At 61.4% G+C, this 87,036-nt stretch carries 69 protein-coding genes and 1 pseudogene (1 of these 70 cut by a window edge); 27 read left to right on the forward strand and 43 right to left on the reverse strand.

Going from position 1 to position 87,036, the window contains the following annotated elements:
- From L6D82_RS18090 to L6D82_RS18105, 4 genes are all read right to left on the reverse strand, one after another.
- Positions 1-37: the 5' end (the start) of an antitoxin Xre/MbcA/ParS toxin-binding domain-containing protein gene (locus tag L6D82_RS18090; RefSeq protein ID WP_236190848.1), read on the reverse strand. The gene continues 455 nt to the left of window position 1, outside the view; only the first 37 of its 492 coding nucleotides appear in the window; the start codon lies at positions 35-37; its stop codon lies off the left edge, out of view.
- A 254-nt stretch (positions 38-291) separates the two neighbouring features.
- Positions 292-3,216: a TonB-dependent receptor gene (locus tag L6D82_RS18095; RefSeq protein WP_236190733.1), complete on the reverse strand. Its 2,925-nt coding sequence runs from the start codon at positions 3,214-3,216 to the stop codon at positions 292-294.
- A 91-nt stretch (positions 3,217-3,307) separates the two neighbouring features.
- On the reverse strand, positions 3,308-4,255 hold the full coding sequence (locus L6D82_RS18100; protein WP_085745476.1) for a FecR domain-containing protein: 948 nt from the start codon (positions 4,253-4,255) through the stop codon (positions 3,308-3,310).
- Positions 4,252-4,758, reverse strand: coding sequence for a sigma-70 family RNA polymerase sigma factor (locus L6D82_RS18105; RefSeq protein WP_011334510.1), 507 nt, complete (start codon positions 4,756-4,758; stop codon positions 4,252-4,254). The genes L6D82_RS18100 and L6D82_RS18105 overlap by 4 nt, the downstream gene beginning before the upstream one ends.
- Before the next feature lie 298 nt (positions 4,759-5,056).
- Between L6D82_RS18105 and L6D82_RS18110 the strand changes: the two genes are divergently transcribed.
- The 4 genes from L6D82_RS18110 to L6D82_RS18125 all read left to right on the forward strand — a co-directional run bounded on the left by L6D82_RS18110 (position 5,057) and on the right by L6D82_RS18125 (position 10,027).
- Positions 5,057-6,775, forward strand: coding sequence for a hydrogenase maturation protein (locus L6D82_RS18110; protein WP_134022384.1), 1,719 nt, complete (start codon positions 5,057-5,059; stop codon positions 6,773-6,775).
- A 60-nt stretch (positions 6,776-6,835) separates the two neighbouring features.
- A complete protein-coding gene (locus tag L6D82_RS18115; protein ID WP_085610473.1) occupies positions 6,836-7,699 on the forward strand; it encodes a LysR family transcriptional regulator in 864 nt (287 codons plus the stop codon).
- Between the two features lie 109 nt (positions 7,700-7,808).
- On the forward strand, positions 7,809-8,954 hold the full coding sequence (locus L6D82_RS18120; protein WP_102687608.1) for an SRPBCC family protein: 1,146 nt from the start codon (positions 7,809-7,811) through the stop codon (positions 8,952-8,954).
- Positions 8,951-10,027, forward strand: a complete 1,077-nt coding sequence (locus L6D82_RS18125; protein ID WP_236190735.1) for an SMP-30/gluconolactonase/LRE family protein — start codon at positions 8,951-8,953, stop codon at positions 10,025-10,027. The genes L6D82_RS18120 and L6D82_RS18125 overlap by 4 nt, the downstream gene beginning before the upstream one ends.
- Before the next feature lie 15 nt (positions 10,028-10,042).
- Here L6D82_RS18125 and L6D82_RS18130 read toward each other — a convergent pair whose 3' ends face one another.
- Together L6D82_RS18130 and L6D82_RS18135 are read right to left on the reverse strand one after the other, a co-directional pair.
- On the reverse strand, positions 10,043-10,213 hold the full coding sequence (locus L6D82_RS18130) for a hypothetical protein (protein WP_236190737.1): 171 nt from the start codon (positions 10,211-10,213) through the stop codon (positions 10,043-10,045).
- Between the two features lie 109 nt (positions 10,214-10,322).
- Positions 10,323-10,565 carry an HP1242/YdcH family protein gene (locus tag L6D82_RS18135; RefSeq protein ID WP_007959466.1) on the reverse strand — a complete coding sequence of 81 codons (243 nt, stop codon included), beginning with the start codon at positions 10,563-10,565 and terminating at the stop codon, positions 10,323-10,325.
- Positions 10,566-10,770: 205 nt separating this feature from the next.
- Between L6D82_RS18135 and L6D82_RS18140 the strand changes: the two genes are divergently transcribed.
- From L6D82_RS18140 to L6D82_RS18170, 7 genes are all read left to right on the forward strand, one after another.
- Positions 10,771-11,292, forward strand: coding sequence for a DUF4142 domain-containing protein (locus L6D82_RS18140; protein WP_085695913.1), 522 nt, complete (start codon positions 10,771-10,773; stop codon positions 11,290-11,292).
- A gap of 240 nt (positions 11,293-11,532) precedes the next feature.
- On the forward strand, positions 11,533-12,384 hold the full coding sequence (locus L6D82_RS18145; RefSeq protein ID WP_102687605.1) for an STAS domain-containing protein: 852 nt from the start codon (positions 11,533-11,535) through the stop codon (positions 12,382-12,384).
- 3 nt (positions 12,385-12,387) lie between these two features.
- Positions 12,388-12,750: an STAS domain-containing protein gene (locus L6D82_RS18150; RefSeq protein WP_011334518.1), complete on the forward strand. Its 363-nt coding sequence runs from the start codon at positions 12,388-12,390 to the stop codon at positions 12,748-12,750.
- Positions 12,747-13,151, forward strand: coding sequence for an anti-sigma regulatory factor (locus L6D82_RS18155; protein ID WP_011334519.1), 405 nt, complete (start codon positions 12,747-12,749; stop codon positions 13,149-13,151). Before L6D82_RS18150 ends, L6D82_RS18155 begins: the two co-directional genes overlap by 4 nt.
- Positions 13,148-14,158 (forward strand): ATP-binding protein, encoded by a 1,011-nt coding sequence (locus tag L6D82_RS18160; protein ID WP_236190850.1) that lies wholly within the window; start codon positions 13,148-13,150, stop codon positions 14,156-14,158. The genes L6D82_RS18155 and L6D82_RS18160 overlap by 4 nt, the downstream gene beginning before the upstream one ends.
- Positions 14,151-15,026, forward strand: coding sequence for a sensor histidine kinase (locus L6D82_RS18165; protein WP_085745470.1), 876 nt, complete (start codon positions 14,151-14,153; stop codon positions 15,024-15,026). The genes L6D82_RS18160 and L6D82_RS18165 overlap by 8 nt, the downstream gene beginning before the upstream one ends.
- Positions 15,016-16,959 (forward strand): response regulator, encoded by a 1,944-nt coding sequence (locus tag L6D82_RS18170; protein WP_236190746.1) that lies wholly within the window; start codon positions 15,016-15,018, stop codon positions 16,957-16,959. Before L6D82_RS18165 ends, L6D82_RS18170 begins: the two co-directional genes overlap by 11 nt.
- Before the next feature lie 51 nt (positions 16,960-17,010).
- On the opposite strand, the gene L6D82_RS18175 is transcribed toward L6D82_RS18170, so the two are convergent.
- From L6D82_RS18175 to L6D82_RS18185, 3 genes are all read right to left on the reverse strand, one after another.
- Entirely contained in the window at positions 17,011-19,644 is a 2,634-nt protein-coding gene (locus tag L6D82_RS18175; RefSeq protein ID WP_236190748.1) for an excinuclease ABC subunit UvrA, read from the reverse strand.
- 29 nt (positions 19,645-19,673) lie between these two features.
- Positions 19,674-21,785, reverse strand: coding sequence for a hybrid sensor histidine kinase/response regulator (locus L6D82_RS18180; protein ID WP_236190751.1), 2,112 nt, complete (start codon positions 21,783-21,785; stop codon positions 19,674-19,676).
- A gap of 132 nt (positions 21,786-21,917) precedes the next feature.
- Entirely contained in the window at positions 21,918-22,607 is a 690-nt protein-coding gene (locus tag L6D82_RS18185; RefSeq protein ID WP_236190752.1) for a GntR family transcriptional regulator, read from the reverse strand.
- 140 nt (positions 22,608-22,747) lie between these two features.
- Between L6D82_RS18185 and L6D82_RS18190 the strand changes: the two genes are divergently transcribed.
- From L6D82_RS18190 to L6D82_RS18220, 7 genes are all read left to right on the forward strand, one after another.
- Positions 22,748-23,833 (forward strand): ABC transporter ATP-binding protein, encoded by a 1,086-nt coding sequence (locus L6D82_RS18190; protein WP_085603189.1) that lies wholly within the window; start codon positions 22,748-22,750, stop codon positions 23,831-23,833.
- A 1-nt stretch (position 23,834) separates the two neighbouring features.
- Positions 23,835-24,752 (forward strand): ABC transporter permease, encoded by a 918-nt coding sequence (locus L6D82_RS18195; RefSeq protein WP_007959454.1) that lies wholly within the window; start codon positions 23,835-23,837, stop codon positions 24,750-24,752.
- Positions 24,749-25,537, forward strand: coding sequence for an ABC transporter permease (locus L6D82_RS18200; protein ID WP_064597101.1), 789 nt, complete (start codon positions 24,749-24,751; stop codon positions 25,535-25,537). The genes L6D82_RS18195 and L6D82_RS18200 overlap by 4 nt, the downstream gene beginning before the upstream one ends.
- Positions 25,538-25,555: 18 nt before the next feature.
- Positions 25,556-26,608, forward strand: coding sequence for an extracellular solute-binding protein (locus L6D82_RS18205; protein WP_236190754.1), 1,053 nt, complete (start codon positions 25,556-25,558; stop codon positions 26,606-26,608).
- Between the two features lie 274 nt (positions 26,609-26,882).
- Positions 26,883-28,079 (forward strand): amidohydrolase family protein, encoded by a 1,197-nt coding sequence (locus tag L6D82_RS18210; protein ID WP_236190763.1) that lies wholly within the window; start codon positions 26,883-26,885, stop codon positions 28,077-28,079.
- Complete coding sequence (locus L6D82_RS18215) at positions 28,076-29,563, forward strand: amidohydrolase family protein (protein ID WP_236190765.1); 1,488 nt, start codon at positions 28,076-28,078, stop codon at positions 29,561-29,563. Before L6D82_RS18210 ends, L6D82_RS18215 begins: the two co-directional genes overlap by 4 nt.
- An 11-nt stretch (positions 29,564-29,574) precedes the next feature.
- Positions 29,575-30,234 carry a flavin reductase family protein gene (locus L6D82_RS18220; protein ID WP_085745460.1) on the forward strand — a complete coding sequence of 220 codons (660 nt, stop codon included), beginning with the start codon at positions 29,575-29,577 and terminating at the stop codon, positions 30,232-30,234.
- A gap of 149 nt (positions 30,235-30,383) precedes the next feature.
- Here the strand turns inward: L6D82_RS18220 and L6D82_RS18225 are convergent, their stop codons facing one another.
- The 8 genes from L6D82_RS18225 to L6D82_RS18260 form a co-directional block, all read right to left on the reverse strand.
- Entirely contained in the window at positions 30,384-31,043 is a 660-nt protein-coding gene (locus L6D82_RS18225) for a DUF799 domain-containing protein (RefSeq protein ID WP_007959444.1), read from the reverse strand.
- The gene (locus L6D82_RS18230; RefSeq protein ID WP_007959442.1) at positions 31,040-31,402 is read right to left on the reverse strand and encodes a DUF4810 domain-containing protein; all 363 of its coding nucleotides are present in this window, start codon (positions 31,400-31,402) and stop codon (positions 31,040-31,042) included. Before L6D82_RS18230 ends, L6D82_RS18225 begins: the two co-directional genes overlap by 4 nt.
- A gap of 29 nt (positions 31,403-31,431) precedes the next feature.
- Positions 31,432-32,118 carry a CsgG/HfaB family protein gene (locus L6D82_RS18235; RefSeq protein ID WP_162130490.1) on the reverse strand — a complete coding sequence of 229 codons (687 nt, stop codon included), beginning with the start codon at positions 32,116-32,118 and terminating at the stop codon, positions 31,432-31,434.
- A 217-nt stretch (positions 32,119-32,335) separates the two neighbouring features.
- The gene (locus L6D82_RS18240; protein ID WP_236190767.1) at positions 32,336-35,434 is read right to left on the reverse strand and encodes an error-prone DNA polymerase; all 3,099 of its coding nucleotides are present in this window, start codon (positions 35,432-35,434) and stop codon (positions 32,336-32,338) included.
- Positions 35,410-36,825, reverse strand: a complete 1,416-nt coding sequence (locus L6D82_RS18245) for a Y-family DNA polymerase (RefSeq protein ID WP_134022404.1) — start codon at positions 36,823-36,825, stop codon at positions 35,410-35,412. The genes L6D82_RS18240 and L6D82_RS18245 overlap by 25 nt, the downstream gene beginning before the upstream one ends.
- Before the next feature lie 7 nt (positions 36,826-36,832).
- Complete coding sequence (gene imuA / locus L6D82_RS18250; RefSeq protein ID WP_007959433.1) at positions 36,833-37,450, reverse strand: translesion DNA synthesis-associated protein ImuA; 618 nt, start codon at positions 37,448-37,450, stop codon at positions 36,833-36,835.
- Positions 37,450-38,067, reverse strand: a complete 618-nt coding sequence (lexA, locus tag L6D82_RS18255) for a transcriptional repressor LexA (protein WP_039768874.1) — start codon at positions 38,065-38,067, stop codon at positions 37,450-37,452. Before lexA ends, imuA begins: the two co-directional genes overlap by 1 nt.
- A 38-nt stretch (positions 38,068-38,105) precedes the next feature.
- Positions 38,106-39,023: a LysR family transcriptional regulator gene (locus L6D82_RS18260; RefSeq protein ID WP_236190769.1), complete on the reverse strand. Its 918-nt coding sequence runs from the start codon at positions 39,021-39,023 to the stop codon at positions 38,106-38,108.
- 103 nt (positions 39,024-39,126) lie between these two features.
- Here L6D82_RS18260 and L6D82_RS18265 point away from each other — a divergent pair, with 103 nt between their 5' ends.
- From L6D82_RS18265 to L6D82_RS18275, 3 genes are all read left to right on the forward strand, one after another.
- On the forward strand, positions 39,127-40,881 hold the full coding sequence (locus L6D82_RS18265; RefSeq protein WP_236190771.1) for an amidohydrolase: 1,755 nt from the start codon (positions 39,127-39,129) through the stop codon (positions 40,879-40,881).
- Between the two features lie 102 nt (positions 40,882-40,983).
- Positions 40,984-41,721, forward strand: coding sequence for a TorF family putative porin (locus L6D82_RS18270; protein WP_236190773.1), 738 nt, complete (start codon positions 40,984-40,986; stop codon positions 41,719-41,721).
- A gap of 161 nt (positions 41,722-41,882) precedes the next feature.
- On the forward strand, positions 41,883-43,541 hold the full coding sequence (locus L6D82_RS18275) for a phosphoethanolamine transferase (RefSeq protein ID WP_236190775.1): 1,659 nt from the start codon (positions 41,883-41,885) through the stop codon (positions 43,539-43,541).
- A gap of 7 nt (positions 43,542-43,548) precedes the next feature.
- Here L6D82_RS18275 and L6D82_RS18280 read toward each other — a convergent pair.
- The 4 genes and pseudogenes from L6D82_RS18280 to L6D82_RS18295 all read right to left on the reverse strand — a co-directional run.
- Positions 43,549-43,818, reverse strand: a pseudogene (locus L6D82_RS18280) (DUF971 domain-containing protein); the annotation flags it as partial.
- Positions 43,815-44,777, reverse strand: coding sequence for a HEAT repeat domain-containing protein (locus L6D82_RS18285; protein ID WP_102718878.1), 963 nt, complete (start codon positions 44,775-44,777; stop codon positions 43,815-43,817). The pseudogene L6D82_RS18280 and the gene L6D82_RS18285, both read right to left, overlap by 4 nt.
- Entirely contained in the window at positions 44,774-45,622 is an 849-nt protein-coding gene (locus L6D82_RS18290; protein WP_102718877.1) for an ABC transporter ATP-binding protein, read from the reverse strand. Before L6D82_RS18290 ends, L6D82_RS18285 begins: the two co-directional genes overlap by 4 nt.
- The gene (locus L6D82_RS18295) at positions 45,622-46,404 is read right to left on the reverse strand and encodes an ABC transporter permease (RefSeq protein WP_236190777.1); all 783 of its coding nucleotides are present in this window, start codon (positions 46,402-46,404) and stop codon (positions 45,622-45,624) included. Before L6D82_RS18295 ends, L6D82_RS18290 begins: the two co-directional genes overlap by 1 nt.
- An 18-nt stretch (positions 46,405-46,422) precedes the next feature.
- Between L6D82_RS18295 and L6D82_RS18300 the strand changes: the two genes are divergently transcribed.
- Positions 46,423-46,653, forward strand: coding sequence for a hypothetical protein (locus L6D82_RS18300; RefSeq protein WP_085745448.1), 231 nt, complete (start codon positions 46,423-46,425; stop codon positions 46,651-46,653).
- 7 nt (positions 46,654-46,660) lie between these two features.
- Here the strand turns inward: L6D82_RS18300 and L6D82_RS18305 are convergent, their stop codons facing one another.
- The 7 genes from L6D82_RS18305 to L6D82_RS18335 form a co-directional block, all read right to left on the reverse strand.
- Positions 46,661-48,064, reverse strand: coding sequence for an ABC transporter substrate-binding protein (locus tag L6D82_RS18305; RefSeq protein WP_236190787.1), 1,404 nt, complete (start codon positions 48,062-48,064; stop codon positions 46,661-46,663).
- A 110-nt stretch (positions 48,065-48,174) separates the two neighbouring features.
- The gene (locus tag L6D82_RS18310) at positions 48,175-48,420 is read right to left on the reverse strand and encodes a 4Fe-4S dicluster domain-containing protein (RefSeq protein WP_007959413.1); all 246 of its coding nucleotides are present in this window, start codon (positions 48,418-48,420) and stop codon (positions 48,175-48,177) included.
- A gap of 25 nt (positions 48,421-48,445) precedes the next feature.
- Complete coding sequence (locus L6D82_RS18315) at positions 48,446-50,176, reverse strand: fumarate reductase/succinate dehydrogenase flavoprotein subunit (protein WP_102718864.1); 1,731 nt, start codon at positions 50,174-50,176, stop codon at positions 48,446-48,448.
- A gap of 2 nt (positions 50,177-50,178) precedes the next feature.
- A complete protein-coding gene (locus tag L6D82_RS18320) occupies positions 50,179-50,925 on the reverse strand; it encodes a GntR family transcriptional regulator (RefSeq protein ID WP_236190790.1) in 747 nt (248 codons plus the stop codon).
- A 95-nt stretch (positions 50,926-51,020) separates the two neighbouring features.
- Positions 51,021-51,989 carry a Gfo/Idh/MocA family protein gene (locus L6D82_RS18325; protein WP_236190792.1) on the reverse strand — a complete coding sequence of 323 codons (969 nt, stop codon included), beginning with the start codon at positions 51,987-51,989 and terminating at the stop codon, positions 51,021-51,023.
- 9 nt (positions 51,990-51,998) lie between these two features.
- Positions 51,999-52,886: a Dyp-type peroxidase gene (locus L6D82_RS18330; RefSeq protein WP_102718862.1), complete on the reverse strand. Its 888-nt coding sequence runs from the start codon at positions 52,884-52,886 to the stop codon at positions 51,999-52,001.
- Positions 52,887-53,161: 275 nt separating this feature from the next.
- Positions 53,162-54,199, reverse strand: a complete 1,038-nt coding sequence (locus tag L6D82_RS18335) for an AraC family transcriptional regulator (protein ID WP_236190802.1) — start codon at positions 54,197-54,199, stop codon at positions 53,162-53,164.
- A gap of 212 nt (positions 54,200-54,411) precedes the next feature.
- Between L6D82_RS18335 and L6D82_RS18340 the strand changes: the two genes are divergently transcribed.
- From L6D82_RS18340 to L6D82_RS18350, 3 genes are all read left to right on the forward strand, one after another.
- Complete coding sequence (locus L6D82_RS18340; protein WP_236190804.1) at positions 54,412-55,359, forward strand: SphA family protein; 948 nt, start codon at positions 54,412-54,414, stop codon at positions 55,357-55,359.
- Positions 55,360-55,612: 253 nt separating this feature from the next.
- Entirely contained in the window at positions 55,613-55,807 is a 195-nt protein-coding gene (gene relB / locus L6D82_RS18345) for a type II toxin-antitoxin system RelB family antitoxin (protein WP_236190807.1), read from the forward strand.
- Positions 55,740-56,081, forward strand: a complete 342-nt coding sequence (locus L6D82_RS18350) for a type II toxin-antitoxin system RelE/ParE family toxin (protein ID WP_236190852.1) — start codon at positions 55,740-55,742, stop codon at positions 56,079-56,081. The genes relB and L6D82_RS18350 overlap by 68 nt, the downstream gene beginning before the upstream one ends.
- A gap of 48 nt (positions 56,082-56,129) precedes the next feature.
- Here the strand turns inward: L6D82_RS18350 and L6D82_RS18355 are convergent, their stop codons facing one another.
- The 9 genes from L6D82_RS18355 to gspG form a co-directional block, all read right to left on the reverse strand.
- Positions 56,130-68,642: a filamentous haemagglutinin family protein gene (locus L6D82_RS18355; protein ID WP_236190810.1), complete on the reverse strand. Its 12,513-nt coding sequence runs from the start codon at positions 68,640-68,642 to the stop codon at positions 56,130-56,132.
- Between the two features lie 190 nt (positions 68,643-68,832).
- Complete coding sequence (locus tag L6D82_RS18360) at positions 68,833-69,942, reverse strand: substrate-binding domain-containing protein (protein ID WP_085745440.1); 1,110 nt, start codon at positions 69,940-69,942, stop codon at positions 68,833-68,835.
- A 348-nt stretch (positions 69,943-70,290) separates the two neighbouring features.
- Positions 70,291-71,502: a type II secretion system inner membrane protein GspF gene (gspF, locus tag L6D82_RS18365; RefSeq protein ID WP_236190812.1), complete on the reverse strand. Its 1,212-nt coding sequence runs from the start codon at positions 71,500-71,502 to the stop codon at positions 70,291-70,293.
- Positions 71,502-72,908: a type II secretion system ATPase GspE gene (gspE, locus tag L6D82_RS18370; protein ID WP_085646839.1), complete on the reverse strand. Its 1,407-nt coding sequence runs from the start codon at positions 72,906-72,908 to the stop codon at positions 71,502-71,504. The genes gspF and gspE overlap by 1 nt, the downstream gene beginning before the upstream one ends.
- Positions 72,905-75,256 (reverse strand): type II secretion system secretin GspD, encoded by a 2,352-nt coding sequence (gene gspD, locus L6D82_RS18375; RefSeq protein WP_236190822.1) that lies wholly within the window; start codon positions 75,254-75,256, stop codon positions 72,905-72,907. Before gspD ends, gspE begins: the two co-directional genes overlap by 4 nt.
- Positions 75,253-75,798, reverse strand: a complete 546-nt coding sequence (gene gspM, locus L6D82_RS18380) for a type II secretion system protein GspM (RefSeq protein WP_236190824.1) — start codon at positions 75,796-75,798, stop codon at positions 75,253-75,255. Before gspM ends, gspD begins: the two co-directional genes overlap by 4 nt.
- Complete coding sequence (gene gspL, locus L6D82_RS18385; RefSeq protein WP_236190826.1) at positions 75,791-76,936, reverse strand: type II secretion system protein GspL; 1,146 nt, start codon at positions 76,934-76,936, stop codon at positions 75,791-75,793. Before gspL ends, gspM begins: the two co-directional genes overlap by 8 nt.
- Positions 76,933-77,886, reverse strand: coding sequence for a type II secretion system minor pseudopilin GspK (gene gspK / locus L6D82_RS18390; protein ID WP_236190827.1), 954 nt, complete (start codon positions 77,884-77,886; stop codon positions 76,933-76,935). The genes gspL and gspK overlap by 4 nt, the downstream gene beginning before the upstream one ends.
- A gap of 8 nt (positions 77,887-77,894) precedes the next feature.
- On the reverse strand, positions 77,895-78,353 hold the full coding sequence (gspG, locus tag L6D82_RS18395) for a type II secretion system major pseudopilin GspG (protein WP_007959380.1): 459 nt from the start codon (positions 78,351-78,353) through the stop codon (positions 77,895-77,897).
- Positions 78,354-78,499: 146 nt separating this feature from the next.
- Between gspG and gspI the strand changes: the two genes are divergently transcribed.
- Positions 78,500-78,880, forward strand: a complete 381-nt coding sequence (gene gspI / locus L6D82_RS18400; protein ID WP_236190829.1) for a type II secretion system minor pseudopilin GspI — start codon at positions 78,500-78,502, stop codon at positions 78,878-78,880.
- Positions 78,881-79,459: 579 nt separating this feature from the next.
- Positions 79,460-79,822, forward strand: coding sequence for a DUF6124 family protein (locus tag L6D82_RS18405; protein WP_096820019.1), 363 nt, complete (start codon positions 79,460-79,462; stop codon positions 79,820-79,822).
- Positions 79,823-79,908: 86 nt separating this feature from the next.
- Here the strand turns inward: L6D82_RS18405 and L6D82_RS18410 are convergent, their stop codons facing one another.
- The 6 genes from L6D82_RS18410 to L6D82_RS18435 all read right to left on the reverse strand — a co-directional run bounded on the left by L6D82_RS18410 (position 79,909) and on the right by L6D82_RS18435 (position 86,382).
- A complete protein-coding gene (locus L6D82_RS18410) occupies positions 79,909-80,196 on the reverse strand; it encodes a hypothetical protein (protein WP_236190831.1) in 288 nt (95 codons plus the stop codon).
- A 90-nt stretch (positions 80,197-80,286) separates the two neighbouring features.
- Complete coding sequence (locus tag L6D82_RS18415; protein ID WP_236190833.1) at positions 80,287-80,970, reverse strand: DUF4145 domain-containing protein; 684 nt, start codon at positions 80,968-80,970, stop codon at positions 80,287-80,289.
- A gap of 331 nt (positions 80,971-81,301) precedes the next feature.
- Positions 81,302-82,474: a hypothetical protein gene (locus L6D82_RS18420; protein ID WP_236190835.1), complete on the reverse strand. Its 1,173-nt coding sequence runs from the start codon at positions 82,472-82,474 to the stop codon at positions 81,302-81,304.
- Positions 82,426-83,823: a hypothetical protein gene (locus L6D82_RS18425; RefSeq protein WP_236190837.1), complete on the reverse strand. Its 1,398-nt coding sequence runs from the start codon at positions 83,821-83,823 to the stop codon at positions 82,426-82,428. The genes L6D82_RS18420 and L6D82_RS18425 overlap by 49 nt, the downstream gene beginning before the upstream one ends.
- Complete coding sequence (locus L6D82_RS18430; RefSeq protein WP_236190839.1) at positions 83,824-85,050, reverse strand: hypothetical protein; 1,227 nt, start codon at positions 85,048-85,050, stop codon at positions 83,824-83,826. It lies immediately after the preceding gene.
- A gap of 234 nt (positions 85,051-85,284) precedes the next feature.
- Positions 85,285-86,382: a DUF4238 domain-containing protein gene (locus L6D82_RS18435; RefSeq protein WP_236190841.1), complete on the reverse strand. Its 1,098-nt coding sequence runs from the start codon at positions 86,380-86,382 to the stop codon at positions 85,285-85,287.
- Between the last annotated feature and the right edge of the window lie 654 nt (positions 86,383-87,036).

Below are 87,036 nucleotides of genomic sequence, written 5' to 3' on the forward strand. Positions count from 1 at the left end.
GGGGCATTTTTGCGCTGGGCAAGGCGACATCCTCCATGGGGCACCTGGCACGATCATCGCGCCACTGATGGCGAGCGGAATAAGCAGGCGTTTCGTATTCGAGGTGTGCAGTTCGCATGATCAATCCATTATCAGAGGCCTGAGTGATAAGGCCGTTAACGACTTCAATGTCATCGCCGATGCTATAGATCACGCTTCCGACGGCCAACCTTAAAAATTCGTCGGAAATATCCCCGTTTTCGCCCAAAGTCCGGCAACTTCCGTAGGACGCTGCCTGACGCCATTCCGTCCTCAACTGCCGAAGTGATAACTCACATCCAGCCACCACTGGCGCCCGTACGGGTCGTAGTTGCCGGTCGGGTAATACGGCCAGCCCGCCGAGTCGTCATGCTTGACCTGATTGAGCACGTTGTTCACGGTCAGCCCGACACTCGCCCGGTCGTTGAGTTTGTACCGTGCACTGGCGTTGAACACCGTCCACGGCGACAGGCGCCCGTCGCCCGCGCCGTTGGTGACCGAGCCGTAACGAATCCCCATCAGCGTTGCCGTGGCCTTCTGGTAATCCCAGGTCAGGCTGGCGTTGACCTTGCTGCGCCAGTCGTAGTTGGTGCGCGAGGTGCGCCAGTCCTGGGTCGGTGCTTCGTCCGATTCCTTGTAGTAATGCGAGAGCACCAGGGTGTAGCCCAGCGCCGAACTGAACGCGCCGTACTGCCCGGCGCCCCAGCGGATGTTGCTCTTGAAGTCCAGACCGCTGACCCGTTCGCTGGCGGCGTTGATCGCGTTCACCCGCACCCGCTGCAACTGATTGGGATCGACGGCGGCATTGCCGGGATTGCGATCGACGCGTGCCAGGGTCGACTGGCAGTTGGCCGAGTTGATGTCCTGGGTGCCATTGCGGCATTCGTTCTCTTGCTGCAACAGGCGGTTTTCGTCGACGGTGGTCAGCAGGTCATCGATCTCCACTCGCCAGAAATCGGTGGAGAAATCGAAATTGCGCGACGGCGACCAGACGAAACCGTAGGTCCAGGATTTGCCGCGTTCGGATTCCAGATCCGCCGTGCCGCTCTGGGTGTAATCGACGCGCCCACGGTCACAGGCGCCCTCCACGCCCTGGCTGCAACCGTAATAGTCGATCTGCGCCGGGTAGTAGCCGTTGCTGTCGGACTGATAGATGTAGTTCAGGTCCGGGGCGCGGAAACTGGTGCCGTAGCTGCCGCGCACCAAAAGGCTGTTCACCGGCCGCCATTCCAGGCCGAGGTTGTAGGTTTTCTGTTGTTCGGTGCGGCCGCTGAATTTGTATTGGTCCCAGCGCCCTGCCGCTGTGGCCAGCACCGTGTCGGTGACAGGAATGCTGAACTCGCCACCGGCCGCGTAACGCTTGCGCGAACCGCCGGAGCTTTGCGCAGGAGTCACGCCGTAGAAACTGCCGTCGTTGAGACTGTCGTCCGGGTCGATGCGATATTCCTGTTTGCCCGCCTCCAGTACCCCGGCGAATCCCACCGGACCGGCGGGCAGGTCAAACAACTCGCCGTTGACCGACGCGTTGTAACTGGTGGAAACCGACTTGCTGCTCTGGGTCAGGTTGCCGCGAAACTGCTCCCATTCCTGCGGCGTCAGTGGCCGGTCGAGGCGCGAGGCATCCGGCGCGAACACCGGATAACCGTCGCGGGTGCCCAGCTGCGGGCCGAGGTAGAAATCCTGGATCGACGACAGCGGCGTGTATCGCGTGGTGCGCACGCTCTTGTATTCGGACCGGTTGGCCGCCAGTTCATAATTCCACCCGGTGTCGGCGATCTTGTCGGAGAGGCCGAGGGTGCCGGTCCATGAAGTATCGCGCCATTTACTGTTGTTGCTCGTGCGCCCGCCGATTTCCTCTTCACCGAAACGCCGATACCAACGCTCCAGATTGCCGCTGTTCTGGTTGATGAAATCCGGCGAAGTGAAGGTCGGGCCACGGGTGTTGTTCTGGATGTGATCGAGGCCGTACATCAGATCGGCGAAGACCTGGCCGCTGTCGCTGAAATGCCAGGTGCCACGGGTGTAGCCGTCGTAGTTTTCCTTTTGCGTCTGCACCGTCCAGTAATCGTTGTACATCTGGTCGGTGCGGCAACGTCCGCCGCTGTTGAACAGCTTGTTGTCGAACGTGCCCTGATAGGCGCCGCAACCTGGCCCCAGATAGCGATTGTTGGTCAGGTCGCGACGGTAGCCGACATCCGCCAGCGGTCCGCTCTGCATGAAGCCGCGATCATCGGCCCAGATCGGATCGCGGTTGGTCAGTTCAAGTCCGAACAAACCGTCGAAGTCGCCCCAACTGCCGCCGCCGCTGATCTGCAAACGCTGGTTGTCGCCGCCGCCGCGCTCGCTGGTGCCGCCCTTGAGGTTGACGTCGACGCCATTCATTTTGTCCTTGAGGATGATGTTCACCACCCCGGCAATCGCATCCGAACCGTAGATCGCCGACGCGCCGCTGCTGAGCACTTCGATGCGGTCGATGATCGCCGACGGAATGTTCGCAAGGTTGGTGAAGTTGACCTTGCCGTCGTACGGCGTCGGGTAATCGGCGACCCGCCGGCCATTGATCAGCACCAGCGTGTGGTTGGGACCGAGGCCACGCAGGTTGAGGGCGCTGGCCGCCGGTTGCCAGGTGTTGCCGTAGTCTTCGCCCTGGGTCATGCCGGTGTTCTGGGTTTGCGTGGCGAGGGCGTCGAAGACGTTCTTGTAGCCGCGCGCTTCCATTTCTTCGTGGGTGATGACGTTGACCGGCGTCGCACCATCGCTCTGCGCCCGGGCGATCCGCGAGCCGGTGACGGTGACTTTTTCCATTCGGTAATCGGCGCTGCTGGCGGGCGCCACGGCAGCCGCCTTGACCGGCGCGGCGCTCGGCGCATCGGCCGGGCGAATGCTCAGGCCCTGGCTGCCCTGCTCGACTTGCAGACCGCTGCCGATCAGCGCTTTCTCTACCGCCTGACGGCCACCCAATGCGCCGCGCACCGCACTGCTGCGCTTGCCCTGCACCAGATTCTGACTGAAGGAAATCGGCATGCCGGTCTGCCGCGAGATGTCCAGCAGCACCTCGTCGAGAGCCCCGGCGGCAATGTCGAAGGTAAACACCTGAGCGGCAGCGTCTTGAGCCAGAACGGTGGCCGGGACAATGCCCGTCGCCAGCACGATGGCCAGCGTCAGGCGGGACAATTGTTGTTGTTTGAATGAGAACATCGAGGGGCTTCCCTGTTGAAGGCGTCTGCAGGGAATGAGCAGCGGGCCGGCGCTTTTTATAGGGGGACGGATAGACCGGGAAGTTATGGATTTATAACCGTGCTTCGATGCTGACCCAGTACGGGTTGTGCCAGGTGACGCGGATCGGCAGCGAACGCTCCAGTAGTTGCAGCGTGCGGTCGCTGTCGTCCAGCGGATAGAGACCGCTGAGGCGCAAACCGGCGACCTCGGGGCTCAGGTGCAGGATGCCGCGACGGTAGCTGCGCAGGCTGTCGATGACTTCGCTCAAAGGGCGATCACGCACTTCAAGCCGCCCTTGCACCCAGGCACTTTCCTGTCCTTTGCTGCGTTCCAGCGCGAGGATTTCCTGTCTGTTGAACAGCAGACTTTCGCCGGCCTCCACCACTTGCCGCGCGCCGCTGGCGGTGACCACTTCGACCTGTGAATGCAGCATCACCAGCCGCGTTGAATCGTCACCGCGCTGCACCAGGAATTTGGTCCCGAGCGCACGCATCCGCCCGTGCTCGGTTTCGACCACAAACGGTCGGGCCAGATTTTTCGCCACATCGATCAGCAGCTCACCGCTGCGCAAGTCCAGCAAACGTTCGAGATTGTTGAAGCGCGGCACCACGCGGCTGCGGGCATTGAGGGTCAGAGCGCTGCCATCCTCCAGCGTGAATTCCCGACGCTCGCTGGTACCGGTCGACAACTCGCCAGCCTCGGGCAACCAGCCATAACGTCGACCGAGCAAACCGGCCAGCACCGCGATACCGAGCACACTCAAACTGCCACTGAGGAATCGGCGTCGACTGGACGGTGCATTCAAGCTGTGCAGCACACTCTCACGCGGCAAGCCGCGCAGGTTCGAATGGCGCAGCAGATTCAGCCCGCCACCCATTTGCTCGATGATCTGCTGATGCCGTGGATCCGCCGTGCGCCAGGCGTCGAAGGCCGCACGCTCCTGCAAGCTGACGTGCCCCGATTGCAGCAGTGCCATCCATTGCGCGGCTTCGTCGATCAGCGTTTCGTCCGGCCTCATGCCTGCATCGCCTGATAGCAACGCTTGAACGCTTCGACCATGTATTGCTGCACGCGGCTGGTGGACACGCCGAGGCGTTCGCCGATTTCGCTGTAGGTCAGGCCGTCGAGCTGGTGATAGAGAAACGCAGCCTTGGCCTTGGCCGACAAACCATTGAGCAAGCGATCCACCGCCAGCAGCGTTTCGATCACCAACTCCCGTTCCTCGGGCGACGGATGCACCGGTTCCGGCGCCAGTGCCAGGCTTTGCAGGTAAGCGCGCTCCAGATCCTGCCGGCGCCAGCCTTCATAGACCAGCCGCCGGGCAATCGTGGTCAGCAGCGCGCGGGGTTCGCGAATCGCCAGCGGATCGGGCAGCGCCAGGACCCGAAGAAAAGTTTCCGAAGCAATGTCCTGTGCGCTGTGCGGGCAGCCGAGGGTACGGCTGACCGCTGCGCACAACCATCGGTAGTCCTTTTGGAACATTTGCCCGATGACCTGGTAATGCGGGTTGTGACTCCCCATGCCTTACTCCCTGAAAACGGGCTCCACCCGCTGCGAAAATCCATGGATACGCCGGGATCTTCCGGCGGTGATCAGGGGTGCGACTGTGCTATAGCGCCTGAGACATTTGAAGTAATAAAAAATCAGGATCAGCAAACCTTTGAGAATAAGGCACGTCGTCGCCACGGCAACATTGGCTGACACAACGTTGATCTCGATCAGTGGCGCCAGCCACGCCAGTCTCTAACCTTGAGCCTCCATCGATAGCCACGGACGGCTCACCGGGAGCCTGCGGCTGACCTTTCAAGGAAGAGCAATCATGCGATCACTCAACATCATTCTTCTGTCGTCGGCGTTCAACGGCCTGACCCAGCGTGCCTGGCTGGAACTGCGTCAGGCCGGGCATTCACCCAGCGTGGTGCTGTTCACCGATGAAGCCGCCGTGTGCGAGCAGATCGAAAACAGCGGCGCTGACCTGGTGATCTGCCCGTTCCTCAAGGATCGCGTTCCCCACGCGCTGTGGAGCAATCCGCAGCGTCCGGTGGTGATCATTCACCCCGGCATCGTCGGCGATCGCGGTGCCAGCGCACTGGACTGGGCGATCATGCGCGAGCTGCCGTCCTGGGGCGTGACCGCCCTGCAAGCGGTAGAGGAAATGGATGCCGGCCCGGTCTGGGCCACCTGCGAATTCAACCTGCCAACGGGGCTGCGCAAATCCGAGCTGTACAACGGTCGGGTCAGCGACGCGGCGATCCGTTGCATCCGTGAAGTGGTGGAGAAATTCATCGACGGCTTCGAGCCGGTGGCGCTGGATTACAACGATCCGACAGTGCGCGGGCGCTTGCAGCCGAACATGAAACAGGACGACCGCACCTTCAGCTGGCACGACTGCTCACGCTTCATCAAGCGCTGCATCGATGCGGCGGACGGCCAGCCCGGCGTACTTGCCAGCCTCGCCGGCGGGCAGTATTACGTGTACGACGCGCACCTCGATCAGCGCACCGGCATGCCCGGCGAGATTCTCGCGGTACACGACGACGCGGTGTTGGTGGCGACCGGTGATCACAGCCTGTGGATCGGCTCGCTGCGACGCAAACCGCAACCGGGCGAAGAAACCTTCAAGCGTCCGGCGCGGCATGTGCTGGCCGGAAAACTGGCGCACGTGCCGGTGCTGGACTGGTCGATTGCCAACGCACCGTTCAGCGACGAGCCGTATCAGCCGATCCGTTATCGCGAGTCAGGCCGGGTCGGCGAGTTGACGCTGGAGTTCTACAACGGCGCGATGAGCACCGAGCAATGCCGGCGTATGGTCGAGGCGCTGCGTTGGGCCAAATCACGCGACACTCAGGTGCTGTTGATCAAGGGTGGACGCGGCAGTTTTTCCAATGGCGTGCATCTGAACGTGATCCAGGCCGCCGAAGATCCGGGTGCCGAAGCCTGGGCCAATATCCAGGCCATCGATGATGTGTGCGAAGAATTACTCAGCGCGCGGCAACTGGTGGTCAGCGGGGTCACCGGCAATGCTGGCGCCGGCGGTGTGATGCTCGCCCTGGCGGCTGACATCGTGTTCGCCCGTGCTGACATCGTGCTCAACCCGCATTACAAGAGCATGGGCCTGTACGGCTCGGAATACTGGACTTACAGCCTGCCCCGCGCCGTCGGCCCGGCGATGGCGGAACAATTGACCCAGGCCTGCCTGCCGGTCAGCGCTGCGCAGGCGCTGCAACTGGGCATGGTTCAGGAAATCGGCCCGCGCTGCCCGGACGAGTTCTCGCTGTGGCTGCTGCAACGGGCCAACAGTGTGCTGAGCGATCCGACCTATGCAGCGGTGCGGGAGCGTAAGTTGCGGGTCGATCATGTGCTGATCCGCCAATGCCGCGAGGCGGAGCTGCAAGAGATGCAGGAAGACATGCTGTACAACCGCAATCAGTTCGCCGAGAAGTGCCGCAACTTCGTCTACAAACGCAAGACCTGCTGTACGCCGGCGCGGTTGGTGGAGGAATGGGCTCGGGTGCGTGAAGTCGAAGTGGCTGACTGAACGATGACGCGGTCCCGGGGCTGCCCGTACAATGCGCGCACCTCAACCACCGGCCCGCCCATGGACATCGATCTCGCCCGCACCTTTCTGGAAATCGTCCGCCACGGCAGCCTCGCCGCGGCGGCGGAAAAGCTGTTCGTCACGCAGACTGCAATCACCGCCCGGGTCCAGAAACTCGAAAGCCAGTTGGGCAGCACGCTGTTCGTGCGCAACCGTGCCGGTGCGCGGCTGACCGCCAACGGCGAGGCCTTCGTGGTCTACGCCAATCAACTGGTGCAGACCTGGGAAGCGGCGCGCCGCGACCTGCCCTTGCCCGAGGGCTATCACAACGTGCTGCACATCGGCGGCGAGGTCAGCCTGTGCAACCCATTGATGCTCAGTTGGGCTGCCGAGCTGCGAGAGAAAATCCCCGGCCACGCCTTGCGCATGGACATCCGCGACGGCGAAAACCTGCTGCGCCAGCTCGAACTGGGCGTACTCGATGCCGCGCTGGTCTATCAACCGGAATACTGGCCAGGACTGCAGGTCGAGCAGGTGCTGGAAGAGAAACTGATTCTGGTGACCACGCCGGGCCGCCCTGCCCCTTACGTGTACATCGACTGGGGCCCGGACTTCCGCCGCCAGCACGACGCAGCCCTGCCGGAAAAAGCCAAGGCTGCGCTGAGCTTCAACCTCGGCCCGCTGGCCCTGCAATACATCCTCGAGAACGGCGGCAGCGGCTATTTCCGGACCCGGGTCGTGCGCACCTATCTGGAAAGCGGCGCGCTGGAGCCGGTGACCAAAGCCCCGGAATTCGGCTACCCGACCTACCTCGTCTACTCCCGTGACCGCGACTCGGCGATCCTGCAACAGGCGTTCGATCTGCTGCGCGAAGTGATCAGGGCCGATGACGACTGGTCGCAGCGCTGGAACCCGTTGAGCTGACGGCCGCTATGCACCGGAGCATGGCACTTGTGACCTGAAGGTTGCCCCTGCACAAACGGCGGGATCGGCTACGCTGCCGGGATAACGACAATATCCGCAGGTGACCGCAGTGAGGCAGACCACCGAGGCTTTTCGCAGCCGCTACCGTGCGGCGATCCATCCCCGCTACAACCCGTGGCTGCACGGCGCGTTCGTGCTGCTGTTCGGTGTGTTGGCCATCGGCGCGTTCTGGAGCAGCGTGCACCAGGTGCAACCGCTGGAATGGCTGACCGTGCCGCTGACTCTGCTGTTCTTCAATTTCGGCGTGTACATGGTGCACCGCCACCTCGGCCACCACAAAAAGAGCTTCGCCCGGATGTTCTATGCCCGGCATGCCGGCGATCATCACAGCTTCTTCACCCCCGGCCACATGACCTACGACGGCGCCCGCGACTGGCGGGTGATTCTGTTCCCGGCCTGGCTGATCGTGCTGCACACGCTGGCAATCACCCTGCCTCTGTGGTGGCTGTTTGCGCAGGTCAACAGCAACGTCGCCGGGCTGTTCGGCGGCTGCATGGTGTTCGGTTACCTGACCTATGAAGTGTTTCACGCCTGCGAGCATCTGCCGCCGCAGAACCCGCTGACCCGCCTGCCGTGGATCCGCCAGATGCGCCGTCTGCACGAGCTGCATCACCGTCGCGAGCGCATGCAGGAGCGCAATTTCAATATCGTTTTTCCGCTGATGGACTACCTGTTCGGCACCCTCTACTGGGAGCCGGAAACCGCCCCTCTGACCGATTCGAGAACGCCCATGACCCGCATGCAGCACACCGTCGACATTGCCGGCGATCCGATCGCCGTCCTCGCCTACGCCGCCACCGTCAGTCGCTGGCCGGAGTGGCATCCGTCTTCACTGAAGATCGACGGCCCCAGCGGTGCGCTACATGCCGGTGCGCGATTCGACGAGGACATTCACGCTGGCGGGCGTGAGGGGCATTTGCGCTGGGAGGTCACCGAATACCTGCCGGGCCGGCGCTGGTGTGCCCGGGCCCAAAGTGATCAGGGTCTGTCGTTGCGGCTGACCTATGAATGCTCGGCGCACAACGATGCCACTCGGTTTGTACGAACCCTCGATTATCAGTTCGAGGGCATTGGCCTGCGCATTGCCAACCACTTGCTGCTCAAGCGTCGCATCGAGCGCGAATCGGCGGCTTCGATGCTGGCACTGCGTGACATGGCGACCCGGCACCTCGCTCTCGCGGGAGCCCACGTGTGAGATGGCGTTATCTGCTGTTGCTGCTGATTGTCGGCGTTCTGGCCTTTTTGTTGTTGATGCCGACCAAGGTCGAGCCCGTGGCCTGGACGCCGCAACCTGCGCCCTCGCTGACCGAAGGCCAATTCGCTGACAACCAGCGACTCAAGGGCGCGGCACAAGTTGGCCCAAGTGACATCGAAGGCCCGGAAGCGCTGCTGCTGGAAAACGACTTTCTGATCACCGGGCTGCACGACGGACGCCTGCTGCGCACCAGCCTCGACGGCCAGCAGCGCAAAGTGCTGGCGGATACCGGCGGCCGGCCGCTGGGGCTGGCGCGGCATCCCAACGGTTTGCTGGTGATCGCCGACGGGGTCAAGGGTTTGCTGTCCCTTGATGCACAGGGGCAACTGGTGGCGCTGACCACCGAAGCCAATGGCCTGCCGTTCGGGTTTACCGATGACGTGGCCATCGACAAGTCCGGGCATTACGCCTACTTCAGCGATGCCACGAGTCGCTGGGGTTACGGCCACGATGGCGAAGCGATCATCGAGCATGGCGGCGACGGACGCCTGCTGCGTTATGACTTCCAGACCGGCAAGACTGTCGTGCTGCTCGACAAACTGGAATTCGCAAACGGCGTGACGCTCGGCCCCGATGACGCCTATGTGCTGGTCAACGAAACCGGCGCCTACCGCATCAGCCGCTATTGGCTGACCGGGCCCAAGGCCGGCACCCATGACCTGTTCATCGACAACCTGCCGGGGCTACCGGACAACCTCGCGTTCAACGGCCGGGACCGTTTCTGGGTGGCGCTGTACACACCGCGCAATCCGCTGCTGGATCGCACGGCTGAACTCCCGTTCGTACGCAAGATGATCGTGCGGGCCATGACTGTACTGCCCAAACCGGTGGAGAAGCGCGGGTTCGTGCTGGGCCTGGATCTGGACGGCAAAGTGATCGCCAATCTGCAGGATGCCAGCGCCGGCAATTACTCGCCGATCACCACGGTGCGCGAGTATGGCGAGTGGTTGTATTTCGGCTCGTTGAAGGCGACGCACATGGCGCGGCTGCCGTTGGAGGCAGCCTTGAAGTGAGGCGATGGCAGACGATCAGTTGCTGGACCGATCAAACTTGTCCGGATCTTCATCCTCCGGCACCTCGTCGACCTTACGTTTTTCTTCGGGGTGGCGAACGGTATGCGCCGGACTGTTCGGCTCTGGATGCGTCGGAACCGGGTCGAATGCACCCTGCTCTTCACTGGGGAATTTTGGATCGTTCATAAGGCACCTCGTTGAGAGTCGCAAAGTGAAGACTCTGAACATTCGAGGTGCCGGTCGGGGCTGTCGTTCCAGTCTTTTCACCACCGAGTACCGGTGGCGCGACTGACGGTCAGGTTCGAGCCTGCAACTGCTCGACGATCTTGTCTTTGACCTGCAGGCGTTTCTCTTTGAGTTTCTTCAGGGTGTCGTCGCTCGGCGCATCCGAGGTCGCCGTCTCGGCCTTGACGACTTCGGCGTCCGCCTGGGAATACTTGTTGATCAGTGCATCCAGATGTGGATCCGCGGTGCGTCGCTGCTGGATTTCTTCCTTTGTCAGTTTCAAGTCCTGTAACAAATCATGGGTCACCGGCATGGAACACCTCCGTCAGTTGATCGGTAGCCAACGCGACCGATTGCGCTGGCCAGGTATCAGAATGGCCTCGGTTGACCGGTTCTGTCGACCACCTGTCAGACCAGCGGTGCCCGTTCGTCGCCCTGTCGCAAATGCGATAAAACCTTTGGTCGGCCAATTCCCTCCATTGAATAACGCTCACAAAAACCTGCGTGGAGAAACACCAATGGACGGATTCAAACTGCGTCATCTTTTCCTGGCCGTTGCGTTGAGCACCGGCATGGGCTCGGCTTTCGCCGCCACCGACAATGACTTCGTCGACAACGCCGCTGCCGGCGGCATCGCCGAAATCGAAACCAGCCGCCTGGCGCTGGAGAAGAGCCAGTCGGCCGACATCAAGGCCTTCGCCAACATGATGATCACCGACCACGGCAAAGCCAACGATGAACTGGCGACGATTGCCAAGGCCAACGACATTGAAGTGCCGGACACCACGACCCTGGTCAAACAGGCCAAGGAAAAAATCCTCGACATGCGCGATGAGTCGTTCGATGCCGCCTATGCCAACAATCAGGTGAAGGCCCACGAAGAAACCATCGAGCTGTTCAAGAAACAAGCCAACACCGTGACCGATGACAAGGTCAAAGGCGCCACCGAACTCAAAGCCTTTGCCCAGAAAATGTTGCCGGGGCTGGAAAAACACTTGGCTGCCGCCAAGGAATTGCAGGCCAAGCACCCAAGCAAGTAACCGCAACACACCTCAAGAGGCCGCCTCCATTGGACGCGGCCTCTTTGCGTTGGGGCCTTGTTGCAGGCAAAAGATCAGCATTCCCGGCCACGCCGACTAGAGTTACCGGTGCGTTCCTTGCGGTAGATCAAAAATATCCTCGCGGGAACGAACAACTATTTCGAACGGCCAGGGTCATTCACTTCGCGCCGGTCATTTTCCGAAGAACCGGCCCCCAATTCGCAATGGAGCAACAGGCACATGGCAGCACTGCAGAACAGCACACTCGATGCGATGAAAAACAAACAGTCACAACTGCTGGGCGAATGGATCAACGGACTGCAAGCCAGCGGTGCTACCCGCAACCTCAAAGAACACGACATACAGCAACAGACCGGCGAATTCCTGCAACTGGTGGTCAGTGGCCTGGAAAACGACAGCGGCACCAACATCGCCGCGCCGGGCTGGGAAGGCATGCGCCAGTTCCTCGAAAAACTCTCCCACAGCCGCGCCCAGCTCGGTCAGGATTCGCAGCAGACTGCCAGCTTCATTTTCTCGCTCAAGGGCCCGCTGTTCGCCCTGCTGCAAAACCATTATCAGGACCAGCCCGCCCTGCTCGCCGAACAGCTTTGGGAAATCTCCGAACTGTTCGATGCTTTCGGCCTGTACACCATCCGCACCTTCCAGAAGTCCCGTGAAGCAGTGATCAAGCGCCAGCAGGAAGAACTGCTGGAGCTGTCGACCCCGGTGGTCAAACTGTGGGATGGCGTGCTCGCGCTGCCGATGATCGGCACCCTCGATTCGCAACGCACCCAAGTGGTGATGGAATCGCTGCTGCAACGCATCGTCGACACCGGTTCGGAAATCGCCATCATCGACATCACCGGCGTGCCGACCGTCGACACGCTGGTGGCCCAGCACCTGCTCAAGACCGTGACCGCGATCCGCCTGATGGGCGCCGATTGCATCATCAGCGGCGTGCGTCCGCAGATTGCCCAGACCATCGTCCATCTGGGCCTGGATCTGCAGGGTGTGGTCACCAAAGCCAATCTGGCCGACGCACTGAAGCTGGCCCTGACCCGTCTGGGCATCACCCTCACCAAGACGGTCTGAACAATGGAACGTATCCCGATTCTTCAGATGGGTGATTTCCTGCTGGTGACCATCCAGGTCGACATGCATGACCAACTCGCCCTCACCCTGCAGGACGATCTGTCCGAGCGCATCAGCAAAACCTCGGCGCGCGGGGTGTTGATCGACATCTCGGCGCTGGACATGGTCGATTCGTTCATCGGCCGGATGATCGGCACCATTTCCGGCCTGTCGAAAATCATGGATGCCGAAACCATGCTCGTCGGCATGCAGCCGGCGGTCGCCATTACCCTGGTCGAGCTCGGTCTGTACCTGCCGGGCGTCAGCACCGCGCTGAACGTCGAGCGCGGCATGAAACTGCTGCAGGAACGAGTACGCCAGCAATGACCGTGCGCAGCAGCGGTACCCAACCGATCAACATCGAGCAGGATGTGGTGCTGGCGCGGCAAACGGCGCGCAAGCTGGCCACCGAGTGCGGCATGCGCCTGATCGACCTGACCAAACTGGTGACCGCCGTCAGTGAACTGGCGCGCAACACCATGGTGTATGGCGGTGGCGGAGACATGGACTGGCAGATCCTCGACGATAACCACAAGGTCGGTCTGCGCCTGACCTTTCGCGATGAGGGCCCGGGTATTCCCGACATCAAACTGGCAATGACCGACGGCTGGACCTCCGGCAGCGGTCTGGGCCTGGGCCTGACCGGGGCCAAGCGGCTGGTCGACGAATTCGAACTGGACACCGAGCCCGGCAAAGGCACGCGCATAACGATCACCCGATGGACATGAACATCAGCGGGACATTGACCCAGGTGTTGGTGATCGAGGACAGCAGCCAGATCGGCCATGCCCGGCGTACGGCCCAGCGTCTGGCCGAGCAACACGGTTTTGGCGAAAGCGATGCCGGCCGCGTCGCGCTGGTGGCCACGGAGCTGGCGAGCAATGTGCTCAAACATGCCGGGCACGGCGAATTGCACCTGCGTCTGTTACCGCGTCAGGGTGACGACGGCATCGAAATGATTGCGGTCGACCGTGCCCAGGGGTTTGATCTGGACGCGTGTCTGGCGGACGGCTTTTCCACCGGTGGCACTCAGGGCATCGGCCTCGGTGCAGTGGCACGCCAGGCGGATGTCTTCGATGTTTTTGCCGACCATCGCGGCGCAGTGCTGCTGGCTCGTCTGTACCCGCGCAGCGACCGGCAGGCGGATCTGCCGTATGGTGTCAGCCAACACTCGCTGCACGACGATCCGGCCTGCGGCGATGTCTGGCACCTGGCGACGCATGGCGCCGATGTCAGCGCTCTGATAGTCGACGGTCTGGGCCATGGTGAAGACGCCGAGCGTGCGGCCCGTGCCGGGGAAAAAGCCTTTGCCCTGAGCCCGTTCGGTGCGCCAACGCTGCTGATGGAAGACATGCACCGCGAGATGATCGGGAGCCGGGGTGGCGCAGTGGCATTCGCGCAGTTTCACGCCGGGCGTGCCAGTCTGTCGTTCACCGGTGTCGGTAACATCGGTGCCAGCCTGATCGCCTCCGACAAGTCGCGCGGACTGGCCTCGCATCCCGGAATCGTCGGCGGCCAATACCGAAAAGCCCAGCCCTTTGACTATGCTCACGTGAACGGACATCTATTGATCATGTACAGCGATGGCTTGCAGTCCCGTTGGAACCTTCAAGACTACCCCGGTCTGGTGCATCGGCATCCTGCCGTGATAGCCACCGTCCTGCACCGTGACTTCTGTCGCGGGCGCGACGATGTAACGGTGCTGGTCGTTGCCCTGGAGGCCGCCCATGGCTGAGTCCCCGACACTGAGCAACGCCGAACAGGCCGCGTTGATCGCCCAGTTGCAGAGCGAATCGGCGGCACTGCGCGAAGAACTCGACGAAACCAATCAGGGCGTACTCGCGCTGTATGCCGAACTCGACACCCAGGCCGAACAACTGCGCCAGGCGTCCGACCTGAAAAGCCGCTTTCTATCGTACATGAGCCACGAGTTCCGCACCCCGCTGGGCTCGATCCTGAGCATCAACAGCCTGCTGGCCGACGAACTCGACGGCCCGCTGAGCCCCGAGCAGCACAAGCAGGTGGCCTTCGTCAGCACCGCCGCCCGGGAACTCAGCGATATGGTCGACGACCTGCTCGACCTGGCGAAGATCGAGGCCGGGCGCATCAGCATTTCTCCGGCGTGGTTCGACATGTTCGATCTGTTCGCCGCACTTCGGGGGATGTTCCGGCCGATTGTCGACGCCACGGCCGTGGACCTGATTTTCGAGGAACCGGTGGGTTTGCCGCGCCTCTTCACCGATGACAAGAAGCTGGCGCAGATTCTGCGCAACTTCATTTCCAACTCGCTGAAATTCACCACCCGTGGCGAAGTCCGGGTCTCGGCACGCCTGGAAGGTCAGGACAAAGTGCGATTTGCGGTCAGCGACACCGGCATCGGTATCGCCCCCGAGTTGCACGGCACCTTGTTCGAAGACTTTTCTCAGGTCGACTCACCGCTGCAAAAACGCCTGCGCGGCACCGGCCTGGGCTTGTCGCTGTGCAAGCGCTTCGCCGAATTGCTCGGTGGCGAGGTCGGTGTCGAAAGTACGCCGGGCGTGGGTTCAAGCTTTTTCGTGATCATTCCGTTGGCGATTGCTGAGGAGAACGTCGATGAAACATGACATCCGTCTGTTGATCGTCGATGACAACGTTGCCACCCGCTACGCCTTGCGCCGACGCCTGGAGCGCCACGGTTACGAAGTGCTCGAGGCCGGCACCGGCGGTGAAGGTCTGGCTCTGATTGCCAGTCAGTCGCTTGATGCGCTGATTCTCGACGTCAATCTGCCGGACATGAGCGGGTTTGATATCGTCCGTAAATTGCGCGCCGACCCGGCCACCGCGCTGCTTCCGGTGATCCACGTGTCGGCCGCGTCGATCCAGACCGGCGACATCATCACCGGCCTCGATGCCGGGGCCGATGCGTATCTGATTCACCCGGTCGATCCCGATGTGCTGCTGGCGACTTTGCGCACCCTGCTGCGGGTGCGCGACACGGAGAATGCCTTGCGCGAAAGCGAGGCGCGCTTTCGGGAGATCTTCGTCAACATCTCCGCGCCCATCGCGGTGCTCGACGCCGACCTGAAAGTCCACGAGTGCAACCACGCCTTCTCGCAACTGATCCAGGACAACCGCGACCCGCAGACCCTCAGTGAATGCTTCGCCGAGGATCAGAGCGCGATTCTCGACGAACTACGCTTGCGACTGGTGGACGGCGAACGCTGGAAAGGCACACTGAACATGCGTGTGCAGGGCGAGATCCGCGAAACCCAGTGGCAGATATCACCGTACCGCACGCCAGAGCTCAGCCTGGTGTTCGTCGAAGACGTCACCGAACACCGCCATCGTGAACGCTCGCACCTTGCGCGACTGGACGACACCACCACACAACTGGCCAAGGAAGTCGCCGACCGGGTCCGCGCCGAGTCGCAGCTGCTGCAAGTGCAGAAAATGGATGCGCTGGGCAAACTCACCGGCGGCATCGCCCATGACTTCAACAACTTGCTGACCGGGATCATCACCAGCCTCGAACTGATCCAGAAACGCGTCGCCGATGCGCGCCCGGACAAAGTCCAGTTCTACGCCGAAGCGGCCCTGAGTTCGGCGATGAACGCGGCTTCGCTCACCCATCGCCTGCTGGCTTTTGCCCGCCAGCAACCGCTCGACACACGCCCGGTGGATATCAACGACCACGTGCGTTCGCTGGAAGATTTGCTGGTGCGCACCATCGGCGAACGCATCGCCCTCAAGCTCGAAATGACCACCAAACCTGCCATCGCGCTGGTCGATCCGATCCAGCTCGAAAGCGCAGTGCTCAATCTGGTGATCAATGCCCGGGACGCATTGCCACGGGGCGGCAATATCTGGGTCAGCACGTACGCGGCGTATTCCCACGGCGACCCGAACCTCGCCGATGGATCCTACGTGGCGCTATCGGTGCGCGATGACGGTACCGGCATCGAGCACAGCGTCATCGATAAGGTGTTCGAGCCGTTCTTCACCACCAAGCCGCTGGGCCAGGGCACCGGGCTGGGGCTGTCGACGATCTACGGTTTCGCCCGTCAGTCCGGTGGCGATGCGCACATCCGCAGCGTCGCGCGACGCGGCACCGAAGTGACGATCATGCTGCCTGCCACCAGCGATCCGACCGCTGTCGATGTGGCCCCGGTGACCATTGATCCGCAAGGCTCGGGCGAACATGTGTTGATCGTCGAAGACATGCCGGCGGTACGCCTGTTCGTCACCGAAGTGCTGGAAGACGCCGGTTACCGCTGCACCCAGGCCGGTGATATCGAAACGGCGCTGGAACGCTTGCAGAACGACGCGTCGATCGACCTGCTGCTGACTGACGTTGGTCTGCCACGCATGACCGGCCGTGAACTGGCGGACGTTGCCCGGGGCTGGCGCGAAGCGCTGCCGATCCTGTTCATGACCGGTTATGCGGAAACCGCGATCAACCGCCAGGTGTTCCTCGGGGCCGGCATGGACATGCTGGTCAAGCCCTTCCAGATCAGTCATTTGCTGGACAAGGTACGCCGCACGCTCGACGGCACCTGACACACCGCCATCGCGGGCAAGCCCGCGATGAGGCCCGCCCAGGCGACTCAGTTATCGGTTCAAGGCACGGGCAAGAAACGGCGCAGTCCGGCTCTTCTTGCTCGCCGCCACTTTCTGCGGCGTCCCGGCCACGACGATCTTGCCGCCCTGATCCCCCGCACCCGGGCCGATGTCGATCACCCAGTCACTCTGCGCCACCACGCGCATTTCATGCTCGACCACGATCACCGTGTGCCCCGCCGTCACCAGCGCATCCAGCTGCTCCAGCAAGCGGTCAACGTCGCGCGGGTGCAACCCGGTGGTCGGTTCATCCAGCACATACAACGTGGCGCCACGCTGGTTGCGTTGCAGCTCGGTGGCCAGCTTGATCCGTTGGGCTTCGCCGCCGGACAGTTCGGTAGCCGGTTGCCCGAGGCGCAGATAACCGAGTCCGATATCACGCAGCACCTCCAGCGAACGGCGGATCGCCGGTTGCTCGGCAAACACCATCACTGCTTCGTCCACCGTCAGCTGCAGCACCTGCGCGATGCTCAAGCCCTGCCAAAGGATGGCCAGGGTCTCGGGGTTGTAACGCGCGCCATGGCAGGTCGGGCACGGCGCATAAACGCTGGGCATGAACAACAACTCGACACTGACAAACCCCTCGCCTTCGCAGGTCGGGCAGCGACCCTTGGCGACGTTGAAGGAAAACTGCCCGGCGTCGTAACCCGCAGCTTTCGCCTCGTCGGTCGCGGCGAACAACTTGCGCACGTTGTCGAACAGCCCGGTGTAGGTCGCCAGATTCGAACGCGGGGTGCGGCCGATGGGTTTCTGATCAACCTGCACCAGACGCTTGATCGACTCCAGCCCGGTGCTGACCTGGCCGGTGCTGGCAGTCGGGGTATCGTCTTCCAGGTTGAGCTCTTCCGGCTCGGCGTCACTGACGCTGCGCCCGAGCTGCGTGCCGACCAGTTCCAGCAGCGCCTGGCTGACCAGGCTCGACTTGCCGGAACCGGAGACGCCGGTGACCGAGGTGAAACAGCCAAGCGGAAATTCGGCGCTGAGGTTATTCAGGTTGTTGCGGGTGACGCCGTCGAGCTTCAGCCAGCCCGATGGTTTGCGCGCAGTGCGGGTCGAACGTTGCTGTTCGGCGAACAGATAGGCGCGGGTCTGCGAGTCCTCGATCGCGGCCAGCCCCGGCGGCGGGCCGCTGTAGAGAATCTGCCCGCCCTTTTCACCGGCCGCCGGGCCGACGTCGATCAACCAGTCGGCGCGGCGCATGGTGTCCAGATCGTGCTCGACCACAAACACGCTGTTGCCGTCGGCCTTCAGACGCTGCAACGCTTCGAACAGGGCCTCGCCGTCGGCCGGGTGCAGGCCGGCGGAAGGTTCGTCGAGCACGTAGATCACACCGAACAATTGCGAGCCCAGTTGGGTAGCCAGCCGCAGTCGCTGCAACTCGCCGGACGAGAGGGTCGGCGTGCTGCGCTCCAGCGCCAGATATCCGAGCCCGAGATCGGTCAGGGTGCTGACCCGCTCCAGCAAGTCCTCGGCAATGCGCTGCGCGGCCAGGCGTTTTTCCAGTGAGAGGTTCGGCGTATGGCGCACGTCCGGCGCGTTGGCGTGGCCGCTGGCGCCATGGGCCACGCGCTGCTGCCGGGCTTCGCGGGTCTGGCTGTGGGACAGGGTTTCGCCGGTTTCATCGGCGTGTTCCAGCCAGCTCGGGTCCGCCACCGGTTTCAAGACTTCGGCGACTTGCAGCAGCGGCATGCGCGACAACTCGCCGATGTCATGCCCGGCAAACGTCACCGACAGCGCCTCGCGCTTGAGGCGCTTGCCATCGCACAACGGGCACAGGCTGCCGAGCATGAATTGCGACACGCGCTTCTTCATCAGCGCACTTTGCGAATGGGCGAAGGTGTGCAGGATGTAGCGCCGGGCGCCAGTGAAGGTGCCTTGATAACTCGGCTCCATGTTGCGCTTGAGGGCGACGCGGGTCTCTTCCGGCGTCAGCCCGGCGTACACCGGAACGGTCGGTGTTTCCTCGGTGAAGAGGATCCAGTCACGCTGCTTTTTCGGCAGCTTGCGCCACGGGATATCGACATCGATACCCATGGTCACGAGGATGTCGCGCAGGTTCTGCCCCTGCCAGGCCAGCGGCCAGGACGCCACAGCACGCTGGCGGATGGTCAGATTCGGATCGGGCACCATCAGCGCTTCGGTGACTTCGTACACCCGGCCCAGTCCATGGCACTGCGGGCAGGCGCCTTGCGGCGTATTCGGTGAGAAGTCCTCGGCGTAGAGCATCGGCTGCCCCGGCGGATAGCTGCCGGCGCGCGAGTACAGCATGCGGATCAGGCTCGACAGTGTGGTCACGCTGCCCACCGACGAACGCGTGCTCGGCGTACCGCGTTGTTGCTGCAGGGCCACGGCCGGTGGCAGGCCCTCAATGGAATCGACGTCCGGCACTCCGACCTGATCGATCAGCCGCCGCGCATAGGGCGCCACCGATTCGAAATAGCGCCGCTGGGCTTCGGCATACAGCGTCGAAAACGCCAGCGACGACTTGCCCGAACCCGACACCCCGGTGAACACCACCAGTGCATCGCGAGGAATGTCGACGTCCACGTTCTTCAGATTGTGTTCACGGGCACCGCGCACGCGAACCATGCCGGCGGCAGAACTGGAATTGCGTCTGGAAGTCATCGGCCAGCCTTGGTCAGGGGATTTGGAGCTCAGGTGCTGAGCACGGAACGGATCATCTGCAGCAGTGCTTCGGGGCCATAGGGCTTGCCGAGCAAATGGGTGTCGGGGCTGAGCTGGTGGTTGCGCGAGATGATGTCGCGGGTGTGCCCCGAGGTGAACAGCACGGCCACCGGAGGCATTTGCACCTTGGCCCACGCCGCCAGATCGGAGCTCTTGATAAGACCGGGCATGACCACGTCGGTGAAGATCAGGTCGACCCGAGCGCCTTCCATCAACATCTGCATGGCCGCATCGCCGTTGCCGGCAATCAGCACACGGTAGCCCTCTTCGCGCAGCAACTCGACGGCCGAGGTGCGCACCGCTTCGTTGTCCTCGACCACCAGGATCGTCTCGTGACCACCCGCTTGCTGATGATTGACGCTCGGCGAGTCATCGAGCACGGGGCGCAGGCTGCGCGGGAAATACAACTGCACTCGCGTGCCCTGGCCCACCTGGCTGTCGATCTCGACATGCCCGCCGCTCTGTTTGACGAAGCCGAACACCATGCTCAAGCCGAGGCCCGTGCCCTGGCCGTCGGCCTTGGTGGTGAAGAACGGTTCGAACACCTGCTCCAGTATGTGCGGGGCAATGCCGACGCCGCTGTCACTGACCGAAACCCGGACGAAATCCCCCGGCACGATGCCCTTGCCCGAGCAGAACGCCCGATCCAGTGAGAGATTCGAGGCACCGAGCACAATCGTGCCCTCGCCCTTCATGGCATCCCGGGCATTGATCGCCAGATTGAGAATCGCGTTTTCCAGTTGATTGCGGTCGACGTTGATGTGCCACGGATCTTCCGGCAGCTGCACGTCGATCTGAATGGTTTCGCCCAGGGCTCGTTGCAGCAACTCGCCGACGCCTTCGAAGATCTGCCGGGGATTGCACACCGCCGGCGACAGCGGCTGGCGACGGGCAAACGCGAGCAGTTGCGAGGACAGCTTGGCGCCACGTTCCACCGCTGCAAGCGAGGCGCTGACCCGGCGCTGGACGTTGGCGTTGTTCGGTTCATGTCGCGCCAGCAGGTGCAGGTTGCCGGCGATCACTTGCAGCAGGTTGTTGAAGTCGTGAGCCACGCCGCCGGTGAGGCCGCCGATGGATTCGAGTTTCTGCGACTGGCGCAGTTGCTCTTCGGCGGAGAGACGCGCGCCGACTTCATCAGCCACCCGTTGTTCGAGATTGCGGGTGAATTTGAGCAGGGACTCTTCGGCGATCTTGCGCTCGTGGATGTCGATCAGCACGCCGGGAAAACGGAACGGCTGTCCCTGCTCGTCGAACTCGCAGCAACCGCTGGCCAGCACCCAGAGGAAACTGCCATCAGCGCGTATCACGCGGTATTCGGCGTTGTACGGCTCGCCGGTGCGCACCGCATTCTCGACGCATTCCTGCACCCAACTGCGGTCGTCGGGATGAATGTGCGCCTCGGTAACGTGCTGCGGCAGGTTGGTCAGGTCCTGATCCGGCGGAAAGGAAAATGTGCGGGCAAATCGCTCATCGGCCGACAGCACATTGTTTCTGACGTCCCAGACAAACGAGCCAAGCAGTGCCCCGGCATTGAGCGCCAGGCGCACCCGTTCGTTGTCGGCGCGGTAGGCATCTTCGGCAGCCTGACGCAAGCGTTCGGACAGCACCAGTTCAGTGGTTTCCACCACCATCGCCATGACGCCCGAAGGCACACCGGCATCGTTGGCCACCGGGCTGTAATACAAATCGAGCCAGACATCCTCGGGTACGCCATCGCGCAGCAACACCAGGACCTTATTGCGATATTCCAGGGTGCCGCCGGCCAGACAGGTGTCGACCACATGGCGATTGAAGTCAGCGACCTCCGGCCAGCCCAGTTCTACCGGCACCCCCAGCAGATACGGATGCCGGCCACCGGCAAAACGGGAATAGGCATCGTTGTAGATCATGTAACCGGCATGGCCCCAGAGCATGACCATCGGCAGCGGCGAAGCCAGCATCAGCTGGACCGTGCTGCACAGGCTGGCCGGCCAGGTTTCGAGGGGGCCCAGATCCGTGCCGCTCCAGTCGAACGCACGGATCCGCCCGGCCATCTCGCCTTGCCAGCCGTCACACCCATGGCTATCGGATAAAAACTGCATTGGCTGCTTCAACGCCTTGTGGTGGGTCCGGTTCTATCGCTGCGCGTTCAAACGCCGCGCCCGTCTGTTTCGAGCGCGCCGGGCAGCGATGGTTTCATTAGAGGTATAGCCGATTTCACCTGGGCTCGATGCTCAGACCTCGATCAGGTGCTTGAGCGGATGGTAGCCGCTCTTCATCTTCGCAGCGACGTCGAGGATCGCCTTCTGGATGCCGTCCAGGTGCATGCAGGTCAGCTCGATCGCGGCGTTCTGATTGCCGGCCTCGATGTACTCGATCAGCCGCAAGTGTTCGTCGTCGCGACAGGCCTCGTGGCTGTCGTCATCCAGCGCGGCGGCGTACAGCGAGGCGCGGGAAATCAGCTTCTGGAACCAGTCGAGCAACACCGGGTTGTTCAGACTGCGGGCCAGTTTGATGTGGAACTCGCCGAGCAGGTGAATCAGCCGCTCGTGATCGCCGGCTTCGTGGGCCTCGTCTTCCAGCAGCAAGTGATCGCGCAGGTCCTGCATCACCGCAGAGTCCTTGCGCCGGCACAGTTCGGTGACGATGCCGATCTCGATCAGGCGGCGGGTTTCGAACAGCGAACGGATCTCTTCATCGCTGGGGAGCGACACCGACGCACCTTTATTGGGCTCGGTGGTGACCAGTCCGTCGGCCTCCAATTGCTTGAGCGCCGCCCGAACCGACGTGCGGCTGACATTGAACAATTCCGCCAGCGACGCCTCGCCCAGCTTCATCCCCGGACGCAGCGAACGCTTGCTGATCGCCTCGTAAACCCCTTGGTAGACGCGGTCGACCGTGGTTTCCGTTTTTTTCTCGGTCATTCAACAACTCCTTCAATGCTGGCAACGCTGCCCGACGAACGACTCAGTCAGGGAAATGGGGGGTTGCGCAAGCAGATTAATCCGGGTATTTCTAAATTGCATTCAGATATTGCATACAATAATTAGAGGATTGCACCATTATGGGTCAACCAATAGCCATTGAAGTGCGTAACGTATCCAAGCGGTATTCTGATGATCCAGGCCTGGCGCCGGCCCTCGATAACGTCTCGGTGAACATCGCCGACAACGAATTCTTCACTCTCCTCGGCCCCTCGGGCTGCGGCAAGACCACCCTGCTGCGCACCATCGCCGGTTTCGAACACGTCAGCGACGGCGAGATCCGTCTGGCGGGCGAAACGGTCAATCACCTGCCGCCGTTCAAGCGTCGGGTCAACACGGTGTTCCAGAGTTACGCGCTGTTTCCGCACATGAGTGTCGCGCAGAATATCGCCTTCGGCCTCGAGATGCAGGGTCTTGATCGCAAGACGATTCCGGGACGGGTCGACGAAATGCTCGCGCTGGTGCAGATGGAGCACTTGGCCGGGCGCAAACCGGCGGAATTATCCGGCGGCCAACAACAGCGCGTCGCTCTGGCCCGGGCCCTGGCGCCTAAGCCGAAAGTGCTGTTGCTCGACGAGCCGCTGTCGGCGCTGGATCTGAAGCTGCGCAAGGAAATGCAGGTCGAACTCAAGCGCGTGCAGCAGGAAGCCGGCATCACCTTCATCTTCGTCACCCACGATCAGGAAGAAGCCCTGACCCTGTCCGACCGGATCGCGGTGATGTCCGCCGGCAAGATCCTGCAGATCGGCACCCCGACCGACATCTATGAACGACCGCAGCACCGCTTCGTCGCCCAGTTCATCGGCGACATCAATTTCCTCCCCGGCCAGCTCAAGCGCGGGGAACACAACGAAAACATTTTCGTGCCGAACGGCATGCCGGTGGAAATCCCTTGTCCGCCCCAAGGCGTCAGCGGCAGCAGCGTGCAACTGGCGTTCCGCCCCGAGCGTTCGCAACTGGTCGCGGCGGATCAACCGCATCATCTTCGCGGTGTGATCGAGGCGGTTCTGTATGTCGGCACCGCGACGCTGTACCAGTGCCGCTTGAACAACGACATCAAAGTCATGCTGCGGGAAAACAACGAAGGCCTGAACCGTGGTCGTGCAGTCGGCGAGCGCGTGGCAGTGCATTTGCCGCCCCAGGCCTGCCTGTTGATGGAGGCCTGAGATGAGCGTCAGCAGCACTTCCCCCTCCCTCAACCGCGCGCTGTTGCTCAGCCCGGTGGTGTTGACCCTGCTCGCCCTGATCGCCATTCCGCTGGGGATCATGGGTTACATCAGCCTGCTGCCGCGCAACACCTACGGCGGCGTTGACTGGCAGGCCCAATGGCAACTGCAGAGTTACGTGCAGCTGTTTTTCCAGGAAGGTTTCGACGGCGAACTGGAGCTGAACTGGGTCTACGCCCAGGCGCTGTTGCGCTCGGTGTTCCAGGCCGGTGGCACCACGGTGCTGTGCTTTCTGTTCGGATTTCCGGTGGCGCTGTGGATGTCGAGCCTGACTCCGCGCCGACGCAATCTGATGGTGTTGCTCATCACCATTCCATTCTGGACCAACCTGCTGATCCGCAACTACGCGTGGCTGATCATCCTGCGCGAACAGGGCTGGGTCGCCCAGAGCCTCAACGCGCTGTTTCCGAGCGCCGGTGGCATCACCCTGCTCTACAACGACTTCGCGGTCAGCGTCGGTCTGGTCTACAGCTTTCTGCCGTTCATGATCCTGCCGATCTACTCGACCCTGGAAAAACTCGACTGGCGTCTGGTGGAAGCCGCCTATGACCTGGGCGCCAACCGCTGGCATGCGCTGCGCCGGATCATCCTGCCGCTGTCAATGCCCGGGGTGATTGCCGGCGCGTTGCTGGTGTTCGTGCCGAGCCTCGGCGCCTTCATCACCCCGGCGATCCTTGGCGGCGGCAAGACCCTGATGATCGGCAACCTGATCCAGCAGCAATTCGGCACCGCGCGCAACTGGCCGCTGGGCAGTTCGCTGTCGTTCCTGTTGCTGGGGATTCTGCTGTTGTCGCTGGTGCTCTACGCCCTCTACAGCCGCAGCGCGGCGAAAACCCTGAACCGGGGAGCGAAAGCATGATCTCTCTGCACCTGAAAAAACTCCCGGCGACCCGGGAAATCAGCCTGCTGATTCTCGCCTACCTGTACGTTCCGATCCTGGTGTTGATCGCCTACAGCTTCAACGCCAACCGCTCGGCGACGGTGTGGACCGAGTTCTCGTTCGCCTGGTACGGGCGGATCCTGGCCAACCCGTCGATCCAGACCGCGGCGCTGAACTCAATCATCGTTGCCACCATCGCCACCGTGTGCGCCACGGCGATTGCACTGCTGGCGGCGCTGGCGACTTACCGGCCGTTCTACGGACAGAAAATGGTCGAGGGCGGGATCAACCTGCCGCTGATCCTGCCGGAGATCGTCACCGCCGTGGCTACCCTGCTGCTGTTCATGGCGCTGGGGATCAAGCTCGGGCTGATGACGGTGATCGTCGCGCACATCGGCTTCTGCATTCCGTTCGCCTACCTGCCGATCCGCGCACGGCTCAACGATCTGGACAAGAGCCTGCTGGAGGCCGCCAACGATCTGTACGCCAACCCGTGGCAGGTGTTCCGCCGCGTGACCTTGCCGCTGCTGTGGCCGGCGGTGTTGTCCGGTTCGGTGCTGGCGTTCGTGGTCAGCCTCGACGATTTCATCATGACCTTCTTCGTCGCCGGGCCCGGCTCGACCACGTTGCCGGTGTACATCTTCTCGGCGATCAAGGCCGGCGTGACGCCCGAGATCAACGCGATCTCGACGCTGATGCTGGTGATTTCCATCGTGCTCGTGGTGCTGGCCTTCTGGCTTGGCCAACGCGGCAAACAACAATAAACCTGGAGCGCTCTGTTCATGAAAACCAAAAGCATGCGTTTGGCTATTTCCGGTCTGGTCCTGAGTTGTTTCACCGCGTTCAGCGCCCACGCCGCCGAGCCCAAGCAATTGTTCTTCTACAACTGGACCGATTACTACCCGGTGGACCTGCTGGCCAAGTTCGAAAAGGAAACCGGGATCAAGGTCACCATGGACGGCTACGACAGCAACGAAACCCTGCTCGCCAAGTTGCAGGCCGGCGGCGCGGCGTATGACGTGATCGTGCCGTCGCAGTCGATCATGCAGACGCTGATCAAGCAGGATCTGCTGCTGGAAATCGACGCCCCGAGCCTGAACAACTTCCAGTACGTCAAAGGCCCGTTCCGCGACCCGAGCTTCGACCCGGGCCGCAAGTTTTCGGCGCCGTATCTGTGGGGCACCACCGGGTTTTCCTATGACAGCGCCCGGGTGCCGGGCGGCAAGCTCGATGATTCGTGGAAAGAATTCTTCGAACCGCGCAAGGAACTGCAAGGCCAGCTCGCCGCCCTCGACACTTCCAGCAGCGTGATCAACGCCGCCAGCCATTACCTGAACGTCGACGAATGCACGGAAAACCCGCAGGACGCCAAACGCATACTCGAACTGCTGCAAAAGCAGAAACCGTTTTTGAAGATGTACAGCTCCGACAACACCGTGGATCGCATGGCCTCGGGCGAAGTGATCATGATGCAGAACTGGAACGGCTCGACGGCCCGCGCCACGTTGCAGAAGAGCACCATCAAATACGTGTACCCGAAAGAAGGCCTGGCAATGTTCCAGGACAACTTCGCCGTACCGAAAAGCGCGCCGCATCCGGGCAACGCCAAGATCTTTATCGACTGGATGATGAAACCGGAGAACGCGGCGGCCGTGTCCAACGCGATTGCCTATGCCAACGGGATTCAGAGCGATCAGTTGCTGGATGCGAAATGGAAGGTCATGGACGCGATCAACATGCCCGAGGAATACGCCTCGCGGCTGCGGCCGGAGAAGGAATGCAGCAACAAGGCGCGGGAGCTGCAGGACCGGATCTGGTCGAAGCTTAAGGGTTGATCGTGGATCGCTGGTTTTATCTGAGCGCGCGACTCCCAGATCGACTTGAAAGCCCCCTCACCCTAGCCCTCTCCCGGAGGGAGAGGGGACTGACCGCATTGTCTCGAGAGATACGCCGACCTGAAAGACCTGGTCGATTATGGATTCAGAGCCGTTCATTCAGGTCGGCGTAGCTCTTCAATATCCCCCATTCGGTCCCCTCTCCCTCCGGGCGGTCCGACGTTTCGGGAGGGCTAGGGTGAGGGAAAAAATTTCAAAGAACACCGAGGTTCCCATGTCCCACCCCCGCTGGCTCAGAAACATCCGCCCCTACGGCGCCCCCGCCGAAGACCTGCTGATCGAAAACGGCAAGTTCACCCAACGCCGCCCGGCCTCCAGCACCCCGCTGGCCGCCACCGACATCGACGGCCAGAACCAGCTCCTGACCGCGCCGCTGGTGGAAAGCCACGTCCACCTCGACAAGACCCTGTACGGCCAACCCTGGCGCCCGAACAGCGCCGGCCCGACGCTCAAGGACTACATCAGCAACGAGCGCCGCGTCCTGCGTGAAGTCAAAGCGCCGATCGCCGAACGCGCCGGCGCGCTGCTGGAAAACTGCATCGCCCGGGGTTCGCTGACCATGCGTTGCCACGTCGACATCGACCCGGAATTCGGCCTGCGCCACGTCGAGGCCATGCAACAACTGCGCGAAACCTACAACGACCTGATCGACCTGCAACTGGTGGTGTTCCCGCAAACCGGCCTGATCAGCCGCCCCGGCACCGCCGAACTGATGCGCGAAGCCATGGCCCTGGGCGTGGAAAACGTCGGCGGGCTCGACCCGTGCGGCATCGACAACGACCCGATCGCGCAGCTGGATTTCGTGTTCAAACTGGCAAGCGAATTCCAGCGTGGCGTCGACATTCACCTGCACGACAAAGGAGAACTGGGCCTGTGGCAGATCGCCCGGATCGCCGATTACACCGAGCGTTTCAACCTGCAGAACCGGGTGATGATCAGCCACGCCTATTGCCTCGGCATGTTGCCGTGGAGTCAGGTCAAACCGGTCGCCGAACGCCTAGCCGCGCTGGGCATTTCGTTGATGAGTTCGGCGCCGGCCGATTGCGCGGTTCCACCGTTTCTGGCGTTGCGTGAAGCCGGTGTCAACGTGTGCCTGGGCTCCGACGGCATTCGTGATGCGTGGTCGCCGATGGGCAATGGCGACATGCTGGAACGGGCGATGCTGCTGGCATTCCGTTTCGACCTGGGCAAGGACGAAGAACTGGCGGCGGCGTTCGACGCCGCGACGGTGAACGGTGCGCGCGCATTGGGGATCGAGGATTACGGCTTCGCCATCGGCAAGCCTGCGGATTTTCTGCTGATGCCGGTCGAAACCCTCGGTGAAGCCGTGGTTTCGCGCCCTGTGCGCCAGGTCTATCGCGGCGGCGAACTGATCGCCAGCGGCGGTCGTCTGCTGGGCAGCCGTCTGTGAAACGGATCGGCCTGAAGGCCGGTTGCGTGGTCGGCTTCGACGGCACGCAGCATGTGCTGTGGCGTGACGGTGAAGTGGTATTCAGCGGATCGCGTATCGAATTTGTCGGGCGCGGATACCAAGGGCCGGTGGATCAGTGGATCGACTACGGCAATGCGCTGATCGGCCCCGGTTTCATCGACCTGGATGCCCTCGGCGATCTCGACTCCACGGTACTGACCCTGGACAACGGCGACGAGCGCGCGATGGGCCGGATGTGGTCGGCGGAGTATCTGGCGGCCGGCCCGCGTGAGTCGTTCAGCCCCGAAGAAGAAGTCTTCAAGTACCGCTACGCCTTCACCCAGTTGATCCGCAACGGCATCACCACGGCGATGCCGATCACCTCGATGTACTACCGCGAATGGGCGGAGACCTACGACGAGTTCGCGGCTGTGGCCGATGTGGCGGGCGAGCTGGGCCTGCGCACGTACCTCGGCCCCTGCTACATGAGCGGCATGAGTTACTGGCGCGCCGACGGCACCCTCGCCCACCACTGGGATGAGGCTCGGGGCCTGGCGGGTCTGGATGCGGCCGAACGGTTTTTCAAGGATTTCGATGGTGCGCATGCCGGGCTGATTCGCGGTGCGCTGCTGCCGGATCGCATCCAGACCTGCACCCCGGCGCTGCTTAAGCGCACGTCCGCATTGAGTCGCGAGCTGAACGCGCCGATGCGTTTGCACTGCTGTCAGGCGCTGGGTGAGGTGGCGATGGTCGAACAGTTGCGCGGCACTACGCCGCTGGGCTGGTTGCAGCAGCTGGACCTGCTCAACCCGCGCAGCCTGTTGCCCCACGGCATCTACACCTCGGGCGATGACGATCTGCAACGGGTCATCGACGGCGGCGCCAGTCTGGTGCACTGCCCACTGGTGTTCGCCCGCGATGGCGAAGCACTGAATTCGTTCGGCCGCTATCGTGCCAAGGGCATCAACTTCGCCCTCGGCACCGACACCTGGCCGGCGGACTTGCTGGCCAACATGCGCCACGGTCTGAACATCGCCCGCTTGATGGAGGGCGGCTCGGCACTGACCAGCAGCCTCGATCTATACAACGCCGCGACCCTCGGCGGCGCCAAGGCATTGGGCCGTGATGACCTCGGTCGCCTGGCCCCCGGCGCCAAAGCGGATATCACCGTTTTCAACCTGCGCGGTCTGCACCTGGGCCCGCTGTTCGATCCACTGAAAAACCTGCTGCTGGCCGGGCGCGGCGACGACTGCATCGCCAGTTTCATCGACGGTCGCTGCGTGATGCACGACGGTCAGGTCAACGGGGTCGACTACCCCACTCTGCAGCGCCAGGCCCAGCGCCAATACGAAAAACTGATGCGCAGCCATAGCGACCGGGCCTTTGGCCGACCGGACTGGAAAACCCTGTTCCAGCCGGCCATTCCATTCGCCGACGACTACAGCGCCGAAGCGCCGTTGAGCGCCATCGATCCACTTCTTTAGAGAACACTGCCATGCACAGCTTCGACTTCAGCCAACTGAGTCCACGGGAAAAATACAAGATTCTGATCGGCAGCGTGGTCCCGCGCCCGATTGCACTGGTCACTACCATCGATGCCGAAGGCCGGGTCAACGCCGCGCCGTTCAGCTTCTTCAATGCGCTGTCGGCGGACCCGCCCATTCTCGCGCTCGGCGTCGAGAACTACGGCGATCAGAGCCCGAAGGACACCACGCGCAATATCCAGATGAATCAGGAGTTCACCGTCAACATCGTCAGCGATGCCTTGGTGGAAGCCATGAACGTCTGCGCCGTGCCGTTCGCGCCGGGCTTCGATGAGTTGACCGCAGCAGGGCTGACGGCGATTCCCGGCACCTCGGTCAAATGCCCGCGAATCGGCGAAGCACCGGTGGCGCTGGAATGCCGGCGGATGATGGCGCTGAACATCGGCCAGTCGCGGGAGATCATTTTTGGCGAAGTGTTGATGGCGCATGTGCGCGACGAGTTGATCGACCCGAAAACCCTGTACATCGATCAATTGGGGCTGGATGCGATCGGGCGCATGGGCGGCCATGGTTATGCGCGGACCCGGGATTACTTCGATTTGCCGACCCGCTCGTTGCAAGCGTGGACGGAAGCACCGGGGGGCGGCGAGCGGTTCTGGCCCGCCAAATAAAAAAACGGCCCACCGAGGTGGGCCGCCGTGCTGATCGTTCCCACGCTCCGCGTGGGAATGCATACCGTGACGCTCTGCGTCACAGTGGACGCGGAGCGTCCATGGCGGCATTCCCACGCAGAGCGTGGAAACGATCAGCAGCCTGGGTTTCAGTCAGTGCCGTACTTCGGCGACCGTGGCCCGTACAGCAGGCCCGCCGGATGACCGGCCGACAGCAGTCGATTGCTGGCCACACCGGCAATCGGGTAGCCGGCATCGGTGGAGCTGTTGATGATCTGCTTCACCGCCGCGGTGATCAGCATGCCGATCAGCCCGCCGGCATTGCTGTTGTTGCCTTCCTCGCTCGACGCCCGGGCCGCACCGGTCCACAGGGTGACGCCGGTTTTCAGGTCGACCAGTTTGGCACTGGCGGTGACGGCGGTTTCGCTGCTGATCACCATGTAGCGCGTGCCGTACTCGCTGACGGTGATGTACAGCGCTGCGTCGGCACCGAAGATTTCCTGCAGCTTGTTGGCCGGCGCCGCATGGATGTCATCCGGCGTGGTCAGGCCGTTCTGGCGGAACGTTTCGTCGACCAACGTGATCGGCAGCACGTAGTAACCGGCTTCAGCCAGCGGGAACGTCACTTGCGACAACAGGCTGTAAGACGCCTTGACGTCCGGCGAGGTGTTCAGCGGCGGCAGCACCAGAATGGATTTCGGCCGCGCTTGCTTGTACGCCGAATAGTCCACGGTCTTCGGTGCAACGCAGCCACCGAGAACGGTCAGCGCCAGGCCTGCGGCCAGCAGTTTCAAGGCACGGGAGATCATTGGGCATCTCCGGTCTTGGCGTTTTTAAGCAGAAAATCCATGTAGGTGCCGGACTCGGGGAACAGGGTCTTCTCGGTGCGCAGCTGCTGCACCATCTGATCGTCCTTGCCCATGCTCAGGTACAGCAGACCGAGATGAGCGTGGTAACCCGGCGGTACCGGCTTGCCGCTGGCGCGGATCTTTTGCAGATCGGCTTCCAGCGCTTCGGCCTGGGCCTCTTTCGGCGTTTCGCTTTTGAAGTATTCGTAGACTTGTGGCTGGTAGCCTTCCCACTGATACAGGGTTTGCGGGCTGCTGCAACCGGCCAGCAAGGCGCCAGCAGTCAGGGCCATCAGCGACCGGGACAGGGACAGATTCATGGTGTGTTGCTCCTTGCGATGGGCGTCTATCAGTTGCCCGGTTTCCAGGCACCGGCGTTCATGCCATCGACCAGACGATTGATCGCCTCGCGCATGGCCAGATCGAGGACTTTGCCGTTAAGGGTGGAGTCGTAGGCAGCGGTGCCGCCGAAGCCGATGATTTCGCGGTTGGACAAGGCGTACTCGCCGGCGCCCTGGGTCGAATACACCACTTCGGAGGTGCTGATGTTGACGATGTTCAGGTTGACCTTGGCGTAGGCGACCTGAGTCTTGCCACGGCCGAGAATGCCGAACAGTTGATGATCGCCGGTCTCTTTGCGGCCGAACTCGGTGACGTCACCGGTGACCACGTAATCGGCGCCTTTCAGACGCTGGGCCTGGCCCTTGATCGCCGCTTCCTGCTGGATTTCGCCCATGTTGTCGCGATCCAGCACCGAGAAACGGTTGGTCTGCTGCAAGTGAGTGATCAGGATGGTCTTGGCCTGGCCACCGAGACGGTCGACGCCATCGGAGAAGATCCCGCGCATGTAGCTCGAACGGTTGTCGAACTTGCCCACGGCCATCGGGATACGCACACCGGACCAGGCCTGGGAGGCGCTTTCCACCTTGGCCACCGGCAATGCGCGGGAGCTTTCGGTGGCGCAACCGGAAAGCGAGCCGGCCAGGGTGCCGAGAACGGCAATCGCAACGCCCGAGACCAACATCCGGGAGATCATTCTCACTGTGCATTCCTTCTGAAATTCGATGTGTCCCCGCACGGTGATGTTGTGGGGGATCGGGAAAGGGGCGGCATTATGCCAAAGTGCCATCAGTGAGGACAGGTTTTTTTGACGTCAGTGAATTGGCTTGCAAATCGGTTAGCAGCCGTCCTCTGCCGATCGTTCCCACGCGGACGGTTCGACGCCTCGACGTGGGAACGATCACTACGGCGTGTCAGTGGAAATCGCGGCTTTGCACCCGAATTCCGTTGAGCAGCGAGCTGAGGTCACTCAAGCGTCCGGCGATCAGATGCCGCACCTCGCCTTCACGCTCCCAGCGGCCATCGACCTTGAGCAATTGCGAGCCCACCAGCACCTGACGCTGACGCTCGGCCAGATCGCGCCAGACCACCACGTTGACGTTGCCGAACTCGTCTTCCAGGGTCACGAACGTCACACCACTGGCGGTACCCGGTCGCTGGCGTCCGGTCACCAGCCCCGCCACGCTGACCGGCCGGCCATGCTCGACCTCCAGCAACTCCCGGGAACTGCGGCAGCGCCGCGCCCGCAATTCGTTGCGCAACAACGTCAGCGGGTGCGGTCCCAGCGTAGTGCCCAGCGTGGCGTAATCGGTGAACAGGTCTTCGCTGACACTCGGCGTTGGCAGCAGCACATCCGGCTCTTCCTGACTCGGCAACCCGGCAAACAACCCGAGCTGTTTCTGCACTCCGGCCACTTCCCAGCGTGCCCGATGGCGGTGCCCGGCCAGGCCGCGTAGCGCTCCCGAGTCAGCCAACAGCGCCTGAGCGCGACTGTCGAGCCCGGCGCGTTCGCCCAGATCCGCGACATCGGCAAACGCCCCCCTCGCCCGAGCGTTTTCAATGCTCCGCGCATCTTCCTCGCGAAAGCCCTTGATCATCCGCAGGCCCATGCGAATGGCCGGCTGCTCGCCGGCAATCGGCTCCAGGCTGCAATCCCAGTCACTGGCGCGCACGTCCACTGGACGGATCTGCAAATGATGGCGTCGCGCATCCTGGAGAATCTGATCCGGGCTGTAGAAACCCATCGGCCAGCTGTTGATCAGCGCACAGGCGAACGCCGCCGGTTCGTGGCACTTGAGCCAGCAACTGGCATAGGTCAGCAAGGCAAAACTGGCGGCGTGGGATTCAGGGAAACCGTAGCTGCCGAAGCCCTTGATCTGCTCGAAAATCTGCGCGGCGAATTCCGGGCTGTAGCCGTTTTTCTTCATGCCCGCAGCCAGCCGTTCCTTGTGCGGCTCCAGCCCGCCGTGGCGTTTCCACGCGGCCATGGAACGGCGCAACTGGTCGGCCTCGCCGGGGCTGTAATCGGCGGCGACAATCGCGATCTGCATCACCTGTTCCTGAAACAGCGGCACACCGAGGGTGCGCTTGAGCACTACTTCCAGCTCCGGTGACGGATAGGTTTCCTCTTCTTCCTTGTTCCGCCGGCGCAGGTACGGATGGACCATCCCGCCCTGGATCGGCCCCGGCCGGACGATGGCCACCTCGATCACCAGGTCGTAGAAGGTTTGCGGGCGCAGGCGCGGCAGCATCGACATCTGCGCCCGGGACTCGATCTGGAACACGCCGATGGTGTCAGCGCGGCTGATCATGTCGTAGGTCGGGCGATCCTCAGGTGGAATCGTCGCAAGGCTCAGGTCCTGATGGCGATGACGGCGCAGCAAATCGAAACAGCGGCGGATCGCGCTGAGCATGCCGAGGGCGAGGATATCCACCTTGAGCAACCCGACGGCATCGAGATCGTCCTTGTCCCACTGGATGATGGTGCGGTCGGCCATGGCGGCGTTTTCCACCGGCACCAGCGTGTCCAGCGGTTGCTCGGATATCACGAAACCACCGGGGTGCTGCGACAGGTGCCGGGGGAAGCAGATCAGTTGCCCGGTCAGGCTCAACACCCGGTGCAGCAGCGGACTTTCGGGGTCGAAACCGCCTTCGCGCAGGCGCTCCACGGGCGGGGTTTCATCGCTCCAGTGACCGCAGCAGTCGGCCAGCGCATTGATCTGGTCCGGCGGCAAGCCCAGCGCCTTGGCCACATCGCGGATCGCGCCGGAAGCGTGGTAAGTGCTGACCACCGCCGTCAGCGCCGCACGACGGCGGCCATAACGACGGAACACGTATTGCAGGACTTCTTCCCGGCGTTCGTGCTCGAAATCCACGTCGATGTCCGGCGGTTCGTTGCGCTCCCTCGACATGAAACGCTCGAACAGCAGCGTGGTGCGATCCGGGTCGATCTCGGTGATGCCCAAGGCAAAACACACCGCCGAGTTCGCCGCCGAACCCCGGCCCTGACAGAGAATTTTCTGCTCACGGGCGAAGCGCACCACATCGTGCACGGTGAGGAAGTAGCTTTCGTAGCCGAGTTCGGCGATCAGCTCCAGCTCATCGTCGATCTGCTTGAGCACCTTGGGCTGTGCGCCTTTCGGCCAGCGCCAGGCGATGCCTTGCTCGGTCAGGTGGCGCAGCCAGGAACTGGCGCTGTGTTCCTCGGGCACCAGCTCTTTCGGATATTGATAACGCAACTCGCCCAGATCGAAGGTGCAGCGCCGGGCCAGTTTCACCGACTCGTCCAGCAAGGTCTGCGGATACAACTCGCGTAACACATCGAGGCTGCGCAAATGCCGCTCGCCATTGGGGTGCAGGCGCAACCCGGCTTCGGCCACTGGAACGTGATGGCGGATCGCTGTCATGGTGTCCTGCAAGGCTCGGCGACCACGGGCATGCATGTGCACATCGCCGCTGGCCACGGCTGGAATCTGCAGTTCATCCGCCAGACTCAGCAGTGCGGCCAGCCGTTGCTGATCGTTCTGCCCGCGATGCAACTGCACCGCCAGCCACAGCCGTTCACCGAAGGTCTGCTTCAGCCAGCGGCCCTCTTCCACCTCATCGACCGCATCCGGCACCCACAGCACCAGCAATCCCGGCAACGGTTCGCTGAAATCCTCGCGCAGCACTTGATACTGGCCTTTTTGGGTACGCCGTCGGGCTTGGGTAATCAAACCGCACAGGGCCTGATAACCCTCGATGTTCTCCACCAGCAACACCAGTTTCGGGCCGTTCTCGATGCGAACTTCGCTGCCGATAATCAGCGGCAGCTCCACGGATTTGGCCGCTTGCCAGGCACGAACGATCCCGGCGAGGGTGCATTCATCGGTGATCGCCAGCGCCTGATAGCCGTGTTTTTTCGCCCGCTGAAACAGCTCCAGCGCACTGGACGCGCCGCGCTGGAAACTGAAATTCGACAGGCAGTGCAGTTCGGCGTAACCCTGATTCACGCGAACCAGCCCTGCAGCCACAACGGACCGCCCTCACCCACAGCCCGGTACGCCCAGCCTTGCTGGCCGGCGCGGTTCTGGATCAGGTAATAGTCGCGGCGCACGTCGTCACCGTCCCACCAGCCGGACTCGATACGCTCCGGGCCCATGAGGATGCGCGCCGAACTTTCGGGCACGGACTGCGGTTCGCCCAACAACCAGCCCGGACGCTGCACGCCCGGCAATGCAGGGCAGCGCTGTTTGTCGTCGGCGTTCTGCCATGCGCACTCCGGTCGATGATCGGCCTGAAAACGCAGGCCTTGCACCGCCTCATCCCCCAGTCGCGCGCGCAGGCGTTCGCGCAATTGCTCCCAAGGCAAGGTCTGCTGCGGGCGGTCGTCGAACAGCTCCTGAAACTGCGGCACGAAACTCGGCAAGTCTTCGGCGCGCAGACGAAAGCCGCGCACCGGGGCCTCGACCTGCACCTGCTCCAGTCGGCCACGGGCCAGTTCAAAGAGCATCGCCGGATCGCGCTCGGCGCTGAGCAGGCCGACCTTGATCAGCGTGTCCGGCAACCCCGCGTGTTCAAGGTGCAGATCGAAGCGCTGCACGCCGCTGTCGCGTCCGCACAAAAACGCCGCCAGATCGGACGTCAGGCGGCGCAAGGGAAACAGCAGCGCCTGATGGGACTGCACGTCGAAATTGAGTTCGATGCGCACGTCGAAACGATCCGGCGGCAGGTAGAACGCCAGCGCCAGCGGCCGTGCGCCGAACAGCGTGTCCAGGTGCTTGAGCATCGGCGCCTCGAAACGCCGGGCCAGGGCCTGACGCGGCAGGTTCTGCACCTGATGGAGGTTACGCAGGCCCATGCGCGACAGCGCCGTGGCCACGCTCGGCTCAAGTCCGATGCGGTCGACCGGCAATTGCCCGAGATGATGGCGCAGGGCTTCACCGTCGGGCACCACCAATCCGTCGTAGGCGTTGGCCAACACCCGCGCCGCCACCGGATTGGGCGCGGCGACGATGCGGTGACGAAAGCCCAGCTCTGTCAGCTCGGTACGCAACCGCGCCTCGAACTGCGCCCAGGAACCGAACAGCCCAAGGCTCGATTCGATCTCGAACACCACGGTGCGCGGGTAGTGCACGCTGACCTGGGCGCTGAAACGATAGGCCCAGGCGGCGAGAAACTGCTGCCAGTGCTCGACCTCGGCCGAATCGTAATCGACGGTGGCGAACCCTTTGCTCATGGCCTGCGCGGCGGTCATCGACTGCCCCGGCCGCAAGCCCAGTGCACGCGCCGCCGGGTTGACCGCTTGCAGCACCCGACGCTGGGCCGGGCCGCTGAGCAGCGCCAAGGGTTGCTCGGGATCGGGGCGCTGACGCAGCACGGCGTCGAGGGCCAATTGCGGGAACAGAATGCAAACCCAGCGCATGGCGACCTCAATGCCCCACGGCGAAGGCAATCGGTGCGCTGCGCGCCAGACCACCCCGGCACTTGAGCACGCGCAATTGCGCCGGGCGGGCATCGATGGCAATGCGCAACGCGGCCGGCGACGGGTTGACCGCCTCGCTCAATGGCCGCCATGCAAACGCCAGGGTCTGGCCGGTTTCCGCCGCCACCTGCAAACGGCGCAAGGCGCGGTCATCGGCCTTGTGCGGCCAGCACAGCACCGCGCCGCAACTGCCCGAGCGCAGGCATTGCTCCGCCGCCCACAAGGCATCGCGTTCGCTGGCCTGGATCACCGACAACTGGCGCAGATCGACCCCGGCATTGGCCCAGGCCTGCGGATACGGCACGAACGGCGGCGCCACCAGCACGATGCGCTCGCCCGCTGCCGACAGCCGCGCCAATGTCGGCCACACCAGTTGCAACTCACCGACACCGGGCCCGGCCAGGAGGATTTCGCTCAGCGCCGCTTCCGGCCAGCCGCCACTGGGCAAGGCGGCGTCCAGCGCGGCGTGCCCGGTGGGTTGCGGGCTGGCGGCCGGTGGCGCAGGCCGGCCCTTCCAGACCTGGCCGCCGTTGAACAGCGTATCCAGCGCAACGACGGCACCCATCAGCCTTGCCTCACCAGACCGCAGAACACCCCTTCGATGGCCAGGTCCTGATCGGCCCGCACCACAATCGGCTGATACGCCGGGTTGCGCGGCAACAGGCGAACCTCATCGCCGATCCGTTCGAAGCGTTTGATGGTGACCTCGCCGTCGAGTCGCGCCACCACGATCTGACCGTTAAGCGCTTCGGGGTTGCGCCGCACGCCGACCAGATCGCCGTCGAGAATCCCGTCCTCGATCATCGAATCGCCCTGCACTCGCAGCATGTAGTCGGGCGTGCGGGAGAACAGCGCGGGATCAAGCATCAGCCGATTGTGCAGGTCGGCATCGGCGCCGATGGGCGCACCGGCAGCCACCCGGCCGAGCACCGGGACTTCGAGCAGTTCCGGCCGCGCCGGTTGCCCGAGCAGGCGAATGCCCCGGGCCTGATGCGGATTGACCTCGATGAACCCGGCTTCGGTGAGCGCCAGCACATGCTTGCGCGCCACGCTGCGGGAGGCAAAACCAAAAGCCTCGCTGATTTCAGCGAGGCTTGGGGGCTGACCGTGTTCGGCGATGCGTTCGCGGATAAAGGTCAGGATGGCGGTACGGCGGGGAGTCAGAGTCGTCATGGAGTACATTTGTACTCCTGTGGGATTTTCCTGACAAGCACCGCCAGTCAGCTCAAACCGCGCTCCGCCAGAAACCCCGCGATGTAGTCGATAAACGCCACAACCTTGGCCGTCGCCCGCCGATGGCTCGGGTACACCGCCAGAATGTGCGGGCCGAAGCTGTCCGGGTCGATGTCGTAATCAGCCATCACCCGCACCAGTCGCCCGTCGGCGATGTACGGCGCGGCGCTCCACAGCGGCGTGTGCAGCAAACCGCGCCCGGCCAGGGCACTGGCCAACAGCAGGTCGTAATTGTCGCTGCGCAACAGCGGCGCTGCCGGTTGCGCCAGGCTCAGGCGCTGGCCGTCGCGTTCGGCCCACCAGAATTCGCGGCTGAGCAACGGATGCCGGTACAGCAGCCATTCATGTTGATCGAGGGTTTGCGGCGTCACCGGCAAGCCCTTGCGCGCCAGGTATTCGGGGCTGCCGCACAGCGCCAGCTGATTGCTGCCGACCACCCGCGCGATCAGCCCCGGCAAATCGTCATGGCCCTCGCGCAGCGCCAGGTCGTAACCGCTTTCCAGCAGATTGACGAATTCGTCGCACAAATCCACTTGCAGGCTGATCTGCGGGTATTGCTGCAAAAAGCCGTCACACACCTGATCGAGAAACGCCCGCCCGTAGGCCAGCGGCGCGGTGATTTTCAGGCTGCCGCGCAGACCGTGCTGCAACTGCTCGATTTCCTCGCTGGCCTCGTCCAGCCGCTGCAACACCTGGCGTGCGGTTTCCAGATACAGCCGGCCGATTTCGGTCAGCAGAATTCGCCGCGTGCTGCGCTCGAACAGACGCGCGCCGAGCTCGGACTCCAGATGATTGACCGCTTTGGTCAGGGCCGACGGAGTCTTGCCCAGTTGCTCGGCAGCGCGGCTGAAACTGCCGAGCTGCGCGGTAACCACGAACATTTTCAGTGCACCCAGCTTGTCCATGCTTTTTCCATTCAGGCAAAAACGTTTTTCGTGAGGGAGGCGTTCTGTCGGGCGTTGGCAGCCACTAATCTGGCCATCAGACGCAATAACAAGGAAATGTTCAATGAAAAGATTCATCCCGCATTTCACAAAAAATCTGCTGATCGCCGCTGTGAGTTTTGCCTCGATGGAAGCCATGGCCGCCACCGATCTGGTGCTGCTCAACGGCAAGATTTTCACCGCCGACCGCGCCCAACCGAAGGTTCAGGCGCTGGCCGTGGAGAACGGCAAGGTGCTGAAAGTCGGCACGGATGCGCAGATCAAGGCCTTGATCGAACCCGGCACCCAGGTCATCGACCTCAAAGGCCAGGCGCTGATGCCTGGTCTGATCGACAGCCATTCCCACGCGATTTTCGGCGGACTGGAAATGGTCTCGGCGAATATGGAAGACGACGTGGTCGGTCTGGATGAACTGGAAAAACGCCTGCGCGGCTGGCGCGACGACGGCAAGGCCCGGCATGGCGACGTATTGAGCGTGGCCGGCATGAGTTCGGCGTATTGGGCCAAGGCTGAGGCATTGGGCAAAATCTTCAATAACGGCGAATGGGCCGACGTGCCAGTGGTGTTCACCGGCAGCGATCACCACACCGCATGGGCCAACAACGTCATGCTCAAGCGTGCGGGCATCGACGCCGCGCTGCTGAAAAACCTGCCGGACGCAGAAAAAGACACCATCGGCAAACTGCCCAACGGTGAACCGAACGGCTTTGTGGTCGACGCCGGCTGGGATCGGGTCGCCTCGAAAATGCCAGTGCCGAGCCCGGCCGACATGCTCAAGGCCGCGCAATCGGCGGTGCGCTTCAACAACAGCCTCGGCATCACCGCGTGGATGGACCCCGCCGCCAACGCCGCGCCGGGCGAGCCGGTGTTCGCCCTCAAGCCCACCGAGAAAACCGTCGGCGTGCTGCCGGCCTATAAAGCCCTGTCGGACAGCGGCGGCATGACCGCCCACGTCGCCGCGCTGCTGGTGGCCAATCCGAAAAGCGTACCGGCCGATCTCGATACCCTCGACAAGGTGCGCCGGCAATTTCAGGGCATTCCCAATCTGACGCTGCCGGGAATCAAGATCTTCGCCGACGGCGTGATCGAGTACCCGGCCCAGAGCGCGGCGATGATCGATCCCTACAGCAACTCGCACAAACAGGGCGAGCTGCTGATCGATCCACAGCATTTCGGCGAACTGGTCAGCGCCATCGACCAGCGCGGCTGGCTGGTGCACATCCACGCCATCGGCGACCGCGCAGTGCGCGAATCCCTGAACGGCATCGCCCAGGCGCGCAAGGACCGGCAGAGCGGCGTGACGCACTCGATCACGCACCTGCAAATGGTCAACCCGAAGGAGTTCGCCCGCTTCAAGCCGTTGAACGTGATTGCCTCGATGCAGCTGCTGTGGGCCAGCGCCGACGACTACACCACCGACATGATCAAGCCTTACGTCAGTGCCCTCGCCTTCCGCTATCAATACCCGGCGCATTCGCTGCTCAAGCAAGGCGCGACGATTGCCGGCGCCAGCGACTGGCCGGTGTCCTCGCCGAACCCGTGGAATGCCATGGCCCAGGCCATCACCCGCACCGGGCCGCTGGGCGTGCTCAACGCCGACGAACGCCTGGACCGCGAAACCATGTTCTACGCCTACACCGCCAACGCCGCGCGGACTATCGGCCTGGAGCAACAGATCGGCTCGCTGAGCCCCGGCAAACAGGCCGATTTCATCGTGCTCGATCGCGACGTGTTCAGCGTCGATGACAAAGCCCTGCATGACACCCAGGTGCTGCAAACCTGGTTCGCCGGCCGCCAGGTCTACGCCCCTACCCTCTAATAACAATCGCCGTACCCGCTGCCCGACCCCGCGCCCGTCGCCGGGGTCCGGCGCAGCCTTGCCCGCTTCCTGCCCATAACAACCACAACAACGGGACTTCACATGAAAGCCTTGCCCCTGCTCGCCCTCACTTCCTTGAGCCTGCTGCCCTTGAGCAGCCACGCAATCCCCCTGAACGATGATTTCGCGGTGCTGGTCGACCTGACCCTGGCCAGCGACTACCGCACCCGCGGCATCTCCCAGACCCAGAACGACCCGGCCGTACAGGCCGGTCTGACCCTGGCCCACAGCAGCGGCCTGTACCTCGGCGCGTGGAGCTCGAACGTCGATTTCGGTGGCGGCCTGAAAACCCGTCAGGAAGTCGATTACTACGCCGGCTGGCTGTGGCAGGCAACCGAGACCGTGAGCCTGGATCTGGGCTACATCAAATACGCGTATCCCAAGGAGAGCCAGTTCAACCAGAGCGAGGTGTACTCGATTCTCAGCGCTTACGGCGTGAAACTCGCGGCCTATTACTCCAGTGACGCGCCGGGCATCGACAGCAAACAGAGTTCGCTCTACAGCTACATCGGCTATGAAACCGAATTGCCGTTGGATTCCGGGCTGAAGCTGCGCTACGGCAACATGGACTTCAAGGACCCGCATATGTATTCGGCGTCCGGCCACAGCGAAGAGTCCTACCGGGAGTGGGAAGTCAAACTGACCCACAGCCTGGCCGGCATGGTGCTGGGCCTGAGCTACATCGACACCGACCTCTCGCAGAGCCAGTGCCTGAGCAGTTGGGGCTTCGAGGACGTGTGCACGGCGACGGTAGTCGCCAGCGTCAGCAAATCCTTCTGACCCGCCGCAAACCTCCCGTGGGAGCCGGCCTGCTGGCGCCCACATTTTTTGCACTTACCGTGATTTTGTTACCGGATGTTTACGGAATTTTTACCAATGCTCTTCTACAGTTACGCGCGTAACCGCATGGGTTTTCGACTGACGTAGAGGAAAGTATCGAAATGGCTTTGGGCAAAGGACTGCGTTTACCGTCCATCACTCCGACCCGCCTGGTGCTGCTGTTTTCGCTGGCACTGGTGGCGCTGTACAACCTGGCGACCTGGAAGGCGCTGGGAACGCTGATTACCTTGCAAGGCGCGCACAAACTGGCGTTCTTCGCGTCCTTCGGACTGTTTCTCTGGGCGGCGATCACGCTGCTGCTGACACTGATCTCGTTTCGCTGGACGCTGAAACCGGCGCTGACGCTGGTGGCCCTGCTCTCGGCCTGCGCGGCGTATTTCATGAACGAATACGGAATCACCATCGACACGGTGATGATCCAGAACGTGTTCGAAACCAATCCGGGGGAAGCCACGGCGCTGTTCAGCGGCAAACTGCTGGCTTACGTGCTATTGCTCGGCGTGTTGCCGGCTGTGCTGATCTGGCGCTGGCCGGTGGTTTATCGGCCGTTCTTTCGGGGTTTGCTGAACAAGGTGCTGGTGATCGTCGCCTGTGTGCTGGTGATCGGCGCTTCGGTGGGCGCGTTCTATTCGACCTACGCGCCGATCTTTCGCGAGGAAGACAAACTCACCCACTTCATCAACCCGACCAACTACATCTACGCGATCAGCAAATACACCAAGCAACGGCTGGGGATCAAAAAGCATTTTGTGGTGCAGGCCATCGGCGAAGACGCGGTGATGAGCGCCAAGGCGGCCTCCCGCGAGAAGAAATCGCTGATGGTGTTCGTGGTCGGCGAAACCGCCCGGGCCGACCATTTCTCGCTCAACGGCTATGAGCGCGAGACCAATCCCGAGCTGAGCAAACTCGACATCCTCAATTTCACCAATGTGCATTCCTGCGGCACCTCGACAGCGGTGTCGGTGCCGTGCATGTTCTCGATGTTCCCGCGCGAGGACTACAGCGACAAGAAAGGCAAAACCTACCAAGGCCTGCTGGACATCCTGCAACGGGCCGGCGTGCAGGTGCTGTGGCTGGACAACAACAGCGACTGCAAAGGCACCTGCCTGCGCGTGCCGAACCGCGACATCGCGAAGAACCAGCCGGGGCCGTTCTGCGACGGCAACAACTGCCTCGACGAGGCGCTGCTGGCCGACCTGCAAGGCTACATCGACAGCCTCAAGGGCAACGCGATCATCGTCCTGCACGCCGACGGCAGCCACGGCCCGGAATACTACGAGCGCTATCCGAAGGACATGGAGCGTTTCAAACCGATCTGCCACACCAACCAGCTGGGCAGTTGCAGCCGTGACGAACTGGTCAACGTCTACGACAACACGATCCTCTACACCGACCATTTCCTGGCCAAGGTAATCGAGCTGCTCAAACGCAATCAGGACCACCTCGATACATCGATGCTGTACGTGTCCGACCATGGCGAATCACTGGGCGAGAACGGCCTCTACCTGCACGCCGCGCCCTATGCGCTGGCGCCGGAAGCCCAGACCCATGTGCCGATGGTGATGTGGTTCGGCAACAACACCCTGGCGCAACTGGGCATCGACCGAGCCTGCCTGCAAGGCAAAAGCAGCCAGCCGGATCTGAGCCACGACAACCTGTTCCATTCGGTGCTCGGGTTGTTCGAAGTCAGGACGTCGCTGTATCAGCCGGGGCTGGATATTTTCCATGGCTGCCGGCCGGCGATGACGGCGGGACAGTGATCCCCTCCAGCTGCGCCAGATAGGCCCACGGGTAAATCCCGCGCTGATGGCCATCGCTGAACACCAGTTGCAGGCCGTAGCCCTGAGCGTTCAATTCGATGACCCGCACACGCGGGTCAACCATGGGCGGCGAGCCCCGCAGGCGAAATGCCCGGCATTGCGAGCACGGGCACTGGCGGCGCAGTTCGGCATGGTCGAGCAACTGCTCGCGGCCATCCGGCCAGCTCAGCCGTAACCGGTGTTCACTTTGGGAATTGCCGACCGACAGCGGATTCATTGCAGCTGACTCAAGGCAATCCGCACGGCTTTGCGCACTTCCGGGTCGCCGTCGTCCTGCGCGGCCTGCAACGCCGCCACCGCCCCACGATCGTTCAATTCGCCGAGGGCCAGCGCGGCTTCCTTGCGCAGGTTACTGATGCGATGACCGAGGGTGTCGATCAGGGCGTCGAGGGCAGCGACGTACTTGAGGCGCCCGAGGCTGCGGGTGGCGCGCAGGCGCACCTGCCAGTAGTCGTCGGCCAAGGCTTCGATCAGCGCCGGCCCGGCGTCGGTGTGGCCGACCTTGCCGAGGGTGGTCGCGGCTTCTTCGCGCACTTGCCAGGCCTGGTCCTGCAAGGCCTGACGCAATGCGGGCAGTACTTCGGCGTCACTTGCCAGACCCAGGGCGCCGGTGGCGGCGCGGCGCACTTCGGTGTCCGGGTCATCACTCGCCAGGCGGGCCAGGGCTGGCAACGCGTCGAGTTGCTTGAGCCAGCCGAGCACGCCGACGGCTTCGCGACGGACGCTGGCATCGGCATCATTCAGCGCCTGAATGGCGGCCGGCGCAGCGCCGGGGAAACGCAACTCGCGCAAGGCGCGGAACGCGGCAATCCGCACGCCGGTTTCGGAATGGGCGGTCCACGGCAGAATCACCCTGCCCGCCGCTTCGGTCTTGAGCAGGCTCAGGCTCTGCGCCGCTGCGGCTTGCACCGCCGGCGACGGATCCGTCAGCGCCCGGCACAGCGCGTCAACCACCGACTCGTCTTCCCAGGCTTCCAACAGACGCGCCGCTTCGGCACGCACTTCTTCGGCGGGGTCTTCGGCCAGGCGCTCGACCAGCCAGAGCAGACCGTCCGGCTCTTCGAGGTCGGCCAGATCGATCAGGGCAATCCGCCGTACACCGGCGTCATCAGCGGTGAGGCGTGGTTGCAGGGCGAGAATGTCGTCGTTATCGGTCACAGCAAAAAATGAAGTCACAGGGCAAATCTCGGCAAGGCGTTTTCAGGAGGCAAACCGAGCGGATTGAGGCGCGGCAGCGGTCGGTCGTTGTCGTGGCGCAGCAGGTCGAGGCAGTGGCGCTTGAGGCGCGAGAACTCGTGGCTGGTCACCAGTTCGGTGGTGCGTGGCCGGGGGAAATCCAGACGCAGGTCTTCGATGATTCGCCCCGGCCGTGCGCTCATCACCAGCAAGCGATCAGCGAGGAACAGCGCTTCGTCGATGTCATGGGTGACGAACACCACGGTGGTGCGAATCCGCGTCCAGATGTCCAGCAGCAATTCCTGCATGTTCAGGCGGGTCAGCGCGTCCAGTGCGCCGAAGGGTTCATCCATCAGCAACAGCCGGGGGCGATTGACCAGCACCCGGGCGATCTCCACCCGTTGCTGCATGCCGCCGGACAGTTGATCGGGCCAGCGTTCGGCGAAGCCTTCGAGGCCGACCAGTTCGAGGATTTCATCGGCGGCGCGATGGCGCTCGGCCTTGCCGATGCCGCGCATCTTCAGGCCGAAGGCAACGTTGTCGCGCACCGTGCGCCACGGGAACAGGGTGTGATGCTGGAACACCATGCCGCGTTGCGGTGACGGGCCGGACACTTCGGTGCCATCGACTTTCAACTGCCCGCCATGGGGTTGCAGATGCCCGGCCAGCGCACCGAGCAAGGTCGATTTGCCGCAACCGGACGGGCCGAGAATGCACACGAACTGGCCGGGTTCGATCTGGCAATCCAGGCCCTGCACCGCTTCAAAGGCTTGCCGGCCTTCGCCAAGGACGATGGATAGCTGACGGATGTCGATCCGCCCTTCCGGGGTTTGCATCACGCTCATCAGGCTTTTCCTCGTGGTCGATGCCAGGGCGTGAACAGCCCGCCCAAGCGTTTGATCAGCAGGCTGCTGCCCATGCCCAGGACGCCGATCAGCAACATGCCGACCACGATGTCGGCGTAGTTCTGGATGGTGTAGGACTCCCAGGTGTAGTAACCGATACCGAACTGGCCGGAGATCATTTCGGCGGTCACCAGACAGAACCACGACGTGCCCATGCCGATCGCGAGGCCGGTGATGATGCTCGGCGCGGCGCCTGGCAGGATCACTTCCAGCAGGATCGCCCGACGCCCGGCCCCGAGGCTTTTGGCAGAGGCGATCAAGCGTGGGTCGACACCTTCGACGCCGTGCACGGTGTTGAGCAGGATCGGGAACAGCGCGCCGGTGAAGGTGATGAAGACCATCGACAGTTCGGAGGATGGGAACATCAGGATGGCCAGTGGAATCCAGGCGACGGCGGGGATTGGGCGCAGCACTTCCAACGGTGGCAGCAGCAGGTCTTCAGCCCACTTTGAGCGGCCGATGGCCAGGCCCAGGGCGACACCGATGATCAGCGCAGCAAGGTAGCCGGCGAAGACCCGGCCGAGGCTGGCGGTCAGGTGCTGGATGAGTTTGCCGGAGTCGCCGAGGCCGAGGGCGGCTTCGATTACGGCCAGCGGGGTTGGCACGTTGGCGAAGGTGACGAGGCCGAGGTTCCAGTGGTGGCTGGCGGCGAGTTGCCAGAAGAGCAGGCAGAACGCTATGGAGATTGCTCTGGTGGTCCAGCGGGCTTTCGGGATTTTCATGGATCGGAATTCCGTGTGATGACTGAGATCGAACCCCCTCACCCCAGCCCTCTCCCCCAAGGGGGCGAGGGGGAAAGGGGGCAGATCTTCAAGCCTTTCAAAACCTGTACCCGACTCGAGAACGAGCAGATGTTCATGATTTTCAAACCTGAGTTCGGCTCGATATCTCAGGTCGGCGTAACTCTTCAGAACAACACCGTCAGTCCCCTCTCCCTCCGGGAGAGGGTTAGGGTGAGGGGGAGCTTTTGATCTGCTGTTAACGTGCAGCCACGGCCTGGGTCGTGGCATCGGTGAAGTCAAACACCTTCCCGCCCTGCGCCGAAGCAAATTGCTGCGCCTGCCCCTTGAGCAAAAACGCGCTGAGGCGACCCTTCGCATCACTGGCAAACCACGCCTGCTCCGCCAGCAACTTGATCCCGCTGTCACTCGCCTGGGCATACACCGCCCGGATGTTCTTGCCTTCCGACTTCAGGCCGGCCAGTGCGTTAAACGCCTCCTCAGCCGAGGCATACCGCCGGACCTTGTCTTCACCCCGCACCCAGATTTCCGCGACATGGCTGAAGTCGGTGATCGCTTTGCCGGTCAATGCATCCTGCGACTTCAACGGCGTCTGCGCGTAGTTGGCCAGTTGCGCCGTGTAATCCAGATTCGAAGCCTTGAACGCCGCACGAATGTACTGATCGTCAATAAAGGTATTCAGATCGAGCCCGCGATCCGCCTTCTTCAGCAACTTCAACGTGTCGATGGCGGTGCCCACAGCCTGGCGATATTCCGGCTTCCAGCTCAGGTCGCGGGTCTGTACGCCCAGCGGGCCGTGGAACAGGTAATTGACCTCAGCATCGACGCCAGTCACCTTGGCGATCAGCTCGCTGTATTTCTCCGGTTCGGCGGCCAGCAGTTGATTGGCCTCGATGCTGGCGCGCAGGTAGGCGACGACGATTTCCGGGTACTTTTTCGCGTAGGCCTGATCCACCAGCGCACCGTGGAAGGTCGGTGCATTGGCCTGGGCGCCGTCGTAGATCTTGCGGGCGAAGCCGCGGCTCGGGAACAGTTCGGCGAACGGCACGAAGTCGGCGTGGGCGTCGATCTTGCCGGCCTGCAACGCGGAGCCCGCAACCTCTGGCGGTTGGGCAATGATGTTCACGTCCTTGAGCGGATCCCAGCCCTGCTCCGCCACGGCGCGCAGCAACATGCCGTGGGCGGTGGAGGCGAACGGCACGGAAATGGTTTTGCCCTTGAGCTCACTCAGCGACTGCACGCCAGACGCGCTCGGCACCACGATGCCGTTGCCGCTGCCCTTGATGCTGCCCGACAGCACGCTGATGAACAGGCTGTGTTTGCCGGCGGTTTCGAATGCCACGCCGTTGAACGCGCCGGGGAAATCGGCCATGGCGCCGAAGTCGAGTTTGCCGGCGACCATCTCGTTGGTCAGCGGTGCGCCGCTGGTGAAGTTCTTCCACTGCACGTCGTACTTGGCGTCCTTGTAGGCGCCGTCGTGAGGCAGGTATTTGTCGAGCAGGCCCAGCTCGCGAATCAACAGGCCGCCGGCGGCGCAGTTGATGGTGGTGTCCTGGGTGCCGATGGCAATGCGGATGGTTTCGGCCGAGGCCGACAGGGTGAACGAAGCCAGTACCAGACCGGCGATTGCTGCACGCAACATGGTTGAATCCCCTCGAATCATTTTTAGGATGTTCGTCTCCGCCGCGATCAGGGCGCGGTGGGAAACGAGGGGTGTGTTGAATCAGGCGTCCGGTGTTGCCGGATAGCGTTTTAGCGAAGCAGATACGGGATTTCGACTTTCACCGCACCGGTCGGGCAGTCCTTTTCGCACGGCATGCAGTACCAGCATTCATCGAAGGCCATGTAGGCCTTTTGCGTGGCCGGGTTGATCGCCAGCAGGTCCATCGGGCAGACGTCGACGCACACGGTGCAGCCCTTTTCGGCGATGCATTTGTCCTCGTCCACGGTGACGGGGGCGTTGGAGCGGAAGAAGATTTCCTGGGCTTGATAGGCCATGGTTCGGACTCTCTCTAGTGGTGCATCAAGCGGCGAAAGCGCCGACCCGAAGGCGGTCGTAAGCCTGCATTTCCTCGGCGTCGAGCGGGATGATGTAAGGCTCGACGGCTTTCTTGAAACTGGTCATGCGCCCGTCCTCGCCCTTCTTCAGGTGGCAGTGGCAGAACCATTCGCGGTCGTCCCGTTGCGGGTGATCGACGCGGTAGTGGTACAGGCCCCAGCGGCTTTCGGCGCGGAACAGCGAAGCGCGGGCGGCCATTTCGGCGCAGTCGCGAATCACGCTGGTTTCCATGGCGCGCATCAGTTCGTGGGCGTTGTTGGCCTTCATCTCGTCGAGATCGCGTTCGATGTCGCTGAAGCGTTGCAGGCCGATTTCCATTTTCTTGGTCACTTTCGGCGGTTGCAGGTAGTCGTTGACGAAGCGCCGCAGCTTGTACTCGACCTGCGCCGGCGGCAGACCATGCTCGCGATCCAGCGGTGCGTAGACCCGGGTCTTTTCCTTCTCGATCTGCTCGGCATCCAGCGCAGAGAACTCGCGCCCGGCGACAAACTCCGCCGCGTTGTTGCCCGCGAACCAGCCGTAAGTGAACGCGCCAAGCATGTAGTTGTGCGGCACGGCGGCCATGTCACCGGCCGAGTACAAACCTTTCACCGACGTTTCGGCCCGCTCGTTGACCCACACGCCGGACGCCGAGTGGCCGCTGCAAAAACCGATTTCCGAGATGTGCATCTCGACCATCTGCGTGCGGTAGTCGGTGCCGCGATTGGCGTGGAACTGGCCGCGGCTTGGACGTTCGTTGCTGTGGAGGATTTCCTCGATGTTCTGGATGGTTTCCTCGGCCAGGTGATCGAGTTTGAGGAACACCGGGCCGTTGCCGCTCTCCAGTTCCTGGTGGAACTCCCACATCATCTGCCCGCTCCAGTAGTCGCACTCGATGAAGCGTTCGCCCTTGTTGTTGGCGGTGTAGCCACCGAGCGGGCCGGTGACGTAGGCGCAGGCCGGGCCGTTGTAGTCCTTGATCAGCGGGTTGATCTGGAAGCACTCGAGGTTCGCCAGTTCGGCCCCGGCGTGATACGCCATGGCGTAACCGTCGCCGGCATTGGTCGGGTTTTCGTAGGTGCCCATCAGATAACCCGAGGACGGCAGACCGAGTCGTCCGGCAGCGCCGCAGGCAAGAATCACTGCCTTGGCTTTGATCACATGGAAGTCGGCGGTGCGGCAATCGAAGCCCATCACACCGTTGACGGCGCCCTCCTCGTCGGTCAGCAAACGGGTGCAGACCAGTCGATTGGTGATGCTCACCCGCGCCCGCTTCAACTGGCGATACAGGACTTTCTTGATGTCGTGCCCTTCGGGCATCGGCAGCACGTAGGCGCCCATGTGGTGGACTTTCTTCACCGCGTAATCGCCGGTCTCGTCCTTCTCGAACTTCACGCCCCAGCGGTCGAGCTGCTCGATGGTTTCAAAGCTGTGGGTGGCGTAGGCGTATACCGCCGCCTGATTGACGATGCCGTCGTTGGCGATGGTGATTTCCTTGGTGTACTGCTCGGGCGTCGAATGGCCGGGGATGATCGCGTTGTTCAGGCCGTCCATGCCCATGCTGATCGCGCCGCTGCGCTTGACGTTGGCCTTGTCGACCAGCAGCACGCGCAGTTCCTTGTTCTTTTCCTTGGCCTTGATCGCGGCCATCGGGCCGGCAGTGCCGCCGCCGATCACGACGATGTCGTATTCCTGTTCGAGAGTATTGCGGGTCATGTTCAGGCCCCTTTTTGCCGGTCGATCCGCAGGCGGTACTGGAACGCATCGCCACGGTAGTAAAGGTGTTCGAAGTCCAGCGGCTGGCCGTTGGCGTCATGGGTCAGCCGTTCGATGCGCATGATCGGCGAGCCGGCCTCGACGTTCAGCGCCTGGGTCAGGTCGCTGTCGGCCAGCACCGCGTCGATGGCCAGATCGGCGTGGCCGAGGGCGATGCCGCAGTCGTTTTCGAGGATCAGGAAGATGTCGCGGGTGACCAGATCGGCCTTCTCCAGCCGCTCGCCGACGGCTCTGGGCAGGTAGGTGATTTCCAGCGAAATCGGCTCGCGGTTGATCAGCCGTACACGCTTTATCTGCGCGACGATTTCGCCTTCGGCGACCTGCAAACGCTCGGCGACCAGTTTGTCGGCGGCGATGAATTTGAAGCTGCGCAGGCGGTTGATCACCTCGTAGCCACGGCCGGTCATGGACTCGGCTAGGCCTTGCAGGGTGCTGACGTTTTGAAAGGTCTTGGGTTTGGCAACGAAGGTGCCTTTGCCGTGGATCTTGAAGATCAGCCCTTCTTTCTGCAGATCGCCCAGGGCCTGGCGCACGGTGATGCGGCTGACCTTGAACAGGGTGCCAAGCTCACTTTCGGACGGCATCTGGCTGTCTTGCGGGTATTCGCCGTCGAGAATCCGGGCGCGCAGCACGTCGCGCAGTTGGGTGTGCAGAGGAACGCTGCCAAGGGAGAGAACGTTATCGGTCATCACGGGATCACTTGTTATAACGAGTTATGACGTGATCTTAGAGACGTTATGACAAGCTTGAGAAATATTGTTTGGGCATAACCTTAGATGCGCCTTCAGTGGCGCTTGAGGATCTGATCCATGACCCAATCGGTCTTGAGGGCTTCGGCGGCGACTGCGGGGTGCTGCGACTCACCGCGAATCTGCGCATTCATGCCCAGTACGTGGTGCCACTGGATGTGTTCGTGGTGAGGGATTTCCAGGCTGATGTGTTCATCGGCGTGCAGCTCGACCGGATGCTCGTCGAACACCGAAAAACCGATCCGCCCTTGGCTGCCGATGATCTCGACCCGATCCTCGCGCCGGTCCGCAACAAAGCTCCAGCAGCCCATGCCCAGCGCGCCCGAGGCGAATCGCCAACTGGCGCTGACCGCATCTTCCGCCGCATACAACCCGGCCTGGCGTGCGGTGAAGCCGGCGACTTCAACGATGTCGCCGAGCAGGTACTGGAACAGGTCAAAACCATGGCTGGCCAGATCCGCGAAGTACCCGCCCCCGGCCACCGCCGGATCGGTGCGCCAGTTTGCGCTACCGTCCAGATCCTTGGGCGATGGCGCCTTGGTCAGCGTCCAGCTCAGATGCCGCACCTCGCCGATGCGCCCCTGCTCCAGCCATTGCCGAACCTGCTGGAAACGCGGCAGTGAACGACGGTAATAGGAGACGAACAGGTGCAGACCCGCATCAGAGAACACCTGCTGCATCTCGCGGCTTTGCCCGGCGTTGAGGGCCATGGGTTTTTCCACGCAGCAATGCTTGCCGGCGGCGGCGACTTTCAGGCTGTAGGCGTGGTGGCTGTCGGGGGGCGTGGCGATGTACACCGCATCAACCTCGGGGTCGTTGATCAAGGCATCGACGTCGGTGTAAGTCCGATCGATGCCGTGGCGCGCGGCGTAATCGGTCACGGCTTCGAGGCGGCGCCCCATCACTGCGACCAACGCCGAACCGGGCGCCTTGTAGAAGGCTGGCCCACTCTTGCGTTCAGCGACGCTGCCGCAACCGATCATGCCCCAACGCACCACGTTCATGCTTGCGACTCAGCCGATGCGCAGTGCGCGCAGATCGAGGTGGCCGTTTTGCAGCGGCGGGCACCAGTAGTAGCCGCCGGTGATCGGCCGGCTGATGCGGTACAGACCGTCGGTGATGCCGTCTTCCAGACCGCTCATGCGGCGCAGTTGCGCTTCGAAGGCGTCGAGGGAGAAGCCGAACGCCAGGAACATCAGGCCGGCGCGGTCGCCTTCGATCCACGGCATCGAACGACGCACGACGAAGGCTTCCGGGGCGAAACTTTCCTGGGCGGTGCGCTTGACGTGGGCGGAAACCGGGGCGTCGTCGATCTCTTCGTTGTCGCTCAGGCGACGACCCATGATGTTGTCCTTGTCCTCGGCGGACAGCGCATGGAAACTCTTGAGGTCGTGCTGCCATTGCTGGATCGCGGCAAAGCTGCCACCGACCAGACCCTCGGCGCCTTCACTTTGCAGTGCGGCGGCGACAGCGGCTTCGTCATGCGGGTTTTCGGTGCCGTCTTCATAACCGGTGAGGTCATGGCCGTCCTTGTGGCGGAAGGCTTCCTGCATCTGCACCAGACGCAGCGCCGGGGCCAGTGCGGCCTCAAGTGCGGTGCTGCGATTGAGCAGATCGCCACGGTCGACACCGTGCAGCCAGACCCACAGGGCGTGCTGGGTCGACGGGTTTTCCACGCCAACGCCGGTCAGCGCCGGGAAGCTGCGCAGGCCGTCGATGTTCACATTCAGGGCCTTGGCCAGGGATTCACCGAAACCGACCACCGCCGACTTGCCGTCCACCAGGTTCAGCAGGTTGTCGATCGCCTGCGGCAGCGCTTCAACCGACTCGAGGGCGAAAAACAGGTGACGTGCTTGCGGCGGAACAGGGGTGGCGAGAATGCCCGGCTGGTAGTAACTCATGTCGACTCCTTGGAAAGAGCGCGGAGTTTAACTGTAGCCGGAGGGTTTGTGGGGGGTTGAAATGGGTTGGATAGCTTCAAAAGCCCCTCACCCTAGCCCTCTCCCGGAGGGAGAGGGAACTGATTGGGGAAAATTGAGGAGGTACGCCGACCTGAACGAACGATGGTGAATCCATAATCGACACAGAATTTTCAGGTCGATGTATCGCGCAAGACAACTCGGTCGGCCCCCTCTCCCTCGGGGAGAGGGCTGGGGTGAGGGGTATCGGTCTCAAGTCAAATCACAGAACTCTCCATGCGCCATGCACTCGGACTCTTCCCCGTCCAGCGCTTGAACGCCCGGCGAAAACTGCGAACGTCGCTGTAACCGACTTCCTCGGTAATCCGCTCGATCGGCATGTCCGGATTGGCCAGCAAACTCATGGTTCGCGCCTGGCGCACTTGCTCCAGCAATGCTTCAAAAGTCAACGAATGCTCAGTCAGCCGCCTACGCAAGGTGCGGCTGCTCATGTTCAAGTCGCCGGCAATCTTTTCAATGTGACTGCCCCGACTCAGATCCCGCGCAATCGCCCGCTCCACAGCCTGGATCAGATCGAGTTTCTGATGAACCTGCGCCGCCTCCAGCTCCAGCAACTTGACCGCCTGACGCAGCGCCAGCGAATGGTGGTTGGGCAGGTTCACATCCAGCCATTGCACGTCGATCAGCATGCGGTTGTGCAGGCACCCGAAGCGCACCTCCGGCCCCAGCAGCCGCCGGTACTCATCCAGGTAATCCGGCGCGGCGTGCATGAACTCCACGGCAATCGGCTTGAACGTCTCGCCCACCAGCGCCCGCCCATAGACCAGCAGGCTGGCGAAAAACTCTTCCACCGCAAACACCTGCACCTCGGCAAACGGCAACCGGCATTCAACGTCGACGTACACCTGATCGCCCACCACATCGACGCTGGAAACCACGATCCCACCGGAGGTGTGCTGATGCCGGACCCCGATTTCGAACGCATCGCGCAAGGTCTTGCACAGCGACAGCACGTGCCCCAGCAGCCCCAGCGTACCGAGCACATTCTGCGCACCGACCCACAGTCCCAGCCCCTGATTGGGCAACGCTTTAAGCGCACGCTGGATCATCGCCACGGCCTGGCGATAGGAAATCCTCTGCGCCGGATCCTGCAAATCCTCGAAATCAAAACCCAGGCCACGGCACAGACTCTGCGGCTCGATGCCCTTGTTGGCGGCGACTTCGGCCAGGGTTTGCAGGAGAAATGGCGACACCAGCGCCAGTTCGAAGGTCGGGTCTTGGACTTTTACGTTCATGGAGGCTGACATTCCGGATCACGCTGAATTGTTATTTTTGTTACCGGTTATGTCGAAGGAAGTTAGCACAGGGTTGACGAAGTGTCCGCAGAAGCCCCCTTCCGTGTCCGCCAATACCCTGCCCTGTTGTGCGCCAAGGGCTTATTTCTATCGTAGCCGGGCACCCTGCGTGCCGGCGTTGCGCCCAAAACACAATAATAATGAGGACGGACATGACCCCGAACCGCGCGACATTCCCTGTGCGACTGGCGCTGAGCCTGCTCGGCTGCGCCGCGACCCTGCCGGCGCTGGCCACCGAAGCCGGCGTCGACAACATCGGCCCCGGCACCGACGGCTTCTTCATGCTGCCGCTGGAAGTCGACAGCCTTCCGGAGAACATGGTCGCCTTCAACCTCTACTACAACCACTACAAGTCACGAAAGCTCAACATCAGTTCGCTCGGCGGCAAGGTGCCGAATGTCGAGATCGAATCCACCGCCGTCATCCCGCGTCTCGACTACCTTAGCCCGGTGCGGATTTTCGGCGGACGACTGGCCGGTTACATCGCCCAGCCGTGGCTCAAGCAGGAAGTCTCGGTGTTCGGCCTGAGCGACACCCGCGAAGGCATGGGCGATACCACCATCGCGCCGATCATCCTGTGGGACATGGGCAAGGACCTGACCCTCGGCGCCGCCGTGGAAATCACCGTGCCCACCGGCGAATACAGCGTCGATCGGCTGGCCAACACCAGTAACAACTTCTACACCTACAAGCCGCTGTTTTCCTTCACCTGGCTGCCAACCGAGCGCACCGAGGTGTCGATGAAAACCACCTACAGCTTCAACGAGAAGAACAAGGACACCGACTACAAATCCGGGCAGATCTTCCACTTCGATTACTCGGCCAGCTACAAGATCACCGACGACCTGATGCTCGGCATCAACGGCTACTACCTCAAGCAGACCACCGACGACAAACAGTTCGGCCACACCGTGCAGTTCGCCGGCCAGGACGTTGATGACGGCGTACGCGGCAAGGTCTTCGCCATCGGCCCGGCGCTGCACTTCACCTTCCTCAAGTACGCCAGCGTCGAGATCCGCTGGGCCAAAGAATTCGACGTGGAGAACCGGCCAGAGGGGGAAATGTTGTGGGCGAAGGTGAGTATTCCGTATGCGTTCTGAGTGCATTTGTAGGAAGGTGCGCGCGGATTTGTAGGCTGGAAACCTGAAAAACAGAGGGGAGGAATAGGCCTACAGCGGCGGTCGAGATTGCCGGACAACGATGGGAAACGTCCGGCAGATTTGAAAGGGGGACTTGCAGATACTGGGTCCCGCTACCTCATGGTTCCTCAAGGGCTCATGGGGCGCATCGTCTGCCAGTGACGACAATGGGCCATTCCCCCTTAAACTGCTGAAATTGATCACGGAGATCACTATGAGCATATTGCATTCCCCGTTTTACGCTGACTTCGAATCCGAAGAAGAGGCAGAGAGCTACGATCGCTGGTTTCGTGCGGAGGTACAGGATGCACTTGATGATCCAAGTCCTGGCATTCCCCATGATGAAGTTATGGCAATGCTCGACCAGATACTGGAAGAGATGCACAGGAAGCGCCGCTCTGCTGCTTGAATGGAGCAGCAAGTCCTCGCGTCAACTGGCTGATATCTTCAAATACATCGAGCAACACAACACCAACGCTTCAATTTCGCTAAGAAACAAGGTGGGTGCAGCAGCACAGCGACTTTCATCAATACCTTATGGTTACCGACCCGGCCGAGTACCTGGCACTCGCGAAATGGTGATTCATCCGAACTATCTGCTGGTTTATCGAGTGAATGGCCATATCAAAATACTGAGGGTGCTTCACGCCCGACAAAAATACCCCTCAACTTCAGCAACATAAAAAAAGGGCGGCCAAACGGCCGCCCGAAGCGTACTACACGAGAGTCCTTTACAACGTCAGCTGTCCCCGCTCCTCTTCGGTCAGCTGCTGTTTCGCCTGTTCATCCAGCGCTCCGGCGCCCAGCACCTGCACCGGGCTGTTGGGGTTGTAGCCCGGCGTCGGTGCGCGGCTGGCGCCGTCGCGGGTCGGGGCCAGTTGTTCGTTGCCGAAGCTCAGTACCTGCACGGTGAACACCGAAGCCTGGTTCTGGCGCGACGCGGCCTGTTGCTGACGGGCAACGTCTTCCGCCGCCTGGGTCGCCGACGACGCGGCGGAACTGGCGGAGGTGATCGCCCCGGTGTTGACCGCCGACACCACCGGCACGCCGGTCGCCTTGCCCTGCACCGAAATGTTGGCGGCGTTGACCACCGTCAGCGCGGCGATGTTGACGTTGCCCGAGACGCGAATGCCCGCCTCGCCCGCATCGATGGTGCCCAGCGGCGCGATCAGGTCGATGTCCCCCGGTGCCACTTCGGCAATCGGGTTGAGCGTGGCGATACCTGCGCCGGTGCTCGGCACCGATGGCGACAGGGTCACGTTGCCCCAGGTGTCGTACACGCGTTTGGGCGGGGTGTAGACCACGGTGGTTTTCGAACCGCGACCGGCGTTGATGTCGCCCTCGGCGGACCATCCAAGGATCGAGCCGCCAAACGTGGTCATGATCCGGCTCTGCCCCAGCAGAATGCTGCCCTGGGAATAGAGCTGAATGTTGCCCGAACCCTGGGTGATGATCCCCGCTGTGGACGGCGGCGCCGCGCCCTCGATACCGAACACCTGACCACCGCCCGGGGTGAGCATCTGGATGTCACCACCGAACAGCGTCTTGACCCCTGCGCCGCCGTACATCGTGATATCGCCGTCATAGCGGATCGGATTGCCGGCCACATCGACGGTCGGGAACAGTGAAGCAATGGCGTTGCGACCACGCAGATAACTGCCTTTGCGCGGGCCGTCGACATCGTTGTATTCCAGGCCACCAGCACGCAGCTCGGCGAAATACACCTGACGGGCGAAGATCGCCTGCTCGGTACTCGGCAGTGCAGCGAAGAAGGCTTGCGCCTGTTCGGCGTTGCCGCTGAAGCCATAGCCAAGGGTCAGCCAGCTCTGCAGTTCATCGAGGTAAGTCTTGACCACTTTGCCCGGTTGCCCGTTGAGGGATGCGTTCGGGTCCGCGAGGTTCTGCGGGTTCAGGTAACGGGCGATGAACCGCGAATAATCCGCTCCCTGTACGCCCGTACCGGCCTGCATCACCAGGCTGGCGCCGGGGCGGTTGTCCCCCGCCAGAATCGGTCCGATGCTGGTAATGCTGGCACGGTCCTCCATCAGGATGTTGCGCCCTGCCTTGATGTCCAGCACACCCGGGCCGGCGATGTCGAAGCTGCTGTAGAGGATGTCGCGCCCTGCCGAGACCCGGGAAATATCCCGTGAATTGTTGTGCACGAACAGATTGCCGGTCGAGGCGACACCCTCTGTATTCGGTAACCCCATCTCGCCGTTGGGCGCCGTGGTCGGTTGCCCGAGAAAGGTACCGGAAGCCACGATGTCTCGCCCTGCCAGCATCCAGACAGGGCTGGCCGCCTCGTACCAGGTACGTTTGGAGAGGCTGAACGTCAGTGTTTCACCACTGCGCACCCCCACCAGATCACCGGTCAAAGCATAGAACCGTGCGGGCGCCTGCACCTCACTCAAACCCGAGTAACTGTTGGCACCGAAAGCAAACAGCGGATATCGCAAGTTTTTATCGGGTGAAACCCCATCACTGCCACGGTTGGTCATGATCGGCGTTTTCGATGTGTTGTTACCGTAGCCATTGAAGGCCGGTGTGAATGGCGTAGCGATGGCCGACGGACTGGCGCCCGACTGATTGATTGCGTAGCCACCGGCATAGATCGAATCCTGCGCCAGGAGCTCCAGTTGCCCGGCCTTCGAGGGCGCCAGCAACAAGGAGTACGCTGTGGCCGGCAAAAATCCGCTGCCTTGCATGTAGGTCGCCGACGGCCCGGCATAAATCGAGCCCTGGGCCGCCACCGCACGCAGGATCGACGGATATACGAAGCGCCCATCGGTGGGAGATGTGTTTCGCCCGATCATGGGGCCCTGCCCGTCAACCTCGCCCAGCTGTGTGCTTGGCGTCAGGTTGCCTCCAGCCGAAAACAGATCGATAGCCGTGTGATCGGTCCATAGCGAGAAACCACTCAATCCGCCCCCGTCATGCACGACACCGTCAGCGGTGGTGAACGGCGTCGAGTTCTGCAACCGAACCCGGCCCGGGTCCGCCGCACCACCCAGCACCAGGTCGCCGCGGGTATTGAGGCTCATGCCAGAGTCGCCAGGGATCAAGACCAGGCCGCCGGAGGCACTGCCAGCGGTGGATGTGAACGGGTCAAACGGTCGGACTTCGCGTGGGTCCTGCACATAGGAGGCTGCGCCGTACTGCAGATTGATTCCACCCAGCGCCCCGCCAGTCAGTCGGGCCGCGCCGCGCAGGTTGATCAGAGCGCCTTGCAGGTCGTGTCGGGGGACTCCCACGCCAATGTTGCCGGCCCGGGCCTGCAACGACGGATTGAGCGAACCGCCGATGCGGATGTCCATGTCACCGCCACCGGTCAATTGCAGCCGTCCATCGTCGCCGACGCGCCCGGTACTCCCGACCGCCACGATCAAGCCTTGGCCACGGGGGTAAAGATTGGTGTTGGCGTTTTCGCCCAACGCCTTGACCATGCCCCCATCGGCACCTGCGCGCAGGCTGATGTTGCCGCCACCCAACGTGCCGAAACCGGTGAAGCCAACCAGGAACGGCCCGGTATCGACGCCTTGATCCGGCAACGGCTGAGTCGCATAACTGCCGAAGTTGATCCACCACGCCGTCGGCACATCGCTGTTGCCGGTCCCCTGACGCCAGAGCCAGTTGCCCACCGCCACACTGGGCACTTGCTCAGGTGTTTCCAGGGTTGCCGAAGGGCCACGCCGACCCAGCACATCCCCCGAAATCGAACCACCGGCGTTGATGGTCAGGTTGCCGCCCATTTGCGGGTACCAGGCCTGATACAGACTGTCGTTGCCTGTGACCCACCGCTCGTAATCGCTGCCGGCACTGCCCAGCACCGAACCGTTGTCCGACAGACGTCCGCGCGGCTGGTTGAAGCGCGGATCGATCTCTTCGGATTGGGTGCCGGCGGTATAGACGCCGAACGGTGAGTCCATGCTCAGATCACCGGCGGCGAGCACGTCCAGATCCCCGGTACCGGTACGCAGTACGCTGAACATCTGTGTGCGGGTCCTGACGGTGATGCCCGGTTTGTTTTCCACGCACAGCTCAGGGAAAGACCCACACCAGGCAAGCACGTCGTCATCGCTTATCGGTGACCCCGGGGGCATGCCCATCCAGTTGTCCGGTGCCCACGTCCATCGCGGTGCAGAAACGCAGGAGTTCGGTGCCCAGTCGCACCATTCCTTGAGCTCGTCAGGCACTGGTTCGCCCGGGGTGAAGCCACCCAGGTTGCCTTCACCCCAGACCAGGGTTGGTGCCTTTTCAGTGACTTTGAGCCCGTAATGAGTGTCGGCCAGACGCAGATTGCCGTCGCTGGAAACCGGCTTGATCGCACGCGTATCAGCGGCACCCAAATCGGCCCCCGCCACCACCCGCATCGACCAGGACGCGCTGCCGGCCGGTAACAGGCTGGCAACGGCCCAGTTGCGCCCCTGCTGGTTGCCGTTCAATGGCCGCAACTCGATAAAGGCCGTCCCATCGGTCAGCACCACGTCGGTCATCGACGGAATCAAAGAACCGCGCAGCAATGCCAGCGATCCACTCAAGCGCACGCCTTTGATCGCGTTGGTACCGGCTTCGACGCTCCCCGGCAACGGCACGCCTTTAGGCCAGCGAATCGCTTTGACAGACGTGACGTCATTCAAGCGAATACCCGCGCCAAGGCGGCTGCCGGCCGGCAATGTGACGTTGTCGGTCAGCAGCGTTCCAGCGGCAAAAATCAACTGGCCCGAGGCATCGTGAACCGCGCCTGCCAGTACCGTACCGGCGCCCAGCGTGTACGGCGCGGCCAAGGTCGCTTCGGTTGGCAACAATGTGCCAGCGGCCAGGGTCGTCGCTTGCAGCGGCACGTCGTAGTTCAGCGTGACGCCCGCCGGGAACAGCGTGCCCTCCGCCAGTGTGACGCCTGCACCCGGCACTACCAGATCACCGCCGAACGGCTGAATCCCCGGCAACAGTTTCCAGCCCGCATCGTCGACCGTCTCGGGTGGCGGTGCAAAACCGTCGTTGAGGCTGCCGTGGATATCGAGATTGCCGCCGGCGCGAATCACCAGGCTGCCAGACTCGCCAGAGCCATAGGCTGCGGTTTTCTGCGTATGCGGATTGAGACTGGCATAGCGGTAACCGGACAGATCCACATCGCCCTGCACCACCAGATCGCCGTCGGCGGTTTTGCTGACGATCTCGACACCCGGTCGCAGATGGAAGGCATCGGCATAGGACGCATTGTTCAGGCCGGCCAGTTTGTTCTGCAGCAGGTTGCTGTTGAGCAACGCGGCATCGATGAACGCCGTGTTGTCGCCATGAATGTGGTCAAGGTAGGCCTGATCGATCACCTGATACGGACGTCCGCTGGCCGCCGGGTCTGCACCGTCGCTGGCATCGCTGTAACGGCGCGTGGCATTGAGCCCGATCGAACGGGCGCCCTGAATGTTCAGTGCGCCGCTGGCGTCGATGGCGATGTCGCCGCCGGCCAGACGTGGTGCGTTCAACTCCAGCGTACCGCGCGGCAATCCATCGGACTGCCCGGGCAATGGCCCCGGTGCAGCGTCGGTGCCGTGGCGCAGATCGATCCGTGCGCCGGAGCCCAGCGTCAGCGTTCCGGCGCCGGAGTTGAGCTCGACCATCGCCCGGTTCGGTGCATCGATGATTTTTCCGTAGCTGTCGACCCGCAGCACACGGCCATGGGCGTCGAGCACGGCGCTGCCAGTCACCGTCAGGCCGTTCTTCGCCGACAGACGAATCGAGCCGACCCTTGAACCACTCGCGTCGACAAGGCCCGCGACGGTCAGGCTACCGTTGTCCACCGAGACATTGACCTCACCGGCCTTGAGCCCGTCGCCGATCAACAGATCGCCCTGCTTGAGTTGCAGGCTGCGGCTGCCAAAAACCTGCCCTGCGTTCAAGCGCTGGTTAAGGGCCGCAAATTGCTGGCTCGGATCACCATTCAAGTGTTGCGCGCGGATGTCCACGCCACCGGCCTTGTACGGCACCCATGTGCCACCCGCGTCATAACTGCCGCTGCTGGCGCCGAGGATCTGGCCCTGCAGATCGACCATCCCGGCATCGCTGGCCAAGGCGATGGCGCTGAGATTGCCGGCCTGATTGTTCTGCGCCGACAGGTCGATGCTTGAGCCCGCGAGCTGACGGATATTGCCGTGGCTGCTGTACAGCGCCACATCACCGCCCCAGCTGTACTTGTTCACATCGTTGAACGCCAGGGTACGCCCGGCCATATCCAGGTAGGCGCCACTGTTCAGGGTCAGGTCTTCTGCCGATTTGATCACCAGTTTGCCGCTGGCCAGAGCAATGCGACTGTCGAGCGTGACATTACGCGCATCGAGCGTCAGTTCCGCGCCCAGGACATTGGCCGCCGCTGGGGTACCGGCGCCCGTGAGAGTCAGGTTGTTACCGGCCTTGAGCAGGTTCACCGAGGCCGCCTCCCCCGTCAGCAACGGGGTGCGCAGGTTGAGGTTGCCGCCGCTGTAGGCATAACCCCCGACCGGGTCGAATGCGCCTTGCGCCTGATACACCGCAAGGCTGCCTTTGTGGTTGGCGGTGATGCGGTCGCTGGCGGTCAGATTGACGTTGGCAAAGCCCAGCACCAGGCGATCGTTCTGCTCCAGTCCACTGGCCTGCGGGTTGGGGCCGTAGCCGAATTCGATGCGCTGGGCCTGAATGTCGAGTGTGCCCTGACCGGTGCCGGCGCCGCCAGAGATGACAGCAGCGGGCGCTTGCGTGGCGCCGTTCCAGACCAGATTCGCAGTGCGGATGCTCGCAACGTCTGCGGCTTGGCCCAAGCCATAAATGGCCGGTGTGCTGAGTATCAGATTCTGCAGTTTGCTGACGCCGGTCTGCCGATCCAGCGTGTCGAGGCTGACACTGCCATAGAAATTGAAGGCATCGCGACTGGTCAGGCTCAAGGTCTCCAGGGCCGGAGCGCCAAACTGCGTATCACCGCGCAACAGCCGGTCGAGCACGTTCTGGTTCAGGGTCAGGCCGGTCGGCACACGACTGCCGGCGGCACTCAAGGCCTCGGCACTGCCGGCATTGATCGTCCCCACCGCCAGCGTCAGATGGCGAGTACCGAAGCGTACCGTTTCGTCGAGCTCGAACTGTTTGTCTGTGGCGGCCGTGATGCTGCCATTGGAGTAAAGCAGCGTCGGGTTGGTGCAGGCGTTCGTCGGGCAGTTGCCGATGCGAATATCCCCCGCGCCGGAGGTAGGGGTCGACAACGACGGCGCGAGCACGTTGGTCCAACCGTTCGAGACCACCAGCAGACCTGCCGTGCCCGGAGCATAGATAAAGCCTGCGGATGAATCGTACGGTGCGTCGCCGCGCCCCAGAGTGTTGATCCCCGAACCGGCTTCGAGCGTGATGCTGCCACGGGTACTGGTGGTACGCAGCAGCACTTCAGGCGCAGACAGCATGGCGCCCTCACGCAGGGTGATATTCGATGTATCACCGATGAACGAAACGATATTGCCCGCCGTGTTGTAATCGATCGCCGGTTGCGCGCCGATGGTCAGACGGCCTGCACCCAATCTGTTGAGGCTGTCGGCATACAGCGACACGCCGCTGAAACCCTCGGTACGCCGATGCCCGTCGCCGAGCAGTTCCACATCCCGCGCGCCCCTCACCACCGCCGTCCCGACCACGCCGCCAGTGGCCGGTTTGAACAACACCTGTCCGGCGAAATCCAGCGCAATACCCTGCTCGGCGCCCGACATCAAGTACAGATTCAGCGACTTGCCATCCATCGGCGCCAACGCCCGTGGCACGCCACGCCGTGCAGCGTCACTGCGGACGAATTGAGTAAAACCGGTTTCGTTGTACTGCGAATAACGGCGCACGACATCGGCCGAGGTCAGGATGACCTGGCTGGCCAGGTTGTCACGCAGCCCGGTGTTGGCGATCGACATCAACCCCGAGCTGGTCCATGAACCATTGCGCAAAGGCAACGCGCCAGGCGTGACACCCGCTGCGGCCTGGCCGTTGACCTCGACCCGGAACGCCCCCGGCAACAAGGCGAACGTCGAGGGCAGCAGCGTATAGGTGCCTGCCGCCAGCCCCGGCACGCCGGCGCCGAGGGTGATTTGCTGGCCGATGCGCGGATCAACCGCTCCCGCTTCGGCGAGCATCGGCGCGTAGGTGCTCTGATTGCCGGGCACGATGGCGTACACCGGATTGCTGGCCAGGCCTGGCAAGCTGAACGTACCGTCGGTGGCATTGCGCACCAGCGGATTGAAGCGTGCATCGGTAGAGCCGCCCCGCCCGGACACAAACCCGGCCCCTCGCAGGTCGCCGCCGCCAGACAAATCGATCAATGCTCCCTGCTGCACATCGACGTACCGCGAGGTCAGCGTTACACCGGCGGTTTCTGCGGTAATCCCCTTGAGCACAACCGATTTGCCAGCGTATCGATAGTCGATGCCGTCGGTGGTGCCGCCATAGGGCATGACCAGTCCGTCCGCGCTGACCGACGTCACACTGCCCGGCAACAAATGCAGGTCATGGGTGTTGACCACGGTCTCGTCGCCCAGGCGGATCATGCCCAGCGGCGCACGAATAACGCCGCCCTGCTCAATGTGCCCGGCAGCCAGCGTCAAGTCGCCAAACACCGAGTAAGGCACGGCGGCCGGAGCGCTCCCGGCGCGGGTGATGCGCAAGGTGCGCGCCGGGTCGGCGCCCGGGTGCACGCTCTGATAACCGACCCGCACCTCGGCAGTGACATCACTGGCCGGATAGATTTGCGCGGCCTGCAGGTTCAGGTCCCCAGGCGTCCACAACTCCGTTTTAGTGGTGTACCCGGTCGGAGCCAGAAAGCGCAGATCCCCCCGGCTGTGCAAAGTCACCTGATCAAAGCCGCGCCGACTGACCTCGATTGCCGCACCGTTGAGTAACGCAATCTTCCCCGCCGTGCCGAACGACAGGCTGTTGCCCAGATCCAGCAGGTCCGCCGTGGCGTTGAACGTGGCGGGTGCCACATGGGTCGTCGGAGTGTTCATGACTCGCGGGCGCAGATAACCCGGCGCGTCGAAGTATTTGCCGGTCCCCGACAACCGCAGATACGGCGCTGACAGATTGATCCGCGCAGTCTCTCTGGCGCCGTCGGCCAACGCCAACGCGCCGGCATACAGGCTCAGGCTCTGGCGGCTGTGCAGATCGACATCGCCGTCGAACGACAGCAAACCATTGCTCAGCAGGCTCAGGTTGTCGAAACCGCCGGCCATCAACTGATTGGCGCCCAGGCGGGCACGACCGTATTGCAAGGCTGAAGCAGCGGCACCGGGTTGCAGATCCTGCGGCAGCTGGGACTTGCCTGCGTCCTGTCCAAGGATGATTTCCCTGGCGGCACGCACTTCATTGGCGGCGAGGTTGAGGTCGTAGAGCGGCGTCTCCAGTGCAATGTCCAGACGCCCGCCGGCTGCGCCCGCACCACCGGCGACTGCACGCAGGCTGCCATCGATGAACAGTCCGTTATAGGAGCTGAGGCTGATTCGTCCACCATCGGTGGCTATCGGCGTGGGGCCCTGCCCGGCGATATCCAGCGTGGCTTGAGCACCGGACGCGTCCAGTCGTGCGCCCTCACGCACGATCACATAGGCATCGGCCGATGTCGCCGTGGCTTTTTTCGCATCGATTTCACCGCCGACGATGATCGTGCCGCCCTTGCCCACCAGCCCGTAAGTACGACCCAGCGCATCCACCGCCGTGGCCGCGCGGCCAGCCACATCCAGCACCGCGTGTTCGCCGATCCAGATCGAGCGGTTGTGCGCTGCGTTGTCAGCCAGTTGTGAGTTGTCGGCGACGTCGTTCGAACCGAACTGTTGCTGGCGAATATCGAGGGTGCCACCCCAGGCATTCAGTTCGCCATTGAGGGTGATCTGTCCCGCGCCGCGCAAGTTGATGCTCTGCCCGGGGTCGACGCTGATGCGCGAGCCCTGGCCGAGGCTCAGGGTCGTGTGTGCAGGATCGAGCAACCTGACTTCGCTGGTACCGGCCTGTAGCGTCAGGCTGGCACCGGCACGCCGCGTCAGTTGGGCCTTGGTCGGATTTTCCTGATAGAGCGGCGGCGTCCACAACTCCAGTGCCTGCTGCGGTGCGGCACCGCTGACCTGATTGGCGGCCGCCTCGCTGAAGCGATAGACCGGCATCGACACATCAATGACGGTGTTATCCGTCACTTCCATCCGGTTCAGGCCAATCAGGTTGTAGGTCGAGAAGCCTTTTTCAAACAGCGTCGGCGTCAGCTGCAACACAGAGTCGGCCTGACGCTTATCGGTCTGGCCGATCAGCACATCGCCGGTCTGCAGAAACAAACGGCCGCCGCCAGACACACCGTAACCCCGCAGCTGGCCGTCCAGAGTCAGATGACTGTCACCCGACGCGGTCAAGGCGCCGGCCTCCAGCGTCACGTCACCGCCCTTGCCGCCGCGCGTCTTGCCATTGGTCAGAATCGCCCCGCCGGAAGACACGTCCAGCAGGCTGCCGACACCGATCTCGATGTCACCGCTGCTGCGAATCGACACCACGCCACCATCCAGATACGCCAGGCTGGCGGTATCGTCCGGGTTGGTGCGCAGGTTGCTCCACAGACCGCGAGTGTCCAGTTGTGCCCCTTCAGCCACGCTCACGCGGGTAGCCTTGCCGGTCGGCGCGACGAGTCGGGTGTCGGTGAGGCGATCGGTGTTGAGCTGATTGAGCACATTGCCCAGATGCAGGCTGCCGCCACGCGCGGTCAGGTTTGCGTTGACCTGCACGTCCGGCCCGTAAAGGGTGATGTCGCCGCCATTGTCGACGGTGACGGCACCTTGGACATTGATCCGTTCCTTGGCCGCCACTTTCAGCGTGCCCAGTTGCCAGTCACTGAGTTGCCCGGCATCAAGAAACAGCTTGCCGCTGCGCGCATCGGATACGGCGCCGGTCAGCTCCCGATCATCGCCGGCCAGCGGACGTTCGCCGCCGACCTGCACCTGATCGAACAATGGGTTGAGGCCGTAGAGCAAACCACCGGAAGCCGCCACGTACGCCGGGTCATAACTGCCGACAATCAACTGCCCGCGCCGCGCCAGCGCCGTCTGACGCTGCGCATAGCCATCGAGTACGGCACGCGGTGCCTGGATCTGGCGCTCGCCCTGATAAACCTCGCCAAGCATTTGCCCTTTGAGCACAGCGTTGCGGGTGCCGATCACCAGTTGCCCGGCATCGCGTCCCACGGTGTAGCCCGACTCCCGACGACTGGACGGCGCAATCAACGGGTTGTAGTAATAACTCGTCTGACCCCAGCGTTCACTGCTGTCTTCAAAGCCTTTGTACAGCCCGGTGTAGAGCAGATCGCCCGGTGCCTTTGAGACCTCATACAGGCGCCCGTCGGCCCCGCGCAGCCAGCTCTGGCGAATCTCGCCGCTTTGTACATCCAGCGTGCCGCCGGACAGGTTGATCAGCGAGCCCTTCTCGGTCACCACGTCATTGCCGGCAAAACTGACCATGCCGCCCTGAGCCATCCACTCGCCGATGCTGTGGCCCTGGGTGCCGAGGTAACCGCCGACCTCCAGCAGACCACCAGCGGTGTACCAGCGATCCGTGGCGTAGCCGTTGGTGCCGGCCGGGACGTAAACCAGTTCGCGCACATCGACCCAGATGTCATTGCTGTTGAGCGCACCCTTGTCGCGATTGACCGAAGCATCGCGCTGCTCGTTGCCCTGGACGTTGATCTTGATGCTGTTGGATTCCATCGCGACTTTCACGCCGATGGCACCGGAGACATCGATCAATGCGCCGTCACGCACCAGACTGCGACGCTGCGCCGCCACTGCAACCTGGCCGCCCGTGGCCAGGGTGATCGAACCGTTCTGGAACTCGACGCTGCCGCCGCTCTGGATATCAATGCGCGACTGATCGCTGCGAATCCGGTTGTTCGGTGTAACGCCGGTCAGCGCCGCCTGATGCTGACTGTCGAGGGCGGTCAGATCGCTGCTGTCGAGCAGGATCGCCGTCGCGCTGCCCTGCCCCAGCGTCACGCTGCCCTGGGTGTCGGTGGCCGGATTGAGCAAATGAATCGTGCCGCGAGTGGCGACCGAGGTGCTGGCCAGCAACACGCCGTTTTGCACGACCTCATGGCCGGTCAGGGTGATGTCGCCGGTCGCGGCCTGAATCAGGCCGTTGTTGCTGACCTTGCCGGCAGCGCTGCCGGTCTTGAAGCCCGGCGTGACTTCGTTGCCGAACGTCGTCGAGAAACCATTGCCTTCAGTGCCCGAGCCTTTGCGGATGTAAAAGCGATCCCCCGCGCCGAGCACGGTCTGGCCCTTGCCAGTGTTGATGCTGCCGTCGTTCTGCACTTCGCTGCCGAGCAGCAAGGCATAGCCGCCGGCATCGGTCGATTTGGCCGGCCGCGCGGTCTCGATGGACGCGCCGCGCTCCACCAGCACTTTGCCGGCCGCCTCGGTGAACGTCGGCTGGCTGCCGGTGCTGTCGAAATACAGGCCGCGGTCGCGGAACTGAATGTCAGTGATGTTGGCCGCCGCCGCCACCAGGTTGCGCACGTTGACCTGACTGGTGCCGCTGAACACGATGCCGTTGCGGTTGATCAGCATCACCGTGCCGTCACCCTTGATCTGGCCCTGAATCTGGCTGGCCCGCGCATTCGGATCGTTGACCCGGTTGAGCACCGCCCAGTTCGACTGCTGGACGAAATCGACCGTGGTGTTGCGCCCGACGTTGAAGGTCTCCCAATTGAGGATCGCCTTGTCGGCGGTCTGCTCGATCTTCACCGTGGTCTTGCCATCAACCTGAGTCTGCTGCGGGCCCTTGGCGTTCTGCCAACCTTGCGTGAGGCTGTTATCGACCTTCAGACCGCCCTCGCCCAGACCATCAGGCACAAACTGCACCGTGCCCAGCGCCGCCGCACGACCGGCCGCCTGCGCCGCCTGTTGCGCCGCAATCGCGGCCACCGTGTTGTTCAGGGTCTGAATCGAGCGCTGCAACTGCTGGTTGGCCTTTTGCTGCTGCGCCAGCGGTGGCGTCATCCCCGGCAATCCGCCCACGCTCGGGCGCGCTGCGGCAGCCTGTTGCGCCGCGCCCTTGGCGGCGAACCATCCCGAACTGAACGCAGTCGCCGCCTCGGCACTGCCTGCCACCAGACACAAGGCAATCGCCTGCGCCAGGGGCTTGAGCAACCACAGCGCCGGATCGGCGTCCATGCGCTGCTGAGGCTGAACACGGGTACTGCGACGGGATGGGCGAGCGAGCATCACTACGAGATCCTTTTTGTTTGCCACATGAGGCCGCAGGTCGGCTTGCCCCTGCTGTTACGACATAGGCGGTTGGCGGGGGCCGCGACCGAACGGATGTCACACAAACTTCATGAACGAGGTGTAGATCGGCCAAAAAAAATGGCAGCAGCCCGAAGGCTGCTGCCATTTCATTGCCGTGAAGCGAGGCTTACAAAGGACGGCCGACAGCGTTGCAGACGCTGGCGTTGTTGATGTCCAGGTTGTTGCCCGAGGTGTTGGTGACGAAGTTGGCAGTCACAGCCGCTTTCCAGTTGGTTGGAACCGGAGTGAAGCTGTGAGCGATGGTGGCAGCGTTGTTGCCCGGGTTGCTGTAGTGGGTGGTCAGGAAAGCTTTGACATCAGCGGCCACGGTGGCGTCCTTGTAGCACTGGCCGAAGATGAAGTTGGTGTAAGCCACGATCGGGTAACCGCTGGCTGGGTTAGGAACGACCGGTACCCACTGGGCAGGGTTCGAAGGCGCGGTTGGCAGAGTCGCCGAACCCAGTGCCAGCGAAACGTTGGCGGTGGTTGGCTGTACGCCGTTGACGCGAGCAACCACGGCGTTGCTGGCGGCGTTCACACCGTCCGGACCAACGTAACCGATGGAGCCGTCAACGGCGTTGACTTGAGTGGCCACGTCAGCAGTACCGGCAACGCCTACCCAGGTCGAAGGCAGGGTCGAACCGGCTGGCAGACGAGCGCTGGCGAAGGTGGAGTTGGTGGCGAACTTGGTCGGGCAGATCGAGTTCAGGTGACGGGTCAGGATTTCCGTGGTGCCGCTGGAAACGTTGCGATAAACAACGCGGATCGGCGTGGTGTCGGAAGTGCCCAGCAGATCACCCCAAGTAGTTTTGGCGCCGGAGAAGGCGTCGCACAGCTGAGCGCTGGTCAGGTTCAGAGCGGTCTGACCGGATTTTTTGTACGGAATGGCAACCGAAGTGGCCACCGAAGGCAGCTGGATCAGCGGGCCGTACGAAGCGCCGAAGTTGGTGTTGTAGGTGCTGATTTCCGAAGCGCTGAGGATCGAGTCGCTACCGGCGAAGTGAACCGAACCGGTGGTGTTGAACAGTGCCGAGTTGTTGGTCAGGAAAGCGGTCTTGCCGGTGCCGCTACCGGTACCCAGGTAGCTGAAGTTGGCTGGCAAGATGCTGTTGGCAGAACCTTTGTACAGAGCGGCAGGCAGAGTCGCGCCACCACCGGTTACGTTGGCAGCCATGGCCTGGGCGGAAGCCAGGGCAGCGACGGTCAGGGAAGCTGCGATCAGAGTGCGCTTGAACATGAAGAATCTCCTTTTCAACGTTGGTTGTGAACACAGGTTTTCAGGGGACTTGCATGACACTGGGAGGACTCACCGCCGACCTTCGCAAGCGGGGTCCGTGGTTAAGTCGCACTGAGAAATTCGCAGTTTCCGGTGACAGATAAAGGAAAAAACCTCGGGAGGTGCAGGCTGATTTTCGAGGGATTTTCTCGGGTGTTCCGGGGGGCGTGCGGAGTGTCTGCGGCAAGCTTTTCGAGGGAATCGGCCACAGCCCTTGAAGGGCCGTTGCAGATGACAGAAAGGAGAACCCGAGGATGCTGTTTTTGGCGCTCGGGTGAGATCAGACGCCGGTAAAAAAAGTTGAGAAAACTACTGCACCAACTGGTTGACCTCGATGATCGGCAACAGCACCGCCATCACGATCACCAGCACTACCCCGCCCATCACCACGATCATCAGCGGCTCAAGCAACGCAGTCATGCCCATCGCCCGGCGCTCGATATCGCGGGACAGGGTTTGCGCAGCGCGTTCGAGCATCGGCGGCAGCGCACCGGTTTTCTCGCCGCTGGCGATCAGGTGAATCAGCACCGGCGGGAACACGTTCTCCACTTTCAGCGCAGCCGCCAGGTTGACGCCCTCGCGCACTTTGGCGGTGGCCTCATTGACGCTCAGGCTCAGACGATCATTGGACAAGGTCTGCCGCGCCGCTTCCAGCGCTCGCAGCAACGGCACCCCCGCACCGCCGAGAATCGCCAGCGTCGAGGCGAACCGCGCCGTGTTCAGCCCCAGCACAAAGCGCCCGATTAGCGGTAACTTCAACACCCGGTGATGCCAACTCAAACGCGCCGCCGGATTGCGCAGATACAGACGCCAGCTCCAGAACGCACCGGCCATGATCCCGGCGCACAACCAGCCCCAGGCGCGGATGAAATCACTGGCATTGAGCATCGCCAGCGTCAGCCCCGGCAGATCCTGCCGCGCCTGGGAAAACGCACTGACCACCTGCGGCACCACGTAGCTGAGCAGGAAAATCACGATGCCGATCGACACCAGCCCGACCACGCCCGGATAGATGAACGCGGTCAGAATCTTACCGCGCAGGTTGTTGCGTTCCTCGATGTAATCCGCCAGCCGCTCCATCACCTGCGCCAGATCGCCGGACTCCTCGCCCGCCGCGATCAGCGCCCGGTAAATCTCCGGAAAGTCCCGTGGCCGCGCCGCCAGCGCTTCGGCCAGGCGCATGCCGCTGCGCACATCGGCGCGCACGGCGCTGAGGGTGTGGGCGATGTGTTTTTTCTCGGCCTGTTCGACCGTGGCGCTCAACGCAGCTTCCAGCGGCAGGCTGGCGCCGAGCAGACTCGACAGTTGCCGCGTGGCCCACGCCAGATCGTTATCCGAGAGCCTGGCGCTGAACAATCCACCGCCGCCATGCTGGGAGACGTTGCTTTCCTTCTCCACCGACAACGCCGTCAAGCCACGACCGCGCAGCACGCCAAACGCGGCGCCCTGACTGTCCGCCTCCAAGTGCCCGGATTCGATCTTGCCGCTGGCATCGGCAGCCTCAAAACGATAGCGATTCATCAGGCGTCCCGTGTCACACGAAGGATTTCTTCCGGCGCCGTGGCACCGCTGCGAATCCAGCGCTCGCCGTCCTCGCGCAGGCTGAACATCCCGGCCTTGCTCGCCGCCGCACGCAACGCCTGCTCCCCTGCCCCTTGGTGGATCAGGGTGCGGATGTCGTCATCGATGCAGAACAACTCGTGAATGCCGGTCCGGCCGCTGTAACCGGTGTGATTGCACGCCGCACAACCGACCGGACGCCAGGTGCCGGGCGTCGCCGGGTCTTCCTGTTTGCACTGGTTGCACAACCGCCGCACCAGGCGCTGAGCCAACACGCCGAGCATCGACGAGGCCAGCAGAAACGGCTCGACGCCCATGTCGACCAAGCGGTTGACCGCCGACACCGCGTCGTTGGTGTGCAACGTCGCCAGCACCAAGTGACCGGTCAACGAAGCCTGCACCGCGATCTGCGCGGTTTCGAGGTCACGGATTTCGCCGATCATGATGATGTCCGGGTCTTGCCGCAGAATCGCCCGCAATGCCAGGGCAAACGTCATGTCGATCTTGGCGTTGACCTGAATCTGGCTGATGCCCGGCAAGTCGTATTCCACCGGGTCTTCTACGGTGAGGATGTTGCTGGTGCTCGCATCCAGCCGCGCCAGTGCCGCGTAGAGGCTGGTGGTCTTGCCGCTACCGGTCGGGCCGGTGACCAGCACGATGCCGTGGGGCTGGCGGATCAGGTGATCGAGCTTGGCCAGCACCTGCGCATCCATGCCCAGGGTTTCCAGATGCAAACGCCCGGCCTGCTTGTCCAACAGACGCATCACCACCCGTTCGCCATGACCGGTGGGCACAGTGGAGACGCGAATATCAATCGGCCGCCCGGCCACGCGCAACGCAATGCGCCCGTCCTGCGGCAAGCGTTTTTCGGCGATATCGAGCTGCGCCATGATCTTGATCCGCGACACCAGCGCACCGTGCAACGCCTTGCGCGGCGAGACCACGTCGCGCAGCGTGCCGTCGACGCGGTAGCGCACCACCGAATGGGTTTCGAACGGTTCGATATGAATGTCGCTGGCCTCGTCCCGCGCCGCCTGGGTGAGCAACGCGTTGATCATGCGGATCACCGGCGCGCCGTCCTGGGTGTCGAGCAGGTCGGTGATTTCCGGCATGTCCTGCATCAGGCGGTCGAGGTCGACTTCGTTTTCCGCCGCGCCGACCACCGCCGCCGCACTGCCGGTGTCGGCGTAGGCAGTGGCCAGCAAACCGTCGAGTTCGTCGTCGCGTACCCGCTCAAGCCTGGCCGCGCCGAACTGCCGACGCACCTCGCTGATCGACCAACCCGGCGTCGACGGGCACACCGTTAGCACGCCGTCGCGCAGCAGAATCCGCTGCGCCTTGGCCCAGGCGTAAGGCAATGCGCTCATTGCAGCGGCACCGCTTTGATCGTCGCGCGCGGGCCGGACACCGGCGCCGGCACGCCTTGGGCGGTGGCCGGCAATTGCGGCGCCTGCATGTCCGGCATCGCCCAGCTGCGCTCCGGTTGCAGACCACCCTGAGCGCGGCGCATGAAGTCGTAGCGGTTCAGCGTGATGCTGCGCCCTGCCGCGCTGTCGCGGATGATGTACGGGCGCAGGAACACCATCAGGTTGGTCTTGGTGATCGAGCGGCGTTCGTTGCGAAACAGCGCGCCCAGCCCCGGAATGCTCGACAGCCATGGCACCGCGTCATTGCTCTGGCTGTAGCCGTCCTGCAGCAGACCGCCGAGCACCATGATCTGCCCGTCATCGAGCAGGATGCTGGTGTCGAGTGCGCGTTTGCTGGTGACGATCCCCGCTGAATTGGCCGCCGCCGAGGCGCGTTCGTCGATGCTGCTGACTTCCTGATAGATGTCGAGTTTGACCGTGCCGCCCTCGGAAATCTGCGGCCGCACGTTGAGCTTCAAACCGACCTCTTCACGGGTCACGGTCTGGAACGGGTTGTTGCTGGTGCCCCCGCCGCCGGTGACGTAACTGCCGCTGACAAACGGGATGGTCTGGCCGACGAAAATGCTCGCCGCTTCGTTGTCCAGGGTCAGCAGGTTCGGCGTCGATAGCACGTTGGTACCGCCCTTGCTCTTCAACGCCCGGGCCAGCACTTTCAGGTCGAGGATCTTGCCGATGCCGGGAATGTCGACGGTGCCGTTGACGTAGCCGAGGTTCAGGCCTTGCGGCAGCACATCGAGGCTGGTCTTGCCGTTGACGTTGATCCCTGAACCGCCGAGGTTGGCGCCGCCAATCACGCCTTTGCCACCGAGGTTGCCGGTCTGCCATTGCACGCCGAATTCGCTGGCGTCGTCTTCGCCGACTTCGACGATCAGGCTTTCGATCACCACTTGGGCGCGGCGCTGGTCGAGCAGGTCGATGACTTCGCGCAGGTTGCGATACAGCGGCTCCGGCGCGGAAATCAGCAAGGTGTTGGTGGTCGCGTCCGCCTGAATGGTCACGCCGCCGGCGCTGAAGGCAACGTTCTGTTCGCTGCTTTGCGCATTGCCGCTGCCACTGGTGCCGCTGCTGCCCTGAGCGTAACTGCCGCCGGTGCTGCCGCTGTTGGTGGTCGACGTGCTGCCGTTGGTTTGCGTACCGCTCTGGCCGTTCTGCCCGCCGCCCGAGTTGGTGGAGCTGCCCATGTTGCTGAGCACCGAACGCGCATTGTCGCTGGTGCCGCTGTCGCTCTCGCCGGTCAACAAACCGCGCAGGGCCTGGGCCAGTTTGCCGGCCTGGGCGTTGCGCAGATACACCACGTGTAGATTGCTGGGGTTGCTCTGGGCGTTGTCGAGTTTGTAGATCAGGTTGCGCGCCAGTTCCGTGCGCTCGGGGCTGCCGGCGCGGATGATGATGGTGTTGGAGCGTGGGTCGCCGATCACGGCGATCTTCTGCGTTGGATCATTGCCCGGTGCGTCGAGCAGGTCGGCGACCATCGGCGCGATGTCGGCAGCGATGCCGTTCTGGATCTGCACCACGTCGGTGTCGATGGCGCTCGGGGTGTCGATGCCTTGAATCAGTTGCGCGACCCGCGTGAGGTTTTCGGCGTAGTCGGTGACGACGATGGTGTTGTTGCCGGGATAGGCGTTGATCGGGTTGTTCGGCGATACGATCGGGCGCAGCACCGGGATCAGGTTCACCGCGTTCTCGTATTGCAGGCGGAACGTGCGGGTGAGCATGCCGTTGCCGGCCGGTTTGTCAGCGCTGTAGATCGGCCCGCCAAGCAATTTGGCGTCGGCCTCCGGCACCACCTGCGCCACGCCGCCGACATCCACCACGCTGAAACCTTGCATGCGCAGCGCCGCCAGCAACATGTCGTAAGCCTGATGCGCCGGCACCTGGCCTTCGGAGACCAGCGTCAGGTTGCCCTTGACCCGAGGATCCACCAGAAACTGCTGGCCGGTGGAACGAGACAATGCCCGCACCACCGCTTGAATATCGGCGTCGACAAAATTCAGCGTCACCGGTTGATCGCCCAACGGATTGGCCGGCAACGTCGTGCCCCGCGCCGAACCGCCACTGCGGGCGCGTGCGGTGATGTTGTGCAATTGCTTCGGCGCCGGTTTTACCTGAGCCTGCGCCCGCTCGCGGTCGAGCACCGCGTCGCCACTGCGCTGGGTGTTGGCCAGCGGCCTGCCGAGTTCGCTGTCCACCAGCAGCGGCGGTTGATTCGGTGGTGTGGTGTTGCTGCACGCGCTCAATGCCATCAACAGCATCGGCAACGCCATGCGTTTGGATCCTGACCCCTTCATGAAGCTTCCTTAGCGCCCAGCGCCTGATCCATGCGTACGGTGCCCGACAGAGTGCCGGCGGTGTCATCGGTCGCGGCGTCGTCTGCACGTTGCAGACGGGCCTCGACCACTTGCAGTGAAAAATTCCGCGGTTGGCTCAGCAGCCAGTCGAGCACGGCGTCGGCCGGTGCCGCGTCGAAGGTCAACTGCCAGCCGGCGGACGCGGCCGCCAATTGGTAATGGCCGCCCAGTCCGCTGGCCTGCAAGGTCTGCTGCAGCGACTGCTCGAGGTTCTGCCCGTCGGGGCGCACACTGACTTCGCGCAACAGCACTTCCAGCGCTTCGGCCTGGGCACGCAGTTTCGGGGTTTCGACTTGCGAGGCGGCGATCTTCTTCAGCGGCGGCTGAACCAGCGCCACCCACACAAACAGCCCCAACAACAGCGCCGCCATGCCGCCGACCATGCGTTTTTCCCGCAGCGCCAACGGCTGCCAACGGGCCTGCAACTGAGCATTGAAGCGCTGCCAACCGGCGCGGTATTTCGCAAGCGATGGGCTATTCATCTTCGGCTCCGCTGCTGTCGTCGTTGTCGCTGGCGGCGGTCGCCTCACCGGCCGGGCGCAGGACCCAGCCATCGTCATTCGGGCTGATGCTGATGCCCGCCTGGGCCAGCGTGCCTTGCCAATCCTTGTCGTTGCCCGAACGCCGGGCCTCGGGCAGCAGGCTCAGTTGCAGCGCGCCGTCGACAAACTCCAGCCGCTGCACCGTGCCCGCCATGGACGGCATCCCGCTGCCGGCCTGCGACACCAGCCGCGTGAAATCCTGCCCCGGCGCATCCACCGCGCCTTGCTGGCGCGCCGCGATTTGCTGACGGGCCTGTTGCAGCGGATTGAGGATCACCGGCAACTCGGGGAACGCCTGCTTCACCCGCTGCGCCATCTGCGCCTTGAGCTGCTGGCCCTGCCCGGCCTCGCGGGCGGCGTACAGGTTCAAACCGATCACCCACACCGCCAGTGCCAGCGCACAGCAACCGAGCGCCCTGCCCCAGCCGCGATGTTCGGTGCCCGGTTGCTGAAGGCCACCGTGCAGGCCCCAGTTCGGCAACGGGCCGGCATTACGCTGTGTGTCGGGCAATGTCGATTGCACCGCTTCCGGCGCGCCGTCACCGATCCAGTGCGCCGGCAGACCGATTTCCAGCAGCCATGCTTCGTCGATCATCGGCTGCACCTGCGCCGCATTCGGGCCGTGGCGCAGCAACAGATGATCGTCGTGCAAGCAACCGACGCCGCCCGCCATCACCGGCAAGCTGTAGGCCGCCGGGTACAGGCCTTTGAGGTTCAAACCGAATTGCCCGAGGTGCTGCAACTCCTTGCGTGCTACCCAGGCAATCTGCACCTGGCCGCTTTCATTGCGAGCACCGTGGGCGATGTGCATCTCGGCGCTGTCGCCGAGCATCAAGGCCTGCGCCGCACATTGCACAGCGGCGGCGGTTTTGCTCGCGGGCAGCGGCGGCAAATCGATACTCGCCAACAGGCTGTCCGACGGGTGCAGAAAGCACACCAGCGGCTGCTTCGGCAACGCGCCGAGCCGCATGCGTTCCTGGCGAGTGACCTGCCCCTGTCGATCCAGCCACGCACAATCCACTTCACTGTCGAGACCCAGCTCCGCCAGCGGCGGCAAACTCACGCGCAACTGGCTCATACGCCCACCCGCGACCAGATCACTTGCGGCAAACGATCCTCACTGCGATGCAACAACGCATCGAGGCTGACCCGCCGCTGATCCCGCCGCGCCTGCCCGCGCAGCCGGAACCAGTCGCTGGTGATGCCGACTTTGACGCTGGTGATCTCCAACTGGGGCAGTCGCAGGCGATTGACGAAATCCCCGCGATTGATAAACCAGCGCCCGGCGTCACGCTCATTGATCAACGCCTGCGCCCGCTCCAGCGACAGCCCCGGCACATACGCCGCCAGCACCGGCGCGGTGGCGGTGTTGCCATTGAGCCAGGTGGTCGCCGGAATCACCGTCAGGTACGGCGCGAGTTTCGCCAACAGCGCATCGTTGACCCCGTCGACACTGCGCAAATCCTCAAGCGAGCGCAGCATCGGCAAGGTCGGCGATTGCGGTTTGCGCGAAGCGGACGGCGACGTGGCGCGCCCACTGTCGAAAGTGTTTTTCGCCACAGGCTTGTCCACCACTTGGGCATTCAACAGGTGCGGATAAGAGCCGATCACCCGCTGACTGATGCGCCGGCTCAAGCCGCTGCTGACACCGATCAACTCGCACAAGCGCTCGAACGCCTGCACCTGCGCATCATCGATCCGCTCGTTGGCCACCAGATTGCGCAGGTTGAACTTGCCCTGCTCGTCCTCCAGCCGCCCCTCGAAACCCTGGGTGTTCAACTGCTGTGCCCAGGGCTGATCGAGTCGGGTCAGCGGATCGCGCTGGCGGGCGTCCCACAACAATTGCCGGCTGATCTCCAACCCGCCGTGCAACACCCAACGGCCCTGCACACGCAGTTGCTCGGCTTCCAGCGCCCGGGTCGAAACGCTCTGGCGAGTCAGCATGCCTGCGGCGATCACCGCGACCACCGCCGCAATCAGCAGCGCACTGATGATCGCCATCCCCTGCTGGTTCGATTGGCTGTTCATGACCGGCCTTACAACTGCCAGGAACCGATGTCGGCATTCACGCCGTCGCCGTCAGGCTGACCGTCGGCGCCGAGGGAAAAGATGTCGATCTCGCCGTTGGCACCGGGATTGAGGTACTGATAAGGACGACCCCACGGGTCATTCGGCAAGCGCTCCAGGTACGAGCGCCAGTTGGTGTTCTTCGCATCGGCCGGCCGCTCCACCAGCACTTTCAGGCCCTGGCTCTGGCTCGGGTAAGTGCCGTGATCGAGGCGATACAACTTCAGCGCCTGCATCAACCCGCCAATGTCCTGCTTCGCCGCCGTGGCCCGCGCCTGATCCGGCCGGTCGAGCACCTTGGGCACCACCATCGCCGCCAGAATCCCGAGAATCACCACCACCACCATGATCTCGATCAGCGTGAAACCTTGCTGCCCACGGGGCATCCGGCTCGGTCGATTGGGCTGTTTGAACTGCGCGATATCCATCTCGTCATTCCCTGGCTTGATTCGATTCGACGCGCAGTGTTGCAAGAAGATATGTCAGGGATGTTGAAAATCCTCGGGTGTTTTCGTCGTCAAGCCGTCAAGCACGGGCGTTAGCGTCAAGGGCTGCCCGACCGCCCGAGACCCCGATGCGCACCCCCTCCCCGCAAGCCGGATTCACCCTGATCGAAGTGCTCGTCGCGCTGGCAATCATCGCCGTGGCCATGTCCGCCGCTGTTCGTGTGGCGGGGTTGATGACGCAGAGCAGCGGGGTTTTGCGGGATCGCTCGATTGCGATGATTGCGGCGCAGAGTCGGATGGCTGAACTTCGGTTGGAAGGGAGATTGCCGATGGGGGTTAAGGCGATGGAGTGTGTTCAGGGGCGGTTGTTGTTGCGGTGTGAGCAGGTGATTGGGGGGGCGGAGAATGGGCGGTTGCTCAAGGTTGGAGTTCAGGTGTTTGACCGCAACCAAGATGCGCCGCCGCTGGCTCGGCTGGAGACGTTGCTCAGCCTCCCCGAAAACCCCTAGCTCTAAATCGTCCCGAAACGTCGGCCCCCTCGATGGCAAATGAATCAGCGTGGGACATTTCCGACACCCACCTAAAGATCTAAACCAACCTGCACATACCGCGTTGAATCCATAATCAACTCGGTCTCTCAGGTCGATGTAAAGCGCAAGACACCTCGGTCGGCCCCCTCTCCCTCCGGGAGAGGGCTGGGGTGAGGGCCGCTCTTCAACCCACCCGTTTACTCCCTCCCAAAACCCCGTTTAAAAGACACCAACCGTAACGTCCCCAAGGCTACACAACCTTGCGTCATTACCTACGACTACGCCAGAATCCGCCGGCTTGTGCGTCTAGTGCGCGGGTCTTATCGTTCCATGGTCACTGAAAACCAGTGATCGGGTTTGGTAGCCCGCACATGAGAGTTGCACAGCATCACCATTCGCGGCGTCGTTTCGTCTCGGCTTTATGGTGGTCATGCACAGGGCACCTTCGGGTGCGCCGGGTTCCTCATGTGCCGGTCTACCAACCTGAGCATGGCCGCCACCTTCGTTTGGTAGCGAAATTGGATGGCCTCCCTTTTTGAAGCATGAGGAGTTACATCTATGATCAAACCAACACCCAACCCACCAGAAACCGACCCGGTTTCCCCCTACAAATTCCCTGATTCCCGAACCCTCAACGAAGCCGCCGAACGCGCCCTCGACCACTACCTCACCCCACAACAACGCATCATGGGCAGCCACACCAAACACGACCCCATGTTCCTGGCCAACCCCGCCTACAACAGCGAATCCCTCCTGGCCAACGCCAGCGAATCCCTCGATTCCGCCAGCGAAATGCTCAGCAACTTCGCCGCGATCCTGGAACCCGCCCACCGCAAGACTGCGCTGGGGATTGCGCAGGTGGTTATGGTTGCGGGGTTGGCAGTAAATCAGGCGTTGGATCATGTTGAGGTGAAGACGTAAGCGGTTGAGTGCTGTCGCTCAATAGCCGGAAAGAAAATGGCCGAGGTTGTCAGTTGTAACTGACGACCTCGGCCAAATGAGCATTTCTATTTTTTGCGGCACATCTCGACGTCATCCTGAGTCTTCAAGTCTGTGTCGATTCCCAAGCGATACCTGCAGTAATCAATAATCCACCCCCGCTCCTCTGCTGTCAGACGCTCTACCTTCCGGATTTCTCCATCGTTCGCGTGGATGTTGTAGAACTTCATCTGAAACGTCGGGTGCTTCTTGATGAAGACAATGGTCTCGATGTCTCCGTCCTCGAGAGCTTCGTAATAGCCGATGTAGAGCAAGGTCACTAAGATGACGATTGCTGCGATTAGTAGCTGTTTCATTCCTTTGGTGCCAGTGGTGGAGGATGAGGGTTCTAGTGTGAAAGAAGAATGATTAGAGGTCGGAAAACAAATCGATCACCATTTTTTCAATCATTTCTTATCCGCACCTTGCCTTCTCGCATCCCTCTGCTCAATTCCTTTGCGCTTTTCCTCGGGGAGCAAGTCAAAAAGGTCATTGATAGCATTAGGGCTAGCAATCTGGTCCTCAATAATGAGATTGATCAACCGGAATAATGGGTAGACGAATTTCTCGCTATCTCGCAGGTCGAGGGTTCCAGGATGAACTGCCTCATTACCAATAACCCGGACGGTATCCAGCGCTTGCTGGATCTTACGAGGTAGTCCTTTTTCTACAAGATCAGCAATCTGCGTATCAATCTTGTTGGTTGTGCCTGTAAGGTGCTGACAGAGCTTTTCTAGACAAAGTCTTAGCAGAGCAGCTGCTGAGCGGGGTGAGATCGACGCAACTTGGCGAGCTTCCTCAAAGTCATCCCTTATCAACTCTGGCATTTGTGGATGGGCAGGTGCTGCGCTCACCAACCGTGGATAAACCATGTCTGCCTCAAGGAGGCTTGATAAATCACCTACTTTTTCAAGCGCTTTTGAGCGCCATATGCTTCTTTTTTTGCAGCTTTGACATTGAGCGGCAATAAAGCCAATGGGGCTACGGAACCCACCAATAGTCAGCATTTCCCAACTCATACCGGCAAAGGCATGACAATGAGGGCAGTTAAAACTAGCGTTTTTGAATTCTGGAGGTACGAATTTATTCATCACTATCTTCCATTCCGCGACCACCTATAATAATGCTTATCTCGCCGTTTCATACCACTCTCTTTAAATTCAATTAAAAGCCGCTGCCGTATCGTGACCGTGGTATTGACGCATGACAACGCGCCCCCACTAAACCAACATCACCGCCCCCTTCGGAACATCCGGCGAGGCGGCCGAGGGCCTGCGCGACATAAGGACAAAGGAGACTGATTTGTTTTATGGAAATAAATCAGCCCCCTTGTTTCTAGATTAGACCTTGAATAATTGAGAGAAAACTCAGCAAAAGCTGCATTACATCTCCAGTCAGCAGATCAATTTCACTACTACCAGATCAGAAAATTCCTAAATCGCGTTCTGCATCCATACTAGACTCTCGCGCTATCTGATAATTGATAGAATCAATGTGCTCCTTTACCCACTTTCTTACGTATCCATTCTTGTGTTTCAAGAGAGGGGTGATCGCTAATTTATCAGCTTCCAAATATGGCACCAATGATCCCGACCACCCCCTACTCGCCATATTTGCATTTAAAGCGCTCGCGACACGTTGATCACCGCCAAAGTTCTCAAGCAGCATAACAAACAGCTCCGACGGAAACTGAACACTATCTCGAACCTCAAATATATTGATACAGGCTGCGACAAAGCCAGGACCAGATTCCGGATAGTTATAACACCACGAAATAACCTTTCCTGATGGAAAGGCAGAAAGAATACTTGGCAGTTGACTGGAAACGCTGTTTTCTCTATCAAGCAGTTTCTGCAACCAATAAAGCTGCATACCTTTAGCGTTAGATATCGCCTCCCCAAAAACAGGCCACAAGAGACCGCCGTACTGCTTCACCAACTTCATAAGCAACGGCTTTATGTAACTCCACAAATCATTATGATTGAACCCTATCCGACATGAAGCAATTAGCTGACGAGAAACATCAACCACCAGCTCTTCATCGCGTGTATTTAATAGAGCCTCGACAAGTGCACACCAAGCGTGAAGATCCGTGTATGCGGCCGAGTGTTTTTTATGCAACGGGACCGCCAACACCAATGACTTCACGGACGAGCGTATTGTATCGAGTCGATCCATATTACCAAAGCAATACATAAACATTATATTCAATGCCGGCCAAGCAGCCTCATCACCTAACACTGACAATTTCACACAAAAATCTGAAATAACTTCTGGTGCGAGCTCACTAGTAACACCACCATAACTCAAAACATTTGTACTATTGGCCGGAATCAATCCAGCCGACACAAGCTCAATCAACTTATTTAAGTGCTGAGCCTCAATCGCCCCTGTACGAACAAGATCAGGATAAAACCTTACAAGATGCTCATCCGCCGAAACAACCTCAATATACTTCTGCCAAACTTCCGGAGACCTCTCGAACATCCCAACATATAGACCAATGACAAAGCTAGGGTTTGCTTTAGAGCTTTCAGACAACCTATTCAAAACAAGTTCGACAAGCTCGCCTTCATCCGCCAACTCCAAAGCCAATTGATGCCCAAATGCTTGTGACTGCCGCTGCTCGCCCTGGAGTAGCAAGTCAATACACGGGTACAAGTCGGCGACATCTCCAGCAACTTCAGTTGCAAATCCCCTAGCATTTTCCGCCGCAACATCAACGTACTCCCCCCCTCAAGTCTAGAGTGTTCGCGAGGTGGGTTAATTACAATTATTCTAAGCTTGTCCACTAAGCCAGCACCTTTCGGGCTCAGTAATTCCATCCAAGAATCAAGCGCAGTGACAGCGGTCTTTCCGAGTTTTTCGCTATCATACTCATAAGTGTTTTTTATGCTATCAAGTGCAGCAGGCCAGTATCGACCATTGAATTCTACAATGCGTCGAATGGCGGCATCTAGCATATCAAGTCGACCTATTCCTACAAAACCACGAATTGAATATCCGATATCGCCTAATACTCTTTCTCTTTGTTCCTCCCCTCGCACCATCATCTCTAAATACAAGTCGAAAGCAGATTGCCAATAGTCGAAAACCTCTTGCCAAACTTTTGGCCGCCACTCTTCAAGGGGTGCCTTTGTACCTTGATATTCTGCACCAACCGTACGACCACCTCCAAAAGTACTGATAGCTTGTCCTAACGCACTAAGCAGAACCATATCAATTTCAACTTGCTCCATATCCATAGCCTGACGAAGCAAAGCGAATCGAGTGTCTGGCGAAGCAGCAGTACCGGAAAGATTGATACAAAACAACTGCGAAAACATACCAGTGGCATTATTACTCCAAGATTCATTTTCTGCCGAAGCCAAGAGCAACATACACCAGGAGGCTTCCATGAAAAAATTGGCATGGAAGCAGAGTCTCTCTAATCCCCAAACTAAATTTCTTCGAACCTCCCCCTCAATTGATAACAACTGATCGTGATCTATGGAGGTTAAAATTCGATATAGCGCTGCAGATGTAGCATCGGGGTTCACGTTTACAAAAGCGCGGAAGAATCTAGAACCCCGTTCCGATAGGATCACCTCCGCTTGGCCAAAAGGGGCTTGGGGCCCACAAAGTTTCTCCGTGAGCAACTTTACATCGCTATGAAAATCCATCTTTTCAATTTGGTTACAAAAACCCTCGATCATGCCCTCTGGAATAGAGTCAATTAGGCCTCGTTGTTTTTCTTCTCGTGACTTCGTCCACCACTGCCCCGCCAATCGTATTGCCAATGGCTTAGGGACCACTTGACCAAATCGCCCACGACGATCAATTAATCCTCGACTTGAATACTCTTGAATGCAGCCATACACTTCATCAAGGTGTACTCCGACCGTATTAGCAATATACTCCAGCTGACATTCAACTTCTTTCTCAACACCAAAAACATCAAACAATTAACATGCCTGCAAAATCCTTAAACATTCTGGATTTTCGGCCTCGTTACGCTTCCACAGAAGCTTGCTTGCGAGTTCGTCTTCCGTCAGACTTCCAATTCTTGGATCTTCATTTAGTCTCGCCTCCGCCAATAGCACCGCCATTTGAGGAAAGCCTTGCGCAAAATCCACAATCCGCTTTAGATCTGACAAAACATCTTTATATACGGGACTTAGCAGTTGAAAAAGCTCATCATTAGTCATTTGCTCCAACCTAAAACAAACAGTTGGAGCCGCAATTGAATCGAAATTATAGTCCAGAGTCAGCAATCTTATTTGACTGCCGTCACGACGAACCTCCCTAACTATCCGCTCATGTAGCCGATACTCACAATTGTCAACAACGACAATAGCCTCATACCCTAACGTAACCCAGTCAGCTATAAGCGAGTCGATATTAGACGCATGATTTGCGTCGACGTAAACAACTAGGCTTCTGAGCTCTTCATTTTCACTAAAGACCTGAAACGCTGTTCTTGTTTTACCTAAACCAGACAAACCCATCATACGAAAGCAAGCTTTCGGAGCAGACAAACCGGCCTTCAGCGTCTCAACTATCTCGCTACGACTAGCAACAGAGGCAAAAGGTAAGCGAGAAAGATCTTCATGCTCACTCCAAAGTTCGTAGGTTTTCAACCCCCGCTCAACCGGCCGACCACTCCAATTCTGCACAGCCACAACAGCTGAAACATAAAGATTAACCCAGCCTGCGATTTGACTAGCATCATATATCTGCAAATCACACTTATCTGCATACCCTTTACCAGCACCAGCAAGGGACTCTCTAACTTTTTTAATCCGCGCCTGCTTTTGTTTTGAGTTAAGTTCCTGCGTGGTAAAAACTATATAACTCCCTCCAGCAGTAAGAACTTGATCCACTATCGGCTTGACCAAACCTTTGGCAGTGATCACTTCTTTCGCATACGCTGCCGGCCCCATATCGGTAGCTTTATTCTGAAACAAGCTTAATCGATTGGGAATATAGTCTGTGGAATCTGGCCCTCCCTTCCAAGATATCCTGCCATCTTCACCACCATCCCCCGTTATTATATTAAGGGCTACTTCTACAGCACGCTGCGCAATACCAAAACGAAAAGCTTCGGCATGCAGGAGCTCTTTGAGCAACTGCGTTAATTGGACATCGCTTAACTTGACAATATCACTAGATTCGACTTTAAAAGGCTTCATCACAACGTCCCTTTAGCTTATTCACCATATAACCAACCCACCATTAAGTTAACTTACCCTCACTCCAACCTTCGAAAATCTACCAACCTGCCAGAGCTACAAAAAATCAAATATTAAGAAAAGTGGAAGGATCTACTTTTTAATACAATAGATCCGTCTCCTTTCTTTGCTTACCTCCTTCCCACTGCGCAGAGTGCCTTTATCAGCACATACCAGTTATTGCATTTTCAATTTTTACCCATACGGAGAAACTCTAAAAAAAGGTTGTGCGACCTCCATCAACGCTGCATGCATCTGTCGAATGTATCCTATTCCAGTGCCATTGTAGTAAGCGCAGCTTTTATTCCGGCGGAGCAGAAAGCTAGGCCATTGCGACGGGATTTGAGATATCGTTTGAGCATGCATGATGCCATCATGGGCGCCTTTAAAATCTGACTTGGATACTACTCGATATTTTTTGTGCTCCTCCGTCTCTTCACCTTCAAAAATTGCAAAGTTGACGACATGCCTTACTGCTTTCCTGTGATAAATGAAATTTTTAACAAAGCGGTGCAGTTCATCAGCATAATCTAGATTGCCAACAAAAAGATTTGCTCGACAATTTAAGACTTGAAACTCATTGAGGGCTTCGACGTCGGTGGCTTTACGAATTGTTAACCAATTGTTGTCACTTGGAACCCGATAGACATCTGGATCATAGCCTAAACAAAATATCGTTGGAGATAACGGTAGTAACAGTATTGCTCCGGCATCCCTGAGACCGAGCGAGCCACCACGAGTTCGCTTGTCCTCCAACTGCCATCGGTTCGTTAAGACTGCGGGATCGTCAGAGGCAAGGAACGGAACGTTGGTAGTATTCTTAAGTAGACAGATCTTGAGGTCTGACACAACTTCCATGTTATCGGCAAAGGTGCCCATTGCCGTTTGTACAGCCTCTTTAATACCCATGGAAAAGCCGCTATCGAGACCAACAGGCTCGATCATATCGGCAAACATTTCTGCCGACCGCATACATGCTCCTTCAGTGCGTAGATACTGAAATAGCCAAAAAAGCTGAAGAACATGCTGATGATGCGGCTGAAACTTACGACCGGGCTGAATAATCTCTTTTATAACTGAGCCATACCCCTGTTCCAGCGCTTGGATAGCTTTCTCAAGCTTATCGTCTTTCCCATAAAAATAGTCTCGAGAGCACTGATTTTTTACCGGAGCATTAGTTATGAGCTTCTGCCTATCAAGATTGTAAACATTGATAGCAGCACCTTCCCCTTTGATCGTGAACGACTTTAGATAACAACGCGGAACAAAATGCTGATTTTTATTCGATGCCATATTTACTCCATGCTTGAGCAGGTCTCAGTCCCTTTTCAATCATTTCCTGCAGCATGCCACCTGCAACCTTCTTACTGCTGATTACACGGCTCAAGTCTCTGCGTCGACGGCGCGAGATGGTGGCGTATGAACGTTATCATTACTTGATCCCAATTTGATGGAGTAGAAACAAAAAAGACGCTCAAGGCACAAGATATCAGGCTTGAGCACCTGTCTGGATTCTGGCACCAAAAGATAAGCGGGTATTGATGGGCATGGGGTGGCGTAAGGTTTTCCACCCTTTGTAGCTTAGCTACCGTCCTTAAACGGATGGGTACCCAATAGAAATTCGCAATCTGCCAGCGACCGACAAGCTACCCAACTCAGATTGGCAACGACTATTTCCCATCCGAAGGGCGGTCGTTTCTAACAGAGGCTAAAGTGGCGTGAATCAGGGCAGATGTGATCGCCGGTTTGCCGAAGAACACGCGCGACAACAAGGCATGTGATGGTGAATTGCTGAAAGTCCCCGCTTTGGATCGATTTCAGCCGATTACGACAGGCGGCTAAATAGCCAGCTTCTTGGCGGCCGTTGTCACGGGACAGGTCCACTACCTCTTCCCACAAATCACGGCCTAACCAACCTAGGCATCTCCACCCCCTCCCCCAACCTCT

This window comes from Pseudomonas paraglycinae (assembly GCF_021601625.1).
GTDB classification, from domain to species: Bacteria; Pseudomonadota; Gammaproteobacteria; order Pseudomonadales; family Pseudomonadaceae; genus Aquipseudomonas; species Aquipseudomonas paraglycinae.

What these genes read in the sequence shown, in the direction of transcription:
- L6D82_RS18095 (WP_236190733.1), bottom strand. Translation starts at nt 3,216, where the DNA reads ATGTTCTCATTCAAACAACAACAATTGTCCCGCCTGACGCTGGCCATC.
- L6D82_RS18100 (WP_085745476.1), bottom strand. Translation starts at nt 4,255, where the DNA reads ATGAGGCCGGACGAAACGCTGATCGACGAAGCCGCGCAATGGATGGCA.
- L6D82_RS18105 (WP_011334510.1), bottom strand. Translation starts at nt 4,758, where the DNA reads ATGGGGAGTCACAACCCGCATTACCAGGTCATCGGGCAAATGTTCCAA.
- L6D82_RS18110 (WP_134022384.1), top strand. Translation starts at nt 5,057, where the DNA reads ATGCGATCACTCAACATCATTCTTCTGTCGTCGGCGTTCAACGGCCTG.
- L6D82_RS18115 (WP_085610473.1), top strand. Translation starts at nt 6,836, where the DNA reads ATGGACATCGATCTCGCCCGCACCTTTCTGGAAATCGTCCGCCACGGC.
- L6D82_RS18130 (WP_236190737.1), bottom strand. Translation starts at nt 10,213, where the DNA reads ATGAACGATCCAAAATTCCCCAGTGAAGAGCAGGGTGCATTCGACCCG.
- L6D82_RS18135 (WP_007959466.1), bottom strand. Translation starts at nt 10,565, where the DNA reads ATGCCGGTGACCCATGATTTGTTACAGGACTTGAAACTGACAAAGGAA.
- L6D82_RS18140 (WP_085695913.1), top strand. Translation starts at nt 10,771, where the DNA reads ATGGACGGATTCAAACTGCGTCATCTTTTCCTGGCCGTTGCGTTGAGC.
- L6D82_RS18145 (WP_102687605.1), top strand. Translation starts at nt 11,533, where the DNA reads ATGGCAGCACTGCAGAACAGCACACTCGATGCGATGAAAAACAAACAG.
- L6D82_RS18150 (WP_011334518.1), top strand. Translation starts at nt 12,388, where the DNA reads ATGGAACGTATCCCGATTCTTCAGATGGGTGATTTCCTGCTGGTGACC.
- L6D82_RS18155 (WP_011334519.1), top strand. Translation starts at nt 12,747, where the DNA reads ATGACCGTGCGCAGCAGCGGTACCCAACCGATCAACATCGAGCAGGAT.
- L6D82_RS18160 (WP_236190850.1), top strand. Translation starts at nt 13,148, where the DNA reads ATGAACATCAGCGGGACATTGACCCAGGTGTTGGTGATCGAGGACAGC.
- L6D82_RS18165 (WP_085745470.1), top strand. Translation starts at nt 14,151, where the DNA reads ATGGCTGAGTCCCCGACACTGAGCAACGCCGAACAGGCCGCGTTGATC.
- L6D82_RS18170 (WP_236190746.1), top strand. Translation starts at nt 15,016, where the DNA reads ATGAAACATGACATCCGTCTGTTGATCGTCGATGACAACGTTGCCACC.
- L6D82_RS18175 (WP_236190748.1), bottom strand. Translation starts at nt 19,644, where the DNA reads ATGACTTCCAGACGCAATTCCAGTTCTGCCGCCGGCATGGTTCGCGTG.
- L6D82_RS18180 (WP_236190751.1), bottom strand. Translation starts at nt 21,785, where the DNA reads ATGCAGTTTTTATCCGATAGCCATGGGTGTGACGGCTGGCAAGGCGAG.
- L6D82_RS18185 (WP_236190752.1), bottom strand. Translation starts at nt 22,607, where the DNA reads ATGACCGAGAAAAAAACGGAAACCACGGTCGACCGCGTCTACCAAGGG.
- L6D82_RS18190 (WP_085603189.1), top strand. Translation starts at nt 22,748, where the DNA reads ATGGGTCAACCAATAGCCATTGAAGTGCGTAACGTATCCAAGCGGTAT.
- L6D82_RS18195 (WP_007959454.1), top strand. Translation starts at nt 23,835, where the DNA reads ATGAGCGTCAGCAGCACTTCCCCCTCCCTCAACCGCGCGCTGTTGCTC.
- L6D82_RS18200 (WP_064597101.1), top strand. Translation starts at nt 24,749, where the DNA reads ATGATCTCTCTGCACCTGAAAAAACTCCCGGCGACCCGGGAAATCAGC.
- L6D82_RS18205 (WP_236190754.1), top strand. Translation starts at nt 25,556, where the DNA reads ATGAAAACCAAAAGCATGCGTTTGGCTATTTCCGGTCTGGTCCTGAGT.
- L6D82_RS18210 (WP_236190763.1), top strand. Translation starts at nt 26,883, where the DNA reads ATGTCCCACCCCCGCTGGCTCAGAAACATCCGCCCCTACGGCGCCCCC.
- L6D82_RS18220 (WP_085745460.1), top strand. Translation starts at nt 29,575, where the DNA reads ATGCACAGCTTCGACTTCAGCCAACTGAGTCCACGGGAAAAATACAAG.
- L6D82_RS18225 (WP_007959444.1), bottom strand. Translation starts at nt 31,043, where the DNA reads ATGATCTCCCGTGCCTTGAAACTGCTGGCCGCAGGCCTGGCGCTGACC.
- L6D82_RS18230 (WP_007959442.1), bottom strand. Translation starts at nt 31,402, where the DNA reads ATGAATCTGTCCCTGTCCCGGTCGCTGATGGCCCTGACTGCTGGCGCC.
- L6D82_RS18235 (WP_162130490.1), bottom strand. Translation starts at nt 32,118, where the DNA reads ATGATCTCCCGGATGTTGGTCTCGGGCGTTGCGATTGCCGTTCTCGGC.
- L6D82_RS18245 (WP_134022404.1), bottom strand. Translation starts at nt 36,825, where the DNA reads ATGCGCTGGGTTTGCATTCTGTTCCCGCAATTGGCCCTCGACGCCGTG.
- imuA (WP_007959433.1), bottom strand. Translation starts at nt 37,450, where the DNA reads ATGGGTGCCGTCGTTGCGCTGGATACGCTGTTCAACGGCGGCCAGGTC.
- lexA (WP_039768874.1), bottom strand. Translation starts at nt 38,067, where the DNA reads ATGTACTCCATGACGACTCTGACTCCCCGCCGTACCGCCATCCTGACC.
- L6D82_RS18260 (WP_236190769.1), bottom strand. Translation starts at nt 39,023, where the DNA reads ATGGACAAGCTGGGTGCACTGAAAATGTTCGTGGTTACCGCGCAGCTC.
- L6D82_RS18265 (WP_236190771.1), top strand. Translation starts at nt 39,127, where the DNA reads ATGAAAAGATTCATCCCGCATTTCACAAAAAATCTGCTGATCGCCGCT.
- L6D82_RS18270 (WP_236190773.1), top strand. Translation starts at nt 40,984, where the DNA reads ATGAAAGCCTTGCCCCTGCTCGCCCTCACTTCCTTGAGCCTGCTGCCC.
- L6D82_RS18275 (WP_236190775.1), top strand. Translation starts at nt 41,883, where the DNA reads ATGGCTTTGGGCAAAGGACTGCGTTTACCGTCCATCACTCCGACCCGC.
- L6D82_RS18290 (WP_102718877.1), bottom strand. Translation starts at nt 45,622, where the DNA reads ATGAGCGTGATGCAAACCCCGGAAGGGCGGATCGACATCCGTCAGCTA.
- L6D82_RS18295 (WP_236190777.1), bottom strand. Translation starts at nt 46,404, where the DNA reads ATGAAAATCCCGAAAGCCCGCTGGACCACCAGAGCAATCTCCATAGCG.
- L6D82_RS18300 (WP_085745448.1), top strand. Translation starts at nt 46,423, where the DNA reads ATGACTGAGATCGAACCCCCTCACCCCAGCCCTCTCCCCCAAGGGGGC.
- L6D82_RS18305 (WP_236190787.1), bottom strand. Translation starts at nt 48,064, where the DNA reads ATGTTGCGTGCAGCAATCGCCGGTCTGGTACTGGCTTCGTTCACCCTG.
- L6D82_RS18310 (WP_007959413.1), bottom strand. Translation starts at nt 48,420, where the DNA reads ATGGCCTATCAAGCCCAGGAAATCTTCTTCCGCTCCAACGCCCCCGTC.
- L6D82_RS18315 (WP_102718864.1), bottom strand. Translation starts at nt 50,176, where the DNA reads ATGACCCGCAATACTCTCGAACAGGAATACGACATCGTCGTGATCGGC.
- L6D82_RS18320 (WP_236190790.1), bottom strand. Translation starts at nt 50,925, where the DNA reads ATGACCGATAACGTTCTCTCCCTTGGCAGCGTTCCTCTGCACACCCAA.
- L6D82_RS18325 (WP_236190792.1), bottom strand. Translation starts at nt 51,989, where the DNA reads ATGAACGTGGTGCGTTGGGGCATGATCGGTTGCGGCAGCGTCGCTGAA.
- L6D82_RS18330 (WP_102718862.1), bottom strand. Translation starts at nt 52,886, where the DNA reads ATGAGTTACTACCAGCCGGGCATTCTCGCCACCCCTGTTCCGCCGCAA.
- L6D82_RS18335 (WP_236190802.1), bottom strand. Translation starts at nt 54,199, where the DNA reads ATGAACGTAAAAGTCCAAGACCCGACCTTCGAACTGGCGCTGGTGTCG.
- L6D82_RS18340 (WP_236190804.1), top strand. Translation starts at nt 54,412, where the DNA reads ATGACCCCGAACCGCGCGACATTCCCTGTGCGACTGGCGCTGAGCCTG.
- relB (WP_236190807.1), top strand. Translation starts at nt 55,613, where the DNA reads ATGAGCATATTGCATTCCCCGTTTTACGCTGACTTCGAATCCGAAGAA.
- L6D82_RS18350 (WP_236190852.1), top strand. Translation starts at nt 55,740, where the DNA reads ATGAAGTTATGGCAATGCTCGACCAGATACTGGAAGAGATGCACAGGA.
- L6D82_RS18355 (WP_236190810.1), bottom strand. Translation starts at nt 68,642, where the DNA reads ATGCTCGCTCGCCCATCCCGTCGCAGTACCCGTGTTCAGCCTCAGCAG.
- L6D82_RS18360 (WP_085745440.1), bottom strand. Translation starts at nt 69,942, where the DNA reads ATGTTCAAGCGCACTCTGATCGCAGCTTCCCTGACCGTCGCTGCCCTG.
- gspF (WP_236190812.1), bottom strand. Translation starts at nt 71,502, where the DNA reads ATGAATCGCTATCGTTTTGAGGCTGCCGATGCCAGCGGCAAGATCGAA.
- gspE (WP_085646839.1), bottom strand. Translation starts at nt 72,908, where the DNA reads ATGAGCGCATTGCCTTACGCCTGGGCCAAGGCGCAGCGGATTCTGCTG.
- gspD (WP_236190822.1), bottom strand. Translation starts at nt 75,256, where the DNA reads ATGAAGGGGTCAGGATCCAAACGCATGGCGTTGCCGATGCTGTTGATG.
- gspM (WP_236190824.1), bottom strand. Translation starts at nt 75,798, where the DNA reads ATGAATAGCCCATCGCTTGCGAAATACCGCGCCGGTTGGCAGCGCTTC.
- gspL (WP_236190826.1), bottom strand. Translation starts at nt 76,936, where the DNA reads ATGAGCCAGTTGCGCGTGAGTTTGCCGCCGCTGGCGGAGCTGGGTCTC.
- gspK (WP_236190827.1), bottom strand. Translation starts at nt 77,886, where the DNA reads ATGAACAGCCAATCGAACCAGCAGGGGATGGCGATCATCAGTGCGCTG.
- gspG (WP_007959380.1), bottom strand. Translation starts at nt 78,353, where the DNA reads ATGGATATCGCGCAGTTCAAACAGCCCAATCGACCGAGCCGGATGCCC.
- gspI (WP_236190829.1), top strand. Translation starts at nt 78,500, where the DNA reads ATGCGCACCCCCTCCCCGCAAGCCGGATTCACCCTGATCGAAGTGCTC.
- L6D82_RS18405 (WP_096820019.1), top strand. Translation starts at nt 79,460, where the DNA reads ATGATCAAACCAACACCCAACCCACCAGAAACCGACCCGGTTTCCCCC.
- L6D82_RS18410 (WP_236190831.1), bottom strand. Translation starts at nt 80,196, where the DNA reads ATGAAACAGCTACTAATCGCAGCAATCGTCATCTTAGTGACCTTGCTC.
- L6D82_RS18415 (WP_236190833.1), bottom strand. Translation starts at nt 80,970, where the DNA reads ATGAATAAATTCGTACCTCCAGAATTCAAAAACGCTAGTTTTAACTGC.
- L6D82_RS18430 (WP_236190839.1), bottom strand. Translation starts at nt 85,050, where the DNA reads ATGAAGCCTTTTAAAGTCGAATCTAGTGATATTGTCAAGTTAAGCGAT.
- L6D82_RS18435 (WP_236190841.1), bottom strand. Translation starts at nt 86,382, where the DNA reads ATGGCATCGAATAAAAATCAGCATTTTGTTCCGCGTTGTTATCTAAAG.